The 110,810-nt window shown below is 69.3% G+C and carries 102 protein-coding genes and 5 pseudogenes (2 of these 107 running past the window's edge); 44 read left to right on the forward strand and 63 right to left on the reverse strand.

The window, feature by feature from the left end:
- From ACFJIX_RS27805 to ACFJIX_RS27815, 3 genes are all read left to right on the forward strand, one after another.
- Positions 1-977, forward strand: the 3' portion of a protein-coding gene (locus ACFJIX_RS27805; protein WP_377155944.1) for a recombination-associated protein RdgC. The gene continues 70 nt to the left of window position 1, outside the view; the window shows 977 of its 1,047 coding nt (coding positions 71-1,047); its start codon lies off the left edge, out of view; it ends in the stop codon at positions 975-977.
- Positions 978-984: 7 nt separating this feature from the next.
- On the forward strand, positions 985-1,809 hold the full coding sequence (locus tag ACFJIX_RS27810) for an AraC family ligand binding domain-containing protein (protein WP_377155946.1): 825 nt from the start codon (positions 985-987) through the stop codon (positions 1,807-1,809).
- 132 nt (positions 1,810-1,941) lie between these two features.
- Entirely contained in the window at positions 1,942-2,352 is a 411-nt protein-coding gene (locus ACFJIX_RS27815; protein WP_377155947.1) for a cupin domain-containing protein, read from the forward strand.
- Between the two features lie 31 nt (positions 2,353-2,383).
- Here ACFJIX_RS27815 and ACFJIX_RS27820 read toward each other — a convergent pair whose 3' ends face one another.
- The 3 genes from ACFJIX_RS27820 to dusA form a co-directional block, all read right to left on the reverse strand.
- Entirely contained in the window at positions 2,384-3,292 is a 909-nt protein-coding gene (locus ACFJIX_RS27820; RefSeq protein WP_377155948.1) for a hypothetical protein, read from the reverse strand.
- 238 nt (positions 3,293-3,530) lie between these two features.
- Complete coding sequence (locus ACFJIX_RS27825; protein ID WP_377155950.1) at positions 3,531-4,112, reverse strand: methylated-DNA--[protein]-cysteine S-methyltransferase; 582 nt, start codon at positions 4,110-4,112, stop codon at positions 3,531-3,533.
- 25 nt (positions 4,113-4,137) lie between these two features.
- A complete protein-coding gene (gene dusA / locus ACFJIX_RS27830) occupies positions 4,138-5,163 on the reverse strand; it encodes a tRNA dihydrouridine(20/20a) synthase DusA (protein WP_377155952.1) in 1,026 nt (341 codons plus the stop codon).
- A gap of 244 nt (positions 5,164-5,407) precedes the next feature.
- Between dusA and ACFJIX_RS27835 the strand changes: the two genes are divergently transcribed.
- Complete coding sequence (locus ACFJIX_RS27835) at positions 5,408-6,346, forward strand: hypothetical protein (RefSeq protein ID WP_377155954.1); 939 nt, start codon at positions 5,408-5,410, stop codon at positions 6,344-6,346.
- 85 nt (positions 6,347-6,431) lie between these two features.
- The gene (locus tag ACFJIX_RS27840; protein ID WP_377155956.1) at positions 6,432-6,581 is read left to right on the forward strand and encodes a hypothetical protein; all 150 of its coding nucleotides are present in this window, start codon (positions 6,432-6,434) and stop codon (positions 6,579-6,581) included.
- Between the two features lie 4 nt (positions 6,582-6,585).
- On the opposite strand, the gene ACFJIX_RS27845 is transcribed toward ACFJIX_RS27840, so the two are convergent.
- Together ACFJIX_RS27845 and ACFJIX_RS27850 are read right to left on the reverse strand one after the other, a co-directional pair.
- Positions 6,586-6,993, reverse strand: coding sequence for a hypothetical protein (locus tag ACFJIX_RS27845; RefSeq protein ID WP_377155957.1), 408 nt, complete (start codon positions 6,991-6,993; stop codon positions 6,586-6,588).
- Entirely contained in the window at positions 6,993-7,610 is a 618-nt protein-coding gene (locus ACFJIX_RS27850; RefSeq protein WP_377155959.1) for a hypothetical protein, read from the reverse strand. The genes ACFJIX_RS27845 and ACFJIX_RS27850 overlap by 1 nt, the downstream gene beginning before the upstream one ends.
- Positions 7,611-7,820: 210 nt before the next feature.
- Here ACFJIX_RS27850 and ACFJIX_RS27855 point away from each other — a divergent pair, with 210 nt between their 5' ends.
- Positions 7,821-10,442 carry a penicillin acylase family protein gene (locus ACFJIX_RS27855; protein ID WP_377155961.1) on the forward strand — a complete coding sequence of 874 codons (2,622 nt, stop codon included), beginning with the start codon at positions 7,821-7,823 and terminating at the stop codon, positions 10,440-10,442.
- 79 nt (positions 10,443-10,521) lie between these two features.
- Here ACFJIX_RS27855 and ACFJIX_RS27860 read toward each other — a convergent pair whose 3' ends face one another.
- The 3 genes from ACFJIX_RS27860 to ACFJIX_RS27870 form a co-directional block, all read right to left on the reverse strand.
- Positions 10,522-10,920, reverse strand: a complete 399-nt coding sequence (locus ACFJIX_RS27860) for a hypothetical protein (protein ID WP_377155963.1) — start codon at positions 10,918-10,920, stop codon at positions 10,522-10,524.
- A gap of 10 nt (positions 10,921-10,930) precedes the next feature.
- On the reverse strand, positions 10,931-11,467 hold the full coding sequence (locus tag ACFJIX_RS27865; RefSeq protein WP_377155965.1) for a hypothetical protein: 537 nt from the start codon (positions 11,465-11,467) through the stop codon (positions 10,931-10,933).
- Between the two features lie 168 nt (positions 11,468-11,635).
- Positions 11,636-13,666 carry a fused MFS/spermidine synthase gene (locus ACFJIX_RS27870; protein WP_377155966.1) on the reverse strand — a complete coding sequence of 677 codons (2,031 nt, stop codon included), beginning with the start codon at positions 13,664-13,666 and terminating at the stop codon, positions 11,636-11,638.
- A gap of 303 nt (positions 13,667-13,969) precedes the next feature.
- Between ACFJIX_RS27870 and ACFJIX_RS27875 the strand changes: the two genes are divergently transcribed.
- Positions 13,970-14,380 carry a hypothetical protein gene (locus tag ACFJIX_RS27875; RefSeq protein WP_377155968.1) on the forward strand — a complete coding sequence of 137 codons (411 nt, stop codon included), beginning with the start codon at positions 13,970-13,972 and terminating at the stop codon, positions 14,378-14,380.
- Positions 14,381-14,501: 121 nt separating this feature from the next.
- On the opposite strand, the gene ACFJIX_RS27880 is transcribed toward ACFJIX_RS27875, so the two are convergent.
- From ACFJIX_RS27880 to ACFJIX_RS27895, 4 genes are all read right to left on the reverse strand, one after another.
- Positions 14,502-15,131 (reverse strand): putative 2OG-Fe(II) oxygenase, encoded by a 630-nt coding sequence (locus ACFJIX_RS27880; protein ID WP_377155970.1) that lies wholly within the window; start codon positions 15,129-15,131, stop codon positions 14,502-14,504.
- A 12-nt stretch (positions 15,132-15,143) separates the two neighbouring features.
- The gene (locus tag ACFJIX_RS27885) at positions 15,144-16,112 is read right to left on the reverse strand and encodes a HupE/UreJ family protein (RefSeq protein WP_377155972.1); all 969 of its coding nucleotides are present in this window, start codon (positions 16,110-16,112) and stop codon (positions 15,144-15,146) included.
- On the reverse strand, positions 16,109-17,077 hold the full coding sequence (locus ACFJIX_RS27890; RefSeq protein ID WP_377155973.1) for a peptidyl-prolyl cis-trans isomerase: 969 nt from the start codon (positions 17,075-17,077) through the stop codon (positions 16,109-16,111). The genes ACFJIX_RS27885 and ACFJIX_RS27890 overlap by 4 nt, the downstream gene beginning before the upstream one ends.
- An 84-nt stretch (positions 17,078-17,161) precedes the next feature.
- Positions 17,162-19,414: a hypothetical protein gene (locus ACFJIX_RS27895; RefSeq protein ID WP_377155974.1), complete on the reverse strand. Its 2,253-nt coding sequence runs from the start codon at positions 19,412-19,414 to the stop codon at positions 17,162-17,164.
- A gap of 273 nt (positions 19,415-19,687) precedes the next feature.
- Between ACFJIX_RS27895 and ACFJIX_RS27900 the strand changes: the two genes are divergently transcribed.
- Complete coding sequence (locus ACFJIX_RS27900) at positions 19,688-20,356, forward strand: PEP-CTERM sorting domain-containing protein (protein WP_377155976.1); 669 nt, start codon at positions 19,688-19,690, stop codon at positions 20,354-20,356.
- 52 nt (positions 20,357-20,408) lie between these two features.
- On the opposite strand, the gene ACFJIX_RS27905 is transcribed toward ACFJIX_RS27900, so the two are convergent.
- From ACFJIX_RS27905 to ACFJIX_RS27930, 6 genes and pseudogenes are all read right to left on the reverse strand, one after another.
- Positions 20,409-20,795 carry a hypothetical protein gene (locus tag ACFJIX_RS27905; RefSeq protein ID WP_377155978.1) on the reverse strand — a complete coding sequence of 129 codons (387 nt, stop codon included), beginning with the start codon at positions 20,793-20,795 and terminating at the stop codon, positions 20,409-20,411.
- A 12-nt stretch (positions 20,796-20,807) separates the two neighbouring features.
- On the reverse strand, positions 20,808-21,395 hold the full coding sequence (locus ACFJIX_RS27910; protein ID WP_377155980.1) for a hypothetical protein: 588 nt from the start codon (positions 21,393-21,395) through the stop codon (positions 20,808-20,810).
- A 176-nt stretch (positions 21,396-21,571) separates the two neighbouring features.
- Complete coding sequence (locus tag ACFJIX_RS27915; protein ID WP_377155982.1) at positions 21,572-23,752, reverse strand: TonB-dependent receptor; 2,181 nt, start codon at positions 23,750-23,752, stop codon at positions 21,572-21,574.
- 133 nt (positions 23,753-23,885) lie between these two features.
- Positions 23,886-24,992, reverse strand: a complete 1,107-nt coding sequence (locus tag ACFJIX_RS27920) for an enoyl-CoA hydratase/isomerase family protein (protein ID WP_377155983.1) — start codon at positions 24,990-24,992, stop codon at positions 23,886-23,888.
- A pseudogene (locus tag ACFJIX_RS27925) lies at positions 24,989-25,898 on the reverse strand (DMT family transporter). Before ACFJIX_RS27925 ends, ACFJIX_RS27920 begins: the two are co-directional and overlap by 4 nt.
- A gap of 44 nt (positions 25,899-25,942) precedes the next feature.
- On the reverse strand, positions 25,943-26,914 hold the full coding sequence (locus ACFJIX_RS27930) for an isoaspartyl peptidase/L-asparaginase family protein (RefSeq protein WP_377155985.1): 972 nt from the start codon (positions 26,912-26,914) through the stop codon (positions 25,943-25,945).
- 275 nt (positions 26,915-27,189) lie between these two features.
- Between ACFJIX_RS27930 and ACFJIX_RS27935 the strand changes: the two genes are divergently transcribed.
- The 4 genes from ACFJIX_RS27935 to ACFJIX_RS27950 all read left to right on the forward strand — a co-directional run bounded on the left by ACFJIX_RS27935 (position 27,190) and on the right by ACFJIX_RS27950 (position 31,274).
- Positions 27,190-28,368 (forward strand): acyl-CoA dehydrogenase family protein, encoded by a 1,179-nt coding sequence (locus ACFJIX_RS27935; RefSeq protein ID WP_377155987.1) that lies wholly within the window; start codon positions 27,190-27,192, stop codon positions 28,366-28,368.
- 15 nt (positions 28,369-28,383) lie between these two features.
- On the forward strand, positions 28,384-29,505 hold the full coding sequence (locus ACFJIX_RS27940) for an acyl-CoA dehydrogenase family protein (RefSeq protein WP_377155988.1): 1,122 nt from the start codon (positions 28,384-28,386) through the stop codon (positions 29,503-29,505).
- Between the two features lie 144 nt (positions 29,506-29,649).
- Positions 29,650-30,198: a DUF3617 domain-containing protein gene (locus tag ACFJIX_RS27945; protein WP_377155990.1), complete on the forward strand. Its 549-nt coding sequence runs from the start codon at positions 29,650-29,652 to the stop codon at positions 30,196-30,198.
- 128 nt (positions 30,199-30,326) lie between these two features.
- Complete coding sequence (locus ACFJIX_RS27950; protein WP_377162025.1) at positions 30,327-31,274, forward strand: P1 family peptidase; 948 nt, start codon at positions 30,327-30,329, stop codon at positions 31,272-31,274.
- Positions 31,275-31,350: 76 nt separating this feature from the next.
- Here the strand turns inward: ACFJIX_RS27950 and ACFJIX_RS27955 are convergent, their stop codons facing one another.
- Positions 31,351-32,001 (reverse strand): hypothetical protein, encoded by a 651-nt coding sequence (locus ACFJIX_RS27955; protein ID WP_377155992.1) that lies wholly within the window; start codon positions 31,999-32,001, stop codon positions 31,351-31,353.
- Positions 32,002-32,383: 382 nt separating this feature from the next.
- On the opposite strand from ACFJIX_RS27955, the pseudogene ACFJIX_RS27960 reads away from it, so the two are divergent.
- From ACFJIX_RS27960 to ileS, 4 genes and pseudogenes are all read left to right on the forward strand, one after another.
- Positions 32,384-33,188 (forward strand): annotated as a pseudogene (locus ACFJIX_RS27960) (pseudouridine synthase).
- Between the two features lie 163 nt (positions 33,189-33,351).
- The gene (locus ACFJIX_RS27965) at positions 33,352-35,190 is read left to right on the forward strand and encodes an ATP-binding protein (protein ID WP_377155994.1); all 1,839 of its coding nucleotides are present in this window, start codon (positions 33,352-33,354) and stop codon (positions 35,188-35,190) included.
- Between the two features lie 89 nt (positions 35,191-35,279).
- A complete protein-coding gene (locus ACFJIX_RS27970; protein WP_377155996.1) occupies positions 35,280-36,368 on the forward strand; it encodes a bifunctional riboflavin kinase/FAD synthetase in 1,089 nt (362 codons plus the stop codon).
- A 136-nt stretch (positions 36,369-36,504) separates the two neighbouring features.
- Positions 36,505-39,384, forward strand: a complete 2,880-nt coding sequence (gene ileS, locus ACFJIX_RS27975; protein WP_377155998.1) for an isoleucine--tRNA ligase — start codon at positions 36,505-36,507, stop codon at positions 39,382-39,384.
- Between the two features lie 109 nt (positions 39,385-39,493).
- Here the strand turns inward: ileS and ACFJIX_RS27980 are convergent, their stop codons facing one another.
- The 6 genes from ACFJIX_RS27980 to ACFJIX_RS28005 form a co-directional block, all read right to left on the reverse strand.
- Positions 39,494-41,155, reverse strand: a complete 1,662-nt coding sequence (locus ACFJIX_RS27980; RefSeq protein WP_377156000.1) for a hypothetical protein — start codon at positions 41,153-41,155, stop codon at positions 39,494-39,496.
- A gap of 148 nt (positions 41,156-41,303) precedes the next feature.
- The gene (locus tag ACFJIX_RS27985; protein ID WP_377156001.1) at positions 41,304-42,125 is read right to left on the reverse strand and encodes a hydroxypyruvate isomerase family protein; all 822 of its coding nucleotides are present in this window, start codon (positions 42,123-42,125) and stop codon (positions 41,304-41,306) included.
- A gap of 63 nt (positions 42,126-42,188) precedes the next feature.
- Positions 42,189-42,425 carry a YbdD/YjiX family protein gene (locus ACFJIX_RS27990; protein ID WP_297523945.1) on the reverse strand — a complete coding sequence of 79 codons (237 nt, stop codon included), beginning with the start codon at positions 42,423-42,425 and terminating at the stop codon, positions 42,189-42,191.
- Positions 42,418-44,496 carry a carbon starvation CstA family protein gene (locus ACFJIX_RS27995; protein WP_377156003.1) on the reverse strand — a complete coding sequence of 693 codons (2,079 nt, stop codon included), beginning with the start codon at positions 44,494-44,496 and terminating at the stop codon, positions 42,418-42,420. The genes ACFJIX_RS27990 and ACFJIX_RS27995 overlap by 8 nt, the downstream gene beginning before the upstream one ends.
- A gap of 256 nt (positions 44,497-44,752) precedes the next feature.
- Positions 44,753-45,466, reverse strand: a complete 714-nt coding sequence (locus ACFJIX_RS28000) for a response regulator (protein ID WP_377156004.1) — start codon at positions 45,464-45,466, stop codon at positions 44,753-44,755.
- Positions 45,463-46,881 (reverse strand): cache domain-containing protein, encoded by a 1,419-nt coding sequence (locus tag ACFJIX_RS28005; protein ID WP_377156006.1) that lies wholly within the window; start codon positions 46,879-46,881, stop codon positions 45,463-45,465. The genes ACFJIX_RS28000 and ACFJIX_RS28005 overlap by 4 nt, the downstream gene beginning before the upstream one ends.
- Before the next feature lie 144 nt (positions 46,882-47,025).
- On the opposite strand from ACFJIX_RS28005, the gene lspA reads away from it, so the two are divergent.
- Positions 47,026-47,523: a signal peptidase II gene (gene lspA, locus ACFJIX_RS28010; protein WP_297523949.1), complete on the forward strand. Its 498-nt coding sequence runs from the start codon at positions 47,026-47,028 to the stop codon at positions 47,521-47,523.
- Between the two features lie 352 nt (positions 47,524-47,875).
- A complete protein-coding gene (locus tag ACFJIX_RS28015) occupies positions 47,876-49,663 on the forward strand; it encodes an ATP-binding protein (protein ID WP_377156007.1) in 1,788 nt (595 codons plus the stop codon).
- Here ACFJIX_RS28015 and ACFJIX_RS28020 read toward each other — a convergent pair.
- Positions 49,643-50,626 carry a quinone oxidoreductase family protein gene (locus tag ACFJIX_RS28020; RefSeq protein ID WP_377156009.1) on the reverse strand — a complete coding sequence of 328 codons (984 nt, stop codon included), beginning with the start codon at positions 50,624-50,626 and terminating at the stop codon, positions 49,643-49,645. The two genes, ACFJIX_RS28015 and ACFJIX_RS28020, sit on opposite strands and share 21 nt — an antisense overlap.
- A 95-nt stretch (positions 50,627-50,721) precedes the next feature.
- Between ACFJIX_RS28020 and ACFJIX_RS28025 the strand changes: the two genes are divergently transcribed.
- Positions 50,722-51,639 carry a DMT family transporter gene (locus tag ACFJIX_RS28025; RefSeq protein ID WP_377156010.1) on the forward strand — a complete coding sequence of 306 codons (918 nt, stop codon included), beginning with the start codon at positions 50,722-50,724 and terminating at the stop codon, positions 51,637-51,639.
- A 17-nt stretch (positions 51,640-51,656) separates the two neighbouring features.
- On the opposite strand, the gene ACFJIX_RS28030 is transcribed toward ACFJIX_RS28025, so the two are convergent.
- A complete protein-coding gene (locus tag ACFJIX_RS28030; protein WP_377156012.1) occupies positions 51,657-52,445 on the reverse strand; it encodes an SDR family NAD(P)-dependent oxidoreductase in 789 nt (262 codons plus the stop codon).
- A 13-nt stretch (positions 52,446-52,458) separates the two neighbouring features.
- A complete protein-coding gene (locus tag ACFJIX_RS28035) occupies positions 52,459-53,397 on the reverse strand; it encodes a DMT family transporter (RefSeq protein ID WP_377156014.1) in 939 nt (312 codons plus the stop codon).
- A 415-nt stretch (positions 53,398-53,812) separates the two neighbouring features.
- Between ACFJIX_RS28035 and ACFJIX_RS28040 the strand changes: the two genes are divergently transcribed.
- Positions 53,813-54,838, forward strand: a complete 1,026-nt coding sequence (locus ACFJIX_RS28040; protein WP_377156015.1) for a GGDEF domain-containing protein — start codon at positions 53,813-53,815, stop codon at positions 54,836-54,838.
- Between the two features lie 64 nt (positions 54,839-54,902).
- Complete coding sequence (locus tag ACFJIX_RS28045; protein WP_377156017.1) at positions 54,903-56,456, forward strand: sensor histidine kinase; 1,554 nt, start codon at positions 54,903-54,905, stop codon at positions 56,454-56,456.
- 48 nt (positions 56,457-56,504) lie between these two features.
- Here ACFJIX_RS28045 and ACFJIX_RS28050 read toward each other — a convergent pair whose 3' ends face one another.
- The gene (locus ACFJIX_RS28050) at positions 56,505-56,726 is read right to left on the reverse strand and encodes a hypothetical protein (RefSeq protein WP_377156019.1); all 222 of its coding nucleotides are present in this window, start codon (positions 56,724-56,726) and stop codon (positions 56,505-56,507) included.
- Between the two features lie 122 nt (positions 56,727-56,848).
- Entirely contained in the window at positions 56,849-57,307 is a 459-nt protein-coding gene (locus ACFJIX_RS28055; RefSeq protein ID WP_377156020.1) for a hypothetical protein, read from the reverse strand.
- A gap of 222 nt (positions 57,308-57,529) precedes the next feature.
- Here ACFJIX_RS28055 and ACFJIX_RS28060 point away from each other — a divergent pair, with 222 nt between their 5' ends.
- On the forward strand, positions 57,530-58,393 hold the full coding sequence (locus tag ACFJIX_RS28060; protein ID WP_377156021.1) for a transglycosylase SLT domain-containing protein: 864 nt from the start codon (positions 57,530-57,532) through the stop codon (positions 58,391-58,393).
- Between the two features lie 64 nt (positions 58,394-58,457).
- Here ACFJIX_RS28060 and ACFJIX_RS28065 read toward each other — a convergent pair whose 3' ends face one another.
- The 4 genes from ACFJIX_RS28065 to ACFJIX_RS28080 all read right to left on the reverse strand — a co-directional run bounded on the left by ACFJIX_RS28065 (position 58,458) and on the right by ACFJIX_RS28080 (position 61,813).
- Positions 58,458-60,140: an MFS transporter gene (locus ACFJIX_RS28065; RefSeq protein WP_377156023.1), complete on the reverse strand. Its 1,683-nt coding sequence runs from the start codon at positions 60,138-60,140 to the stop codon at positions 58,458-58,460.
- A 244-nt stretch (positions 60,141-60,384) separates the two neighbouring features.
- On the reverse strand, positions 60,385-61,038 hold the full coding sequence (locus ACFJIX_RS28070; RefSeq protein WP_377156025.1) for a 2-hydroxychromene-2-carboxylate isomerase: 654 nt from the start codon (positions 61,036-61,038) through the stop codon (positions 60,385-60,387).
- 11 nt (positions 61,039-61,049) lie between these two features.
- Positions 61,050-61,286 (reverse strand): DUF1289 domain-containing protein, encoded by a 237-nt coding sequence (locus ACFJIX_RS28075; RefSeq protein ID WP_377156027.1) that lies wholly within the window; start codon positions 61,284-61,286, stop codon positions 61,050-61,052.
- Positions 61,283-61,813, reverse strand: coding sequence for a YbaK/EbsC family protein (locus ACFJIX_RS28080; RefSeq protein WP_377156029.1), 531 nt, complete (start codon positions 61,811-61,813; stop codon positions 61,283-61,285). The genes ACFJIX_RS28075 and ACFJIX_RS28080 overlap by 4 nt, the downstream gene beginning before the upstream one ends.
- Before the next feature lie 118 nt (positions 61,814-61,931).
- Here ACFJIX_RS28080 and ACFJIX_RS28085 point away from each other — a divergent pair, with 118 nt between their 5' ends.
- The 5 genes from ACFJIX_RS28085 to ACFJIX_RS28105 all read left to right on the forward strand — a co-directional run bounded on the left by ACFJIX_RS28085 (position 61,932) and on the right by ACFJIX_RS28105 (position 66,377).
- Positions 61,932-62,858 carry a LysR substrate-binding domain-containing protein gene (locus tag ACFJIX_RS28085; RefSeq protein WP_377156031.1) on the forward strand — a complete coding sequence of 309 codons (927 nt, stop codon included), beginning with the start codon at positions 61,932-61,934 and terminating at the stop codon, positions 62,856-62,858.
- Positions 62,859-62,968: 110 nt separating this feature from the next.
- Positions 62,969-64,135, forward strand: a complete 1,167-nt coding sequence (locus ACFJIX_RS28090; protein ID WP_377156033.1) for a CaiB/BaiF CoA transferase family protein — start codon at positions 62,969-62,971, stop codon at positions 64,133-64,135.
- Complete coding sequence (locus tag ACFJIX_RS28095) at positions 64,135-65,061, forward strand: HpcH/HpaI aldolase/citrate lyase family protein (RefSeq protein WP_377156035.1); 927 nt, start codon at positions 64,135-64,137, stop codon at positions 65,059-65,061. The genes ACFJIX_RS28090 and ACFJIX_RS28095 overlap by 1 nt, the downstream gene beginning before the upstream one ends.
- Positions 65,062-65,270: 209 nt before the next feature.
- On the forward strand, positions 65,271-65,729 hold the full coding sequence (locus tag ACFJIX_RS28100) for a hypothetical protein (RefSeq protein WP_377156037.1): 459 nt from the start codon (positions 65,271-65,273) through the stop codon (positions 65,727-65,729).
- Positions 65,730-65,903: 174 nt separating this feature from the next.
- Positions 65,904-66,377: a thioesterase family protein gene (locus tag ACFJIX_RS28105; RefSeq protein WP_377156039.1), complete on the forward strand. Its 474-nt coding sequence runs from the start codon at positions 65,904-65,906 to the stop codon at positions 66,375-66,377.
- 81 nt (positions 66,378-66,458) lie between these two features.
- Here ACFJIX_RS28105 and ACFJIX_RS28110 read toward each other — a convergent pair whose 3' ends face one another.
- From ACFJIX_RS28110 to ACFJIX_RS28125, 4 genes and pseudogenes are all read right to left on the reverse strand, one after another.
- Positions 66,459-66,836: a helix-turn-helix transcriptional regulator gene (locus tag ACFJIX_RS28110; RefSeq protein WP_377156041.1), complete on the reverse strand. Its 378-nt coding sequence runs from the start codon at positions 66,834-66,836 to the stop codon at positions 66,459-66,461.
- Between the two features lie 246 nt (positions 66,837-67,082).
- Positions 67,083-68,333: an MFS transporter gene (locus ACFJIX_RS28115; protein ID WP_377156043.1), complete on the reverse strand. Its 1,251-nt coding sequence runs from the start codon at positions 68,331-68,333 to the stop codon at positions 67,083-67,085.
- A 5-nt stretch (positions 68,334-68,338) separates the two neighbouring features.
- The gene (locus ACFJIX_RS28120; protein ID WP_377162027.1) at positions 68,339-69,211 is read right to left on the reverse strand and encodes a questin oxidase family protein; all 873 of its coding nucleotides are present in this window, start codon (positions 69,209-69,211) and stop codon (positions 68,339-68,341) included.
- Between the two features lie 42 nt (positions 69,212-69,253).
- Positions 69,254-69,661 (reverse strand): annotated as a pseudogene (locus ACFJIX_RS28125) (VOC family protein); the annotation flags it as partial.
- A gap of 223 nt (positions 69,662-69,884) precedes the next feature.
- Between ACFJIX_RS28125 and ACFJIX_RS28130 the strand changes: the two are divergent.
- From ACFJIX_RS28130 to ACFJIX_RS28140, 3 genes are read left to right on the forward strand one after another with little or no spacing between them, the layout of a single operon-like run.
- Positions 69,885-70,301, forward strand: coding sequence for a tyrosine-protein phosphatase (locus tag ACFJIX_RS28130; protein ID WP_377156044.1), 417 nt, complete (start codon positions 69,885-69,887; stop codon positions 70,299-70,301).
- 49 nt (positions 70,302-70,350) lie between these two features.
- A complete protein-coding gene (locus ACFJIX_RS28135) occupies positions 70,351-70,998 on the forward strand; it encodes a pseudouridine synthase (RefSeq protein ID WP_377156046.1) in 648 nt (215 codons plus the stop codon).
- On the forward strand, positions 70,958-71,833 hold the full coding sequence (locus tag ACFJIX_RS28140; protein WP_377156048.1) for an SDR family NAD(P)-dependent oxidoreductase: 876 nt from the start codon (positions 70,958-70,960) through the stop codon (positions 71,831-71,833). Before ACFJIX_RS28135 ends, ACFJIX_RS28140 begins: the two co-directional genes overlap by 41 nt.
- A 190-nt stretch (positions 71,834-72,023) precedes the next feature.
- On the opposite strand, the gene ACFJIX_RS28145 is transcribed toward ACFJIX_RS28140, so the two are convergent.
- The 6 genes from ACFJIX_RS28145 to rpsP all read right to left on the reverse strand — a co-directional run bounded on the left by ACFJIX_RS28145 (position 72,024) and on the right by rpsP (position 76,279).
- Positions 72,024-73,013: a CobD/CbiB family protein gene (locus ACFJIX_RS28145; RefSeq protein WP_377156050.1), complete on the reverse strand. Its 990-nt coding sequence runs from the start codon at positions 73,011-73,013 to the stop codon at positions 72,024-72,026.
- 69 nt (positions 73,014-73,082) lie between these two features.
- Positions 73,083-73,886, reverse strand: coding sequence for an NUDIX hydrolase (locus ACFJIX_RS28150; protein ID WP_377156052.1), 804 nt, complete (start codon positions 73,884-73,886; stop codon positions 73,083-73,085).
- A 133-nt stretch (positions 73,887-74,019) separates the two neighbouring features.
- On the reverse strand, positions 74,020-74,385 hold the full coding sequence (rplS, locus tag ACFJIX_RS28155; protein ID WP_297523974.1) for a 50S ribosomal protein L19: 366 nt from the start codon (positions 74,383-74,385) through the stop codon (positions 74,020-74,022).
- A gap of 182 nt (positions 74,386-74,567) precedes the next feature.
- Positions 74,568-75,368: a tRNA (guanosine(37)-N1)-methyltransferase TrmD gene (gene trmD / locus ACFJIX_RS28160; RefSeq protein WP_377156053.1), complete on the reverse strand. Its 801-nt coding sequence runs from the start codon at positions 75,366-75,368 to the stop codon at positions 74,568-74,570.
- 20 nt (positions 75,369-75,388) lie between these two features.
- The gene (gene rimM / locus ACFJIX_RS28165; protein ID WP_377156055.1) at positions 75,389-75,985 is read right to left on the reverse strand and encodes a ribosome maturation factor RimM; all 597 of its coding nucleotides are present in this window, start codon (positions 75,983-75,985) and stop codon (positions 75,389-75,391) included.
- A gap of 18 nt (positions 75,986-76,003) precedes the next feature.
- A complete protein-coding gene (gene rpsP, locus ACFJIX_RS28170; protein ID WP_377156057.1) occupies positions 76,004-76,279 on the reverse strand; it encodes a 30S ribosomal protein S16 in 276 nt (91 codons plus the stop codon).
- Between the two features lie 267 nt (positions 76,280-76,546).
- Here rpsP and ACFJIX_RS28175 point away from each other — a divergent pair, with 267 nt between their 5' ends.
- The gene (locus ACFJIX_RS28175; RefSeq protein ID WP_377156059.1) at positions 76,547-77,164 is read left to right on the forward strand and encodes a GNAT family N-acetyltransferase; all 618 of its coding nucleotides are present in this window, start codon (positions 76,547-76,549) and stop codon (positions 77,162-77,164) included.
- Positions 77,161-77,634 carry an NINE protein gene (locus ACFJIX_RS28180; RefSeq protein ID WP_377156060.1) on the forward strand — a complete coding sequence of 158 codons (474 nt, stop codon included), beginning with the start codon at positions 77,161-77,163 and terminating at the stop codon, positions 77,632-77,634. The genes ACFJIX_RS28175 and ACFJIX_RS28180 overlap by 4 nt, the downstream gene beginning before the upstream one ends.
- A 10-nt stretch (positions 77,635-77,644) precedes the next feature.
- Here the strand turns inward: ACFJIX_RS28180 and ACFJIX_RS28185 are convergent, their stop codons facing one another.
- The 9 genes from ACFJIX_RS28185 to murJ form a co-directional block, all read right to left on the reverse strand.
- Entirely contained in the window at positions 77,645-78,655 is a 1,011-nt protein-coding gene (locus ACFJIX_RS28185) for an anion permease (RefSeq protein ID WP_377156061.1), read from the reverse strand.
- A 21-nt stretch (positions 78,656-78,676) separates the two neighbouring features.
- Positions 78,677-79,324, reverse strand: coding sequence for a DUF47 domain-containing protein (locus tag ACFJIX_RS28190; protein ID WP_297523981.1), 648 nt, complete (start codon positions 79,322-79,324; stop codon positions 78,677-78,679).
- A 165-nt stretch (positions 79,325-79,489) separates the two neighbouring features.
- Positions 79,490-79,843 (reverse strand): DMT family protein, encoded by a 354-nt coding sequence (locus ACFJIX_RS28195; protein WP_377156063.1) that lies wholly within the window; start codon positions 79,841-79,843, stop codon positions 79,490-79,492.
- A gap of 40 nt (positions 79,844-79,883) precedes the next feature.
- A complete protein-coding gene (folK, locus tag ACFJIX_RS28200; protein WP_377156065.1) occupies positions 79,884-80,384 on the reverse strand; it encodes a 2-amino-4-hydroxy-6-hydroxymethyldihydropteridine diphosphokinase in 501 nt (166 codons plus the stop codon).
- Entirely contained in the window at positions 80,381-82,012 is a 1,632-nt protein-coding gene (pcnB, locus tag ACFJIX_RS28205) for a polynucleotide adenylyltransferase PcnB (protein ID WP_377156067.1), read from the reverse strand. Before pcnB ends, folK begins: the two co-directional genes overlap by 4 nt.
- The gene (locus ACFJIX_RS28210) at positions 82,009-82,677 is read right to left on the reverse strand and encodes an HAD family hydrolase (protein WP_377156069.1); all 669 of its coding nucleotides are present in this window, start codon (positions 82,675-82,677) and stop codon (positions 82,009-82,011) included. Before ACFJIX_RS28210 ends, pcnB begins: the two co-directional genes overlap by 4 nt.
- Before the next feature lie 52 nt (positions 82,678-82,729).
- A complete protein-coding gene (gene hda, locus ACFJIX_RS28215; protein ID WP_377156071.1) occupies positions 82,730-83,404 on the reverse strand; it encodes a DnaA regulatory inactivator Hda in 675 nt (224 codons plus the stop codon).
- Between the two features lie 123 nt (positions 83,405-83,527).
- Positions 83,528-84,304 carry a SirB1 family protein gene (locus ACFJIX_RS28220; protein WP_377156073.1) on the reverse strand — a complete coding sequence of 259 codons (777 nt, stop codon included), beginning with the start codon at positions 84,302-84,304 and terminating at the stop codon, positions 83,528-83,530.
- A gap of 57 nt (positions 84,305-84,361) precedes the next feature.
- Positions 84,362-85,936, reverse strand: a complete 1,575-nt coding sequence (gene murJ, locus ACFJIX_RS28225; RefSeq protein WP_377156074.1) for a murein biosynthesis integral membrane protein MurJ — start codon at positions 85,934-85,936, stop codon at positions 84,362-84,364.
- A gap of 192 nt (positions 85,937-86,128) precedes the next feature.
- Between murJ and rpsT the strand changes: the two genes are divergently transcribed.
- Positions 86,129-86,425 (forward strand): 30S ribosomal protein S20, encoded by a 297-nt coding sequence (rpsT, locus tag ACFJIX_RS28230; RefSeq protein ID WP_067269869.1) that lies wholly within the window; start codon positions 86,129-86,131, stop codon positions 86,423-86,425.
- A gap of 60 nt (positions 86,426-86,485) precedes the next feature.
- On the opposite strand, the gene ACFJIX_RS28235 is transcribed toward rpsT, so the two are convergent.
- The 3 genes from ACFJIX_RS28235 to ACFJIX_RS28245 all read right to left on the reverse strand — a co-directional run bounded on the left by ACFJIX_RS28235 (position 86,486) and on the right by ACFJIX_RS28245 (position 88,780).
- Positions 86,486-87,292 carry an alpha/beta fold hydrolase gene (locus tag ACFJIX_RS28235; RefSeq protein WP_377156076.1) on the reverse strand — a complete coding sequence of 269 codons (807 nt, stop codon included), beginning with the start codon at positions 87,290-87,292 and terminating at the stop codon, positions 86,486-86,488.
- Positions 87,289-88,344 (reverse strand): M14 family zinc carboxypeptidase, encoded by a 1,056-nt coding sequence (locus ACFJIX_RS28240; RefSeq protein ID WP_377156078.1) that lies wholly within the window; start codon positions 88,342-88,344, stop codon positions 87,289-87,291. Before ACFJIX_RS28240 ends, ACFJIX_RS28235 begins: the two co-directional genes overlap by 4 nt.
- Positions 88,345-88,444: 100 nt before the next feature.
- Positions 88,445-88,780, reverse strand: a complete 336-nt coding sequence (locus tag ACFJIX_RS28245; RefSeq protein ID WP_377156079.1) for a DUF3579 domain-containing protein — start codon at positions 88,778-88,780, stop codon at positions 88,445-88,447.
- A 247-nt stretch (positions 88,781-89,027) separates the two neighbouring features.
- On the opposite strand from ACFJIX_RS28245, the gene ACFJIX_RS28250 reads away from it, so the two are divergent.
- Positions 89,028-90,251, forward strand: coding sequence for an aspartate aminotransferase family protein (locus tag ACFJIX_RS28250; RefSeq protein WP_377156080.1), 1,224 nt, complete (start codon positions 89,028-89,030; stop codon positions 90,249-90,251).
- Entirely contained in the window at positions 90,248-91,210 is a 963-nt protein-coding gene (gene argF / locus ACFJIX_RS28255; protein WP_377156081.1) for an ornithine carbamoyltransferase, read from the forward strand. The genes ACFJIX_RS28250 and argF overlap by 4 nt, the downstream gene beginning before the upstream one ends.
- 74 nt (positions 91,211-91,284) lie before the next feature.
- On the opposite strand, the gene ACFJIX_RS28260 is transcribed toward argF, so the two are convergent.
- Positions 91,285-92,208, reverse strand: a complete 924-nt coding sequence (locus ACFJIX_RS28260) for a substrate-binding periplasmic protein (RefSeq protein WP_377156082.1) — start codon at positions 92,206-92,208, stop codon at positions 91,285-91,287.
- 260 nt (positions 92,209-92,468) lie between these two features.
- On the opposite strand from ACFJIX_RS28260, the gene ACFJIX_RS28265 reads away from it, so the two are divergent.
- The 3 genes from ACFJIX_RS28265 to ACFJIX_RS28275 all read left to right on the forward strand — a co-directional run bounded on the left by ACFJIX_RS28265 (position 92,469) and on the right by ACFJIX_RS28275 (position 95,276).
- Complete coding sequence (locus tag ACFJIX_RS28265; protein WP_377156083.1) at positions 92,469-93,227, forward strand: metallophosphoesterase family protein; 759 nt, start codon at positions 92,469-92,471, stop codon at positions 93,225-93,227.
- A gap of 101 nt (positions 93,228-93,328) precedes the next feature.
- Positions 93,329-94,891, forward strand: a complete 1,563-nt coding sequence (locus tag ACFJIX_RS28270) for a serine/threonine protein kinase (protein ID WP_377156084.1) — start codon at positions 93,329-93,331, stop codon at positions 94,889-94,891.
- A 43-nt stretch (positions 94,892-94,934) separates the two neighbouring features.
- Positions 94,935-95,276, forward strand: coding sequence for a YkgJ family cysteine cluster protein (locus tag ACFJIX_RS28275; protein WP_377156086.1), 342 nt, complete (start codon positions 94,935-94,937; stop codon positions 95,274-95,276).
- Positions 95,277-95,315: 39 nt separating this feature from the next.
- Here ACFJIX_RS28275 and ACFJIX_RS28280 read toward each other — a convergent pair whose 3' ends face one another.
- Positions 95,316-96,557, reverse strand: coding sequence for a tetratricopeptide repeat protein (locus ACFJIX_RS28280; protein ID WP_377156087.1), 1,242 nt, complete (start codon positions 96,555-96,557; stop codon positions 95,316-95,318).
- Between the two features lie 191 nt (positions 96,558-96,748).
- Positions 96,749-99,646: an alpha-1,6-glucosidase domain-containing protein gene (locus ACFJIX_RS28285; RefSeq protein ID WP_377156089.1), complete on the reverse strand. Its 2,898-nt coding sequence runs from the start codon at positions 99,644-99,646 to the stop codon at positions 96,749-96,751.
- A 229-nt stretch (positions 99,647-99,875) separates the two neighbouring features.
- Between ACFJIX_RS28285 and ACFJIX_RS28290 the strand changes: the two genes are divergently transcribed.
- The 4 genes and pseudogenes from ACFJIX_RS28290 (at position 99,876) to ACFJIX_RS28305 (ending at position 104,630) form a co-directional block, all read left to right on the forward strand.
- On the forward strand, positions 99,876-101,624 hold the full coding sequence (locus tag ACFJIX_RS28290) for an alpha-amylase family glycosyl hydrolase (RefSeq protein WP_377156091.1): 1,749 nt from the start codon (positions 99,876-99,878) through the stop codon (positions 101,622-101,624).
- Between the two features lie 264 nt (positions 101,625-101,888).
- Positions 101,889-102,032, forward strand: a pseudogene (locus ACFJIX_RS28295) (cyclomaltodextrinase N-terminal domain-containing protein); the annotation flags it as partial.
- 43 nt (positions 102,033-102,075) lie between these two features.
- A complete protein-coding gene (locus ACFJIX_RS28300) occupies positions 102,076-103,626 on the forward strand; it encodes an alpha-amylase family glycosyl hydrolase (RefSeq protein WP_377156093.1) in 1,551 nt (516 codons plus the stop codon).
- Positions 103,627-103,732: 106 nt separating this feature from the next.
- Positions 103,733-104,630 (forward strand): annotated as a pseudogene (locus tag ACFJIX_RS28305) (amidohydrolase family protein).
- 102 nt (positions 104,631-104,732) lie between these two features.
- On the opposite strand, the gene ACFJIX_RS28310 reads toward ACFJIX_RS28305, so the two are convergent.
- Positions 104,733-106,646: an amidohydrolase gene (locus tag ACFJIX_RS28310; protein ID WP_377162029.1), complete on the reverse strand. Its 1,914-nt coding sequence runs from the start codon at positions 106,644-106,646 to the stop codon at positions 104,733-104,735.
- Positions 106,647-106,901: 255 nt separating this feature from the next.
- Here ACFJIX_RS28310 and ACFJIX_RS28315 point away from each other — a divergent pair, with 255 nt between their 5' ends.
- Positions 106,902-107,096, forward strand: coding sequence for a hypothetical protein (locus ACFJIX_RS28315; RefSeq protein ID WP_377156094.1), 195 nt, complete (start codon positions 106,902-106,904; stop codon positions 107,094-107,096).
- A gap of 167 nt (positions 107,097-107,263) precedes the next feature.
- Positions 107,264-107,491 (forward strand): type II toxin-antitoxin system death-on-curing family toxin, encoded by a 228-nt coding sequence (locus tag ACFJIX_RS28320; RefSeq protein ID WP_377156096.1) that lies wholly within the window; start codon positions 107,264-107,266, stop codon positions 107,489-107,491.
- Positions 107,492-107,548: 57 nt separating this feature from the next.
- Here ACFJIX_RS28320 and ACFJIX_RS28325 read toward each other — a convergent pair whose 3' ends face one another.
- The 3 genes in view from ACFJIX_RS28325 to ACFJIX_RS28335 are tightly spaced (at most 41 nt apart) and all read right to left on the reverse strand, a layout consistent with a single transcriptional unit that may run on beyond the window.
- Complete coding sequence (locus ACFJIX_RS28325; RefSeq protein WP_377156099.1) at positions 107,549-108,928, reverse strand: hypothetical protein; 1,380 nt, start codon at positions 108,926-108,928, stop codon at positions 107,549-107,551.
- A gap of 41 nt (positions 108,929-108,969) precedes the next feature.
- The gene (locus ACFJIX_RS28330; protein ID WP_377156101.1) at positions 108,970-110,352 is read right to left on the reverse strand and encodes a PEP-CTERM sorting domain-containing protein; all 1,383 of its coding nucleotides are present in this window, start codon (positions 110,350-110,352) and stop codon (positions 108,970-108,972) included.
- Between the two features lie 37 nt (positions 110,353-110,389).
- Positions 110,390-110,810, reverse strand: the 3' end of a protein-coding gene (locus ACFJIX_RS28335; protein WP_377156103.1) for a porin. The gene runs 683 nt beyond the window's last position; only the last 421 of its 1,104 coding nucleotides appear in the window; its start codon lies beyond the right edge, outside the window; it ends in the stop codon at positions 110,390-110,392.

The raw sequence follows: 110,810 nt of genomic DNA on the forward strand, positions 1-110,810 counted from the left end.
CGCTCGAGAACGAGCGTTTCGTCCCGTGCGGTGCCACGGAGGCGCTGTCTGCCGGCTGGGTGCCGCCGCGTGGCGAACCTGGCGCCCGTCTGCTCGAGGAGATCGGCGACCACTGGCTGCTGAGCCTCCGCATGGAGAAGCGCGTGCTGCCCGGCTCGGTCGTGCGCGAGAAGGTCGAGGAGATGGTCGAGCGCGTCGAGCTGGAGACCGGTCGTCGCCCTGGCAAGAAGCAGCAGCGCGACATGAAGGAGCAGGCCACGCTGGAGCTGCTGCCGCGCGCGTTCACGCTGCAATCGCACCTGCGGGTGTGGATCTCCCCCAAGCAGGGGTTCCTGATGGTGGACGCGGGCTCGATCGGCAAGGCCGATGAGTTGATCACGCTGCTGGTGAAGGCCGATTCGTCGATCAACCTGCACCTGCTGCAGAGCGCCGAGTCGCCCGCCGCCTGCATGGCAGCGTGGCTGATGGACGGCGTGCCGCCGAAGGACTTCGTCATCGACCGCGACTGCGAACTCAAGGCCGCCGACGAGATGAAGGCTGCCGTGCGCTACGCCCGCCACAACCTGGACACCGACGAGGTGAAGGCGCACCTGACCAGCGGCAAGATGCCGACGCGCCTGGCGATGACCTGGAAGGAGCGCGTGTCCTTCACGCTGACGGACACGATGCAGATCAAGGGCATCAAGTTCCTGGACGTCGTGTTCGACGGTCGCGACAAGCCGGCCAAGGACGAGGCTTTCGACGTCGATGCGGCGCTGGCCACCGGCGAACTCGCGCAACTGATCCCCGACATGATCGAGGGCCTGGGTGGCGAGCTGGACTTCATCGGCCAGTCGGCCAAGATCGCGGCGGAACATGCGCCGGGCGGCGCGACGGCCAAGCCCGCGGCCACCGAAGCCAAGGCGGCAAAGACACCGGAATCGGCCTCCTCCGCGAAGGACGAGGACCTCGCCACCGAAGCGGCGCCCTGGGACTGAGCCCGCCATGACGGACGCCCCCGCCGCGGACACCGACTGGGTGCGTCACGGCGCGGGCCACGACGGCCTCGATCGACTCGAGGCCTTTTTTCATGGCGAGGCCTACACGCCGCATCGCCACGACACCTACGCCATCGGCAGCACGCTGAGCGGCGTCCAGTCCTTCACCTACCGCTCAGCGCTGCGCCACAGCCTGGCCGGTCACACGGTCGTGCTGCATCCGGACGAGCTCCACGACGGACACGCCGGCACCGACGCCGGCTTCCGTTATCGCATGCTCTACCTGGCGCCGGCGCGGCTGCAGGAGATGCTCGGGGGCGTCGCCCTGCCCTTCGTGCCGGGCGGCGTGTCGACCGATCCTCGACTCGCTCGCGCGACGCGCGCGCTGCTGGCGCAACTCGCCGCGCCGCTCGACGCGTTGGAGCAGGACGACGGGCTCTTCGAACTCGCCACCGCGCTACAACTCGCGACCGGTTCATCGCCGCGGCCCGTGCGGGGCGACTACCGCGCCGCGCGTATCGCACGCGAGTTCATGGACGACCGACTGGACAGCGACATCACGCTCGAGGAGCTCGGCGCCGCCGCGGGGCGCGATCGATGGAGCCTCTCGCGCGATTTCCGCGCCAGCTTCGGCACCAGTCCGTATCGCTATCTGACGCTGAGACGGCTCGACCTCGCGCGACGGTTGATGCTCGCCGGGCAGACGCTCGCGGACTGCGCCGCCCACGCGGGCTTCTCGGACCAGAGCCATCTGACGCGCCAGTTCGCGAAGGCGTTCGGTGTCACACCAGCACGGTGGCTGCGCATGTCGGGCGCGCCGTGTTCGAACTAGCGCGGACCAGGCATCGGGCTCGGACTCGAAGTTGACGTCGAACCCCACGCACGATCGTTCAAGACGGAACGCAGGCGGGTCGCCAAGATGGGCGCTCCGACAGACTTCCACGCGCTGACCGCCTTGAATGCCATGACAACGCCTGACCCCCAGCCGATCCCCGGCCCCGCCCCGCTCCGGGACTACCGCGCCGTCAATCTCGCCGACAAGCTCTCACTGCTGCATGAGCAATGGTCGCAGCGCGTGGTGGCCGAGATGAACGACTACCAGTTCAAGATCGCCAAGGTCGAAGGCGAGTTCCTCTGGCACGCGCATGCCGAGACGGACGAGGCCTTCCTGGTCGTGGCCGGTGAACTGCGACTGGACTTCCGCGACGGCGCGGTCACGCTGCGCGCGGGCGAGCTGTTCGTCGTCCCGCGCGGCGTGGAGCACAAGCCCAGCGCCGCGCAGGGGACGCACATCCTCGTCATCGAGCCGCGCGGCGTGCTGAACACCGGCGCCGCGCACAACGAGCGGACGCAGCCGAACGACCGGTGGGTCTGAGAGGCGGACTGACGCCTCTTCCACCATCACGTCAACGTCGTGCGACAGCCGGATGGGTCGTCTGAGGGCGAGGCCGCGCGGGCGCGTCCGAGGATGGCCGATGCCTGGCCGACGCGAGGGAAGGCCGTGCGCTGAACAGGGCCATGCGAGCCCGGGCGTTTGCAACGAATCGCCTTGCGGCGCTGCCACTGAGCCAAGAGGGCGCTTTAGCGGAATGAACGCCGGCTGGTGCCTCCCGCGCCGGGGATTCCCCGGCGCCCTCGCCCTCCCGAACGCTCAGTTCTCGCGGTCGCGGCTTGTCGAGCGCAGCACCGCAAACCGGCATCGCCAGTGGCCTGCCCCTCGCGGGGACCCGCGTAGCGGGTGCTTGGGGTGCCGTCCAGGGTTGCCAGGCCTCGACGTCGGTCAGTTGAAGGAAGGCCGTGGCATCCGACTTCGCCAGGTGAAGCATCCGACGAATGAACTCATCCCTGAAAGACTGGGCCTCGATCCGATCGAAGCCCTCGACGGGCCTGGCGCCTTGCGCGATCTTGATGGCGTGGTGCAAGGCGTCGAGGAACCCACGTGTGGTCGCCGGAGCAGCGATGCGGTTGGCGTCGGCCTCCGCCACGGAGCCGCCGCGGACCCGCAGGGTCGCCATGAACTGCTCGGCCGAGCCTCGACGGCGGTGGCCGAAGTAGAGGACTTGCGACGCCGCTTCGCAGTCTCCGGGCAGCTCGCGCCGTTGGTCCTCTTCGCTGAAGCACACGACCGCGGTATCGCCCAGTTCCAGAAGCTCGACAGCCAGGGCGGTCAGTTGCTTGATCGCTCGCTCCCGCATTTCCGGGTCCCACCACTCCCGCTCCAGCCGACTCAAGTTGAAATGAAGCCCCTCCGACTGAACGCGCCGATCAAAGCGCGTCTCCGACGGGCTCAGGGGCCTCCGGACGGTGTGCGGCATCAGGACGCTGGTTTCTCCGCGCCAGGTCGTCGGGACATCGGGGCGCTCCCACCACTTGGCAGCGTCCGCGTCCGCAACTGAGGCTGAGGCTGAGGCTGAAGCGCCTTGGAGATTGTTCGATAGGTCGTACAAGGATCGATCTCTGCAATTGACAACGATCCTTGAGTAGCCTGTCCCTGCCGAACGTTCATGCTGCGAGAGCTCCCCGAGACGCAGCCGCTGCGCGACGAGTGACGTCCTAGAACAGATCCTGCTGTTCCCCGACCTGCTGCCCCGTTGCGCGCGCTTCGATCGCGAGGATCTTCAGCTTCGTCACGACGCCGCCCGGCGCGGAGAAGCCCGTGAGGTTCGCCGCCTTGCCGGCGGTCGGCGCGCCCATCACGCGATGGCAGGGCACGATCGGCGCGAACGGGTTGTGGCCCTCCGCGCGACCGACCGCACGCGCCGCGTTCGGCTGTCCGAGCCGCGCTGCCACCTCGCCGTAGGTCAGCGTCTGTCCCACCGGGATGCGCCGCGTGAACGCGAGCACCTCGCGGTCGAAGGCCGGCACGGCGCTGTCGTCGAGCTCGACCTCCAGCAGATCGCGCGCCTCGCCGTCGAGCAGCGCGCGCACACCGACGCAAGCCTGCTTCACCGGCTCGGGCAGGCGCTCGAAATCCGCCACCTCACGCCCCGCGGGGAAACGCACCTGCATGCGGTCGCGCGTGACGGACAGCGTCTCCTCTGGCAACTGCGAGCCGACGATGCCGCGCTCGGTCCACGCGATGCCGCAGTGGCCGAGCACCGTCGGATAGCAATGGAAGAACACCTGGGGCGCCATGGCGGGATGCTGAGCCGAGGCGCGGTCAGTTCGTGACAGGAGCCTGGGCGGCCGGCTCGATCGCCGCGTCGACGGGCGGCTTGAACGCGGGATGCAGGCTGGCGATCTCGGCAGCCTGCAGGCGGGCGGCGGTGGCGAGCTTCGCGACCTCGCGCGGCGCCATCGCCTTGAGCTTGTGATCCGACCACACCTGACGCCAGCGGCGCGCGCCGGGCAGGCCGTTCCACAGGCCGAGCGCGTGTCGCATCGCCTGCGACCACGGGCGGCCAAGCGCGACCTGCCGATCGAGATAGTCGAGCCACTGGTCCTCGACCTCTTCACGGCTGGCGACGGGGGCGGTCTGCTCGCCGAAGAAGCGCTGGTCCCACTGCGCCATCTGCCAGGGCTCGTGATAGGCCTGGCGGCCGATCATCACGCCGTCGACGTGGTCGAGCTGCTGGGCGATCTCGTCGTCCGTCTTGAGGCCGCCGTTGATGGCGATCGTCAGATGCGGGAATTCGCGCTTGAGGCGATGCACGAGTTCGTAGCGCAGCGGCGGGATGTCGCGGTTCTCCTTCGGCGACAGGCCCTGCAGCCAGGCGTTGCGCGCATGGACGAGGAAGACCTCGCAACCTGCGTCGGCGACTTGGCCGACGAAGTCGCGGACGAAGTCATAGCTCTCGATCCTGTCGATGCCGATGCGGTGCTTGACGGTGACCGGGATCGCGACCGCGTCGCGCATCGCCTTGACGCCGTCGGCGACCAGCGCGGGCTCCGCCATCAGGCACGCGCCGAACGCGCCGCGCTGGACGCGCTCGCTCGGGCAGCCGCAGTTCAGGTTGACCTCGTCGTAGCCCCATTGCTCGGCCAGCTTCGCGCAGGCGGCGAGATCGGCCGGTTCCGAACCGCCGAGCTGCAGCGCGACGGGGTGTTCCTGCTCGTTGAAATCGAGGTGCCGGGGCTTGTCGCCGTGCAGGATCGCGCCGGTCGTCACCATCTCGGTATAGAGCAGCGTGTGGCGGGTCAGCAGCCGGTGGAGATAACGGCAGTCGGCCGTCGTCCAATCCAACATCGGGGCGACGGACAGGCGCCAGGGGGAGAACTTCGAGGACATAGGGGGCGGATTATCCCGCGCCGCCCGGGATCGGGCGCCGGACGGGGCTTCCCCCGGCGTTCACCCGCCGCGAAGCCGTCAACCCCTCCTTAGAGGCAGCTTCTTGTTTCCAATTGCTTCAACGCCGCTGAAGCCGGCGACGCCGGGGCTTGCGTACGTCGTACCATCCCCGCCGCCTCCGCGGTCTCCTGCCTCACGTCCGATGTTCCCGTTCCGCCGCCCGCTCGGCTTCGCCAGCGGCCTTCCGCGCCTTCATGGCGCCGTCCTCGCGCTGCTGATCGCCGCGGGCGTGGCGCTGCCGTCTGCGCATGCGACGCAGACGCAGACGCAGAAAAGGGTCAAGGCGACGAAGGCGGCCACCTCCGGCCCGCCGGCGAACGAGCCGGCGTCGAACCTGGCGAAATCCGAACTTGCCGACATCGCCGACCTGCGCAAGCGGATGTCGGCGAAGACGGTGACCCTGACGCGGCATGCCGAGGTCGCCGACATCGCCATCCAGGTCTGGGCGCGGACGACGCTCCCGAAGAAGTACTACGTCGCCGTGACGCAGCAGGGCACGCTGCGGCGCACGCTCACCGCCAACGATGAAGCCGAAGCCTGGCGGAGCTACGACAGCTTCCGCCGGATGGCCGGCCTCGGCGAGGTGGGACGGCCGGTGCTGCTGGGACAGCAGATGACCGCCATTCCGGTGCAGCCCTTGCCCCCGCTGGCGCCCCCCCCGCCGCCTTCGTTCTCATCCCCACCGCCGGCCCGCACGCCGGTGGCCACCGCGGCGATCGGGATGTCAGCGCCGGAAGGCCTCACGCGCGCGCCGTCGTCGAGAAGCGATGTGCCCATGGCCGCCAGGGAGATCTCCGCGACGACGGGCGAGACCGTGGAGTCGCGTGTCGCCGGCTATGCGGTCGAGACACTGCGCCGCGCACGCTTCGGCGACGAGGTGGCGCGGCTGGTCTGGAGCGCCGAGAGCGCGCTGTACTTCGTGTCTCTCACGCGCCAGGGCTCGGTCGTGGTCATGCTGCGCAGCCGCGACGGCGCCGAGGCGACCCGGGCCTACGAGGACTACGTGCGGCAGGCCGAGACGCGCGCGGCGTTGCTGCAGGGACGCACGGCGGCGGGGCCGATGTCGTCGGCATCGCGCTAGCAGCGGCTCCTCGTCCTACAGACACCGCTCGGGGAACGGCGAAGACTCCGTGCATCCGGCCGCCACGGCCATCGAGAGGCACCTCATGATCCGCAAACTCAGCAACGGTCAGTACCGCCTCTATTCCCGCAACCCGGATCCGAAGACGGGGAAGCGCCGCAACCTCGGCACCTTCGACACCCGCGAGGCCGCGGAGAAGCACGAGCGGGAGGTGCAGTACTTCAAGCGGCATTGACCCCTCAAGGAGCTCGTGGTCCATGCCAGCCGTCACAGCAGTCGAATACCTCCTTCGCTTCGCGCTGTTGATTTCGCATTTCCTCCTCGGAGATATCGCGCCAAAGCTTGTAGTCGGCCATCACTCGACGCTCGCGCAATGTGGTTAGTTGCTTCGCCAAGTGATGGGCCACGCGCATCTGCCGCGCGGGACAAGACTTGGGAGGATCCGCGAGACGTTCGATCAGTTGCTGATGAACACCGTGGACCTTCCGGCTCGACGGGGTCGGTCGAGGAAGCGACTTCGCCCATTCCCGACAGCGGTGATACGCCGCGTAGTAGGCACGACTGATCATCGCCCGCCGACGCGCTTCGGGCGTATGTCCACGCAGGCCTTGCGCATGCACAAGCAGATCCTTGCTTGACGTCGACATCACTCGTCCTCCTCGTCGCAATCATCGTAATGATCGTAGGGGTCCAATTCGTCTTCACCGTCTTCGACGTCCTCGTCGCCGGCAGCCTCCTGGTCGACCGGACCGTCCCAGCGCCCCTTGAATGCGATCTGAAAGCCCAGCGACTGGAGATCACAGTCGATGATTCGCCATGAGCAGGCCGTCGACACCACATGCCCGACTTCCCAAGGGGCATCGATGCGCAGCTCGTAGCGCATGCCAACGAATCCTGCTTCCTTCGGCGAGAACGTCACTCGTGCCGGGCAATTGCACAGCTGCAGCGAATGTTCCTTCAGGACGTCCGCGGCCACCTGCAGCATCTGCACGACCTGCGACCAACGCAATCGGTGATGCCGCAACACCTGATCCATGTCTTCGGCGACTTGGTGCCAATCCACGGCCTTCGTCGATCCGGAACAGCTCCCGTCGCACGCCGTCGATGGCTCGCCGAACAGCGCCGTCGGCGCTGCAAGCAGAGCCACGATCTCGTCGAATTCCGCCACAGGCCGTCCTACCACCGGCGGTAGTCGTTTCACCAGATTCTTCGCCTGCGCCAAACGAACATCCATCACCATCACCGTCCTCGCTTTCTCTTGCACTCAAGCAGTCGTTCGATCCGAATGCATGCAGTGTCGAACCGGATCCGCCGATGTCGATTCCCCTTGAAGGGCGATTAAATGGGGGACACACCTTCGTGTGAGTCGCTCCCCCTGCACAAACCGATGCAGGTCATTGCGTCGAAGCCTCTATGCTTGAACGGAACCGGCCCGCCTCGGCGCGCCGACTACCAGAGAGCACAGGGAGACAACATGCGACTTTCCGTTCGACGCGGCCGTGGGCCGCTGCATGCACTGGCCTTGGCCTTGACCGTGGGATCGGCCGTGGGATCGGCCGGGCTGCTCGCGGGCTGCAACGGCGATGACGACGGGGACGGGACACCCGTTGCCAAGTTCAGTGCCGAGATCCGGCGCACCGCCCTGGGCGTGCCCCACATCAAGGCTGCCGACTGGGGCGGCGCCGGTTACGGGTACGGCTACGCGCAGGCGCAGGACGACCTGTGCACCATCGCCAACTCGATGCTCACCTTCCGCGGTGAACGCGCGCGCCACTTCGGCGCCGATGCCGTCATCCCCTTTCAGGGCACCATCGGCCAGCCGAAGAACCTCGACTCGGACTTCTATCACCGCCACGTCCTCAACGACGACGTGATGCAGCGGCTGATCGCCGCGCAGCCGGACAAGCTCAAGCAGCTCGTCGCCGGCTTCGCCGCCGGCTACAACCGCTACGTGCGCGAGATCAAGGCCGGCGCGGAACCCACCGCCCATGCGGCCTGCCGCAATGAGGCCTGGGTCGTGCCCGTGTCGGACACCGACATCTTCCGCCGCATGTACGCCGCGCACTTCGCGGCGGGCTACAGCAACTTCATCGCGCAGATCGCGAACGCCACGCCCCCCGCGGCGGCGACACCCGCGATGGCGACGTCCACGACCGTCATGGCGGCCGCAGCAACCAGAAAGCCCGCAACGACCGCAACGACCGCAACCACGGTACATGCTGCGGCGGCCAAGGCATCGCGACGTGCGCGCACTGCGGCGCCGCAGCGACTCGCCATCGCCACGCAGCACCTGCCCGACTTCCAGGTCGGCGGCAGCGACGGCGTGGGCAGCAACATGATCGGCTTCGGCACCGCCGCGACCGGCGACGGCAGCCCGCTGCTGTTCGGCAACCCGCATTGGTACTGGCGCGGCCCCGACCGCTTCTACCAGGCGCAGCTCACGATCCCCGGCGAACTCAACGTCGCCGGCACGTCCTTCCTGGCGATCCCGGTGATCCAGATCGGCTACACGGACAACGTCGCCTGGAGCCACACCGTCTCCACCGCGCGCCGCTACGGCCTGTTCCAGCTCACGCTGACGTCTGGCGACCCGACGAGCTACCAGCGCGACGGCGCCCCCGTGAAGATGACGGCCCGCGCGATCACCGTGCAGGTCAAGCAGGGCGACGGCAGCATCGCGCCGGTGTCGCGCACGCTCTATGAGTCGCAGTACGGCCCGATCGTCAACCTCGGCGCGCTCAACGCGGCGCTGGGCTGGAACACGAACACCGTCTTCGCGATCCGGGACATCAACGGCGACAACTTCCGCGTGTTCCGCGTCTGGCTGCGCTGGAGCCAGGCCAAGACGCTGGACGAGCTCGCCGCCATCCAGCGCGAGGAATCCTCGATCCCGTGGGTCAACACGGTCGCCGTCGCGCGCGGCAGCGGCCAGGCCTGGTACGCCGACATCGGCGCGATGCCCAACGTGTCCGCCTCGCAGCTCGGCAGCTGCGCGACGGCCTTGACGACCGCGCTCAGCGCCGCGCTGCCGCGCACGCCGGTGCTCGACGGCTCCAAGAGCAGCTGCGACTGGCAGAACGACCCCGACTCCAAGCAGCCCGGCGCGCTCGGCCCCGCCCGCATGCCCAGCCTGCTGCGCGACGACTACGTGCTCAACAGCAACGACAGCTACTGGCTGGCCAACACGGCCGCGCCGCTGACCGGGTATCCGGACATCCTCGGACCGGCGGGCACGACGTCGATCAGCTTCCGCACGCGGCTGGCGCATCTGCTGGCCCAAGGACGCCTGGCCGGCACCGACGGTTATGGCGGCAACAAGGCCACCAGCGAGACCGTGCGCGCCATGGTGCTCAACAGCCGCACGCTCACCTCGGAGCTCTTCAGGGATCAGGCGGTCGCGATGTTCTGCGCGCCGCCGACGGCGTTCACCGTGGGCGGCGATCCGGCCACGGGCGAGACCTTCAGTCCGGCGCGCAACGTCGACCCCACCGAGGCCTGTGCGGCACTGCAGGCTTGGGACGGCAAGGCGCTGCTGGCGTCACGCGGCGCGCACCTGTGGGACGAGTTCTGGACGCGCGCGTCGCGCATCCCTGAGGCCTCGCTGTTCGCGGTCCCCTTCAGCAGCGCCGATCCGCTGCACACGCCGCGCGACCTGAACGTCGCCGTGAAGACGACACTGCAGCAAGCCTTCGGCGCGGCGATCCTGCGCGTTCAGGCCAGCGGCTTCGCGCTGAACGCGACGCGCGGCGAAACGCTCTTCGCCACGCGTGGCAGCGAGAAGATCCCCCTCTTCGGCGGCTGCGGGCAGCCACAGGGCTACTACACGGTGGCCTGCGCGCTCAGCCGGCTGGACCAGGGCGGCTACGACCTCAACACCGCCACGAGCGCCAACAGCTACATGCAGGTGGTGCGCTTCCCCGGCGAGGGTGTCGAGGCCTACACCTTCCTGACCTTCTCGCAGTCGGACGATCCGGCCTCCGCGCACTACAGCGACTACACGCGCGCCTACAGCGCCGGGCAGTGGCAGAAGGTGCCCTTCTCCGAGGCCGACATCGCCAAGGACACGGCCTTCACGACGAAAACCATCAGCGAATAGCGCGACGGGCACGCGCTTGCTTGCGACGGCCTGACCGATGGCCAGGCGCGTCAGGTGCCTCGGCAAGGCAAGGCTGAGGTCAGGGCTTGCGCCGGCCATCGCAGCAGTCGAAGACCTCCTGCGCGAGCCCTACTTGCACGCTGAGTTCCCTTCGGTCCAGCTCCTCCGACAGCTTGTAGTCGGCCCGGACCCTCAGCTTTCGCAGTTCGTCGAGGCTGTCGCCAAGCCATCGGGAAAGATTGGCTTGTTCGCCGGTGCACTGCGTATCAGGCGTTTGAAGTCGCAGGATCAGGCGTTGATGGACGCCGCCGCGCCGCTTGAGCGGATTTCCACGAGCGGGCAACGATCGCTCCCACTCGAGGCAACGGTGATAGCTGGCGTAGTAGGCGCGGCTTGCCAGATTGCGCCGGCGTGCCTCAGGCACGACGAGCGGTCGTTCTTTCGCTTGATGAAGCAGGTCATGACTGGTGACGGGCATGGCACTTACCTCACTCAAGGTCCGCTTCACGGCGATCCAGTTCGGCCAGTTCTTCCTCGGTCCATTCGCCGACGAATCCGAACATGAAACCATGCCGATGCAGGTCGCGATCGATCAGGCGCCAAATGAACTTGTCGGTGAGCGCCCGAGCCACCTGATGAGGCGCGTCAATTCGGAGGTCGTAGCTGAAGCCGGGCTCCTCCATCTCCGGCGGATAGATGTCGACACACTCGGGATTGCCGCGACAGATTTTCAGGCCACTCTCGCGCAACACTTCCGCTGCGACCTGCAGGACTTCCACCATCGTTGTGGCCGTCATCCAATGCTCTGCTGCTGTCTGATGCGCGACTTGCAGCAACTCATCCCAATCTACGCGTGGGCACTTGGCATTCGGATCGACCTCCTTGTCCGCAGGTTCCCCGAACAGCGCGCTCGGTTCTCGCAGTATTGCCACCAGATCATCGAAATGGAACGTCTGTCGGGGCGGAAGCTGCGACATGCCAGCCACCACCATGGTTGCCCGTTCCAACTGCGCATTCATCGTCATTGCACATCTCCTGTTGCCGAGTCCTCGACCCGGGAAGGCATGCAGTGTCGAATCGGAAGCGCTGTTGTCGATTCCCCTCGAAGAGCGAATCGATGGGGGAAATCACTTCGAGTAGGTGAGTCCCCCTGCACATACACATGAGGGCCATTGCGAGGGGCCCGGCGATGCTCACGGCCCCATTGCTTGCAGTGCCTGCGCCGCCTCGGGGCGCCCGGGCTGCGCCTCGCGCAGCGCGATGAGCACGCGCCGAGCCGCCGCCGCATCGCGCGGCGCGAGTGCGTTCGCCATCTGCAGCAATGGGTCGTAGGCGGGGCGGAAGTCCGGACTCAAGCGCAGGGCCTCGAGCAGCGGATCGCCCACCTGCGCCAGCATCGCCGCCGGATCGGTAACCGGACGCGCCGATCGTCCGGCTTCGAGGAATCGATCGCGCGCCCGCCAGTACGCGGCGAGTCGCCGCGCCTCATCCGGCGCCTTCAGGCCGACGTCCGACGGCGCGGCGCTCACCTGGTGCAGGAACTCGAAGAGCCGCTCCTTCGGCGTCGATGCCGGCGCGTACACCAGTCGCGGCGCCAGGTACGCGACGATCGGGCGGTCGTCCGTGTTCATCGGAAACTTGCCCGCGAAGGCCGCCAGCGACCGCGGCCCCGCGACGATCGCGCCGAGCATCGCGAACTCGTCCTCGATGCCGAAGTCGGCCAGCGTCCGGCCATCGCGCCTCGCGGGCGAGAGCTCGACACGCGCGTGCCATGCCGACAATGTCGATGTCGATGTCGATGAAGCCGCCCCGCGCCACGCATCCGCTTCGCGCCGGCCCACGAGCCCGATCACCGGCGTCTCCAGGCTGTTGGCCGCCAGCACCGCGATCGCCTCGGGGTACACCGCCAGGAAGGCGCGCGTGACGCTGCGCAGGCTGTCGAGGTCCAGCTGGTGCAGCGGCAGCCACTGGCAGAACAGGCCACGCGGCGCCAGGCGTTCGCGCACGGCGGCGAAGTGCTCGCGCGTGTAGAGCGCACCGGAACCGCTGCGCGCCGGATGGAAGTTGTCCGAGACGATCACGTCGTAGCGCGCTTCGGACGCGCGCACGAACCGCCGCGCGTCCGCCGCGACGAGGCGCGGCAACGCGGCGTCCAGCCCCAGCGCCCGCGTGAAATGCGGCGACGCATCGATCACCTCCGGCAGCAGCTCCACCGCGTCGACCTGCAGCGACGGTTCCTGCGCCGCGACGCCAGACGTCGCGCCGGTGCCCAGGCCCAGGAACAGCGCGCGACGCGGCGCCGGATGCAGCAGCACGGGCAGCAGCGCCTGTCGACCATCCACGAACAGGCTCGCGCTGCTGCCTTCCTGCTGGCGGTTGTTGATGCGCAGTCGCGCCACGCCCGCCACGTCCTCGACGACGCTGACCGCGGCCATGCTGCCCTCGGCGTAGCTGACGAGATGCGCGCCGTCAGGCAGGTCGACGAATGCGAGCGGCGCGCCAAGGATGGCCATCAGCGCGAGCGCGACCATCGCGGCCGCAGTCCCGATCGCAGTCCCCATCGCAGCCGCCGTCGAAGTCCCCGTCGCGGTCGCCGTCGTTGGCGTCGCAGTCGACGTGGCGGCTGCGGTCGCTTTCATCGGCGCGACTGTCGGACGTCGCCACGCCCGCGCCCCGACCATGGCGGCGGCAAGGTAGCCGCCGGCAATCAGCAGCAGCGCGGTCTTCGGTCCGCACCATGGCGCGACGACGACGCCAAACAGCGGCGCGGCCATCGCTGCTCCGACCGTGTTCACCGCAAGCGCACGCCCGAAGGCAACGCCCTGCCCCATCGCCTGCGCGCCCAGATGGCTGAACCACGCACCCATCGCCAGGGTCGGCAGACCGAAGGCCGCCGCCGCAAGCAGCGCTTCGGCGCCGAGCGCCGCCGCGAAGCCGGTACTGACCAGCCCGATGGTCCCGGCCTTCAGCATCGGCGCCGTCCACAACGCGGCGAGGCCGAGCAGGCAGGCGGCCGCCAGCACGCCGGGCAACACCGTGGACAGCCGCTCCTCATTCCATCGTCGAAGCCAACGCTGATAGCACGCCGCGCCCATCGACGTGCCGACGAGGTAGACGGCCAGCAGCAACGCGAAGGTATAGACCGTGTCCTCGTTGAGCTGGCTGAGCACGCGCACGACGACGACCTCGTAGCCGATCCCCAGCAGGCCGCTGACCGCGAGCAACGCCAGGGCCCGCGTCCAGCGAGCGCCGGTGGGCCCGGAACGGTGCGTGGGGGTCCCGGACGGGAGCCCCCATGATCGTGATGGGCCGCGCTTGGCCGACCGCCCGCAGGTGCTGCGGAGCTTGCGTCATTCGCGCCGGCGCGCCGGTCCTGAAGCCACCGCCACGCCGCGACCACGCACAGGGCATTCATCGCCACGCAGACCCCGGCCGTCGCCGCCAGTCCGAGGGCCGGCACCAGCCAGAACGTCGCCAGCAGCACGCCGAGCACGGCACCAAGCGTGTTGGCGGCGTAGAGGCCGGCGATGGAACGTTTCCCCTCGCCAGACTCGCCTGCCTCGCCTGAGTCGGCACCGAGCACCCGTTCGATCGCCGGCAGCGTCGCGCCCATCGCGGCGGTCGCGGGCAGCAACAACAGGAAGCTCGCGCCGAAGGTCACCATCCATTGCCACCACGCGGGGGGCTCCGCGCCGATCCAGTGCTCCACCGCATCGCCGACCGGTTGCATCAGCACGATCAGCGCCAGTCCCCACAGGCCGATCACGGCCTCGCAGGCGAGGTACCCACGCAAGGGGGACGCCGATCGCTCGATCCGTCCGCCCAAGGTGATCGCGCCCAGCGCGAGCCCGCCGAAGAACGCCGTGACCACGGCGAGCACCGCCGCCGCCTCGAAGCCGAGCCACAGTGCGCACTGCTGCGTCCAGACCATCTGGTAGCCGAGCCCCGCGAATCCCGACAGGCCCATCAACACCAGCGCCACACGGCGCGCGCTGCTCCGTGACGCCGCCGACGCGGAGTCGACGGCGGCAGGCGGATCGGCGGGCGTCAACGACACCGTCATCCGCTGAACCCGATCGTGTAGCCCCACGAGTTCAGGCGCGCCGGGATCGCGTTGAACGCAAGGCTGATGCGCGTCTGGCCGTCGTTGGGCGGCACCGCATGCATCAGGTAGCTCGGGAACAGCACCAGGTCACCGGGCGACGGCGAGGGGCTGATCCACTTCTCCGCATTGAACGGCCCCGCGACCATGCCGGGGTGGTCGTTCTTGAAGCTGAAATCGGTGCCGCCCGGCGACTTCATGAACACGGTCCGCGCCGAGTCGTCCGTCCCCGTCAGGTACACGATCCCCGAGGCGAAGCTGTTGGCATGGTTGTGCATCGCCTGATGGCCGCCGTGCGCCATCACGTTGACCCAGAGCTCCTTGACGCCCCAGGCCATGCGTTCGCCGAAGAGCAGCGCGCCGAACTCCGACAGCGGCCCCGCCAGCAGCCCCGCGACGTCGACCAGCAAGGGGCTGTCGCCCGGTTGAAGCATCCGCGTGTGCACCAGCTTCGCGGAGCTGTTGTTGTCCCGCACGGCCTCCGCGCTGAAATGCGCCACGAGGGCCGCCACCAGCGTCGGCGGCAAGGCGCCCGGCACGCGCATCACGGGCGTGGGGAACAGACTGAAGGTTTCGGATGCAGGCATCGACGCTCCCCCTCACCCGGCGATCGCCGCGATGCGCAGCCACGACCAGTACGCCGCCGCCGAGCCGATCAGGTACAGCAGCGCGGTGCGCAGCCGCCCGGTCCACGGCCATCGGCGCGAGACCCGCCACAGCGCCCAGCAGGCGCCGACCGTCATCAGCTGGCCGATCTCGACGCCGACGTTGAAGGTCAGCAGCGCGACCAGCAGGTGGTTCTCCGGCAGGCCGATCTCGCGCAACGCGCCGGCGAAGCCGAGGCCGTGCACCAGTCCGAACAGGAAGGCCACCAGCGCCGGCCAGCGGCGCGCCAGCGTCTCGCGGCCCTTCGATGGTTTCAGCGCCTCGCACGCGACCAGCACGATGGACAGCGCGATCGTGGCCTCCACCGGCGGCGGCCGCAGCTGCAGCCAGCCCAGTGCGCTCATGCCCAGCGTCAGGCTGTGCGCCGCGGTGAACGCGGTGATCGTCCACAGCAGCTGGCGCCGGAAGCCCACCAGGAACAGCAGCCCGATGACGAACATCAGGTGGTCGATGCCGGCCAGAATGTGCTCCACGCCCAGCAGCGTGTAGGCGCGGGCGATCTCGCCCATGCCGCGCCTGTCCTGCGCCGAGCCGAACAGCTGCACCGACGGCTGTCCTGCCGTCAGCGTGTAGACGCTGGTCTGGCCGTCGATCCAGAACACCTTCACCAGCGCGGCCGAGTACTGGCGGCCGACGCCGTCCATCGTCAGCGTGCCCGTCAGACCCGACTTGCCGCAATGCAGGTTCAGGCCTTCCGCCGTGCAGCCCTCGGGCCACGCCGGCGCGAGCACTTCCTCGGCGGCGCGCTTCTCGCTCGCCGTCCATTGCCAGATGAATTCGCCGGGCGCGGTCTCGCGCACCTGCATCTCGGCCATGCTCATCTCGTGCGCCCGCGCACTGCCGCCCGCCAGCGCGGCCGCTGCCATCAGCAGGCCGAGCATCCGTCGCATCCAGAGGCTCATTTGGATTCGCCTCCGAGGGCGGCGGCCGGCGCGGTGGTCGACGTGATCGCCGCTGTCGCCGCTGTCGCCGTCGTCGCGGTGGTCTCACGGCGGATCGTGTACTTGCGGCTCAGCGCGAGGACTGCCGCACTGCGCTGCTCCGACAGCGTCGCATCGGTCCAGTCCTGCAGCACGACGCCGCGCAGCCTGTTGAAGTCGCCGGGTCGGGCCGGTGTCGTCGAGACCAGCCGCATGGCGCGCCAGGCCGGATTGCCGCCTTCAACGGTGCGGAACACACGCCATTCGCCGACGGTCGACGACTCGATCGCCTTCGCGAAGTCCGCGCCGTAGCTCTGCACGAGGTTGGCATGCGGCCGGCCCTTGAAGACGCGCAGGCCGGCACCGGTGTCGCCCGATGCGCCGCCGTTCGCTCCTCCCGCGCCGCCGTTGAGCTTCGCGACGAAGGCGCGCAGGGCCGCCTCATCGGCGTCGCCGGCCAGCACGGCCTCCTCGAAGTCGAAGCGCGCGGGATCGTCGTACTTCTCGCGATGCGACTCGAACCAGCCGCGCAGGTGCGCGTCGTCGGCCGGCGGCAGCTTCACGCCGGCGTCGATCATGCTGAGCGACTTGAAGATCACGCGCTCGCGGATGGCGGTGTCGCCCTTGTCGAGCTGCAATGCGAGGCCTTCGCGGTACAGCACCTCGTTGTCGAGCCAGACCTGGCGCAGCGCGGCGAGCTCCTTCGCATCGGGCGCGCGGCCGCGCGAGGCGGTGAACACCTGCGTCGCCTCCGCATCGACCTCGGGGCCGACGACGATCCGCATCGGATCGTCCGCGCGGCTGACCATCACGTGGTCCACGCCGAACAGCACGCCGCCCAGCAGCAGGAAGTGCAGCAGCGGCTCGCGCGTCCACGAGGGCCAACCGCCCTTGGACGACGAAGAAGAGGTAGAAGCAGCGCGCGCTTCGGCGGGGGGCATCGTCATCGACATGGCAATCGGATCACTTCTGAAAATGGAAATGCGCCGCGCGTCGAAACGCGCGGCGCCGAGGGCTTCAGTGCGACTGGGTTACTTCACACCTGCCACTTGCGTCGAACCGCTGACTTCGATGTAGACCGGGTTGCTGTAGAACCAGAGGTCCGACCAGGCGGCCACGTCGTAGGCCACGTACTTCACGCCGCCGACGGTCGGGAGGTGGTTCGGGCAGCCGTCGATGGTCGTGCCGGTGTAGGTCGCGCCGTTGGCCGGGACGTTGGTCCCCACCGTCGTGCAGGCGATGCGCAGCTTGGAGGAGTCGTTGGCGTTGGTGTACAGGTCGGCCAGCGGATTGCCGCTGCCGTCGGTCTCGAATGGCACCGACGCCGGCAGGTTGGAGCCGCGCAGCCGCACGTACTGCGAGGTCGTGACCGCCGGGATGCGCGTGCTCATCTTCAGGAACTGCGTGCTGTCCGCGCCCGAGATCACCTTGACCCACGGCGACGAGCCGGCGCCGTTGAAGCTGCGGATCACCGCGGCCGTCGTGTTCTTCGCCGCGGCGGGGACGTTGGCCAGGCCGGTGGTCGTGCCGTCGGTGCGCAGCCAGTTGGTGTTGCGCGGCCATTCGCCGGCGTAGTCGGCCGAGCCCGGCGCGCGGTAGCCGCTGACCAGACCGCGGATCAGATCGATGTGGTCCAGCACCGGCTGGTTGATCGGCTGCTCGATGCCGACCTGCTTCAGCGACGGATTCGGGAAGCTGTAGGGCGAGTAGTTCGTGCCCGCCGGATCGCGCACCGCGACGGCAACGACGAGCTCGGCGCCCGGACGCACCACCAGCTTCTCGCCCATCGTGGCGCAGCCGGCCACGTCGGTGTCGGTGTTGCCGGTGGCGGCGTTCAGCGCGAGCTGCTCCACCGAGGCGCTGCTGCGCGCGCCCGGGCCGGCGTAGGACGCGCAGACGACCACGGCCAGGCGATCGATCAGTTGGCCGGTCGTCGACCAGGCGTTGCCCGAGCGCAGCCCGTTGACGATGGCTTGCGGGCGCAGCTTGTCGGTGCCGTTGCGGACCATCGCGTAGGTGCGCTGGTACTCGCCGGGATAGAAGTCCTGCGTCGAGCGGCGGTCATCGGGACCGAAACTGCCGCGGTTGTGCCAGTCGGAGCTGGCGAAGAACCAGAAGTTGCGGCCCTCGCCGAGCAGCGCGTCCCACACGCCGCCGACCACGCCCGCGTACACGCCGGTGCCGCCGAAGGTCGTGCCGCCGACGGAGTCGACCTTCTCGCTGCCGAAGGTGTTGCGGTTGACCTGGTACTCGCCGCGGTTGGCCGAGGCGCCGTGGCCCGGCTGCGATTCGAAGCCGAAGGCGATGCCCGGGGCGGCGTTGTTGAAGTTGCGCAGGTGCTCGACGTTGAAGCCCTGGTTGCCGTCGGCGTAGAACGGACCGGCGCGCTCCAGGTGGGCCGGCACGTAGTAGCTGGCGGTCGCATGGTTCTGCGCCATCCACTTCAAGGCCTCGACCGTCTTCAGGTGGCCGCGCGTGCCGACGCCGGCGCCGCTCGCGGGCATCAGTTTCTGGGCCTGTGCGTTCCAGCTCACGTCGGCCTGGCTGTTGCTGCCCGGGACCGCGCAGTTCCAGTTGTTGCCCACGTTGGAGCCGGTGACGTTGCCACGGCTGCGGTCGGTATCGCCGCGGTCGAAGCAGTACGACCATTGCGCCAGCGCGTCCGCGTTGCCCAGCGCGGCGAAGCTGCCGCTGGCGGGCAGCTGCGTGGCATCGATGCCGTTGGGCATCTGGCCCGTCACGATGGACATCGAGCTGTGCTCATGGCCGGCCACCACCGATTCCATGCCGATGAACAGCGGCAGGTTCTTCGCGACCGACAGGTACTCCAGCAGCGGGTACTGGAACTCCTGGATCGACTGCCAGCGCCACATGTTGCCGTTGCCGCCGACGCCGCCGTTGTCGCCCTTGATCGCGGCCGCGCCGATGCTGGCGGACCAGGTCGTCGTCGGACCCTGCCCTTGCACGAACGGGTAGGCCGGCGTGGACAGCGAGGCGTCCTCGACCAGCGTGCAGTTGCGGTTGCCGTTGCCGCCGTGGCCGGCCTGGACGAACCAGTCCAGGCCCCAGGGGGTGTCCTGCTTGTCGGTGACCTTCTTCACCAGCTTCTGCATCGAGATCGAGCCGTCCGAGCAGGTGGTGTGGTTGTGGAAGTCGCCGCTGACGTAGCGGCCGGGGGTCTTGCCCGCGGCGGCGGCCGGTGCCGGCGCAGTGGTCAGCGAGAGGGAGCCGAGGGCGGCGAGCGCGGCGAGGGCGACGTCGCGTCGGGCGAAGGGGAAGCGCATGGTGGTTGCTCCAGGAGTCAGCGAGGACCGGATGAGGAAAAAGTCACGCGCAGCGTAGAAAGCCGGCTTGACCGAGCCGTGACAGCGCCGTGGCAGGACCCGGAATCGCGTCCCCTGAAACCGGGGACGCGGGAAACCCGTGGAACGAGACTTCCGTCACGCGACTGCCTTGGACGGATTCGAGACTCGCGGCCGAAGCGTCCCGACGTGCCGGCCCGATCCGCGCGGTTTGCATGCGGGAGGCAACCCCTGACCCCCCACCGGAGAACCTCCATGAAGCGTGCTGCTTCCACCGCCTTGCTGTCCCTGGCCGCGCTGTCGGCCCTCGCCCTGTCCACGGCGCCGGCCCATGCCGCCAACGCGTGGATCGACTTCGACGGCCCGACGAGCTTCGCGTCGGTCGCCGACTACTACAACGGCGGCACCGACGGCGCCGGCCTGAGCGGCGCCAACCTGGGCGTGTCGTTCAGCGGCTCGATCCTGGGCCTGGCCAACGACGGCCTGGCGGACAGCCCGAGCGGCAACTACTTCAGCAACGCCCCGACGATGGGCGGCGTGATGTTCAACAACATCGGCGAGACCGGTCTGATGAACGTCGCCAAGGGCTTCACCGGCGAGGTGTCGCTGTACTACTCGTCGGCGAGCGCGCTGGCCAGCGCGGTCACGATCTACAGCGGCCTGAACGGCACGGGCTCGATCCTGGGCTCGTTCTCGCTGGCCAACAACGCGCAGCTGGGCTGCTCGGAGTCGTCGTACTGCCACTTCGACCTGGCGTCGGTGAGCTTCGCCGGCGTGGGGCGCTCGCTGGTGTTCAGCGGCGGGCTGAATGGCGCGATCGACAACATCGCCATCACGGCGGTGCCGGAGCCGGGTACCTACGCGCTGATGCTCGCCGGCCTCGCGGCCGTCGGGTTCGTGGCGCGGCGCAAGCGGTCGTCGTGATCGACTGATCCGCGTCGGATTCGACCGCCGCACCGAGTGCGGCGGTCGATACTCACCAATCGCAGGCCGCGAACAGCTTTCGGGCGTCGGCGATCTGGTTCTCGACGTCATTCGGCTTCAAGTCCTCATCGAGGAAGTAGTCGGCGGTGACCCGCCTCTTGCGCTGCCGAAGCATCAGATTGGCAAGTAATTTTCCCTGACGCCTCTGCTTGGGCGTTCCAGCGTGGCTGCGCGCGATCAGTCGTTCGATCAGTTGTTGGTGGACGCCTCCACCTGGTTGCTTTGCGTTGCGGCGGGAGGCCGGCGCACCCTCCAGACGAAGGCAGCGGTGGTACGACGCGTAATACGCACGTGAAATCGTACCGCGCTTGGAAGGCTCATCCGCCTCGGCGGCCTGTTCGCTGGCGTATGTCATGAGGGCTTCGGGACTGGTCGTCATGGACACTCCCCATCAGTCGATCGGCTTGTCGCTTGCGACATCCGCGTCGTCGACGGCACTTTTTCCGCTGCAGAAGCAAAAGCAGAAGCAGCCGCTATCTTGCGCATCGGCATCGATCACCTGATCGTCAAGCTCATGATTGAGACGGCTCACCTGCCCCGGTGCCACGTCGACGCTCAATTGAATGAACACATGCAAGGGACCTTCTTCGTCCATGAAGACGATCCAAGGGCCTCCGCTGCAGATCTTGATGCCGTGCTTGCGAAGCACGGCGGCACCCAGGTGCAACTGAAAATGGAGGTCGCTACAACGGCCCTGCCATTGCTCGAAACAGTCAGCGAGCTGCTTCGCGACGCAATCCCAGTCGAGCGGCTTCGCATTGACGTGCGCCGGTCGCACGGAAGGCGGGCCAAAAATCAGTTCCGGATAGCGAAGCACACGAACCAGAGCCTCAAGCCCATCCATGACATCGTCGTGCGCGCCCTCGACACCCATCTCCACAGGCACGTCGGCGGTCGGAGCCCGTCCTGCGACGACCTGCGGCGTCCAAGCCGGTTCGACCTCCGGCGCGAGCACCGATTCACGTTCAAGAATCACCATCACATCTCTCCTGTTCAGCTGCGACAACCATCGAGCTCACGGCTCGGATGCATGCAGTGTCGAAGCGAAGAGGCGTTTGTCGATTCCCTCCGAAGGGCGTTCTGATGGGGGGCGTTGATTGAAGTAGGTCAGTCCCCCTGCGTCTACGCAGAAGGGGTCATTGATTCAGCGCGGCGTCAGAAGCTGCGGCGCAGCGTGACGCGCACGGTGCGCGGTTCGGCGGGATGCACGTGGCGATCGGCGACCGGTGTGGCCTCGCCGGGCAGCTGCGACTCGTAGTAGTACTCGATGTCGTTGACCTTGCGGTCGAAGAGATTGAAGACGTCCAGCGTCAGCTCGGTCTTCGTGCCGAAGCGCCGGCTCACGCGCAGGCTGGTCGTCAGCGACGAATGGGAACGCACGCTGTTGTCCTCGATCAGCGCGCCGCTGCCGAGGTAACGCCATTGCAGGCTCGCCGACCACGGGCCCACCTCGCGCACGGTCACGCCCATCGAGGCCACCTGGTCGACCGCATTCGGAATGCGATTGCCAGCCGGATCGGCGTCGGAGAAGCGCGCGTGCGTCCACGCAAGGTCCGCGTCGATCAGCAGCCAGGGCAGCGGCACGTAGCGGTTGTTCCACTCGATGCCGCGCCGCCGGCTCGGCCGGTTGGCCTCGGTCGCGCCGGCGTCGCCGACGTAGACCAGCTCCGAATCGAAGTCCAGCTTCCACAGCGCCACCGAGCTCTGCAGCCCGGGCACGATCTCGCTGCGCAGGCCGAGCTCGTAGCCCCTGGCCTTCACCAGACCTTGCGCGGGGTCGCTCGCGCTGGTCACCCCGCGCGCGTCGTTGCTGTGGAAGCCGCGGCCGGCGTTGACGAACAGCTCCGTCTTCGCCCACGGCCCCAGCACCAGCGAGAACTTCGGCGACACCAGCGTCGCGCGCTCGCTGCCGGAGTTGCCCTCCCCCGCGCGGTGCTCCACGCGGAAGCGCCCCTGGTCGGCGCGCACGCCGAGCACCGAACGGGCCCACGGCGCGAGCTCGACGCTGGTCTGGCCGTACACGCCGGACAAGGTCTCGCGCACATCGTCGTCGCGCGTCGTGTCGGTCGCCGGATCGACGACCACGCGCGCCACCGTCTTGAACAGCCCCACCCGCGCCCGGTCCTGGCGCACCTGGAAGCCGAACTCGGAACGCGCCGGCAGGCCGCCCAGCACATGGTCGAACGCGTGACTCCCGCTCAGGCCGTAGACCTGGCGGTCGTCCTTCTGCGCGAACTGGTCGCCCACGTCGGGGCGCTCCATCGCGTAGGTGAAGTTGGAATACAGCGCCAGTTGATAGGCCATCGCATAGGCGGCCAGTCGCGTGCTGCGGCCCTCGGCATCGCGCTGCCATTCGGCGGACAGGCTGCTGCGGCGCGTGTTGCCGCCGTCGTTCGGGTCGACCGCATCGAAGCGCCCGAAGGGCCGCCCGTCGAAGCGGCCCGCATCGATCAGCCGTTGCGGCACCTGGTCCGTCGAGGTCCAGTCCGCGCGGTAGTCCATCAGCCCGATGCGCCAGCGGTCGCCGCCGGTGCCGCCCGTGCCCGCGGTGCCACCCGACAGGCTCAGCACCACGTTGCGACGCTTCAGGTCCTCCGGCAGCTGCCACGGACCGTCGTTGCGCATGCCCTCCGCGGCGCCGAGCAGTTGCATGCCGCCGCCGATGGCCGTCGAACCGGCCGCCAAGGCGCGCCGGTACTTGCCCTCCCCCAGCGTGAGCGCGACGAAGGGATCGTCGAGCCGGCGGAAGTAGGCGATGTCCGCCGACCCCGCGGCCGCGAAGTCGCCGTTGCCGGCGAAGTACGGCCCCTTGCGGTAGTCGATGCGCTCGACCAGTTCCGGGATCAGGAAGTTGAGGTCCGAGTAGCCCTGCCCGTGCGCATGGCTGGGCATGTTGACCGGCAGCCCCATGACCGTCGTGGCGAAGTCGGTCCCGTGGTCCAGGTTGAAGCCGCGCAGGAAGTACTGGTTGGCCTTTCCGTCGCCGCTGTGCTGCGTGACGATCAGCCCCGGCACGAACTCCAGGACCTCGCCGGGGCGCAGCGCCGGGCGGCTCTTCAGCAGTTCGGCGCGCACCGCGCCCTGCGAGGCCGCGTCCGTCGTGCCGACGCCGTTGTCGTAATGGCGGCCGTTGAGCTCGACGCGGTCGAGCGCGACCGGCTCGGCCCTGGCGACCTGGACGGGTGTCGCCGCCTCGTCCCGCGGCGTGGCGGTCGCCTTGGCGGAGGAGGCGTCGACGCTCCCTGGAATCTGGGCACACGCGGGGCCGCAGACCGCCAACACCACCGCGCCGATGCGCGCCCTGTTCGCGGCCCTGGGCCCTCGCCTGATCGTCATCCGTCCGTCGCTCCGAGATCCCTCCGCACGGGAGGTGCGCAGTGCGGCGACTCTAGGCGGACGCTGTGAAGGTTCTCTGAAAACGCGGGGGTCGGGTTTTGCCCGTCACTGACGTGGGGGACAACGCGGACGATCAGTCGAGCCCGCGCAGCGGGTGCTCGACGGCCGTCCAGGGGCTCTGGAAGAAGGCCTCGACATCGGCGCGCGTCACGTCCTCGACGCGGGCCGGGTGCCATTTCGGCGCGTGGTCCTTGTCGATGGCCAGTGCGCGCACGCCCTCGACCGTCTCGCTGGCGGCGCCGGGCCGGAGGTGGAAGCAGTGATGCACCAGGTCGCGCTCCATGCGCAGGTCGTCGGCCAGGCTCATCGACGCAGCGCGCCGGATCTGCTCCAGCGTCACCGCCATCATCAGCGGCGAGCGCTGCTTCAGCGTCGCCAGGGTGTGCTGCGCCCAGGGATCGGCGTCCGCCTCGAGCGAGGCGAACAGCGCCGGCACCGAGGCCGCCGAGAAGTGCCTGTTGATCAGCGCCCGCAAGTTCCAGTGCTCGGCGACCGGCGCCAGGTCCACGCGCTCCATCACCGTCGCGACCACGTGCTCGGCGCTGTCCTGCACGCCGGTGCGGAACGCCTCGACGATCGCCGGGAGCTCGCTGCTCTGGACGAAGACATCGCCCAGGCCGAGCTCGATCGCGTCGCCCGCGCCGATGACCTGGCCGGTCAGCGCCAGCCATTCGCCGCTGCGGCCGGGGCAGCGCGACAGGAAGTAGCCGCCGCCCACGTCGGGGAACAGGCCGATGTTGGTCTCGGGCATCGCGAGCCTGGAGTGCTCCGTCAGCACGCGCAGCCGCGCGCCCTGGCTGATGCCCATGCCGCCGCCCATCACGACGCCGTCCATCAGCGCGATGAAGGGCTTGGGGAACTGGTGGATCCGGTGGTTGAGCGCGTATTCCTCGGTGAAGAACGCGTCCAGCGCGTCGTCACCGGCGAGCGCGGCCTGGTGGAAGAAGCGGATGTCGCCCCCGGCGCAGAACGCCGCGGGTTTGCCCTCGCGGCCCGCGCCCATCAAGGCGACGGCCTGGATCGCGGGATCCTTTGCCCACGCGGTCAGCAGCGCGGTCATGTCGCGGATCATGGCCAGCGACAGCGCGTTCAGCGCCTGCGGACGGTTCAAGGTGATCAGGCCCAGGCAGCCGTTGACCTCGGCCAGGACCTGCCCTTCGGATTGCAGCGACGGAATCACAGCGACATCTCTCCACTCGTAGAAGCTGCCGGGCGGCGCCACGCGGCCAGCAGCTCATTGCCTATCAATGCGGCCAGCACCATAACACCGCCGAGCAGCGCGGCCCGCGATGGCGCCTCATCCGCCAGCAGCCAGGCCCACAGCACGCCCAGCAGCACTTCCATCAGACCCCAGCAGCGCCACCTCGGCCGCCGGCAGCACCCGCGTCAGCCGCACGACGATCAGGCACGGCAGCGCCAGCTGGAACACGCCCAGCCCGGCCAGCAGCAGCAGGTCCCGCCCCGAGGCCGCGAACGGCCAGGCCAGCGGCAGCGTCGCCAGCGCCGACAACAGCGCGCCGAACCAGACGGCGGGCAGCAGGTCGGTCTCGCCGTCGCCGGCGCGCGCCTGCAGCAGCGTCCAGTTGCTGGCCGCCGCGACCGGGACCGCCAGCGCGACGCCCATGCCCAGCCACGCGGCCGGGCCGGCGCTCATCTCGTTCGCGAACATCCAGGCGATGCCCGCACTCGCGACCCAGATCGCGAACCAGGTCTGCGCCGCCAGCCGCTGATGCAGGAAGACGCGCGCGAACAGCGCCGTCAGCAGCGGCCCCAGCGCCATGGTCACCAGCACGTTGGCCACGCCGGTCATCGTCAGCGCCAGCATGAAGGCCGTGTACATCACGGCCCAGCACAGGCCCGAGCCCAGCACCGACGGCGAGCGGCGCAGGCGCGGCAGCGCGCGCCGCCAGTAGTCCCGGCCGCGCAGCAGCGGCAGCAGGACCGTCAGCGCCAGCGCATTGAAGGCGCTGCGCCAGAAGGTCACCTCGAAGCCGCGCGCCGAATCCAGGTGGCGCGACACCGCCCCGGCCGTGCTCCACAGCAGCGTGACCAGCAGCATCAGCAGGACGGCGACACGGTGGCTCATGGCATCGGTCGACCTCATTCGGCCTCGTTCGTGTTCATCCGTCCTCATTCTTCCTGGTAGACGCCGACCACCGGCGCGCCGCCGGCCTCGACCCAGCCGCGGTACATGCCTTCGGTGTTGAAGCCGAGCCAGACGTTGCCCAGCGTGTCGACCGCGATCAGGCCGCCGTCACCGCCCACCGTCGGCAGCTCGTCGAACACGACGCGCGCACAGGCCTCCGACAGCGGCAGGCCGCCGATGCGCATCAGCGCGCCGACCTCGTGGGCCGCGGCGGCGCGGATGAAGGCTTCCCCGGTGCCCGTGCAGGAGACGGCGACGCTGCGGTCGTCCGCATAACAACCGGCGCCGGGGATCGGAGAATCGCCGACGCGACCCGGCCGCTTGTTGGTCATCCCGCCGGTGGAGGTCGCCGCGGCGAGGTGGCCCGCCGCGTCGCGCACCACCGCGCCGACGGTGCCGAACTTGGTCTGCTCGTCGATGGGACCTTCGACGGTCGAGTCGGCCTCGGCGAGCACCTGCTGCCCGTCATGATCCAGCACCTGGCCGAGCGCCGACGCCCTCGCCTTCTCCAGTTGCGCCAGCCGCTGCGGCGTGCCGAACCAGTCCGGCGCCACGCGCTCCAGGCCCTGCTCGAAGGCGAAGGTGTCCGCCGCCGTGCCGACCAGCAGCACGTGGCCGCTATGCGCCATCACCGCCCGCGCCGCGAGCACCGGATTGCGCACCCGCGTCACGCCCGCCACCGCGCCCGCCGCGCGATCGCGCCCGTCCATCACGCTGGCGTCGAGCTCATGCCGCTGGTCCGCCGTGTAGACCGCGCCCTTGCCGGCGTTGAAGAGCTCGCACTCCTCGAGCCGGCGCACGGCCTCGACCGCCACGTCCATCGCCGCGTCGCCGCGCGCCAGGCACGCCGCGCCGTCGGCCAGGATCTCCGCCAGGGCGGCCCGGTAGCGCGCCTCCATGTCCGCGCTCATGCTGGCGCGGCGGATCGTGCCCGCACCGCCGTGGATGGCGAGCACGGGCCGGGGAAGGGACGTCGCGAACAGGGTCGGGAGAGCGGTCGGAAGAGCGGTCGAGGAAGCGGTCGAGGGAGCGGTCGGGAGCGAGGCGGTCATGGCGGTTCTGCGGAGCCCGGAAGCCGCGCATTCTCCCCCCGCCCCCGGGATGCCCCTGGCTTTGTCCCGGTCGGGACAGGAAAAAAGCGAACGCTCGTGCTAAAAACCGCCGCAGTTCCCTCGACAGGCGCGCCACAAGCGCCGGGCAAGACATCAAGGACCGCAGGAGACACACCAGCATGGACCTCAACTTCACTCCCGAAGAACAGGCCTTCCGGGCCGACATCCGCCAGTGGGTGGCCGAGCATCTTCCGAAGGACATCAGCCACAAGGTGCACAACGCGCTGCGGCTGAACAAGGACGATCTGCAGCGCTGGGCGCGCATCCTGGGCAAGCAGGGCTGGCACGGCTGGGCCTGGCCGAAGCAGTTCGGCGGCCCGGGCTGGAACGCCGTGCAGCGCCACCTGTTCGAAGAGGAATGCGCGCTGGCCGGCGCGCCGCGCGTCGTGCCCTTCGGGCCGGTGATGGTGGCGCCGGTGATCATGGCCTTCGGCTCGCGCGAGCAGCAGGAGCGCCACCTCCCCGGCATCATGAGCGGCGACGTCTGGTGGAGCCAGGGCTACAGCGAGCCGGGCTCCGGGTCGGACCTCGCCTCGGTGAAGACGCGCGCCGAACGCCGCGGCGACACCTACGTCGTCAACGGCCAGAAGACCTGGACCACGCTGGGCCAGTACGGCGACTGGATCTTCTGCCTCGTGCGGACCGACGCCAGCGTCAAGCCGCAGGCCGGCATCTCCTTCCTGCTGATCGACATGAAGTCGCCGGGCGTGACCGTGCGCCCGATCACCATGCTCGACGGCGAGCACGAGGTGAACGAGGTCTTCTTCGACGACGTGGTGGTCCCCGCGGAGAACCTGGTCGGCGAGGAGAACAAGGGCTGGACCTACGCCAAGTACCTGCTCGCGCACGAGCGCACCAACATCGCCGACGTCAACCGCGGCAAGCGCGAGCTCGAACGCCTCAAGCGCATCGCCAAGGCCGAGGGCGTCTACGACGACCCGCGCTTCCGCGACCAGATCGCGTTGCTGGAGGTAGACATCGTCGCGCTCGAGATGATGGTGCTGCGCGTGCTGTCGGCGGAGTCCAGCGGCAAGCAGTCGCTGGACGTCGCCGGCCTGCTGAAGATCCGCGGCAGCGAGATCCAGCAGCGCTACACCGAGCTGATGATGCTGGCCGCCGGGCCGTATTCGACGCCCTTCATCCAGGAAGCGATGGAGGCCGGCTGGCAGGGCGACCAGGTCGGCGCGGCCCACTGCGCGCCGCTGGCGAGCCACTACTTCAACTATCGCAAGACGACGATCTACGGCGGCTCGAACGAGGTGCAACGCAACATCGTCGCGCAGACGGTTCTGGGCTGAGGCAGGAGACACGACATGGATTTCGATTTCACCGAAGACCAGAACTCGCTGCGCGACGCGGTGCGGCGCTATGTGGACAAGGACTACGGCTTCGAGCAGCGCCGCGCGATCGTGAAGGCGGGCGGCTTCTCGCGCGACGCGTGGAACGCGCTGGCGGGACTGGGCCTGACCGCGCTCGCGGTGCCCGAGGCCCACGGCGGCCTGGGCTTCGGCCCGGCCGAGGCGATGGTCGTGATGGAAGAACTGGGCCGCGGGCTGGTGATGGAGCCGTATGCGCAGGGCGGGCTGGTCGCGCCGGCCGTGCTCGCGCACGCCGGCGATGACGTTCAAGGCGAGTGGCTGCCGCGCATCGCGGGCGGCGAGGCGCTGGTCGTGCTGGCGCATCAGGAGCGCAAGGCGCGCTACCGGCTCGATGTGTGCGACACGCTCGCGACCGCCGACCACCGCTTGACCGGCGCGAAGAGCGTCGTCCCCGCGGGCGATGCGGCCGATGCGTTCATCGTGCCGGCATGCGCGGGCGGCACCGGCGCGAACATCGCGCTGTACCTCGTCGCGAAGGACGCAGCCGGGGTCGCGCTGCGCGGTTATTCGCTGCACGACGGCTCGCGCGCCGCCGAACTCACGCTCCAGGACACGCCCGCCACGCTGCTGGTCGGCCCGGACCGCGGGCTCGCGGTGCTGGAACACGCCGTCGACATCGCCATCGCCGCGCAGGCCGCGGAAGCCGTGGGCGCGATGGACCGCTTCGTCGCGTTGACGGCGGAATACCTGAACACGCGCAAGCAGTTCGGCGTCGCCATCGCGAGCTTCCAGGCGCTGCGCCACCGCATGGCCGACGTGAAGATGCAGCTGGAGCTGGCGCGCTCGATGAGCTACTTCGCCACGCTCAAGCTGAACGAGCCGGCGGACGCGCGCCGCCGCGCGATCTCGCAGGCCAAAGTGCAGCTGGGTCAGTCGATGCGCTTCGTCGGCCAGCAGTGCACGCAGCTGCACGGCGGCATCGGCGTGACCGACGAGTACATCGGCAGCCACTACTTCAAGCGCCTGGCCGTCATGGAGATGCAGTACGGCGACTCGCTGCACCACCTCGGCGAGGTGAGTGCGCGTATGCAGGACACGGCCGGCGTCTTCGCCTGACGCAGCGGCGATTCGGGCGCACCGCGTCGTTGGAAATCCTCGCCATAGCGCTGCTATGGCTCCGGTTTCCGCCTAGCGGTGCATCCCGACTCGGCGCTGCGTACACTGGCGTGGCTCGCCCCTGCTGCGGCGAGGGAGCCTGTCATGCCTTTTGCCCCCTCCTCCCTGATCATCGGCCTGCTGCTCGCGGCCGGCGTCGTGTCCGCTTCCGCCCAGGACTTCAAGCCCGGGTTGTGGGAGATTAAGCAGAAGCCCCAGCTCGATCCGCAGCGTCAGGCGCAGATGGAGCAGATGCAGAAGCAGATGGCGGCGCTGCCGCCCGAGCAGCGCAAGCAGATGGAATCGATGATGTCGCAGCACGGCGTCAGCATGAACTTCCAGGGCGGCGAGCTGACGCTCAAATCCTGCGTCACGAAGGAACAGGCCGACCGCGCCGCGATGCCGCGCACCGACGGCAAGTGCGAACACGACAGCAAGCGCACCGGCGACACGATGCTGGTGAACTTCCGCTGCACCAATCCGGCCTCGGAAGGGACCAACGAGATCACCTTCCTCGGCCCGGACCATTACAAGACCAAGAGCGAGATCCGCGCACAGCGCGACGGCAAGACCGAGGTGCTGCGCTCCACCGGCGAGGCCCGCTACCTGGGCAGCGACTGCGGCTCGCTGAAGCCGCAGGGTGGCAAGCCTTGAGCGGATCCCCGACCGGCGCCTTGACCGGCGCTTTGACCGACCCTTTGACCGGCCCTTTGACCGATGCCTTGCCTGACGCGTTGACCGGCTCGTTGACCAGCTCGTTGTCCGACGCATTGCACGACCCGTTGCCCGAAGCATCGCCCGACGCCGGCGCCCTGTGCGACGTCGCCGGCCTGAAGGTCGGCCACTTCACGCATCCGTCGGTGCCCACCGGCTGCAGCGTCGTGCTGTGCGAGGCCGGCGCGACCGCCGGCGTCGATGTGCGCGGCGCCGCGCCGGGCACGCGCGACCTCGAACTGCTCCGTCCCGAGAACACCGTGCAGCAGGTCCACGCGATCCTGCTGACCGGCGGCAGCGCGTTCGGCCTCGCCGCCGCGGACGGCGTGATGCGCTGGCTGGCGGAGCGGGGGCACGGCTTCCGTGTCGGCCAGGTGCGGGTGCCCATCGTGCCGGCCGCGGTGCTCTTCGATCTCTGGCGGCACGGGGCGCAGACCGCGCCCGATGCGGCGGCCGGCCGCGCGGCCTGCGACGCGGCGTCGGCCGATGAGCGCTCGCGCGGACGCATCGGCGCCGGCACGGGCGCGACGGTGGGCAAGCTGCTGGGCGTCGAGCGCTCGATGCCGGGCGGACTGGGCATGGCGTCCGTGCGCATCGGCGGCGTGACGCTGTCGGCGATGGTGGCGGTGAACGCGGTGGGCGACGTCGTCGATCCGCGCGGCGGCGAGGTGATCGCGGGCTCGCGCGGCGCGGACGGCCGTCCGCGATCGACGGTCCAGGCGCTGCTTGACGGCGAACGCCCCGGCGGTGCGCTGCAGGGCAGCGCCACGACGATCGGCGTCATCGCGACCGACGCGCGCCTGACGAAGGCGCAAGCCACCAAGCTGGCGCAGATCGCACATGACGGCCTGGCGCGCGCCATCCACCCGGTTCACACGGTGATGGACGGGGACGTGATGTTCGCGCTCGCCACCGGCGCCGCGGACGTCGACGGCGACATGACGCTGCTCGGTGGGGTCGCCGCGGAAGTGGTGGCGCGGGCGATCGTGGACGCGGTCCGGGTTCAGTCGCGCTGAGGGTCCGCTCTGGTTTGACCACCCCGGCCGGCTGTCAGCCTCCCATCCCCGCGACCCGCGCCGGACGGGTCATCTGTCAAGGCAGATCCCGCACTGCCAGCATCAGGCGGCCGAAGGCCATCAGTGACGCGAGGTCCTCGGCGCGGAACAGCTCCGGGCCGCGATCGCGACGGATGGTCAGGCATTCGTCCAGCACGACATCCTGCAGTTCGTCCGCGAAGATCGGGAAGCGGCGATGCACCTCGAGCAACGCGTGGGCGGCCGCGAACGTGGCGCCGGTGTGCTGCCCCCGCGCGCACTGGAACGCCACGTGCGCCGTGGACGCCGTGCGGGCCAGATGCACGCTGGTGTCGAGCAATCGCTGGGGCGAAATGGGCTTGTCGTCGTCCACAGGCACCCGGATCCAGTCCAGCGACTGCGACAGGTCGCGCGGCGCATCGCCATCCGCGGCCGGCGTCTGCCGACCGGGCTGGAGGCTGAGCTCGATCTTGCGGACGTGGTCTTCGGCCGCTCCCGGCCCCACGCCGCGCAACGGGGCCTCGCGCCCCTTCCGTGCAAAGCGGGCGACCCCGTCCTCATTGACGAAGGCCGGCTTTCCGCCGTCCAGGGGACTCGCGTGTGCAGGCTGTCTGTCATTCGACGAGCGAAGGTCCACGACCCAGCCGATCTGGTGCTTCACGCAGGCACGGGCAAAACACAGCGCCTCCTGGACCGTCGGCGACGCCATCAGCACCGGACCGTCGCGCAGGCGGCTGGCGTGCGGCAGCCCGTCGCCCAGCAGCGTCTCCTCGTTGAGATGGGCCGGCGTGCGCGAGCCCGCCGGCGCGGGGGACAGCGCGGCAGCGTCGCTGTCTCGGCTCCCAATTGGTCGTGGAGGCGCCGGCCCTCGACCTGGTTGCCGGCCTGAGCGTCGGCCTGAACGTGGGGTTCGACCTGCCCGTTCAAGGAGATGGAAGTGCGTTGGACGATGGATGGCATGGCGGCGAGGACCGGTTCGGAGGTGCCGTGTAGGTGCCCCGCACGCCCCCACCCATCCCACTGACGAACGTCCAACGTTGACATCGCTCAATTCCTGAACACATTCGCCCGCGAAGCGACAATTCCTCCCCATGACCTCGAGTTCCGCAATTTCCAACAAGTCCGCCAAGCCGGTGGCCCTCGCCCAGATCCTCTTCAGCCAGGGCTTCGGCACCCGCCGGCACTGCGCCGCGCTGGTCCACCACGGGCTGGTCTCGATCGGCGGCACGGTCGTCGACGATCCGCACCAGGCCTTCGACACCGCGGGCCTCGTCTTCGAGGTGGAAGGCCAGACCTGGCCCTACCACGAGAAGGCGCTGATCCTCCTGTACAAGCCGGCCGGCTACGAGTGCTCGCGCAAGCCCAGCCATCACCCGAGCGTGTTCTCGCTGCTGCCCGAACCGGTGCGCAACCGCGACATCCAGCCCGTGGGTCGCCTCGACGAGGACACCACCGGCCTGCTGTTGCTGACCGACGACGGTCCGCTCCAGCAGCAAGCTGACCAGCCCGAAGTACCACGTGCCCAAGCTCTACCAGGCGGTCTGCAAGGCCGATGTGGACGAGGAACAGCTGCGCCGGCTCGTCGCCGGCGTGCTGCTGGAGGAACGCAACCCCAAGCTCGCCGAGGAACCGGTGCGGGCCGTTTCCGCCGAGCGTCTGCCCGACGGGCGCCTGCAGATGGCGCTCACCGAGGGTCGCTATCACCAGGCCAAGCGGATGGTGGCCGCGGTCGGCAACCGGGTGCTGAGCCTGCACCGGCAGCGCATCGGCGCGCTGGAACTGCCGGCCGACCTGAAGGAAGGCGGCTGGATGTGGCTCGACGAGCGTCAGCGCGAGCTCGCCATGTCCGAACCGCCTTCCGGCCCCGGCTCTTCGGCGCCCGGCTCGGCCGGCTGACCCGGGTCCGCGCCCGGGGCGTCGCCGGCCAGCGCCCACTCGCGGGAAGTCCCCGAGTCCACGGATCACCATCCTTGGGTAGAAACGCGCCACCGAAGCGCCGCCCTGGAGCGGCGCCAGCAGCAGGAGCCGCATCGGTCGGACACCTCGCCGGCCGGGTCGTATGGGAATTTCAGACATCGCACATCACGAGGACAGCGCCGCCAGCGTGGCGATCCAGGTCCGGGCCGAGCGCCTGAGCAGCCTGCAGGCCCGCGTGGCCATGCCCGCGGGCGTGGGCGCGCTGTTCGGCCTGCTGCCGGTCGTGCTGCTGTGGCCGCACCTGCCCGTCGTGGACCTGCTCGGCTGGCTGGGGGCGCGCTGGATCATCTCGCTGTGGCGCACGGTCCAGGCCCGACGCTTCCTCGCCCTGCCGCTGCAGGAGCGCGCCTCGCCGCGCGAGGAACGGCGCTACCTGGCCGGACTGGGACTCGACGGCCTGGCCTGGGGCGTGATCGGCGCCCTCTTCGCCACCCCCAACCTGCCGGAGATCGACGGCGCGGTCATGACGACGCTGGTCGGTCTGGTCGCCTTCACGATGGTGTCGCTGGGCCATTGGGCGCGCGGGCAGGCGCTGTTCGCCTCGCTGGTGATCGCGCCGCTGGCGATCCGGCTCGCGCTGCAGGGCGGCGTGACCGGCTGGCTCAGCGTCGGCGGACTGGCGATGTTCTGGCTGCTGACGGTCCTGGAATCCCGCCGCATCGAGGCCGGCACGCTGGAACTGCTGCGCCTGCGCTTCGAGCAGGCCCGCCTGGCCGAGCAGCGCCGCCTGGCGCTCAACGCCGCCGAGGAGACCAGCAGCAGCAAGAGCCGCTTCGTCGCCGTGATGAGCCACGAGATCCGCACGCCGCTCAACGGCATCATCGGCATGACCCAGCTGCTGGAGCGCGGCGACCTCAGCGCGCAGCAGCGCGAGCAGGTCGAGATCGTGCGCCGCTCCGGCCGGCATCTGCTGACGCTGGTCAACGACATCCTGGACCTGGCGCGCATCGAATCCGGCAAGCTCGTCGTCGAGGCCCGGCCCTTCGACATCCGCGAGGTCGCCGGCGACGTCGCCCGGCTGCTGGGCGAGTCCGCGCGGGCCAAGGGACTGGACTTCACGCTGAGCGTCGCGCCGCAGCTCCCCGCCCGGGCGATGGGCGACGCCTCGCGCATCCAGCAGGTGCTGCACAACCTGGTGGGCAACGCCATCAAGTTCACCGACCACGGCCGCGTCGGGCTGGAGGTCTCGTCGGTGCTGGACATGCGCGCCGGCACCCTGCTCCACTTCGCGGTCCGGGACACCGGCGACGGCATCCCGGCGGACCAGCTCGAACGCATCTTCGCGCCCTTCGAGCAGGCGGGCGGCCCCGGCACGGACCGCGCCCGCCGTGACGGCGCCGGGCTCGGGCTGACGATCTCCCGCGAGATCGCCCGGGCCATGGGCGGCGACCTGCGCTGCGCGTCGGCGCCGGGCCAGGGCTCGGTGTTCGAGTTCACGCTGCCGCTGCAGGCCTGCGCCGCCGAGGCCGCCGCCCCGATGCGCGCGCCGTCCGCCGGCACGCCGCCGCACCCGCCGCCTCAGTTGGAAGGCCGCGTGCTGCTGGTCGACGACAGCCCGGTCAACCTGCTGGTCGCCACGACGATGCTGGAGCGTTGCGGCTTGAGCGTCGTGCCGGCCGAACACGGGCGCGAGGCCCTCGAGTTGTTGAGCGCACAGCGCTTCGACCTCGTGCTGATGGACTGCCACATGCCCGAGCTGGACGGTTATGCGACCACGACCGCGTGGCGGCAGGAAGAGGCGCGCCGCCTGCTGCCGCGCACGCCGGTGGTCGCGCTGACCGCCAGCACCGTCGACGAGGACCGCGCCCGCTGCCTGGCCAGCGGCATGGACGGCCATCTGGTCAAGCCGTTCGAGATGGACGAGCTGCTGGCCGTCGTCGCGCGGCATCTGCCGGCCTCGCCGGCCGCCGCGGCCGCCTGATCCGTCAGATCCGCGCCTGATCCATCGGATCCCGCCCGAATCCATGCATCGGCGGCGGCGCCTCGCGCGGCGGCTGATAATCCCCGCCCATGCAGGTTTTCCGCGGCTTCCACCATCCCGGCATCGCGGCGCAGTGCGCGCTGACGATCGGCAACTTCGACGGCGTCCATCGCGGCCATCAGGCCATGCTGGCGCTGCTGCTGTCGGAGGCCCGCCACCGCGGCCTGCCGACCTGCGTGCTCAGCTTCGAGCCGCACCCGCGCGACTTCTTCGCCAGGAAGCTCGGCAAGCCCGAACTGGCGCCGGCGCGCATCGCCACGCTGCGCGACAAGCTCCAGGAGCTGGAGCGCTGCGGCATCGACCAGGTCGTGGTGCTGCGCTTCGACGAGGCGCTGGCCTCGCTGCCGGCGCAGGACTTCATCCAGCAGGTGCTGGTCGACGGACTGGGGACGAAGTACGTGCTCGTCGGCGACGACTTCCGCTTCGGCGCCAAGCGCCAGGGTGACTACGCGACGCTGGACGCCGCGGGGCAGCGCCTGGGCTTCGACGTCGCGCGGATGATGAGCTACGAGGTGCACGGCCTGCGGGTGTCCAGCTCCGCCGTGCGCGAGGCGCTGGCCGCCGGCGACATGGACGGCGCCGCGCGCCTGATGGGACGGCCGTACGCGATCTCCGGCCACGTGATCCACGGCCAGAAACTGGGGCGCCAGCTGGCGGAGACCGCGCCCGGCCGGGGCGACGGCTTCCGCACGCTGAACCTGAGGTTCGACCACGACAAGCCGGCGGCGCACGGGATCTTCGCGGTGCGCGTGCACGGGCTCGACGGCCAGGACCGCCATGATGGCAATGCGGGCGGCCAGGGCGGCGGCATCGTGCTGGACGGCGTCGCCTCGCTGGGCGTGCGACCGACGGTCGAGGACGCCGGCCGCGTGCTGCTGGAGGTCCATGCGCTGGACTGGCCGGCGGCGCTGGCCGACCGCCTGGGCCCGGGCGAGGCCTACGGTAAACTCGTGCGCGTGGAACTCCTGCACAAACTGCGTGACGAAGCCCGTTTCGACGGTCTGGACGCCCTGACCGCCGCGATCCGCGAGGACGTCCGCCAGGCACGCGCGTACTTCGCCGAACCGGCGACGACCCACGCCGCCGTCCGCCGCCAGACCACGCGCGACCGAATTTGAAGGGCTGAGCACCCGATCGCTCATCTCGACCGCTCAGCCGGCGCGCGGGCCCGCCTCTTGTGCCTCCTGCCCCACCGCGCCACCCCTCTTCTCTCGCGGCCCCGTCCACCGGCCGCCTCCTTCGATTGCCGCCGCCATGACCGACGATTCCAAGTCCAACACCTTGTCCGCCGACAAGTCGGGTGCCAAACCTGACTACCGCTCGACGCTGAACCTGCCCGACACCCCGTTCCCCATGCGCGGCGACCTGCCCAAGCGCGAGCCGGGCTGGGTCCAGGAATGGGAAGACCAGGGCGTCTACCAGCGGCTGCGCGTCGCGCGCCAGGGCAAGCCGAAGTTCGTGCTGCACGACGGCCCGCCCTACGCCAACGGCCAGATCCACATGGGTCACGCCGTCAACAAGATCCTGAAGGACATGATCGTCAAGGCGCGCCAGCTCGAGGGCTTCGACGCCGCCTACATCCCCGGCTGGGACTGCCACGGCCTGCCGATCGAGAACCAGATCGAGAAGACCTTCGGCCGCGGCCTGCCGCGCGACGAGGTGCAGGCGAAGAGCCGCGCCTACGCCACCGAGCAGATCGACCAGCAGCGCCTGGACTTCAAGCGCCTGGGCGTGCTCGGCGACTGGGACCATCCATACCGGACGATGGACTTCAAGAACGAGGCCGGCGAGCTGCGCGTGCTCAAGCGCCTGTTCGAGCGCGGCTTCGTCTACCGCGGCCTGAAGCCGGTGTACTGGTGCTTCGACTGCGGTTCCTCGCTGGCCGAGTTCGAGATCGAGTACGCCGACAAGGACTCCCCGGCCGTCGACGTGGCCTTCCTGAGCGCGGAGCCGGAGAAGCTCGCCGCGGCCTTCGGCGTGCCGACGCTGGACAAGGAAGCGTTCACCGTCATCTGGACGACGACGCCCTGGACCATCCCCGCCAACCAGGCGCTGAACCTGAACCCGGAGCTGCCGTACGCGCTGGTCGACACGGCGCGCGGCTACTTCGTCGTGGCCGAGGCGCTGGTCGAGAAGTGCCTGGCCCGCTGGGGCATCGAGGGCAAGACCGTCGCGGTCACGCCGGGCAAATCGCTGGAGCTGCTGAAGTTCAAGCACCCGCTCGCGCACGTGCATCCGGGCTTCGACCGCGAGAGCCCCGTCTACCTGGCCGACTACGCCACCGCCGACGACGGCACCGGCGTGGTCCACTCGGCGCCGGCCTACGGCGTGGACGACTTCAACTCGTGCATCGCGCACGGCCTGGCGTTCAAGGACATCCTGAACCCGGTGCAGGGCAACGGCGTCTATGAGGCCGAGCTGCCGCTGTTCGGCGGCCAGCACATCTGGAAGGCCAACCCGGTGATCGCCGCGGCGCTTCAGGACGCCGGCCGCCTGATGGCGCACAGCAAGATCCGCCACAGCTACCCGCACTGCTGGCGTCACAAGTCGCCGGTGATCTACCGCGCGGCGGCGCAGTGGTTCGTCCGCATGGACGAGGGCGACGGCGTGTTCACCGTCGACAAGGCCGACAAGACCCTGCGCCAGCTGGCGCTGGACGCGATCGAGCAGACCAGCTTCTATCCCGAGAACGGCAAGACGCGCCTGCACGACATGATCGCCGGCCGGCCCGACTGGTGCATCTCGCGCCAGCGCAGCTGGGGCGTGCCGCTGCCGATCTTCCTGCACAAGGACAGCGGCCAGCCGCATCCGAAGACGCTGGAGTTCATCGAGCGCGCCGCGCAGCTGGTCGAGGCCGGCGGCATCGAGGCCTGGTCCAAGCTGAACCCGGCCGAGTGGCTGGGCGACGAAGCCGCGCAGTACTCGAAGGGCCAGGACATCCTGGACGTGTGGTTCGACTCGGGCTCCACCTTCCAGCACGTGCTCAAGGGCTCGCACGCCGGCGCGGCGCACGAGACCGGCCCGGAGGCCGACCTCTACCTGGAAGGCCATGACCAGCATCGCGGCTGGTTCCACTCGTCGCTGCTGATCTCCTGCGCGATCAACGGCCGCGCGCCCTACCGCGGCCTGCTGACCCACGGCTTCACCGTGGACAGCAAGGGCCGCAAGATGAGCAAGTCGCTGGGCAACGGCGTCGACCCTCAGGAGACCAGCAAGAAGCTGGGCGCCGAGATCATCCGGTTGTGGGTGGCGGCGTCCGACTACTCGGGCGACATCGCCGGCGACGAGAAGATCCTGGCGCGCGTCGTGGACGGTTATCGCCGCATCCGCAACACGCTGCGTTTCCTGCTGGCCAACACCTCGGACTTCGACGCGGCGACGGACGCCGTGCCGCTGGACCAGCTGCTGGAGGCGGACCGCTACGCGCTGGCCCGTGCCGCGCAGTTCCAGGAGGAGATCCTGGCGCACTACCAGCGCTATGAGTTCCACCCGGTCGTGGCCAAGCTGCAGGTGTACTGCTCGGAGGACCTGGGCGCGTTCTACCTGGACGTGCTGAAGGACCGGCTGTACACGAGCGCGCCGAAGTCGACGGCCCGCCGCTCGGCGCAGACGGCGCTGTGGCACATCACGAACGCGATGCTGCGCTGGATGGCGCCGTTCCTGAGCTTCACCGCCGAAGAGGCGTGGAAGGTCTTCGCGGGCAAGCAGGCCGGCGACACGATCTTCACCGAGACCTACTGGTCCGTCGGCGTCGCGCACGACGACGGACTGATCGCGAAGTGGAATCGCATCCACGAGATCCGTGACGCGGTGAACAAGGCGATCGAGGAAGTCCGCACGACCGGCGCGATCGGTTCGTCGCTGCAGGCCGAGGTCGCGCTGGGCGTGAACGCCGAGGACCTCGCCCTGCTGAACAGCCTGGGCGACGACCTGAAGTTCGTGCTGATCACGTCGGCGGCGAGCGTGGCGCTGGCCGGCGAGCTGAGCATCACGGTGACACCGTCGGCCCATCAGAAGTGCGAGCGCTGCTGGCACTATCGCGCGGACGTCGGCGCCAATCCGGCGCATCCGACGATCTGCGGACGGTGCGAGAGCAATCTCTACGGCGAAGGCGAGCTGCGCACGATCGCATGAGCACGAAGGTGCGTGCAGATCCGCTGAAGCGCTGACGCCCTGAGGCGTTGTTGAACCAAGCCGCCAGGCCATGCGTCTGGCGGCTTTTTTTTTCGCCCGAAGCGCCGGCTCAGAGCGTGTCCAGGTCGACGTCGAGCTCGATCAGTTGATCGAAGGCCGGATCCGTCCAGCCGCGCGCCTGAAGCGTCACACGCCCGCGGTGGAGACCAGCGGGCAGCTGAGGGTTGTCCTCCCGATGGAAGCGCACCATCACCCGGCCCGCCGACCGTCGCTGGCAGGTGGCCGCATCTTCCATGCGCGTCATCCGTCCGCCGCAAAGCGGATCGCGTTGCGCTCGCAGCACGACCTGCCGGTCCTGCTGGGTCACGGCGTCGCGCACCGTCACATCGATCCGGCTGGACAGCGGACTGCCGTTCCACACGCCGGACACCGGTCCTTGCGCGCGCCCCTGCGGAGGGACCGTGTAATAGATCGTGCCGTGGGCCGCCCGCTCGGCCAGATTGGGCGAGACGTAAGCGGCGCTGGTCGAGACCTGGCCCCGCAGCAGATGCCGGACGTCGACATGGAGGCTCACCCGCTCCTGCCGCGAACGATCCAGCCAGGACAGCACATCCACATGGAAGCGGCCGGTGTACGCACCGGGTTTCAAGCCGGGGTTGTCGTCCGCTCGAAACGCCACCTTCAGCTGGTTGTTCTGCGAGCCGGGACACGGTGCCGCATCCTCGATCGGCGACCGCCGGCACCCTGCATCGCGGTGGGCACGGAGCCGGATCGTGGAGGTCGCGCCGGTGCGGGACTCCTTCACCGCCACGGAGATTATGCTGTCGCCCTTGGTGCGCGACGATCGACCAACAGTCGGGCCGATGGCGCCCGTCTGGGGAGGAATGACGAAGAAGACGTTCATTCCAGACGGATCGAGCGCATGGTTCCGAGACACGAAGGGCGCGGACGCGGTCACCGACATGCGTTCCGACTGCATCACGGCGCCTGGAAACACGCCCTCGATCCACGCCGCATGTCGGGCCAGATGCGGACCCACGCCGTAGGAAGGACGCATGCCGGCGTTGACGCCGGCAGCCTGCCAGTAGCCCTGATGAAGACGCCATGCGGCTGAACCGCTGTCACCTGGCGAGGGGCGGGCCCACGACGGGCTGGCCTTCACCGACTCATATCGGCTGTAGAAACCGCGATCGCCGGAGAAGAAGCCTGCGACAGGGGCCTCGCCCCTCAACCGACCTTTCTCGGCCGCCGGCCGGTGGCTGTCGCTATAGGTTTGTCCGACGCCGACCAGGCCGTAGCCGACGTAGTGAAGGAGCTCCGATGTCTGCAGCGGTGTGTCGGCGATCGTCGGCGGCGCCAACCTTCTGCCAGAACCATCGACCGGGCTCGCCACGCGAGGCAGGCTCAGCACGGCGACGTCATCGGCAAAGCCGTCCCAGCTCGGCGTGGCCTGCCAGTTCGCCCACTTCGGCGGCCTGAGGGCCCAGCCCTCTCCTTGTGCAATGACCTGGCCGCGCCAGTCCTTGAATGTCCGGTGGGTACGAGTGACCTCGCCGTGCGTCGCGGACACGCAGTGCGCCGCAGTCAGAAGGTAGGTCCGACCGCCCTCCTCGCCCAGCCAGGTCGCCGTGCATCCCTCGATCCAGCCCACGGGCATGAACTGCTCCGACAGACTCCACGAATGCAATCGCGCGGCGACCGCAGAGAATGTTGCCTTGACCGCGCCGAGGTCTCCGCCGAGCTCGACGAATTTCGCCTCGTTGATGATCAAGGCATGCGCCGTCCGCACGACGGCCAAGCCGCCGACCAGGGCGATCGCCAGCCCCGCCAGCGGGACGACGAGGCCCCTTCGAAAAAATCTCACCGCGACTCCTCGCTTGCAAATGGAGCCGCTCAGTAGATGGCGGGGGCAACCTGTGTCAGACGTTTTCCCGTCGAGTCGGGAACAACCAGCCGAGACCGGCGCTGGTACCGCCAGGGACCGGACCGCGCCGGGGTCGATATTCGCAACCGATCCAGCCGTCCCATCCGGTCGCCGCCGCAATCTCGTCGATCGCGGCAAGGGCGCTTCGCCAATCCAGCGATCCGTCATCCGGCTCGTGCCGGTCCGGGACGCCCGCGATCTGGAAGTGCCCCACACGCCCCGTCGGCAAGTAGCGGCGCACCTGCGCGACCACGTCGCCTTCGACGCGCGCGCAGTGGTACAGGTCCATCTGGACCTTCAGGTTCGAGGCACCGACACGTTCAACGACCGCGTGCGCCTCCTCCTGCCGCTGCAGCAGGTAGCCGGGGATGTCGTGCGGATTGATGGGCTCGATCGTCAGCCCGATACCGGCGCTCGCAGCCTGCGCCGCGGCCCAATGCAGCCGCTCCTCGTAGCGCGCAATCGCCGCATCGCGGTCGCACCCCTCAGGCAGCAGGCCGGCCAGCACATGCACGCGCGGCGCGACAACCACCGAGGCATAGGCGAGCGCGCGCTCGATCGACACGCGGAACTCCCCTTCGCGGCCCTCGACCGACGCCAGGCCCCGATCCCCCGCTGCCCAGTCGCCCGGTGGCGCGTTGATCAGCACAATGTCCAATCCCTGGGCAGACGCGCGGGCGCGCAGCTCAGCCGCAGGGACGTCGTAGGGGAACAGACACTCCACGGCTTCGAACCCATCCCGCGCAGCTGCCGAGAAGCGATCGAGGAACGGCAGCTCCTGGTACAGGAAGCTCAGGTTGGCGGCGAAGCGGGGCATGCCCCGTAGTGTCTTCCAACGGACAACGGCCCCGAAGGGCCGTTGTCGTTCGTCGCGCGATGCTCAGCAGCAGCGGCCGGTGCGGGAGCTGTAGCGAGCCTCCTGACGCTCGCGGAAGAAGGCTTCGTAGCTCAGCGGCGCCTGGTCGGGATGCGTGCGGGCCATGTGCGCCAGATAGGCGCCGTAGTCCGCGCCGATCAGTTGCTGGCGCACGCCCCGGGCCATGTAGCGGCCGGCCTGCAGCACGTCCGAGGCCGCCGACAACGCGGCCTGGGCCGCTTCCGCCGCCTGCTTAAGCATGACCGCCTGCCGTCGCGCCTTCGGGCATGCGCTCGAACGGCGTCTCTTGCACCGACGGCCTGCGCTCGGCACGCGCCTTCAGCACCGCCTTCACGCTGTACACGAGCACGCTCACGACCACGAACATGAACAGCGCGCACAGCGCCGCGTCGAGGCGGTCGTTGAAGATCACGCGCTCCATGGCCTCCAGGCTCTTGGCCGGCGCCAGCACCTTGCCCGCCGCCAGCGAGTCCGCGTACTTCGCGGCATGCGCCAGGAAGCCCACCTTCGGGTCGTCGCTGAAGATCTTCTGCCAGCCCGCCGTCATCGTGCAGATCAGCAGCCAGGCCGCCGGCAGGATCGTCGTCCAGGCGTAGCGGTCCTTCTTCATCTTGAACAGCACCACCGTGCCCAGCAGCAGCGCCACCGCGGCCAGCATCTGGTTGGCGATGCCGAACAGCGGCCACAGCGTGTTGATGCCGCCCAGCGGATCCACCACGCCCTGGTACAGGAAGTAGCCCCAGGCCGCCACGCACAGGCCGGTGGCGATCAGGTTGGCGGGCAGCGACTCGGTGCGCTTCAGGGCCGGCACGAAGGTCCCCAGCAGGTCCTGCAGCATGAAGCGCCCGGCGCGCGTGCCGGCGTCGACGGCGGTCAGGATGAACAGCGCCTCGAACAGGATCGCGAAGTGGTACCAGAAGGCCATCATCGCCTTGCCGCCGACCACCTGGTGCAGGATGTGGGCCATGCCCACCGCCAGCGTCGGCGCGCCGCCGGCGCGCGCGAGGATGGTGTTCTCGCCGACGTCCTTGGCCGTCTGCACCAGCATCTCCGGCGTGATCACGAAGCCCCAGGTGGACAGCGTCGCGGCCACCTGGTCCGGCGTCGAGCCCACCAGCGCGGCCGGGCTGTTCATCGCGAAGTAGACGCCCGGCTCGATGCACGAGGCCGCCACCAGCGCCATCACGGCGACGAAGGATTCCGCCAGCATGCCGCCGTAGCCGATGAAGCGCGCGTTGACCTCGTTGTCCAGCATCTTGGGCGTCGTGCCCGAGCTGATCAGCGCGTGGAAGCCCGACACCGCGCCGCAGGCGATGGTGATGAACAGGAACGGGAACAGGTTGCCCGACCACACCGGGCCGTTGCCGGCCGCGAACTGGGTGAACGACGGCATCTGCATCGGCGGCGCGACGATCACGATGCCGATGGCCAGCGCGATGATCGTGCCGATCTTCAGGAACGTGGACAGGTAGTCGCGCGGCGCCAGCAGCAGCCACACCGGGATGCTGGCGGCGACGAAGCCGTAGCCGATCAGCATCCACGTCAGCGCCTTGCCGTCGTAGGTGAACAGCGGCGCCCACGCGGGGCTCTCATGCACCCACTGGCCGCCGATGATGGCCAGCATCAGCAGCACGAAGCCGATGATGGAGACCTCGCCGATGCGGCCCGGACGGATGAATCTCAGGTACACGCCCATGAACAGCGCGACCGGGATGGTCGCCGCCACGGTGAACGTGCCCCAGGGCGACCCCGCCAGCGCCTTCACGACGATCAGCGCGAGCACCGCCAGGATGATGATCATGATCATGAACGCGCCGAACAGCGCGATCACGCCAGGCACCGTGCCCATCTCCTGCTTGACCAGGTCGCCCAGCGAGCGGCCGTCGCGGCGCGTGGAGATGAACAGCACGATGAAGTCCTGCACCGCGCCGGCGAAGATCACGCCGGCCAGGATCCAGAGCAGCCCCGGCAGGTAGCCCATCTGCGCGGCCAGCACCGGACCGACCAGCGGGCCGGCGCCGGCGATCGCCGCGAAGTGGTGGCCGTACAGCACGTACTTGTGGGTCGGGACGAAGTCCAGGCCGTCGTTGTATTTCCAGGCGGGGGTCTTGCGGGTGGGGTCCAGTCCCAGGACCTTGGTGGCCAGGAACAGGCTGTAGTAGCGGTAGCCGATCAGGTACACGCAGATCGCCGCGACGACGACCCACAGCGCGCTCACCGCTTCGCCGTTGGCCAGCGCGACGGTGGCCAGGGCAAAGGCCCCGAGGATGGCCACGCCCGCCCAGGCGAGGTGGCGACTCATGTTTGACATCGATGTCTCCTTTTATCGTCGCGCGCCCGGCGCCCAAGAAGGACGACGACACGCGCGGGCTGTCTTGCGGCGGCAGTTTCCGTTCCTGTGCGGTTTCGCACATCCGTCGCGTGGACTAGCCGACCGGCGTAGGAGCGCTTAAGTGGAAACCCTCGGCGGCGTCGCATGACACCCATGGCGGGCGCCTTCGCAGGACACCCCACGTCCGCGGAGCGAAGCGATGGCGATGGCGATGGCGATGGCGACGAGCCCGGCCTCAGGCGTCGTCGCGATGCAGCCCGCGCGCGTGCTCGACCGCGTAGCGGATCAGTTCGGCCTGGCCCTCCAGGTCGAGCTTGCGCTTGATGTTCTGGCGGTGGGTCTCGACGGTCCTCACGGACAGGTCGAGCGCCCGGGCGATCTGCTTGCTGGATTCGCCGCGGGCCAGCGCGGAGAGGATCTCGCTCTCGCGCGGCGAGAGGATGGGCCGCGGCTGCTGCGTGCGGAACATCCGCTTGGAGACGCCCGGGCTGAGGAAGGTGCCGCCGGCCGCGACCGCGTCGATCGCGGCCACGATCTCGCCCGCCGGCGCATCCTTGAGCACATACCCCCGCGCGCCGGCCTGCAGCGCGCGCTGCACGTACTCGGGGTTGTCGTACATGCTGTACATCAGGACGCGCAGGTCGGGCGCGCGCTCCAGCATGGTCTGCGCGAGCTGGATGCCGTTGTGGCCCTTCAGGCCCACGTCCAGCAGCACCACCTGCGGTTGCGTGGCGATCAGCATCATCATCGCCTCCTCCGCGGTGCCGGCCTCGCCGACGACGAGGTAGCGCGCCTCGCCCTGCAGCCGCGAGCGCACGCCCTCGCGGACCAGCGGGTGGTCGTCGACCAGCAGGATCCGGACGGGCGCGGCCGCGCCGGCCGATGCGGTCGCCGCGGTGCTTGTCGCGGCGCTTGTCGCGGTGGTGCTGGAGGAAGGATCGGCACTCATGGGACGGGATTGTCGCGCGCCAGACGGCTGATCGCCGGCGCCGGCACGATGGCCTCCACCTGCGTGCCGTGACCCGGGCTGGACTGCAGGTCCAGCACCCCGCCGATCGAGGCCATCCGCTCGCGCATGTTGCGCAGGCCGATGCCCTGGCTGGGGTCGGCGCGCTCGGCGTCCGCGGGATCGAAGCCGGCACCGTCGTCGAGCACGCGCAGCAGCACCGCGCCCGTTTCGCCGCGCACCGCCTCCGGCGCGAACTCCAGCGTCATCTCCACGCGCGCGGCGCCGGCGTGCTTGGCGACATTCGTCAACGCCTCCTGCGCGACCCGGAACAGCACCGTGTTGAGCAGCTCCGGCAGCTCGCGCGGCGCGCCGGTGACGCGCAGGGCCACCGGCACCGCGCCCGCCTCGTCGAACTCGCGCGCGAGATGCTCCAGCGCCGCCGGCAGCCCCAGCGTGTCGAGCAGCGCCGGGCGCAGGCGGTGGGACAGGCCGCGCACCTCGCTCAGGCTGGCGTTGAGCCGCTCCAGGGCGCGCGGCAGCAGCGCGGTCGAGCCCGCCTGCTGCGCCGATTCGATCAGCAGCTTCGTCGAGACCAGCGTCTGGCTGACGCCGTCGTGCAGTTCCCGCGACAGGTGCGCGCGTTCGTCCTCCTGAGAACGCACCACCTCGTGCGCCAGCGCGCGCAGCCGCGCCTCGGACTGCCGGTGTTCGCTGAGGTTCAGCGCCAGCGCGCAGGCGCTGATCAACGCGACGCCGAACACCGCGATCGCGGCAATGCCCCACATCGTCCGCGCGATGTTGGCCTGCGCCTCGCGGTCGAGCTGCTCCAGCGTCGCGCGGATGCCGTCGAGGTACAGGCCCGTGCCCAGCATCCAGTTCCAGCGCTCCATCGCGACGACGTAACCCAGCTTGGGCGCCATCTCGCCGCTGGACGGCTTGCGCCAGAGGTACTCGACATAGCCGCCGCCGGCCTTGGCCTGTCCGACCAGCTGCTGGATCGTCGGCCGGCCCAGCGGATCGCGCAGGCCCCACAGGTCGCGGCCGAGCAGCTCCGGCTGGCGCGAATGCATCAGCACCTTGCCCTGCAGGTCGTAGACGAAGAAGTAGCCGTCCTCGCCGTAGTCGAGCGAGGACAGCAGCCGCAGCGCCTCGCGCTTGTCGCGCTCGATATCGGCGTCGGTAGCGCGGGCGGCGAGCACGGGCGAGCGCTCGTACAGCGGTTGCAGCGTGCTGACGGCCAACTCCACGTAATGGCGCAGCTCGTCGCGGCGCGCGTCCATGTAGGCGCGCTGCACGGCGGCGTGCTCGCGCTCGAGCAGCTCGCGCTCCTGCTGACGCACCGCCACCGCGATCAGCAGCAGCGAGGCGACCAGCGGCAGGAGCGCCAGCAGCAGGATCTTCAGGCGCAGTCTCATGGGGTCATCATCGGAACGTCATCGGAACGTCGTCGGATCGGCTTCGAGGGAAGCGCTCCGGTGCCGCACTCTAGCCGCACGGCGCGGTCTCGGCGGGGCGCTACAGTTGCGGGTTCCGTCCGACGTCCCCATCCCGCAGCATCCATGGCCACCAAGTCCCCGTCCTCGTCGAACAACCGCCTGATCCAGTGGCTGGCGATCGCCCTGCTGGTCATCGTGGCCGATCAGTTCACCAAGGTCCTGATCCTGCACAGCTTCCAGTACGGGGACAGCCACTACGTGCTGCCTTTCTTCAACCTGGTGCGGGTCCACAACACCGGCGCCGCGTTCAGCTTCCTGGCGGGCGCGTCGGGCTGGCAGCGCTGGTTCTTCGTCGGACTCGGCGTCGCGGCGACGATCTTCATCATCTGGATGCTGCGCCGCCACGGGCACCAGACGCAGTTCGCGTGGGCGCTCAGCCTGATCCTGGGCGGCGCGGTGGGCAACATCGTCGACCGGCTGCTGCACGGCTATGTCGTCGACTTCATCCAGCTGCACTGGGCCGGCTGGTACTACCCGTCGTTCAACATCGCCGACAGCGCCATCACGATCGGCGCCGTCCTGCTGATCTGGGACGAGCTGCGCCGCGTCAAGCGCGGCTGAGCGTCCGGCGCGCGGGAGCGCGCCCGCCACGCACGTCCCCTCGCGCCCCTCGGACCGAGGGTTCCTCCGGAGAAACGAGGCTGGCGCTCCTGCATCGGCCTGCGTAGCCTTGCGCCATCGAGGGTTGCCGCCACGCATGCGGCAGCTCGGAGGGGGTTCTTTCGGGCACCGAGGCGGACACGCCGCAGGCAGGGCGTTGCGCCGCGCATGGGCGGTCTTCACGCACCGTCGCGCGCTTCGGCACGCCCGCGCGTCCGACGTGACGGAATGGACATCAGGACCATGGACAGGACACGGCCGACGGCGACAATCCGCTGCGACCAAACGTAACCAAGAACAGGGCCTCGCCCCCATGCTCGACTTCTCCTGTCTGACCCACTATGACTGGCTCGATGCGCCCATGTGGGTCTACGACCAGGAGCGTCAGCGCAACCTCTGGGCCAATGCCGCCGCGCTGGGTTTCTGGCGCGCCGACAGCGCCGAGGAATTCCTCTCCCGCGACCTCAGCGACATGAGTCCGTCGGTCGCGGAGCGGCTGGCGGTGACCGCCGCCGACCACACGCAGGGCAAGCTCGTGCGCGAGCAATGGACGCTCTACCCCAAGGGCCAGCCGACGACGGTGATGCTGGTCTCCCGCGGCATCCGCACGCCCCACAAGCGCCAGGTGATGCTGTTCGCGGCGGACTCGCTGGTCAGCGGCGTCGACAAGAGCCTGCTGCGCGGCGTCGAAGCGCTGCAGCACACCTCGGTCCGCATCGCGGTGTTCTCGCTGCGCGACGGCAGCACCCTGATGCGCAACCCCGCCGCGGCGATGTGCTTCAACGGCCTGCGCAAGACCATCGGCGCGACCGACTTCAGCGCGATCTTCCCCGAGCCCGACCTCGCGCGCCGCATCGTCGCGCAGGTGCGCGGCGGGCAGACCTTCGGCGCCGAGCTGGAGATCAACACCGCCAACGGCCGCCGCTGGCACGCCATCGACGCGCGGCCGATGCGCGACCCGGTCAGCGGCGAGGTCGTGCTGCAGCTCAACGCGCGCGACGTCGGCGACTTCAAGGCCACGCAGGCGCAGCTCGAGGCCGCGCGCGAGGCCGCCGAGGCCGCCAGCCAGGCCAAGAGCTCCTTCCTGGCCAACATGAGCCACGAGATCCGCACCCCGATGAACGGCGTGCTGGGCCTGACCGAGCTGGTCCTGCAGACCGAGCTCAACGAGCGCCAGCGCAAGTTCATCGAGCTCGCGCACAGCTCGGCCAAGGGCCTGATGGTGATCATCAACGACCTGCTGGACATCGCGAAGATCGAGGCCGGCCGCGTGATCATCGACCAGGCGCCGTTCAGCCTGCACGACTGCCTGCGCGAAGCGCTGCACCCGCTGCTGCTGCAGGCGCACGAGAAGGGTCTGCAGCTGCACGCGCGCGTGCAGCCGGGCGTGCCGCAGCATCTGCTGGGCGATGCGCTGCGGCTGCGCCAGATCATGGTGAACCTGGTCGGCAACGCCTTGAAGTTCACCGAGAAGGGCGAGGTCCGCGTCGACATCCAGCGCGTGGACGGCGGCGGCGACGAGCCGGTCCACGCGGGACCGCTGCGCCTGCGCATCGCCGTGCACGACACCGGCATCGGCATGACGCGCGAGCAGATCGCGCAGATCTTCAGCCCGTTCACGCAGGCGGACGGCAGCATCACGCGCCGCTACGGCGGCACGGGCCTGGGCCTGACCATCGTGAAGCGCCTGGTGGAACTGATGGGCGGCGAGGTGCAGGTGGAGAGCCAGCCGGGCGCCGGTTCCTGCTTCAGCTTCGAGGTCAAGGTCTCGCAGCCGCTGGTGCTGGACGAGGTGCTGCGCACCGAGACCGTGGACGTGGACGTGCACGAGACGACGGCGGGCTCTCTCGACGGCGAGCCGGCCACCGACTTCGGCGCCGACACCGTGCCCGCAGGACTCGACGACCTGCCCGCGCCGCGGCGCGTCGTCACCGACGAGGGCGCTGCGGAATCGCGGGAATCCCGGGAATCCCGGGACCCCCGGCATGACCCGCGAGCCGATGACAGTGCCAACGACGCGCTGCTGGACGCCGAGACGGTGGCGGCCGATCTGGATCCGCCGCTCGCCGCCTCCGCCGGTTCAAACCAGCAGCACGCCTGAGCCCGTCGTCGTGCGGGCTTCCAGCTCGCGATGGGCGCGCTGGACCTCGTCGAACGGATAGCGCTGTTCGACCTCGATCTTCACCGCGCCGCGCTCGACGGCCTGGAACAAGGCGCCCGAGATCTCCTGTGTCGCCTCGAGCGACGAGAGATGCACGAACAGCGACGGCCGCGTCAGGTAGAGCCCCGACGCCGCCAGCGCCTTCAGCGGCACCGGCGGCACCACGCCGGACGCGTTGCCGAAGCTGACCATCAGGCCGAAGGGCCGCAGGCTCGCGAGCGAGCCTTCCCAGGTCGACGCGCCGACCGAGTCGTAGACGACCTTCACGCCTTTCCCGCCGGTGATCTCCTTGACGCGATCGGCGAAGTTCTCCTTCGAATAGTTGATCGCGAACTCCGCGCCGTGGTCCAGCGCGAGCTGGCATTTCGCATCGCTGCCGGCGGTGCCGATCAACCGCAGGCCGAGCGCCTTCGCCCACTGACACGCGATGAGTCCGACGCCGCCCGCAGCCGCGTGGAAGAGCACATGGTCCCCGGCCTGCAACCCGCCCTGCGGCAACGTCCGCTGCAGCAGGTACTGCACCGTCATGCCCTTGAGCATCATCGAGGCGCCCTGCTCGAAGCTCAGGAAGTCCGGCAGCTTCACCACGCACTTCGCAGGCATCACGCGCGCGGTCGCGTAGGCGCCGATCGGCTGGCTCGCGTACGCGGCACGGTCGCCGGGCTTCAGGTGGGTGACGCCCTCGCCCACCGCCTCGACGATGCCGGCGCCTTCCATGCCGATCCCCGTCGGCACCGGCAGCGGATAGACGCCGCTGCGGTGGTAGATGTCGATGTAGTTGAGGCCGCAGGCCGCGTGGCGGATGCGGATCTCGCCGGGGCCCGGGTCGCCGACCTCGACCGATTCGATCGTCAGGACCTCCGGTCCGCCGGGTTGCGAGATGCGCACGGCTCTGTCGCTCATCAGGGTTCTCCTCATGGGGGGATGTCGCTCGCGCGTCGCCCGACGCGTCGATCGCGGCTATCGTGCCAGTCTCGCGACTCGGGCGCATCGCCGCAATGACCTTGACCCCACGACTGGCCCTGATGCTGACGCTGCCGCCGCTGCTGTGGGCGGGCAACGCGGTGGTCGGGCGCTCGGTCGGGCCGCTGGTGCCGCCGCTGCTGCTCAACGCGACGCGCTGGACGCTGGCCTTCGTGCTGCTGGTGCTGATCGCGCGTCCGGCGCGCGCGCTGCCGCAAGACCTGACCCCGTTGCGCGCGCGCTGGGGCTACTTCGCGCTGACGGGTCTGCTGGGCATGGGCTGCTACAACGCGCTGCAGTACCAGGCGCTGCACAGCTCCACGGCCCTCAACGTGACGCTGATCGCCGCGAGCCTGCCCGTGTGGATGCTGGCCGTCGGCGCCCTGTTCTACCGCGTGTGGCCGACGCGCCGCCAACTGGCCGGCGCCGTGCTCTCGCTGGCGGGCGTGGCGCTGGTCATCTCCCGTGGTCATCTGGAGCGGCTGGCGCAGGTGCAGTTCGTCGTCGGCGATCTGCTGATGCTGCTGGCCGTGCTGAGCTGGGCCTTCTACAGCTGGCTGCTGGCGCGGCCGCCCGCGCACATGCAGGGCGAGCGCCGGCCCGACTGGGACTGGGCCGCGCTGCTGATGGCCCAGATGCTGTTCGGGCTGGCCTTCGGCTGGGCCTCGGCGGCCGTGGAACAGGCCGTCGGCGTGCCGCCGGTGCAATGGGGATGGCCGCTGGTGGCGGCGCTCCTCTACGTCGCGATCGGGCCGTCGCTGATCGCCTACCGCTGCTGGGGATTGGGCGTCGCCCAGGCCGGACCGACGCTGGCCGCCTTCTTCGGCAACCTCACGCCGGTCTTTGCGGCGCTGATGTCGGCCGCGCTGCTGGGCGAATGGCCGGCGTGGTTCCACGGCGCGGCCTTCGCGCTGATCGCGGCGGGGATCCTGGTCTCGTCGGCGAAACGCTGAGATCCCAACGCCGACGTTCAGAACGTGCCCGGGTAGGAACCGCCGTCCAGCAGGATGTTCTGCCCGGTCAGGTAGCCCGCGTGCGCCGAGCACATCAGCGCGCAGATGGCGCCGAACTCCGCCGCGCTGCCGAAGCGCTGCGCCGGGATCGCACCCATGCGCTTGGCGCGCACGTCGTCGACCGGCTGTCCGGACTTCTGCGCGCCGGCGGCCATCGTCTTCTGCAGGCGTTCGGTGTCGAACGCGCCCGGCAGCAGGTTGTTGATCGTCACGTTGCGGCCGGCGATGCGCGACTGGCGCGCGATGCCGGCCACGAAGCCGGTCAGGCCCGAACGAGCGCCGTTGGACAGGCCCAGCACGTCGATCGGCGCCTTCACCGCGCCCGAGGTGATGTTGACGATGCGGCCGAAGCCGCGCCCCGCCATCTGGTCTACCGTCGCCTTGATCAGCGCGATCGGCGTCAGCATGTTGGCGTCCAGCGCGGCGAGCCACTGCTCGCGCTCCCAGTCGCGGAAATCGCCGGGCGGCGGGCCGCCGGCGTTGTTGATCAGGATGTCCACCTGCGGCGCGGCGTCCAGTGCGGTGGCGCGGCCGGCCTCGGTGGTGATGTCGCCGGCGACGGCCACGACCTGCACGGCCGGGTTGAGCGCGCGCAGCTTCGCGGCCTGCGTCTGCAGCGCCTCCTCACCCCGCGCGGTGATCACCACGTTGACGCCTTCGGCGGCCAGCGCCTCGGCGCAACCCGCGCCCAGGCCCTTCGAAGCCGCGCACACCAGGGCCCACTTGCCCGTCAGTCCCAAGTCCATGTCGATCTCCGTTCTAGATTCGCCGCTGGCGCGCGAGCAGCCACACGCCGCCCAGCACCAGCACCGTGCCCGCGACGACCCAGCCGGTCAGCGGCTCGTCGAGGATCAGCACGCCCATCAGTATCGTGGACATGGGGCCGACCATGCCGGTCTGCGCGGCGACACCCGCCCCCATGCGCTCGATCGCCATCATGACCATCAGCACTGGCGCGAAGGTGCAGGCCAGCGCGTTCAGCACCGAGAGCCACCACACCGCTGGCGCGAGATCCGCCAGCCCCGACACCGGCCGCGTCAGCAGGAACTGCGCGATGCAGAAGCCGCAGGCGACCGACGTCGCCAGGCCGGTGAGCCGCATGGCGCCGAGGCGCTTGACCCATTCGCCGCTGTAGACGAGGTACAGCGCGTACGACACTGCGCTGCCGAAGACCAGTGCGCCGCCGAGCCACACGTTCGCGCCGGCGACCTGCAGTTCATGCCCGAAGACCAGCAGCACGCCGGCGTAGCTGACCGCCAGCGCGCCCGCCTGGCGCAGCGTCACGCGGCGTCCGAACATCGCCCACGAGAGCAGCAGCACGATGGTCGGGTTGAGGTACAGGATGAGCCGCTCGAAACTTGCGCTGACGTAGGCCAGGCCGGCGAAGTCCAGGAAGCTCGCGAGGTAGTAGCCGCTGAAGCCCAGGCCGAGCACGGCGAGCTTCTCGCGTCCGGTGAGGGCCGGCTTGCCGCGGCCCGCCCACCAGGCCAGCAGCAGGAACAGCGGCAGTGCGAGCAGCATGCGCAGCATCAGCAGCGTGATCGCGTCGACGCCGTGGCGATAGGCCAGCTTGACGATGATTGCCTTGCCGGAGAACCCGATCGCGCCGCCGACGGCCAGCAGCAGTCCGCTCAGCGGCACGCGCGACGAGGCCGCATCGGGAGAAGCGACCGGCGTCGCGGAAGGGGAACTGCTCATGCGGTCGATTCTAGGAATCGGAGCGTGGGCCGCATTCGCGAAGGGGCAATGCACGCTTGCCGCCCGAGACCCGAAGCCTACGGTGTCTCGAAGCCGGCGGCGCCGGTGCCCCTCGAAGCGAATGCCGAGCGTGAGGAGGCGATTGAGCGCAGAGGGGCACCGGTGCCGCCGGCTTCTGCTCGGTCTTCGAAGGCGTGTCCCCTCCCCTGTCCCATGTCGCGTGAATAGTTGCGGCCCGCGCCGCCAAGGTGCAGTGGTGCCCTCAAGACCTGGCCCCACCGCGCCGAAGTCCGGGAGCGCCTGCCGCCATCGAGCGGCGCACGGCGCAAATGGAAGTGGAAGTGGGGATAGGAAACGACAAGGGACCGCGCGTCGACGGACGTGACAGGTTCCGGACCTGCGAGGGACCCTGCCGATGAGGTACACCGAGAGCATTGCCGCCAGCGCACAGGCGCTGCGGACCGCTTTGCCGTTGATGTCCAGACAGCGCGCCGCGCTGCATCCGGTCACCTATGCCGTCTGGTACGAGCACGTGACCGCGATGAACGGCGCGCTCAGCCGCGAGCTGATGGGACTGACCCAGGACGGCGCGACGCTGGACGAGCCGCAGACCTGGGCGCTCTACCGCAAGCACATTGCCGAGCTCGATGAACAGATGGCCGTCACGCTGGCGCAGGACGTCGGCGACGTGCTGCGCGGCGTGTCCGACTGCACCGACCAGGCGGGCCAGCAGGTGCAGCAGTACGCGCGGGCGCTGCAGGGCTGGGAGCGCTCGCTGCGCGACGCCGCGCCAGGGCAGCACGTCCAGGTGCTGGCTGCCGCACTGCAGGGCACGCAGGACATGCGCCACGTGGTCCTCGGCCTGGCGGCGAAGCTGGAGGCGAGCCGCCAGGAGGTCGCGTCGCTGCGGCAGGAGGTCCACCGCGCGCGCAGCGAGGCGCTGCTGGATCCGCTGACGGGCCTGAGCAACCGCCGCGGTTTCGACCGCGCGCTGGCCGACTGCCTGCGCAGCCCCGACGCCGGCACGCCGACGGCGCCGTGCCTGCTGCTGGGCGACATCGACGACTTTCCGGCGCTGCGCGAGCGCCTCGGCGAGGCACGCCTGAACGACACGCTGCGGCAGGTCGCCAACGCCGTGCGCAGCGTCGCGCAGAGCCACCACGTCGCCGCGCACATCGAGGACGACGAGTTCGCGCTGCTCATCCCGGGCGCCGGCCTTCACGAGGCCTACACGCTCGCCGAACAGTTGCGCCACGGCGTAGCGCAGCTGCAGGTGGCCGCGGACCGGCGCCTGAGCCTGTCGGTGGGCGTCACGCAGCTCGGCCAGGGCGACAGCGCGCGGGATTTCATCGGCCGCGCCGACCAGGCGCTGCAGGCCTCGCGCGCCCAGGGCCGCAACCGCGTGACCGTCCTGGCGGCGAATGAGCGTTTCGCCGCATGAGGTCGTCATCGTCGACTTGCATAATCGGCCGTCACAAGGGTTGAGAGGGACGGACGTGGCCCTGATGAAGACTTCTTTGCGCAGCGCCGTGATCCTGGCGTTGCTGGCGGGCCTGGCCCTGCCGACCGGCGGCGTGCTGCTGTACGAGCAGCAGCTGAGCCGCCGCGTCGTGATGGAGGACCTGCAGCGCGACCTGTCGCGCGTCTCGGAGGTGCTGGCGCTGTCGCTGGCGGAGCCGATCTGGCAGGTCTCGCCCGACCTGGCCGAGCCCATGGTCAAGGCGCAGGTCGACGATCCCCGCTTCGTCTCCGTCGTCGTGACCGAGAACGCCGCGCAGCAGGCCTTCATCGAGTTCCACCGCGGCACGCCCGATGACGCGATGACGCTCAGCGAGACGCGCTCCGTGCTGCGCGACGGCCGCGAGATCGCCAAGCTGACCGTGGTCATGAGCGCCGAGCCGCTGATGGCGCGCAAGCGCGACGATCTCTGGAACGCGCTGTGGCGCAGCCTGCTGACGCTGACGGTGTCGCTGGGGCTGATCCTCGTCGTGATGCAGCGCCGCGTGCTGCGCCCGATGGCGCGGCTGTCCGAGGCCGCCGACGAGCTCGCGTCCGGCCAGCTCGACAAGCCGCTGGTCTTCGGCGGCGAGGACGAGATCGCACGCGTCGGCAAGGCGATGGAGCGCATGCGGCTCGCGCTGCTGAAGGCTTTCGACGACCTGCGCGGTCATGCCAGCACGCTCGAGGACCAGGTGGCGCAGCGCACCGTCCAGCTGACCGAATCCAACGCGGAACTCACGCAGGCGCTGGCCAACCTCAAGACCGCGCAGCGCGAGCTGGTCGAGTCGGAGAAGCTGGCCTCGCTCGGCCGGCTGGTCGCGGGCGTCGCGCATGAGCTGAACACGCCGCTGGGCAACGCGCTGACGGTGGTGTCGGCGCTCGAGGACCGCTGGGGCAAGCTCGACCGCATGCTGACCGACAACACGCCGATGCGGCGCAGCCAGCTCGAGGAGCTCGTCAAGGACACGCGCCGCGGCCAGGACATCCTGCATCGCAACGTGCAGAAGGCGGCCGACCTCGTGCGCGACTTCAAGCAGGTGGCCATCGACCAGACCAGCGACACGCGGCGCGACTTCGAGCTGGCGCAGGTGGTGGAGGACGTGCTCGTGATGGTCGAGCCGAGCTTCAAGCACACGCCCTTCCGCATCGTCACCGACCTGCAGCCGGACCTGCGCATGAGCAGCTATCCCGGCGCGCTGGGTCAGGTCTTGACCAACCTCCTGATGAACACGCTGGTCCACGCCTTCGAGGGCGAGGCGCAGGGCGAGGTGCGGGTGAGCTGCCACCGGCTCGACGAGGCCACGGTGGAGCTCTGCGTCGACGACAACGGCCACGGGATGGATGCCTCGATCGTGCGCCGGATCTTCGATCCCTTCTTCACGACCAAGCTCGGCAAGGGCGGCTCGGGCCTGGGCATGCACATCGTGCACAACATCGTGACGAACGTGCTGGGCGGTCAGATCGAGGTGATCTCGCGGCCGGGCGAAGGCACGTGGATGATGATGCGCCTGCCGGTCGACGCGCCGCTGCGCGCCACCGGCGAGGACCGGGGCGGGTGACCGGTCCTCGAGTCCGCGCCGCGTGATGCGGCGCAGGTGTGGCACTGCTTACTGCGAAGCGCCTGATGCGGCGACGGAAGCCGCTTCAGCCGGCAGGGCCGCAGACGCAGCCGCCATCGCCGCCGAAGCCGCATCGCTCGCGGCCTGGTCCGCGTGACCGCCGGTCACGTCGTGCTTCTCGCCCGTCAGGTCGATGTTGCCGCCGCTCTTCATCAGCACGAACAGCGCGATGGCAGCGAAGACGATGAATCCAACGACGATTTTCCACATGGTTCCGAGATCCTCTTGAGGTTGCCGGTCGCGACAGACTGACCGGGTCGGAGGCCATTGTGGGAAGCAAGCCTGACAGCAGGCTGAGCGCCACCTGTATCCAAGCGTGATGCCGGTGCGGCTCAGCCGATCTGCTCGATCGCATAAGCGATCGCGCGCCACGTCGGATCGCTGCTGGTGGACAGCACCCGCTCGACCAGCGGCCGCCACTCGTGCTGGCCGCCGGCCAGCCGGTCGACCATCGCGAACACCAGCGTGGCGGCGTCGGCCTCCCCGGAATGCTGCTCGTTCGCCAGCTCCGCGCGGCCCACCGAGGCATCCCCACCGAGTAGCGCGCCGACCGCCATCAGCACCTTGACGGCCCGCTCGTCACCCAGGTCCCGCGCGAGCGCCGCTCCGATGTGAGCGGCCTCGTCATGCCGGCCGGTCCGGCTGGCCAGCAGCAGGCTCGCGGACAGGATGCGTCGCCCGTTCCAGGACGCTTCCGGCGCGGGCAGCACGGAAGGGAACCCGCCGCCACTGCCCGACATGGGATCGAACGGGGCGGTGCTGTCGAAGGAAGGCGTGGACTGCAGGTACATGGGGGTTGCTCACGGTGGCCGCTCTCGATGAGCCTGGCATGCAGCCGTCGCGATCGAAGCTCGCATCGCGAAATCTTCGACCTCGACGCGAAGCAGCGAGGCCGGCGTCCAACTTCTCGATGTCTTCGGGGATCAGGACGCCGCTTCGGATCTGGCCAGCGACGCGCGCAAGGGTGCCCAAGATGGCCTTTTGTCGTCAGCAACCCCAGAAGGAGACCTGCCATGTCCGTGAGCTTTCAGAACCAACCGCTCGGAGGCCTCGGCGGCCTGGGCGGCCTTGATTCCCTTGGCCAGGCGGGAGGCCTCTCGGGCCTGTCGCAGGCGCCGGGCGGCGCGGCCGAGATCCAGGCCCGACTGACCGAGGTGATCCTCCAGATCCTCAACCTCCTGATCAACGAGATCATGAAGGCGCTGCAGCAACAGCAGCAGGGTGCACAAGGCGGTGGTGGAGGCGGTGGCGGCCCGTCGGCCGTCGGTGGCCCATCGGGTGCTTCGGGCGCCGGCGGTGCCCAGGGCGCGTGCGGTCCGCAAGGCCCCTCCAATGCCTACCAGCCCAACAACGCCTATCAGGCCCAGCAGCCGTCCTATGCACCGCCGGTGTCGAACACCGGCTCGCCGTCGGGCGTGGGCGACGTGTCCTCGACGAGCGGCGGCAAGGGCCCTGCCGGCATGCCCGCGGAGTTGTGGAAGGACTGCCAGGAGGCCGGCAGGAAGACGGGTGTCGATCCCTACATCCTGGCCGCGCAGATGGAGAAGGAAAGCCAGTTCGGCAAGGGCCTGAACGGCAGTCCCAGCGCGGGCGACGGCCTGATGCAGGTCGAGCCCGGCACCCGCCAGGCCTACGCCGGCAAGTTCCAGGAAAAGATGGGGCACGCCTACGACCACAACGATCCCAAGGACCAGGTCGCCATGGCCGGCGTGATCCTCGCGGACAAGGGCGGCGACGCCACCAACATGCTGCAGAAGTACAACGGCGGCGACAACTGGGCGCCGGGCGCCACCGACTCCTACGGCCGCGAGATCAAGGCCGCCGAGTACGCGTCCTCGGTGCTGGCGAGGGCGCAGCAGATGAAGGCCGCCGGCTGACGATCCGCGACCATGAAAAAGGGCGGCCTTTCGGCCGCCCTTTTCGTTGGTGCGGAGCGCTCGCTCAGTCGCGGGCGTAGATGTCCACGTCCTTGGTCTCGCGGACGAACAGCAGGCCGATCACCAGGGTGAGCGCGGCGATGCCGATCGGGTACCAGAGGCCGTGATAGATGTTGCCGTTCTGCGCCACCATCGCGAAGCTGATCGAGGGCAGCAGACCGCCGAACCAGCCGTTGCCGATGTGGTACGGCAGGCTCATCGAGGTGTAGCGGATCCGGGTCGGGAACAGCTCCACCAGCATCGCGGCGATCGGGCCGTAGACCATGGTCACGTACAGCACCAGCACCGCGAGGATCGCGATCACCAGCGGCGTGTTGACCTTGGCCGGGTCGGCCTTGGCCGGGTAGCCCGCGGCCTTCATCGCGTCGGCCAGGTCCTTCTTGAACGCGGCGATCTTCTTCGCGCTGTCCTCGTCGAACTTGTGGCCACCGGCGGTCAGCGTCGCGGTCGGCGCCTCGATGACCTTGTCGCCGATCTTGACCTGACCCGAACCGGCCGCGCCGGGCACGGTCTCGTAGTTCGCCGCGGCTTGCGCCAGGGCGCGCTTGGCGATGTCGCAAGGCGTCGTGAAGTCCACGTCGCGCGCGATCGGGCTGCCCTGGAACGAGCACTGCGCCGGATCGGTCGTCAGCGTGATCTGCGCGGTCGCCTGGGCCTTCGCCAGGTCCGGGTTGGCCGCGTTGGTCAGCGCCTTGAACAGCGGGAAGTAGGTCAGGATCGCCAGCAGCAGGCCCGCCATGATGATCGGCTTGCGGCCGATCTTGTCGGACAGCGTGCCGAACACGACGAAGAACGGCGTGCCGATCAGCAGCGCCACCGCCACCATGATGTTGGCCGCGGCCGGATCGACCTTGACCACGCTCTGCAGGAAGAACAGCGCGTAGAACTGGCCCGTGTACCAGACCACGCCCTGGCCGGCCACCAGGCCGAACAGCGCCAGCAGCACGACCTTCAGGTTCTTCCACTGGCCGAAGGACTCGGACAGCGGCGCCTTGGAGGTCTTGCCCTCGGACTTCATCTTCTGGAAGGCGGGCGACTCGTTCATCGACAGCCGGATCCACACGCTGATCGCCAGCAGCAGGATCGACACGATGAACGGGATGCGCCAGCCCCAGGCCGCGAACGTCGCTTCGCCGAGCGCCGTGCGGGTGCCCAGGATGACGATCAACGACAGGAACAGGCCCAGCGTCGCCGTGGTCTGGATCCACGACGTGTACGCGCCGCGCTTGCCGTGCGGGGCGTGCTCGGCGACGTAGGTCGCGGCACCGCCGTATTCGCCGCCCAGTGCCAGGCCTTGCAGCAGGCGCAGGCCGACCAGGATCACCGCCGCGGCGGGACCGATCGTGTCATAGGTGGGCAGCACGCCGACGATGAAGGTCGACAGGCCCATGATCAGGATCGTCACCAGGAAGGTGTACTTGCGGCCGATCATGTCGCCCAGGCGGCCGAACACCAGCGCGCCGAACGGACGCACGATGAAGCCCGCCGCGAACGCCATCAGCGACGCGATGAACTGCGCCGTCGGATCCAGGCCGGTGAAGAACTGCTTGCCGATGATCGCGGCGAGCGAGCCGTACAGGTAGAAGTCGTACCACTCGAACACCGTGCCCAGCGAAGAGGCGAAGATCACCTTCTTCTCTTCGGCCGTCATCGGCGCATTGGTGGTCACTGCGCTTGCAGTTGCCATGGGATTGTCTCCTCGGGATTTCCCAGAGCCATCGACCGATGGCCCTTGGGGAGCGACTATCCGAGCGCGCTCTGACCCGTTTCTGACGACTTGCTTGCCTCAGACTGACAAACCCGGGTGCAACCCTCGCTTCGCATTTCTCGATGCGGAATTTCGGTGCCTGCGCGCCGCATCAGAGGGTATGTCCCTACGGCGACATTCGAGGGCGAAGCGACCTCGTCGTCGTCTCGACGACCGCCCGCGCTCAGCCGCGCTGCACGCCCACCGGCAAGGTCCGCGCGGCGTCCCACGCGAGGCCGTCGAACCAGGCGTCGCCATCGAGATAGCCGGTCAGCATCTCCATCGCGTCGAGGCCCCAGAACAGCTTGTCGTCGACGCCCATCGTCGGCACGCCGAAGACGCCGCGCGCGACGGCGGCATCGGTGGCCTCGCGCAGCGCGGCCTTGACCTCGGCCGAGGCAGGATCGCGCATCGGCGCGAGGTCCGCCGTCAGTTCGGCCAGGCGCTGCGCATCCGCCGCATCGAGCCCGCCGCGCCAGACATGGTGGAAGACGCGTTCGACCGCGTAGCGGCCCGGCGTCCCGAGTCCGTCGTGGGCGCTTGGCGCGGTGGCCCACAACAGGCGCAGCAAGGGCAAGGGATTGAAAGGATGCGCCGCCGGCAGGTCCAGCGGCACGCCGAGCCGGTGGCCGAGCCACGACACCTGGCGGTAGGTCCAGTCGCGCTTGCCGGGGATCTCGGCGGGGCCCTTGTGGTCGAGCGCCTTCAGCATCGCGCCGAAGAGGATGGGCACGTAGCGGACCGCGACGCTGCGACCGGCCAGCGCCTCGGGCAGCCGCTCGAAGGCGAGCGCCGCATACGGCGAGATCGGGTCGAAGTAGAAATCGATCGTGACCATCGTCGCTCCGTTCAGACCTTGGGCAGCGGCTCGGTGGCGAGCGCGCCGTGCGCGATCAGCAGCGCGCGGCGCTCGGGCAGCAGCGCGAGCAGGCGGATGCGCGACTCGTCGTCCGACTTGCTCCAGCCGGCGATCTCGGGGATGGTGCGCGCGCAGCCGCGACACAGCGCGGTGGGCTCATGCATCTTGCAGATGTTGATGCAGGGCGAGGCGACGCGGCCTTCGGGCGTGCGGGCGACGTCGCTCACTGCGCGACCTCGATCACCGGCGCGCCGGTCAGCGCGACCAGCTGTTGCGGCGTCATCAGGAACACGCCGTTCGGATGGCCGGCCGCGGCCCAGATCGCGTCGAAGCGGAACAGCTCCTGGTCGATGAACAGCTGCGGGGCGGCGCCCTCCTCCGCCGGCTGGAAGCCGAGTGGCGACACGCCGCCGATCGAGAAACCGGTACTCGCCTTCACGTAGTCGGCATCGGCGCGGCCGAGCTTGCCGGTGTGGATCTCGAGCTTGCGCTCGTCGACGCGCTTGTCGCCGGAGGCGATCACCAGCACGGCCGCGCCGTCGGACTTGCGCTTGAACACGACGCTCTTGGCGATCTGCCCCAGCGCGACGCCGAGGGCGTCGGCCGCCTCCTGCGAGCTGCGGGCCGAGACCTCGAGCCATCGCGGCTCGTGTTCGTGGGACAGCGCGCGCAACGCGGCGCGCACGCGGAGGAAACCGTCGGGACGGGCGGTGTCGCCTGCCGTGGAAGTCGCGGGGGAAGTCGTGTCGCTCATGCCGCGCATTGTGCCAAGGCGCCCGGTGCGCGATTGGCGCATCGGCGTCAGACCACACGGCGCGCACTTCGGTATGGTGTGAGGGGCCGCACCCTAAGCGGTCTCTGGAGATCAACTCGTGGAACTGCGCCAGCTGAGGTATCTGATCGGCGTCGCCGACGCCGGCAGCCTGCTGAAGGCGTCCAGGCTGCTGCACCTGGCCCAGCCCGCGCTCGGCCAGCACATCGTCGCGCTGGAGGAGGAACTCGGCGCGCCCCTGTTCATCCGCTCCAGCCGCGGCATGGCCTTGACCGACAACGGCCGCCGCTTCGTCGAGCAGGCGCGCAAGGTGCTGGCGGAACTCGAGGCCGCCAAGGCCTCGGTGCTGGCCGACGGACAGCACCTCGCCGGCGAGGTCATCCTGGGCCTGCCCACGACCGTCGCGCTGGCGGCGACGGTGCCGCTGCTGCGCCTGGTGCGGACGCGGTTGCCGCTCGTGCGGCTGCGCATCGTCGAGAGCCACAGCGGCTTCCTGCGCGAATGGCTGCAGGCGGGGCGGCTGGAACTCAGCATCCTGTTCGAAGACCGCCAGGAGCCATGGTTGTCGCAACGGCAGCTGCTGACGGAGCAGCTGGTGCTGGTGGGCGCCGCGGGTGCCGGCGCGCAGCCGCTGGGGCGCGAGCTCGCGCTGCGCGAGCTGAGCCGCTTTCCCATGATCCTGCCCAACACGGAGCACGGGCTGCGGCGCATCATCGACGCGGCCTGCCGGGCCCATGGCGTCGAGCTCGACGTGGTGGCCGAGATCGACTCGCTGCCCGCGGTCAAGAGCGCCGTCGCCGCGGGGCTCGCGTTCACGATCCTCTCGCCGGGCTCGGTGAGCGAGGAACTGCGCCAGGGTCGTCTGCGCCAGGCCGTGATCCGCGATCCGGAAATCCGGCGAACCATCTGCAGCTGCTTCGCGCTGACGCGTTCGCCCGGACCGGCGGCACGCGCGGTGAGCGATCTCGTCGATGAAGTGATCCGGGAACTCGTGCTGACCGGGCAGTGGCCGGCGACGCTGGCGTAACGCGTCTCCACGCGCCCGCTAGTCCGGATCCGACTAGCGCCTAGCCGACATCCGTATTTCCCAGCGACGGCGCGCATCCGTAGGCTGCTTCCATGAAAGGAAGCGCCTCCATGAGCCTTGAGCCCTCCCTCCCCGACGAGCGCCAGCCGCTGTCGGATGTCGTCGTGATCGACCTGTCGCGGCTGGTGTCGGGCAACGTGCTGACGCATGTGCTCGCCGATCTCGGCGCGTCCGTCGTGAAGATCGAGTCGCCGGAGCGCGGCGACGACCTGCGCGCCTGGCAGCGCCAGGGCGTGAGCACCTACTGGATGGAGTACAGCCGCAACAAGGACAGCGTCGCGCTGGACCTGCGCTCGGACGACGGCATGGCCTCGCTGAGGTCGCTGATCACGCGCGCCGACATCCTGGTCGAGAACTTCCGCCCCGGCACGCTCGAGAAGATGGGGCTGGGCATCGACGCGCTGCAGCGGCTGAACCCGCGCCTGATCGTGGTCCGCATCTCGGGCTGGGGACAGACGGGCCCGTTCGCGAAGAAAGGCGGCTTCGGCTCGCTGATCGAGGCGATGAGCGGCTTCGCCGCGATGAACGGCCATGCGGACCGGCCGCCGGTGCTGCCGCCCTTCTCGCTCGCCGACTCGGTGGCGGGCCTGCACGGAGCGACCGCCGCGCTGGCCGCCCTGCATCGCCAGCGCGCCCATCCCTCGCCGACGGTCCAGGAGATCGACCTCTCGCTCTTCGAGCCGCTGTTCTCGATGCTCGGCCCGCAGGCCTCCGAGTTCCAGCTCACCGGCCAGGCCACGCAACGGTCCGGCAGCCGCTCGCCGACGCATGCGCCGCGCAACGTCTACGCGACCAAGGACGGGCGTTGGGTCGCGTTGTCCGCGGGCATGGCGGGCACGCTGCAGCGGCTCTTCGCCGGCATCGGGAAGCCCGAGGCCCTGAAGGACGAGCGTTTCGCCACGCACGAGGCGCGGCTCGCCAACATCGACGCGCTCGACGAGTTGATCCAGGGGCACCTGTCGACGCTCACGCTGGCCGAAGCGCTGGCCTTCTTCGAGGAACGCGACATCACCGCTGGCGAGGTCTGCGACATCGAGGACCTGCTCCAGCACCCCTACGTGCGAGAGCGCGAACTGCTGCTGGACGCGCAGACGCCGGACGGCCGCACGGTGTCCGTGCACGCCGTGCCCTTCAAGATCAACGGCGCGCGTCCGCCGGTGCGCCGACCCGCACCGGCGCTCGGCCAGGACAACGACAAATGGCTGAAGGACCGGTGATGAACGCCCACTCCACATTGCCTGCATCGACCGCATCGACCGCTCCGTCGCACCGCTTCTACCGGTCCTACCTCTTCGTCCCCGCCGACAACGAGCGTCTGCTTCAAAGCGCCTTGAACAAGACGCCCGACGTCGTGATCCTGGATCTCGAGGACGGCGTGCATCCGAGCAGGAAGGCGGCCGCGCGTGCCGGCGTGGCGACCGCGATCGGACGCGTGCACGCGAGCGGCAAGGCCGCCGCGGTGCGCGTCAACGGCGCGCTGAACACCGCCATCGACGACCTGCGCGCCGCCGTGTCGCCGGGCCTGCGCCTGCTGGTGCTGCCGAAGGTCGAGCACGCCCGCGATGTCCAGCTGCTGGCCGGCGTCGTCGACGAACTCGAACGATCGGCCGGTCTGCCGGCGAGCGGGGTCCGCTTCCTGCTGCAGATCGAGTCCGCGGCCGCGCTGCCACGGCTCCACGACATCGCCGCGGCCTCGCCGCGCGTGCATTCCATGATGCTGGGCAGCGAGGACTTCTCGCTCGACGTCGGCGGTCTTCCGACGCCCCAGGCGCTGCTCACGCCGAGCCTGATGGTGCTGTACGCGGCGCGCGCGGCCGGCGTGCTGCCCGTGGGCTTCGTCGGCTCGATCGCCAACCTCGGCAACGTCGAGGATTTCGAAGCACTGCTGCGGCAGGCCCGCTCGCTCGGCTTCCGCGGCGCGGTGGTCGTGCATCCGAAGTTCGTGGACGCGATCAACGCCTGCTACACGCCAACGCCCGAGCAGGTGGCGCAGGCGCGCGCCATCGTCGCCGCCTTCGACATCGCCGATCGCGACGGCCTCGGCGCCACCAAGCTCGGCGATCTGATGATCGACAAGCCGGTCGTCCTGCGCGCGAAGGCCCTGCTCATCGAGGCCGGCCTCAGCCCCCTCGGCGACGGCTGAGCGCACTCGCCGCGTCGACACACCTCGATTCCCGGACGAGCGATTTCAGTTGAATGGATTGATCACGTTAGTTGCCGAATGACATCAATTTTGATGAAGTCCATGCAGCGCGAGGGCGAAAGATCTCGACTTTGGGCCTAGATTGATTGGGGCATATGCCCCTCGGAACATGGGCCGTGGCGGTAACCGACTGATTAAGAGGTGCTCTCATGAAGGCTACTGGTGCGCTCGCTCTTTCACTATTCCCAATGGCGGTCATGGCCTCGGACTGCGTGTCCAATGCACCTGCGTTCAGTCCGCAGACGTCTAGCTTTGCCGCCACTTGTTCCCCGGGTGAAACGATCGTCCACGTGGCGAAGTCCAAGTCTCCAGTTGTGAAGTTGGATTTCCCAAGCGATCAAGAGGTCACCATTTCAACGAGCTCCGGTGCGAAGAGTTCAGGTGGCAACGGACACGGTGCCCAGGTATGCATATGGCAGTCCTGGGACATGGGCAAGCCTTGCGGCGCAAGCGCCGTGTCGCAGGACGGTTTCAACGACTGGAACGGCAATGCGTCATGTGGCGTAAAGGTTCCGAAGGGCATTCAGTACGTCCGCGCCTTGCAGGTCAATTCGAATGCAGACGAACAGAACACGACGATCACCATCGTCTGCAGAAGAAACGGGTAACACCCACACGAAGCGCATGTCAGCCAACCTCTTCCCCTGAAGTTCCGCATGGTTGTGAGCGCAACAGAAGGCATCCTGCAGTCACGTCGGCTGGCCACCAGAACGAGCTGCGTGAACATCGATTAGGGCGAGCGCTCTCCTGCCGCGCGCGGCCTTGCGTTATGGTCCGCGCCCATGACCGATGTGAAGAGCCCCTTCGAGCCCGAGTTCACCACCGCCCTGTGCGAGATCTTCGAAACGCTGATCACCTTCAACCAGGTGCTCGGCGTGAAGATCGACGAGCTGCAGCACGAGATCGTGCGGGCCCACATTCCCATGCGGCCGGACCTGGTCGGGCACTACGCCCACAACCGGCTGCACGGCGGCGTGATCAGCGCAACGCTCGATTCGATGGGCGGCTTGGCGGTGATGGCGGCGATCGGCGCGCGACATCTCGACGAAGCGCCGCAGCAACGGCTGCAGCGTTTCGCCAAGCTCGGCACGATCGACCTGCGCGTGGACTACCTGCGGCCCGCCATCGGCGCCCTCTTCCGCTGCGAGGCCGAGGTGATGCGGCTGGGCAGCCGCGTCGCCAACACGCGGATGGCGTTCACCGATGAGCAGGGCCGACTGCTGGCCACCGGCGCCGCGGCATACATCGTCTCGTGACATTGGCGCCCTTCTTGCTCCCTCTCCCGCTTGCGGGAGAGGGTGGGGGTGAGGGTGAGGGCCAGCGGACTCTGCAGTCCACTACACCGCGCTGATCCGATAGGCACAACGCCGCGCGCCGGCCAGCAGATGCTCGGTGCGCTCGACGGTAAGTCCAGGACCCAGGCAACGCTCGAACAGCGCCAACTCCGAGCGACAGAAGCCTTGGCAGCTCTGTGCGGCGGCGCAGATCGGGCAATGGTCTTCGACCAATAGCCAGTCTTTGCCGACGCGCTCGGCGCGGGCCATGTAGCCCTCTTCCGCGCGCAGCCGAGCGAGTTCGCGCACCCGGTCGCCGGTCGTGCGACACCGGTCGATCGCCGCTCGATAACGCAGCTCGCTGTCGCGCTCGCGAGCACCGATCAGTTGATCGAGTCCTGCCTCGCCGAAGACCGCGCGCGCCTGCTGGATCAGTTGCACCGTGAGATCGGCATGCCGATCCGGGAAACGCCCGTGGCCCGCCGCCGTCAACGACCACAGCTTGCGCGGCCGTCCGGCCTCGCCGCGCTGATCGTCCTGCGCAACGACAAGTCCCCTGTTCCTCCAGGCGCGCCAGCAGCTTGTGCGCGCCCATCGGCGTGATGGCGACAGTTGCCGCCAGCGCGGCCGCCGCCTGCGGGCCGCGGCTCTTGAGCTCGAACAGCAGCCGGTCCTCGTTCCCTTGACTCATGAGTGGCGCCTCGCGAAGCGGATGAAGCCGATCGCCGCGCCCAGGCACATCGTGCCGCCCAGCAGCATGATCCAGCGCGCGGACAGCATGCCCAGCGCGCCGCCGATCAGCGCGATCAAGGTGTTGGACAGGCAGAAGACCGTCGTCAGCAGGCCCATCACGCGGCCTTGGCCATGCGCGGCGAAGCGCTCCGACATCCATGCCGGCATCAGCGCGTTGTAGAACGAGAGCGGCACTCCCAGCAACGGGATCAACGCAAGTCCCAGCCAGGAGGGCGCAAGGCTCAAGGCCAGCAGCCCGATCGCCGCGACGACCGCGAAACGCGCCGCGCGGTGCAGCGGCGTCGGCCCGGAGCCGATGCGCGCCGCGAAGATGCTGGCCGCCGTCATCGCGGCGCACTGCACCGCCGTGACCAGCGCGATGCCGCGACTGTCCAGCCCCGCCTGCTGCAGCATCCACAGCGGCGCGAACTCGTACAGCGCGTTGACGCCCAGCGTGTACGCCAGCTGCAGCAGCGCGAGGTGGCGCAACACGGGATCCTGGGCGATCAGCCCCAGCGACTGCTGGCGCCGCATGGCGGCGAGCATCCCGCCTTCGGGCTTGGCGGTCGGCCGGTCGTCGGGCAGCCCGAAGCCGAGCAGCACCAGGCAAGGCAGGATCACGACGGCCGCCACGATGAAGGGCACCGCCTCGCCCCAGGGCAGCGTCAGGCCGCCGAGCAGCGGCCCGACCAGCCAGCCGATGTAGAGGCTCGCGTTGAGCCAGGCGAAGCTGCGCGTGCGCTCGAGCTGCGGATGCCAGTCGGCCAGCAGCGCCCGCACGACGGCGACGTTGCCTTCGGTCAAGCCCGTCGCGAAACGCGACAGCACGAACAGCGGATAGTCCCGCGAGGCCAGCGCGAAAGCGCTCAGCCCGTAGCCGACGAGCGTCGCGGTGATGGTGACGCTGAGCACACGGCGCCGGCCGTAGCGGTCGGACATCGGCCCGATCACCAGGCTGCCGACCAGGATGCCGGCCGGGTTCACCGCCAGCGCCAGGCCCATCAGCAGCTCCGGCCGCAGGCCGAGGAAATGGGTGAAGTCGTCGACCGGCCCGCTGACGAAGATCGGCGCCAGGATCGGGTACGGCAGCGCGACGCCGGCGGTGCTCATCAGCGCGAGCGCGCAGACGGCCCAGAGCAGCAGATGCGGATGGCGCAGCGGCGCCGGCGAGGTGGCAGTCGCGGAGGACTCGGAGGAAGACAGCACGGCGCTCATTGTGCGGCCCCTTCGCGGCGCAGACACAAGGCATAGCCGGGCCAGCCGCGATGGCGCCATTCCTCGCGCGCGGCGTCGGCAACCTTGATGCGGTGGTCGTTCATCGACGCGTGCAGCCCGGGCAGCTCGCGCGTCCAGTCGTCCTCCGTCGCGTGTCCCGCGTGGACCAGCGCCCAGGCCGGCGCCGGACGCAGTTCCGACAGATACGTGCCCAGCCACGCGCGCCAGACGGTGCGCAAGACCTGGCCCTCGTCGACCGCCAGGCCGCGTGAGGCGGCGGCCTCCAGCAGCACGCGCAGCGCATGCGTGCCCGTCACCAGGTGCAACGAGGCGAACTGGTGCCGCGACAGGTACGCGGCCAGCGAGGCTTCCGCCAGCGCATCGAGCGTCAATCGCGGGCGCTCCACGTAGCCGTCGAAGCCCGGCAGCGTCGCGGCATGTTGCATCCGCGTCGTGATCAGCGTGCCCGGCATCGCCGGCATGGCGAGCGCGGGATCGGCACGCACCGCATCGATGACCTCACGAAGGCTTTCACGCCCCTGCCCCGCCGGCACCGGCGCGCCGAGCGGGCTCTCCAGCCCGATCGTCGTCCTCAGCGCCGCGTCGAGCTCTTGACGATGCCCCGACTGCAGCGCATAGGCGAGCCGGATCGCGACATGGAAGGCCTGCGCTTCGGGCGCGGCCAGCACGCGGCGCAGCGCGTCCTCGACGGAGGGCGGCGGCACGCCGTCATCGTCCGCGACACGTGACAGCGGCGCCCAATGGTCGATGTGCCGTTGCAGCGATTCGCGCGGCGCGCCCAGCCGAGCCAGCGCGCCGAGCGCCATCGGCAGGTGGTTGAAGAGCGGCAGCGCCTCGGTGCCGTACATGGGGCCGAACTTCACCGACTGGTCCAGCGCCTCGTGCAGCCCCGCCGGCCAGGGCGGGCCCTTGAGCTCGAGGGCATTGCCATCGGGATCGAACAGGTACAGCGACGGTCCGTCGCCGTCCGCGCCGTAGCGCGAGCCGTAAGTGTCGACGGTGACGCCTTGCGACGTCAGCCAGCGACGCAGCGCGGGCTCGTCGAGCGTCTCGACGCGCAGGCAGAAGTGGTCGACATTGCGCCCCTCCGCGCCCGGGCCTGCGCCACCGACGCGGCCGAGCTTGCCGTCCAGCGGCACGAGGTCGATCAACTGCGCGCCCGCGCGCAACTGCACCAGCCCGATCTCCTCTTGACGCCGCTCGACGGTGCAACCCAGCAGGTCCCCGTAGAAGTGCAGCGCCGCCGGTAGATCGCGCACGCGCAGCACGAGATGGTCGAGTCCCTGGATCCTGATCATGGCGAGCTCCTTCCGCTTGCGTTGTTGTGACTTCGAGCCTTGCTTCGGCGGGGCGTCGAACGAGGCGCTGAACGCCATGCCGCGATGATCGCGCCGCCCGTCAAATTAATAAACTTTTAGTTGATTAACATCGACTCCAGCAGGGAGACCCGACAATCGGGGGCATGGCTTTCCGACCCCTCCCCTCCCCGACGCCATCCCGGGCCGGCTGTGGCTGCAGTCGATGCCGGGCCGCCGCGAGTCCTGGGGCGCCTTCCTCGACGAGGCGCGCCTGAATCAGCTCAACGTGGTGGTCTGCCTCAACCCGCTCGAGGAAGTCGCCGAGCTCTCGCCGCCGTATCACAAGGCGATCGCCGAGGGCCGGCTGCCCTTCCGCTGGCTGCATGTGCCGATGCGCGATTTCGGTCTCGCGTCGGACAGTGCGGCGTTCCGGCAGGGTGTGGAGCACATCGCGCAAGGCCTGCGCATGGGCGACCGCGTGCTGCTGCATTGCGCCGCCGGCATGGGCCGCACCGGCACGATGGCCGCTTGCGTGCTGAAGCGGCTGGGCGTGCCCGCGGCGCAATCGCTCGAAGCGGTCAGCGCGGCAGGATCGAATCCGCAGTCGGCGCAGCAGTCCGGATGGATCCACCAGTTCTGAGCTGCAACGACGTTGGGTGATTCCTGGATGATGCTTCAACGATGCCTCGATGATTGATCCGACCCTGCCGGCACTAACCATCGTCCATGCGGACAGATGGCGCGTCGTCGTCGACAAGCCGTCGGGCCTGCTGTCCGTACCCGGCAGAGGCGAGCACAAGCAGGACTGCGCCTGGGCGCGCGTGGCCGCTGAATTTCCGGATGCGCTGATCGTGCATCGGCTGGACCAGTCGACTTCCGGCCTGATCGTCTTCGCGCGCGGCGAGGCGATGCAGCGCGCGCTCAGCGAGGCCTTCGCCGCGAGGCTCGTCGACAAGCGCTATGAGGCGGTGGTGGCGGGCATCGTCGAACGCGACGCGTTCGAGATCGACCTGCCGCTGATCGTCGATTGGCCGAATCGCCCGCGGCAGATGGTCGACCACGAGCGCGGCAAACCCAGCCTGACCCGCGTGCGGGTGCTCGATCGCGATGTCGCGGCGCGCACCACGCGCGTCGAGCTCGAGCCGGTCACCGGGCGTTCGCACCAGCTGCGCGTGCATCTGTTGGCCGCCGGTCTTCCCATCCTCGGCGACGCGCTGTACGCGCCGCCGGAGGTCCTCGCGCAGGCACCCCGCCTGCTGCTGCATGCACGGGACCTCAACCTGCCGGCGGTGCTCGATGCGACGCCGCTTTCATTGCATTCGCCGCCCGATTTCTGAGCGTGCATCCCGCCATCCGCCCAAGGAGCATTCCCGATGTCCTCGACCGTGTCCACCGACTCTTCCCCAAGCTCATTCCCTCACGATCATCACCGGCAGCTCGCGCGGCCTCGGCGAGGCGCTGGCGCGCCAGTCGCTCGAGGCCGGCCATCTGGTCATCGGCATCGCCCGGGGCCGCAGCGAGGCGTTGGAGCGCTTCGCCCATGAGCGCGGCCTGCCGCTGCAGCAATGGCAGGCGGACCTGTCGAGCCCGCTGGCGATCGCGCAGCGCCTGGCCGACTGGCTGCGCACGCAGCCCCGCGAATGGACCACCGCGACGCTGATCAACAACGCCGGCGTCGTCACCACGCCCGGCCCCATCGACGGAGAGTCGCTGGAGACACTGTCCGCCGCGCTGCGCGTCGGCCTGGAGGCGACTGTGCTGATGAGCGCGGCCTTCCTCGATGCCACCCGCGACTGGCCCGCCGAGCGCAAGGTGCTGAACATCTCGTCCGGCCTGGGCCGCCGCGCGATGGCCGGCAGCGCGCTCTATTGCGCGGCCAAGGCCGGCATGGACAACCTCAGCCGCGCCATGGCGCTGGACGAGGAACACAAGGCAGCCAAGGGGGAACGCGCCGCGCGCGTCGTCTCGCTGGCGCCCGGCATCATCGACACCGACATGCAGGCCCAGTTGCGCGGGGGCGATTCGTCGAAGTTCCCGGACCGGGACCGCTTTGCCGCCTTCAAGGCCGAAGGCCAGTTGGCCAGCGCCGCGGACACCGCGGCTCAGGTGCTGAAGTTCCTCGCCAGAAAAGACTTCGGCCAGCAGGTGCTGGCCGATGTGCGGGACGCTTGAACTTCCGGTTGGGGCGTGCGCAGAGCTTGGCCGGGTCCGGCGGCTCGGGCCTCGCGGGCGCGCCAACTCGCTTTGCTCACCTGCGGTTCGCGCCGCTCGGACAGACGGCGCTCAAGTCAGTTTTGGAACGCTCGGCTTCGCCGCCGGACCCGGCCAAGCTCTGGAGAGCGTCTGCGCGCGGAAGGCGCGCTCAGCCCACCAGGTTCGCCAGCGTCAGTAGGGCCAGCAGCATCATCCACAAGACAACCGAGCGCCAGACGAGGCCGACCACGCTCTGCAGGTGACCCAGTTGCGGTGGGACACCACCGGTGGAACCTTCCGCCCGCGTCGCATCCATGTCGCCGCCAGATTCGAAGGTCTTGCTCCGGTCGGGCGTGACGCCTGGAGCGGCGCTGCCGCCCAGTTGCACGCCAACGGCACCCGCGGCGGAAGCGAGGATGATCCCCTCGTTGTCGTGGGCCCACAGCGCCGAGTCGCGACGCCAGGAACTCACCGCCTCCTCGAAGTTGCCCACGATCGCGAAGCCCGTCGCCGTCAGGCGCGCAGGGATGTGGTCGATCATCCCGAACAGCTTGCGCGAGAGCTCCATCAGGCGCTCGTTGGTCGGCGCGTCCAGCGTGCGGCTCTTGAAGGCCCAGTAGCGGCCGGCGAATTCAGCCATCCGGTACAGCACCGCACCCGCCGGGCCCAGGCCCAGCGTCGAGAACAGCACGAACCAGAAGAACACCCCGAAGACATGCCGGTGCGCGGCAAGCAGCGAGTGCTCCAGCACGTGCCTCAGCAGCTCGGTACGCGGCAGCTCGCTGGCGTCGAGGTGACGCCACTCGGCGAGCAGGCGGCGGGCTTCGAGCTCGTCGCCACGCTCCAGCGCGTCACGGATGTCGGTGAAGTAGTGGCTGAACTGGCGGAAGCCCAGCGTCAGATAGAGCACCAGCACATCCATCGCCAGCGAAAGCAGCAGGCTGTAGGGCCGCACGAGCGCGTAGATCGCCCCGACCAGCAGGGCCGGACCGACGACGGTGATCGTCCACACGACGGCCGCATGGTGCGACCGGCCCGCGTCGAAGTTGCGCCCGGTCCAGCGCACCCAGGCGATCATGCCTTGGTGGACCGGATTCCCGTGCGGCAGAGGCTTGAGCTGCTCGCACACCAGCGCCAGCAAGACCGCGAAGAAGTTCATGGCCCGGGATGATAGCGGCCCGCACACCCGCCGAAGAGGGATCGGTGTCCCCCTGCCCCCTGCCGTGGCTCAGACCTGCAGGAAGCGGTAGAGATTGCGCAACATCGCGGCGGTCGCCCCCCAGATGAAGAACTCCTTCGAAGCGCCCGCCGTCAGCGTCACGTCGGGGTCCACGTTCGACACCGCAAGACCTGGCCCCGTCCACGGCATCGACAGGAACTGCCGTCGGCCTTTCAGGGGACCGTTGTCGCTGGCGGCCTCCCCGGTCGCGTCGCCCGCGTCGTACTCGAAGGTGTGGCGCTGGTGGTGCGCGGGGTTCATCAGGAACTCCAGCGGGACCTCGAACGCCTCCGCCACCTCGAAGGCATCCAGCCGCAGCGAGAAGCCCGGGCGGATCAGACCCACCACCGGCGTGACCTCGTAGGCTGTCACCGTGCGATAGACAGGCAGCTGGCCGATCAGGTCCACGTAGCGCTCGTCGAGGCCGATCTCCTCCTCCGCCTCGCGCAGCGCCGTGCGCTCGGGCGAGCCGTCCTCCGGCTCGGCGCGGCCGCCGGGGAAGCTGATCTGGCCGGCATGGTCCCGCAGATGCGCCGTGCGTTGCGTCAGCAGGACGTGCAGGCCTTCGGCGCGCTGCACCAGCGGGATGAGCACCGCGGCCTGCGTCGTCGTGCGGCCCGGGAAGAGGCCGCCGTCGCCGGGCAGCTCCGGGTCGATGCTCAGCGGATGCAGGAAGCGCTCACGCAGCCAGCCCGGGGTCAGACGCTCACGGGGGACGGCGGGGAGATGCGCATCGGTGCCGGTGACGGGGATGGCGCGGGGATCCTGGATGGCTGGACGGCTGGCGGGACGGCTGGAAGGAGGCGTCGGCATGCGGCAGGGTCGTCCGGTGTGCCGGACTTGTTCGTGGGCGCTCGGGGCGCGAAGCCCCGATTGGACGCCAGAAACGACAAAGCCGCTCCGGGCAGGGCCTTGGAGCGGCTTTGGGGGTGGCTTGCGCCGAGGATCAGGCCGACTTGATGGCCAGCTTTTCCTTGATGCGCGCCGACTTGCCCGAACGCTGACGCAGGTAGTACAGCTTCGCGCGGCGGACGTCGCCGCGGCGCTTGACTTCGATCGAAGCGATCAGCGGGCTGTACAGCTGGAACGTCCGCTCAACGCCTTCGCCGCTCGAGATCTTGCGGACGATGAAGTTGGAGTTCAGACCGCGGTTGCGGCGGGCGATCACGACGCCTTCGTAGGCCTGCACGCGCTTGCGGGTGCCTTCGACGACGTTCACGTTGACGATCACCGTGTCGCCAGGAGCGAAAGCGGGGATGGTCTTGTTCAGGCGAGCAATTTCTTCTTGCTCGAGGGTTTGGATCAGATTCACGAGGATCTCCTGTGATCTTGCCGGCGCGAATCAGGATGATTCCAGGTCTGGCCGCCATCGAATGAATTCTTCGGCGCCGCCCGCGTGGGGATTCAACCAACGGTGTCAAAGCACCGCCCTTGCCCCATCAGCCCAGTAGAGGATCGGAAAAACCCGCGATTATAGACGTGGTTGGGCGATCGTCAAACTTCGCCCGTCTTGGCGATCGTTCCGCCCTGGGCCGTGCGTAGCGACGCGAGGAACTTCTCGTCCTTCTTGTCGAGCTTGCCGTCGCGGCGCGCGGCCTCGATCAACTCGGGCCGGCGGCGCAATGTCAGCGCCAGCGACTGCTCGCGACGCCAGCGGGCGATCTCGGCATGATGGCCGGACAGCAGCACCGGCGGCACCGGCAACGGGCCGTCGGGCGTCTCCAGGACCTCCGGGCGGCTGAAGTGCGGGCAGTCCAGCAGCCCGTCCGAGAAGCTGTCCTGCTGATGCGAGGCGGCGTCGTTCAGCACGCCGTCCTGCAGACGCGCGATCGCATCGAGCATCGCGATGGCCGGCAGCTCGCCACCGGAGAGCACGAAATCACCGAGGCTGATCTCCATCGTCACGTGGCGGTCCAGCACGCGCTGGTCGATGCCTTCGTAGCGGCCGCAGAGCAGGATGGCGCCCTCGCCTTGCGCGAGCTCACGCGCCAGCGCCTGGTCGAGCTTGCGGCCGGTCGGGCTGAAATGGATGACGGCCGGCGCACCGGGATGCGTGGTCGCGCGATCGGCCTTCACCGCCGCCAGCGCGCGCTCCAGCGGTGCGGCCAGCATGACCATGCCGGGACCGCCGCCGAAAGGACGGTCGTCGACGCGACGGTAGTTGTCCTCGGCGTGATCGCGCAGTTGCCACAGGCGCACATCGACCTGCTTGCTCTCGTAGGCGCGACGCGTCACGCCGACCCGCAGAAAGGGGTCGAAGAGTTCAGGAAAGAGGGTGAGAACGTCGAAGCGCATGGGCATCGGGCCCGACGGCTTCAATAGTCCAGATCCCAGTCCACGGGGATGACCCGCGCGGCCTTGTCGACATCGCCGACAAACGCGTTCACGAACGGGATGAGGATTTCCTCGTCCGGCTTGACCGGCGTGGTCTTGCCGGCGGGCAGGATGCGCAGCACGCAGTGCGGGCCGGTGTCGATCAGGTCGATCACCTCGCCCAGCGTCTGGCCGTCCTTGTTGACGACGCTCATGCCGATCAGGTCGATCCAGTAGAACTCGTCCTCGCCGGTGTCCGGGAACACGCTGCGCGAGACGAAGATGCGGGCACCCTTGAGCGCCTCGGCGCCGTTGCGGTCCGCCACACCTTCGACCTGGGCGACGATGCCGTCCGCATGGTCGCGGACGGAAAGAATCTTGAGCACGGGGGGCACGACATGCGGCTTGCCCGGCAGGGCCTTCTCGCTCGGCTTCATGAACCAGCGGCGAGAGGCGAAAAGCGCCTGGGCATCGGCGGAGTGGCTGAGGATCTTCAGCCAGCCCTTGATGCCCCAGGCGTCCAGCACGCGCCCGACCTCGATGGCGTCCTCCGGAAAGGCCGGAGAACTCTCGATGACGTCGTCGGGCGCCTGCTTCATCTGCTGCGATCCGAAGGATTAGGCAGCGACGGCGGCGGCCGGAGCGGCAGCCGACTTCTTGGACACGTCGACCAGGCGGGCGACGGCCGGCGACAGCTGGGCGCCGGTGCCGACCCAGTAGGACACGCGGTCCTGGGCGACACGCAGGCCTTCGGCGTTGCCGGTGGCGACGGGGTTGTAGAAACCGACGCGCTCGATGAAGCGGCCATCGCGACGATTGCGGCTGTCGGTCACGACGATGTTGTAGAACGGACGCTTCTTGGAGCCACCGCGGGAGAGTCGAATAACGACCATGATCTATCCTTCAGGTTTTGAGCGTTCCACCGCACCAGGGAGACACACAGGGGCAAGCAGACAATTGAATCGACTTTTCAAAGGGCACGCGTGTGTCGCGAAAGATCCCCACGAAAGGTCGACAGCTGGCCCTGTAGATACGCCCCCCGGACTGTCATCGCACAAGCTCCGGATCAGGGAGCTTCGAAGCGTGACAGCCACACCCGGGGGCCAGCGCCAAAACCCGGCATTATAAACTCGCGTTTGACGCTTTGTCCTCCTCCCCCAATGACGACAACCACCAGCAGTTCCTCCCCCCTCCTGATCCGCCCCAGCCTGGAGGGCGACATCGCCGCGATCCAGCAGATCTACGAGCACGCGGTGCTGCACGGCACCGGCACCTTCGAGACCGACGTGCCCGACCGCGCCGAGATGGGCCGCCGCCGCACCGAGGTCCTCAGCCGCAGCCTGCCGTACCTGATCGCGGAGCGTGACGGGCAGGTGCTCGGTTTCGCCTACGCCAACTACTTCCGGCCGCGCCTGGCCTACCGCTACTTCGTCGAGGACTCGATCTACCTGTCCCCCCAGGCCCAGGGCCAGGGCGTCGGCCGCTTGCTGCTGGCCGAACTGATCGCCCGCTGCGAGGCGGCAGGCGCCCGCCAGATGGTGGCCGTGATCGGCGATTCGCAGAACCTCGGTTCGATCGGCGTGCACCGCAGCCACGGTTTCGAGGACATCGGCGTCATGAAGGCCGCCGGCTGGAAGTTCGGCAAGTGGCTTGATGTCGTGTTGATGCAACGCCAGCTGGGTCAGGGTGACACCAGTTCGCCCACCGGTGCGACGCCCGCGACCGCGGCGGCCTCGCCGGCGGCCCCGTCCACGCCTGCCGAAACGCCCGCCGCATGAGCGCCGTCGCTCCCGACGCCGGCGGCGCGGCGGACCTCAAGTCCAAGACCGTGGCCACCTGGCTGAGCTTCGCGCTCGGCAGCCTCGGGGCGCATCGTTTCTACCTGCACGGATTCAGCGACAAGCTCGCCTGGCTGCATCCGCTGCCGACGCTGCTTGGCCTCTATGGTGTGCACCGCATGGACACGCTGGGCCAGGACGACGTCGCCGCCTGGTTCCTGATCCCGCTGCTCGGGCTGATGATCGCCCAGAGCATGCTGGCGGGCATCGTCTACGGCCTGATGCCCGACGAACGCTGGGCCGACCGCTTCAACCCCGGACAACCGGTGCGCAAGACCGGCTGGCTGCCTATCCTGGGCGTGATCGCCTGCCTGATGGTGGGCGGCGCCTGTCTGATGGCGACGATCGCCTTCTCGGCGCAGCGCTACTTCGAGTCGCAGGTCGAAGCCGCCCGCGAGATCAGCCAGTAGCGCGCCGCGCTCAGAACAGCGTGAAGCTGATCCAGTAGAACAGCCCGGCGATGAACGCCGACGCCGGGATCGTGAAGATCCAGGCCCAGACGATATTCCCCGCCACCCCCCAGCGCACCGACGACGCGCGCTGCGTCGACCCCACGCCGACGATGGCGCCGGTGATGGTGTGCGTGGTGGACACCGGAATGCCCAGGGAAGTCGCCAGGAACAGCGTGATCGCGCCGCCGGTTTCCGCGCAGAAGCCGCCGACCGGTTTGAGCTTGGTGATTTTCTGCCCCATCGTGCGGACGATGCGCCAGCCGCCGAACATGGTGCCCAGGCCGATCGCCAGGTAGCAGACGACGATGACCCAGGTCGGCGGCGAATGTTCGCCGGCGCCCGCGTAGCCGGAGGCGATCAGCAGCATCCAGATCAGGCCGATCGTCTTCTGCGCGTCATTGCCGCCATGGCCCAGGCTGTACAGCCCGGCCGAGACCAGTTGCAGCCGCCGAAACCAGTTGTCCACCCGCAGCGGCGAACTGCGTCTGAACACCCAGGCCACGGCCACCATCAGCAGCGAGCCCAGCAGGAACCCCAGCAACGGCGAGACGAAGATGAACAGCACCGTCTTGCCGATGCCGCTCATGATCAGGCCCTTGGTGCCTGCCTTGGCGATCGCCGCGCCGACGAGGCCGCCGATCAGCGCATGCGACGAGCTCGACGGGATGCCGTAGAACCAGGTAATCACGTTCCACGCGATCGCGCCGATCAGCGCGCCGAAGATCACATGGTGATCGACGATGGACGCGTCGATCGACCCCTTGCCGATCGTCGCCGCCACCTTCAGCTCGAAGAACAGCACCGCGATCACGTTGAAGAAGGCCGCGAAGAGCACGGCCTGCTGCGGCTTGAGGACGCCGGTCGACACGACCGTGGCGATCGAGTTCGCCGCGTCGTGGAAGCCGTTCATGAAGTCGAAGGCGACGGCCAGCACCACGAGCATGGCCACGACCCAGAAGGCCACGTGCATCGTTCCCATGGGAGACGCTCCGGGACCGGGTCAGGAATTCTCGAGGACGATGCCCTCGATCAGGTTGGCGACGTCCTCGCAGCGGTCGGAGATCGATTCCAGCTGCTCGTAGATCGCCTTGAGCTTGATCAGCTCGCGCACGTCCTCCTGCTCGCGGAACAGCTTGGACATCGCGGCGCGCATCACACGGTCGGCGTCGGACTCGAGCTTGTCGATCTCCTCGCAGGCCTTGATGGCGGCTTCGGCGGTCTTGGGCTCGCTCAGCTTGGGCAGCAGCGTCACGGCGTGCTTGACGCGTTCGCAGCACTTGGCCGACAGCTCGCCCAGGCGCAGCACTTCCTCGGGGATGGAGCGCACGTCGTAGAGCTGCATCGTCTCGCTGGAGTCCTGCAGCAGGTCCAGGATGTCGTCCATCGCGTTGATCAGGCCGTGGATCTGCTCGCGGTCGATCGGCGTGATGAAGGTGCGATGCAGCAGCCGGTTCACCTCGGCGGTGACGCGGTCGGCGTGGTGCTCGGCCTTGTCGACCTCGGCGGCGTATTTCTCGCGCAGCGTCAGGTCGTTGTAGTTCTGGATCATGAGCATGAAGGCGCGCGCGCCTTCGACGATCTGCGTGCCGTGCTCATTGAACAGTTCGAAGAAATTGCCCTCTCGGGGCAGCAGCTTGCCGAAAAACATGGGGGAGGCTCCGCGCCGTGCGATCCGCGCCGGATCGTCACAATTGATTCATTTCCGTGTCACGGAAAACCCGCGAGTGTAGCCGCCCCATGGCCCGTTGGAGCCACGGCCTGCGCACACCCCGACGTCTGCGGGTCTGCCTCGCCCCTCCGGGGGACGGGAATTTCAGCTGCGGAAGATGAAGTAGACGGCCCCCATCAGGCACAGACCGGCCCAGAGGTAGTCCGTCTTGAACGGCTGGTTCATGAAGAACATCGAGAAGGGCACGAACACCGCCAGCGTGATCACTTCCTGCGTGATCTTGAGCTGCGCCAGCGTGAAGCCGCCCTGGTAGCCGATCCGGTTGGCCGGCACCTGCAGCAGGTACTCGAACAGCGCGATGCCCCAGCTGATCAGCGCCGCGACATACCAGGGGCGCGCCGCCAGGTCCTTCAGATGGCCGTACCACGCGAAGGTCATGAACACGTTGGACAGCGTCAGCAGGACGATCGTCTGCCAGCCGGCGGCGGTTGCGAACATGGGGCGAGCTCCCGAAAGGCTTGGACGTTGATTCGACTCGTCAGGGACGGCGAAGGCGCAAGGGCACGTCCTCGCGCTCGATGACCTGATCGGCGACCGACGGCAGGTGGCCTGCCAGCTCACCAAGACCCGGCGCGTCCAGCGTCGGAGCCAGCTCCAGCAGCGGGCGCAGCACGAAGGCGCGCTGATGCAGCCGCGGATGCGGGACGATGAGCCGATCCAGGTCGACGGTCTGGTCACCGTAGAGCAGCAGGTCCAGGTCGAGTGTCCGCGGCGCGTTGAGGAACGGCCGTTCGCGCCCATGGCGCAACTCGATGGCCTGCAGCGCCGCGAGCAGCGTCAGCGGCGGCAGTGTTGTCGTCACGCGGGCGACCGCGTTCAGGTAGTCGGGCCCCTCGCAGCCGACCGGCGCGCTGCGCCAGGCGGAGGAGACAGCCTCCAGGGTCAGATCCTTCACGTCGGCCAGGTCGGCGAGCGCCGCCTCGAGCGTGTGCCGCAGCTCGCCGAGGTTGGCGCCCAGCCCGACGTAGGCCGTGGTCATTCGTCGTTGGACGGGGCAGTGTCCGCAGGACCCGCGCCGCCTGCCGCCTTCGGCTTGCGACGACGGCGGCGCTTCTTGGCGGGGTGGCCCACGCCGCCCTCGCCTTCCGCGGCGTCGACCGCTTCGGCATCGATCGGCAGCGCGGCCGCCGATTCACCGCTGACAGGCATCGTCGAGGGCGTGCTCACCGCACCGCGCGGCACCGAGTGGACACGGCCGCCGCCCGCCTTGGGCTTGCTGCGCGGACCGCCCTGGCGCTGCGTCTCGCGCGCCAACTCAAGGAGCGCACGACGCTCGTCCTCGGTGCCCAGCGCGAAGTCTTCCCACCAGTCGGCCAGGGCCGGATCGATCTCACCCGCCTCGGCGCGCAGCGCCAGGAAGTCGAAGCCGGCGCGGTAGCGCGGCTGCTCGATCAGCCGGTGCGGACCGCTGCCGGTGCGGCGCTCGAAGCGCGGCTGCATCATCCAGATCTCGCGCATGTCCGCCGCGAGCTTGCCGCGGCCGGAGATGTCCCCGACGCGCGCGTCGAAGACCAGGTCGATCGCCTGCTGCAGCGCCGCCACCGCGCCTTCGCCGCCGTCGATCAGGCGCGTCCAGCGCTGCTGGACTTCGCCCCACAGCATGCAGGCGAGCATGAAGCTCGGCGCCACCGAGCGGCCCTCTTCGACCCGCTTGTCGGTGTCTTCCAGCGCCAGGCGGACGAACTTGCCGTGCACGTTGTCCGGCAGCGCGCCGTCCTTGTCGAGCACCGCGTCCAGGATCGGGAACACGCCGCGCGCCAGGCCCTGCTTGCGCAGCTCGTCGATGCTGGCCAGCGCGTGGCCGGTCTGCAGCAGCTTGATCATCTCGTCGAACATCCGCGACAGCGGCACGTTCGCGAGCAGCGGCGCCATGACGGCGATCGGCGCGCGGGTCTTGGGCTCGATCGTGAAGCCCAGCTTCGCGGCGAAGCGCACGGCGCGCAGGATGCGGACCGGGTCCTCTCGGTAGCGGGTCTCGGGGTCGCCGATCATCCGCAGCACCTTCTTGCGGGCGTCGGCCAGACCGCCGTGGTAGTCGACCACCAGCTCGCGCTCCGGGTTGTAGTACATCGCGTTGACGGTGAAGTCGCGTCGCGCGGCGTCCTCGATCTGCGGGCCCCAGACGTTGTCGCGCAGCACGCGGCCGGACGCGTCGACGACGTGCGACTTGCCCTCCAGCGCGCCCTTGGACGTCTTCTCGTTGCCCTGCACCTGTTCGGCGTCGTCTTCCTTGAGCAGCGCCCGGAAGGTCGAGACCTCGATCACCTCGTGCTCGCGGCCGCGGCCGTAGACCACGTGGACGATGCGGAAGCGCCGACCGATGATGAAGGCGCGTCGGAACTGGTTCTTCACCTGTTCCGGCGTGGCGTCGGTGGCGACGTCGAAGTCCTTGGGCCGGCGGCCCAGCAGCAGGTCGCGCACGGCGCCGCCGACGATGAAGGCCTCGTAGCCCGCGTCGGTCAGTCCCTTGACGACCTTGACGCCACGCTCGTCGAGCAGGGCCGGATCGATGCGGTGTTCCTCCGCGCCGATCTCCACGCGCTTGCCCAGGGGCGTGGCGGTACTTTCGGGCTTGCCCAACAACTTGTTGATGAATTTCTTGATCATTCGAACAGCTTCAGTATCGGCCAGCCGCGCTCGCGCGCCAGCGCCTCGAGGGCCGAGGTGGGGTTGGTCGCCACCGGATGGCTGACCCGCTCCAGCAGCGGCAGGTCATTCATCGAGTCGCTGTAGAAATGCACGCGCTCGAAATCCTCCCAGCGGCGCCCCTGCGCCGCCAGCCATTCGTTCACGCGCACGATCTTGCCCGCCTGGAAGGACGGAGTTCCGTGCACGCGCCCGGTGAACGACCCGGTCGCGTCGCGCTCCAGCTGCACGGCGATCAGGTGGTCGATGCCGAAGGCCTTGGCGATCGGCGCGGTCACGAATTCGTTGGTCGCCGTCACCACGACCACCAGATCCCCGGCGTCCAGGTGGCGCTGCACGAGTGCGCGCGCATTGTCGCGCAACATCGGCGCGATGATCCGGGCCATGAAATCGGCGCGGGCCGCCTCGGCCTCGCCCAGCGGGCGGGCGCGCCAGACAGAGGTGGCGAACTCGACGTACTCGTCCAGGTCGAGGTTCCCGCGCTGGTAGTCGGCGTAGAACCCGTCGTTGCGGGCGGCCCAGGCGGCGCCGTCGGCCCAGCCGATCTCCACCATGTAGCTGCCGAAGGCGTGGTCCGAGTCCTGCGGGATCAGCGTGCCGTCGAGGTCGAACAGGGTCAGGTCCACGTCGAAATCCTTGAAAGATCTTGAAAGCGAAGCAACCGGCGGCGTCGCGCCCTCAGGCGTGCGCCCCCTGGTCGGCGAGCATCTGGCGCAGCAGCGGCACGGTGACCGCCCGCTTGCTGGCCATGGCGAATTCGTCCAGCCCGTCCAGCAGCGTCATCAGGTGCTTGAGGTCGCGGGCGTAGCGGGTGAGCAGGTAGTCGATGACGTCGTCGGTCAGCGCGATGCCGCGCCGGTCGGCCTCGCGGCGGAGCACGGCGCGCACCTCGGCCTCGGACAGGGGCTGCAGCGCGAAGGTCGGGCCCCAGCCGAGCCGGGTGCGCAGGTCCTCGCGCAGGTCCAGGTCCACCGGCGGCGCGGTACCGGTCGAGACGACCGCCAGCCCCAGCGTGGCCGCCTCGACGAACAGCGCGAAGGCCGCATGCTGCTGGCCGGGGTCGAAGCGCTGGGCGTCGTCGAGCAGCAGCAGGCTGGGGTGGGTGGGCAGTTCCCAGGGCAGCGGGGTGTCGGCGTCGTACCAGCCGACCTGCGCGCCGGCCTGCTGCCAGTGGCGCGCGAGCGCGCGCAGCAGGTGCGTCTTGCCGCTGCCGGGCGGCCCCCACAGGAACACCGGCGGCGAGCCAGTCCCCAGCGCCAGCACATGCGTGAGGGCCGCGGTGTTGGCACCGGTGAGGAGCGTGTCAAAGGTGTAGTCGGGCTCGGGACCGAGCGACAGCGGGATCTGCTTCAAACCACTTCAGCGTTGGATGGCGGGGCGACGTCGGCGACGCGGAGGTCGGCAACAGGGAGGTCACACCCTCAGGAAGAGGGGGATTCTATGCGTCGCCCGGCGCCCCTCCCCCGTCGTGCACCCTCAATGGAGGGTGGCGGGTCCGCCACCCGCATCGCGCAGCTGCTGCAGACTCTGCTCGAGCTCCGCGCGCTCCCCGCGATCATCGGGCAGCAGCGCCACGAGTTTGCGCTGGACCGCCAGCAGTCGGGGCAGGTCCTGCTGGTCCATGTGGATCTGCTTGAGGTTGCGCAACATGCGCGCCAGGATCTGCCGCGGCGCCGCCGTGCCCAGGAAGGCATCCAGCGACATCGGCTCCTGCGGCATCAGGCCCGCGCGCTCGCGCCAGGGGCTGAGGAACTCGTCGAGTTCGCCGCGCCCCAGCGAACGTCCGCTGAACGGGTCCAGCACGACCTCGCCCTGCGGCAGGCGCAGCTTCATCAGGAAATGGCCGGGGAAGCTGACGCCCTTGACCTGCAGGCCGACGTGCGAGGCCAGCTCCATGTAGATGATCGCCAGCGAGATCGGGATGCCGCGACGCGTGGCGAGCACCTGGTGGAGGTAGCTGTTGCCGACGGCGTAGTAGTCGTTGACGTTGCCCGCGAAGCCGAGTTCGCCGTGGAAGTACTGGTTGAGCATGCGCAGCCGGTGGCTGGGCGGCGCATCGGCGGGGAGACGGTGGCGCAGCCGTTCGCCGAGACGGTCCAGCTCGGCCATCACCTGCTGCACGTCCAGCCGGGGCACCTCGTCGAGCGCGATCGCCGTGGCGGCCTCGGCCAGGTTCAGCGTGTCGTCGTCGGCAACCAGCGTCGAGAAATAGTCCAGCGCCGACGGCACCGTCCACTGCAAAGGCGAACTCATGCGCCCGAGTCTACGCCCACCGCCGCCGCCGGAAATCGGAGACGACGCCCCCCGGGTTCAGGCCCGGCGAGCGAACTGGCGCAGCTTCACGCCCAGCAGCAGCAGCACGCCGAAGTACAGCAGGGCCGAGGCGCCGAGACTCAGCGCCATCCAGCCGGCGCGTGCCAGTTCGAAGTGGAAGCCCTTGCCGCCGACCCAGGCGACATGCCCGGCCAGCCACCATTGCAGCGCGCCCATCGCGGCGCTGGCGATCAGCACGCGCAGCAGGAACAGCATCCAGCCGGCTTCCGGCGCGTAGGTGCCGAGCTTGCGCAGGCCACGCAGCAGCAGCAGCGCGTTGACGACGGCGCCCAGGCCGATCGACAGCGACAGGCCCGCGACGCCGATCTTGAATCCGAAGACGAAGATCGCATTGAACACCTGCGTCAGGATCAACACGCCGACGGCGATGCGCACCGGCGTGCGCATGTCCTGACGGGCGTAGAAACCAGGCGCCAGCACCTTGATCGACACCAGCCCCATCAGGCCCAGCCCGTAGCCCATCACGGCGTGCGCGGTATGGGCGACGTCCTCCGCCCGGAAGGCGCCGCGCTGGTAGAGCACCGCCACCAGCGGCTCGGCGAAGACCAGCAGCGCGACCGCGCAGGGCAGCGCCAGCAGCAGGGTCAGGCGCAGGCCCCAGTCGAGCAGGCCCGAGTACTTCTCCGTCTCGCCCTTGGCCGTGCTGGCCGCCAGCTGCGGCGTCAGCACGACGCCCAGCGCGACGCCGAGCAGCGCGATCGGGAACTCCATCAGCCGGTCCGCGTAGGTCAGCCAGGAGGCGGCGCCCTCGCCCACCGCGATCGCGATCTGCGTGTTGATCAGCAGCGAGAGCTGGGCCACGCCGACGCCCAGCAGCGCCGGTCCCATCTTGCGCAACACCTGGCGCACGCCTTCGTCGCCGGCGGCGCGGCGCAGGCCGGAGAGGTTCAGCGCGAAACGCGGCATCAGGCCGATGCGCCGCAGCGCCGGCACCTGCACGGCCAGTTGCAGGATGCCGCCGATCATGACGCCGAGCGCCAGCGAGTAGATCGGCTCATAGCCGTGGCGCGCCAGCACGGGTGTTAGGCCGTAGCCGCAGGCCAGCGAAGCGAGGTTCAGCAGCACCGGCGTCACCGCCGGCACGATGAAGCGTTTCCAGGTATTCAGGATGCCGGCCGACAGCGCCACGAGCGACATGAAGCCGATGTACGGGAACATCCACCGCGTCATCACGACGGCGGCCTCGTGCGCATCCCGGGACAACCCCGCTCCCAGCGCCCAGACCAGCACCGGGGCGCCGATCACGCCGATGACGCAGGTCGCCAGCAGCGCCCACAGCAGCACGGTCGCGACGGCGTCGATCAGGTGGCGCGTCGCCTCGTCGCCGTCCTTGACGCGCGCGGCGGCCAGCGACGGCACGAAGGCCTGCGAGAACGCGCCCTCGGCGAAGAGCCGCCGCAGCATGTTGGGAATGCGGAACGCCACGTTGTAGGCGTCGGTCATCGCGTTGGCGCCGAACAGCCCCGCCACCATCTGTTCGCGGACCAGCCCCGTGATGCGCGACAGCAGCGTGAAGACCGAAACGACGGAGGCGGTGCGGAGCAGGTTCATTCAGGCGACGGCGCGGAGGCTCTACGAAGGCAGCACGGAAACGGTGCGTGGAACAATTCCCCTGGGGCATCGAGCCCCGGCGAACGACCGCGCATTATGGGTGGCCCGCCGCGGACGCCATACCTCGGGTTTGGTTTTTCCAATCCTGGCTGCTATACTCGCCGTCTTTGCACCAACTGGACCAATAAGACAATGGCAAGCTCTTCCAAAGCCAAGAAGAAAACCGTGCGTCTGGCCTCGGGCCGCAAGCGCGCACGTCAAGACGTCAAGCTGAACGCCGCCAACTCGGCGCTGCGTTCGAAGTTCCGCACGGTCATCAAGAACGTGCAAAAGGCGATCGTCACGGGTGACAAGGCCAAGGCCGCCGACCTGTTCAAGACCGCCCAGCCCGTGATCGACTCGGTCGCCGACAAGGGCATCTTCCACAAGAACAAGGCTGCTCGCCACAAGAGCCGCCTGTCTTCGAAGATCAAGGCGCTCGCCGCCTGATAGCAAAGTCCAGCTCTGGTGCACGGAAAGCCCGCCAATCGGCGGGCTTTTTCGTTGGGCTCAGAGCGGCATCGGCGTCGTGATCTGTCCGACGACCTCGCGCACGTGGAGCCAGTCCACGACGTTGCGCGCCACCCATTCCCCGTCATCGAGCGGCAGGTCGTGCCCCGCGTGCCGGTGCAGCCGCAGCGGCGCACCCCACGCCCGGCTGATGGCCTGCGAGCAGCGCCAGTCGACCAGCGAGTCCCCCTGGCTGCACAGCAGCAGCATCGGCGGCTCGGGCTTGGCCAGGCTGGCGCGGTAACGCGCCGCCGCCAGCAGCTGCCGCAGCGCATTGCGACGTCGCACCGGGTGCTGGCGCTGGATCGAGACCCAGTCGTCGATCACCTGGTCCGGCTGACGCTGCATCCGCGTCGTCATCTGCAGCACCTTGGCCTCGCGCTGGCGCAGGCTCAGCCGCGTCAGGCTGAGCAACAGCAATGACCAGTAGTTCGACGGCCTCAGCCGCCTGAAGAAGGCGCTGAAGGGCCTCAGGCTGGTGTTGATGAGCACGATGCCGTCGAGCTCGCGCGGATGGCGCGACGCCCATTCGCTGGCGACCATGGCACCCAGCGACATCGCCAGCACCTGATACGGCGGGGGAACGCCGCGACGACGCAATTCCGCACGGCAAGCCTCCATCATCGCGTCGACATGGGTCGGACTGCTCTGCCGATGCTTGTCGCCATTGCCGGGCAGGTCGAGCAGTTCCAGCCGGGCGTCCGGCTGCTGCACCCGCAACGCGCGCAGCAGGCGCGCGGGGAAGTCCCCCCAATGGCCGCTCTCGCGGGTCAAGCCGCGCAGCAGCACCCAGGTGTGGACGCTCATCGAGCGGTCCTCCGATACCAGCGAATCAACGCCTGCTCCCCGTGATCGATTCTTGTGTCCGGTCCTGGCAACCACCGCAACGCGCTCTGCGTCGCACGTGTCATGAAGTCCATCCAGGCCATGTGCCGTCGCAACACACGCTGCTGTCGATGTGCGATCAGCGGGTTGAACATGCCGTGCCGGGAGAGTAGCTGGCGCGGGTTTTTCTTCACCCACAGCCATGACCCCATTTCGAGCGTCATCGGCAGGAAGATCCCCCGATCAAGGGAGAGGGACTCGTCGTAGAGGTGGTCCCACAGGTCGCCGTGGGTCAGGTAGTGCCGGCTCTGCGGCTCCATCACGTAGGGATGCGGGGACAGGCATTGATCGAGCACCTCGCACAGCGCGTGGATCTCGGCGAGGTGATGCATCGGACGGCGCGTGCGCGCATAGGGGAACCAGATGCGGTCGCGCAGGCCGAAACCGCTGTGGAAGTCGATGGCCACGGAGATCGGCCGCCCCAGCAGTTCCTCGCGGACGAATCGGCACAGCGCGTCGCTCTCGACCTGCAGCGGCGCGCCGGTCAGCCCGCGGTAATACGGCAGATGCGGGGACAGGCGATGCCCGCCGACCAGGAAGGGCACGCCGCGGTCGGCGTCCTGCGGCGCGTTGCGCATCAGGTCGACGCCCTGCGGATTCGCGCGCGACCCGGCCAGCACGCCACCCGGATTGACGACCGGCAGGAACACGAGCCGCAGCGACTCGAGCTGCTGATGCAGGCTGAGGTCCCAGCGCAGCCGGCGCACCAGGCTGCCGAGGTAGGCCAGCACCACCTGCGCGCCGATGCGCTCCAGGCCGTGGACCCCGCCGATGAAACCGAGCGCGGGCACCGCGGGGTCAGGATTGCCCAGGGTCACGCCGATCACCGGCAGCGGGCCGCCGGCGGTGCTCACGGTCGCGAGCTCGCGGGCCTGCAGCATCGACCCGCCCTGGTCGATCAGGCGCAGCAACTGCTGCATTTCCGGCAGGACGGCCGCGGCCCGGGAGCCCGCGTCGGCGGTGAAGACGGCCATGTCCAGGGAGCCCGGTGGGGAGGTCGCGGCGAACCCGTCAGCGTAGTCGCAAGGACGCGGGCCGGCGATGGCCCGAACGGGCCAGCGGGCCTTCAGCGCTTCAGGCCTTGCCGGATTCCCGATCGCCGGGCAGCAGGCAGGCGTCGACGACCTGCAGCTTGTTGTCACGGGCGAAGTTCATGACGAACTCCCAGGCCATCGGTTCGACGGACTTCAGCGCCTCGTTGACGATCACGCACTTGATGCCGTCGATGACGCGCGGCACGCAGTAGGGCGAGTAGCCGAGGTAGGCGTCGCGGCCGCTGCGGGTGCCGCCGGGACGGAAGCAGGACATGGCCCCAGCCAGACGTTCGGCCCAGTCGCTCGGGCGGAAGGTGCGGCCATCCGTGGTGATCCCCTGGATGAACACTTCTCGCGGCTTGGGCTGCTCAGTCATTGGCTACGGTCTCACGCGTCCCGGCAAAAACGCTATTGTGCCCTGGATGTGTTGCGCCGCAGCACAGGTGGGCTTCTGCTCGCCCGCTGGTCAGCGCGGCTTGTCTGGCTGTGCAGGAGGAATCTCCTCACCCGCCAGGGTCGACCCGTAGAATCGATCGGCTCCCGCAACCCCGGTCCCGGACCGGGGATTGCCGGACGCCTTCCTGGAGATGATTCCCCCACCCCTCCCACGTTTTGGAGACTTGATGAACGCCCCGGACTCCTCGTTCGCCGCCCCGACCGAACCCCATGTGATGCACACCTACGGCCGCCTGCCGATCGCCCTGTCGCACGGCGAAGGCGCCTGGGTCTGGGATACGGCCGGCCGACGATACCTGGACGGCCTCGGCGGGATCGCCGTCAACACGCTCGGACACAACCATCCGAAGCTGGTGGCGGCCTTGCGGGACCAGGTGGGCAAGCTCATCCACACGAGCAACTACTACCACGTCCCGCTGCAGGAGCAGCTCGCGGCCAAGCTCTGCGCGCTGTCGGGGCTGACCAACGCCTTCTTCTGCAACTCCGGCCTGGAGGCCAACGAGGCCGCGCTCAAGATCGCGCGCAAGTACGGCCACGACCGCGGCAATGAGAGCCCCGAGGTCATCGTGTTCGAGAAGGCCTTCCATGGCCGCTCGATCGCGACGCTGTCCGCGACCGGCAACCCGAAGGTGCAGGCGGGCTTCGGCCCGCTGGTGCCGGGCTTCGTCCGCGTGCCGCTGAACGACATCGCGGCGATCCGCAAGGCCATCGCCGAGCATCCGAACGTGACCGCGATCTTCCTGGAGACCATCCAGGGCGAAGGCGGCATCAACCCCGCCCACATCGACTTCCTGAAGGACCTGCGCAAGCTGTGCGACGAGCACGACCTGCTGCTGATGCTGGACGAGGTGCAATGCGGCATCGGCCGCACCGGCAAGTGGTTCGCGCACCAGTGGGCCGGCATCGTGCCGGACGTGATGCCGCTGGCCAAGGGCCTGGGCTCGGGCGTGCCCATCGGCGCGGTGGTGTGCGGCGACAAGGCCGCCAAGGTCTTCGGACCGGGCAACCACGGCACGACCTTCGGCGGCAATCCGCTGGCGATGCGCGCGGGCGTCGAGACGCTGACGGTGATGGAAGAGGACGGCCTGCTGGCCAATGCCGCGACCGTCGGCGCCGAGCTGAAGGCCGCGATCGAGCACGGTCTGGCGGGTGAAGCGGGCCTGGTCGAGGTGCGCGGCCACGGCCTGATGATCGGCATCGAACTCGACCGCCCCTGCGGCGTGCTGCTGACGCAGGCGATGGAGGCGGGCCTGCTGCTGAGCGTGACCGCCGACAAGGTCATCCGCCTGGTCCCGCCGCTGATCCTCACGAGCGCGGAAGCGGCCGAGATCGCCGCGCGTCTGGTGCCGCTGGTGAAGGCCTTCCTGGCCGCCCCGGCGTCCGCGCCATGAAGCCGGGGAACACGCTCATGCGTCATTACCTGCAGTTCAAGGACCTGCGCGCGGAGGAGTACACCCACCTGTTCGAACGGGCGGCGACGATCAAGCGACGCTTCAAGAACTACGAGAAGTACCAGCCGCTGCAGGACCGCACGCTGGCGATGATCTTCGAGAAGGCCTCCACGCGGACCCGCGTGAGCTTCGAGGCGGGCATGTACCAGATGGGCGGTTCGGTGGTGCACCTGACCACCGGCGACAGCCAGCTGGGCCGCGCCGAGCCGATCGAGGACAGCGCGCGCGTGATCAGCCGCATGGTCGACATCGTGATGATCCGGACCTACGAGCAGACCAAGCTGGAGCGCTTCGCCGCGCACTCGCGGGTGCCGGTCATCAACGGGCTGACCAACGAGTACCACCCCTGCCAGATCCTGGCGGACCTGTTCACCTTCATCGAGCAGCGCGGCATGGACCGACGCGGCGCGATCGACATGGACTGCCTGAAGGGACGCGTGGTGGCCTGGGTCGGAGACGGCAACAACATGGCCAACACCTGGTTGCAGGCGGCGGAGATCCTGGGCTTCACCGTGCACGTCAGCACGCCCAGCGGCTACGAGATCGACCCGGCGGTCGCCGGCATCAAGGACACGCGCTGCTACAAGGTCTTCAAGGACCCGAAGGAAGCCTGCCGCGACGCGGACCTGGTGACGACGGACGTGTGGACCAGCATGGGCTACGAGGCCGAGAACGAGACGCGCCGCACGGCGTTCGCGGACTGGTGCGTGGACAAGGACATGATGGCGCAGGCCAAGCCGGACGCGCTGTTCATGCACTGCCTGCCGGCGCACCGCGGCGAAGAGGTGGCGGCCGACGTGATCGACGGCCCGCAGTCGGTGGTCTGGGACGAGGCCGAGAACCGCATGCACGTGCAGAAGGCGCTGATGGAGTACCTGCTGCTCGGACGCATCGGCTGAACGCCCTGCCCCGCCTCCGAGACGACAAGGCCCGCCGAGCGCGGGCCTTGTTCCATGACGCGGCGATCGCTGTGCTACTTCGGCACGACGATCGCCTTCAGGCCGTCTTCATACGACCCGGCCGGGTAATGCTTCTGCAGCGTCTTCCAGACGGTGCCGGAGCGTGAGTTCCGCTCCAGCGCGTCGCTCAGCACCTCGCGGTCCTTCGCCGGCAGGTGCCGCGACAGGTAGATCCCGCTGTCGGTCCAGGTGAGCTCCGCCATCGCCTCCAGGCGCAGACGGTCCAGCAGCGGCCGCGTCTTCGAGTCCTGCAGCAAGGTGCCCGCCAGGATCGACGGCGCCATCACCGTCACGTCCGCCAGGTTGCGCTCCAGCGTGCGCACGACCGCCGCCGGATCCGCTTCCACGACCAGTCGGCGCTGCGCCTTCAACGTCCTCAGCAACTGCTGGTAGGGCTCGCCGTAGTCGAAGCCGCGCACCACCGCCACGCGCAACTCCCGCCGCTCGCCGAGTTCGGTCAGGCTCTCGACCGGCGCGCGGTCCGACGAGATCGAGATCAGCATCGCCCGCGCCTTCATCATCGGAATGAAGTCGCCATGCAAGTCCCGCTGGGAGGTGCGCGTCGCCGGCACCAGCACATCCGCGCCGCTGCCGGCGAACATCGCCTCGACCCGCGCCCGCGGCACGACGACGAAATCGAACTGGCAGCCGGTCTCCGCCGACACCTTGCGCAGCAGGTCCGGATAGACCCCGCTGACCTCGCCGCCCGAGGTCACCACGCTCATGCCGATCGGCGCCATCGGCACCCGGATCGGTCGCGAGCAGTCCGCCCGCGCGGCGCCGGTCACCGACGCGAGCATCAACCCCACCGCCAGACCGCCTGCCGCGCGCGCGACGAGCGGCAGACGGCCCCGCCAGGGCACGCATGCCCAGCGCTCGATCGCCGGCGTTCGCCCGCGCTCGCGCGGGTCCGGCCGCCCGGATTCCAACGTGTTCATCTTCTTTCTCTCCCATGCCGGAACTGCCGGCGGCGCTGCGCTCTCGCCACATCGCCTCCTCGGCGTCCCATGTCGCCGGCCAGATTAGCAAAGCCCGGGACATCCACAACGCGTCAAACCCGCGAGTCCCCCGATCCATCGCCCATCCGGAGGGGCCGTGCCCCTGCGCTTCGGGGGGCTTGCGTCCGCCACTCGCCGTCTTGCGAAGGTTGACGTCAGCCATGCGTGGCATGCTTGCCCTTCGCATCCATGCTGCCTCCATGAAGACCGCCCTGATCTCCGACCTGCACGCCAACCGGCAAGCCTTCGAGTCCGTCCTCGACCACGCCCGGCGGCAGGGCGCCCGGCATTTCGCCCTCCTGGGAGACTACGTCGGTTACGGCAGCGACCCCGGCTGGGTGATCGACCAGGTGCGGACCCTGCGCGCGGAAGGCGCGATCGTCGTCGCCGGCAACCACGACCTCGGCGTGACGCAGGGCCCCCGCCCCACGATGAACGACGACGCGCGCGCCGCCATCGCCTGGACGCGCGCGCGGCTCACCGACGACCAGGTGGCCTTCCTGGCCGGGCTGCCGATGTCGGAGGAAGAGGACGACTGCCTCTACGTGCACGCCAACGCGTTCGATCCGACCGGCTTCGCCTACGTGCAGGGCCGGCTGGAGGCGATGCGCAGCCTGCACGCCACCGAGTGCCGCTACACCTTCTGCGGCCACATGCACGAGCCGATGCTGTACCACCTCTCCGGCACCGGCAAGGCGGGCGACTTCAAGCCGCAGCCCGGCGTGCCGATCCCGCTCTTGCCCAACCGGCAGTGGCTCGTCATCCCCGGCGCCTGCGGCCAGCCGCGCGACGGCAACCCGGCCGCCGCCTACGCGCTGTTCGACCACGACAGCGAGGAACTGAGCTTCCAGCGCGTGCCCTACGATGTGGAAGCCGCCGCCGCCGCGCTGCGCGCCGCGCCCGGCCTGCCCGCCGGCCTGGCGGACCGGCTCGCGCAACGCCTGGTGGCGGGCCGATGAAGATCGATGACCGCAGATGACGGCCGGCCACTTGCTCCCTCTCCCGCCTCCGGCAGAGGGCGGGGGCGAGGGCCAGCGGCGGTAGAAGTGCCAATGAATCGATGAACGACGCCCACCCGACGCACGCTTCCACTTCAGTCCCGGTACCGATCACCTCGCCGCTGCAACCCGGCCAGGTGCTGGACGGTTTCGTGCTCGAGGCGCGGCTTCACCAGGGCGGCATGGCCAACCTCTGGCAGGTGCGGCGGCAGGATCCGGCGGACCCGACAGGTCCCGCCGACGCCCATGCCGTCGATGTCCATCCCGTCGAGGACTTCCCGCTGATCATGAAGGTCCCCCGCATCAAGGGCGGCGAGGACCCGGCCAGCATCGTCGGCTTCGAGGTCGAGCAGATGATCATGCCGGCGCTCAAGGGGCCGCACGTGCCGCGCTTCGTCGCGCGCGGCGACTGGCGCCGCCAGGCCTACATCGTCATGGAGCGCATCGAGGCCGAGAGCCTGCGCCCGCGCCTGGACCAGGCGCCGCTGCCGCTGGTGGAGGTCGTCGAGATCGGCATCCAGGTCGCGCACGCGCTGACCGACCTGCACCGCCAGCACCTGGTCCACCTCGACATCAAGCCCAGCAACATCCTGCTGCGCCCGGACGGCACCGTGGTGCTGGTCGACTTCGGCCTGTCGCGGCACGACTTCCTGCCCGACCTGCTGGAGGAGGAGTTCTCGCTGCCGATGGGCACCGGCCCGTACATGTCGCCGGAGCAGGTCCAGTTCGTCCGCAACGATCCGCGCAGCGACCTCTTCGCGCTGGGGGTCATGCTGTACCACCTCTCCACCGGCGAGCGGCCCTTCGGCCAGCCGACATCGGTGCGACAGCTGCGGCGCCGCCTCTACGTCGACCCGATCCCGCCCCGCGCGATCCGGCCCGAGCTGCCGCCGTGGTTCCAGGAGATCGTCCTGCACTGCCTGGAGGTGCGCGCCGAGCGCCGCTACCAGAGCGCCGCGCAGCTCGCGCTGGACCTGCAGCGGCCGGACGCGGTGCCGTTGACGGCCCGGGCGCACAAGCTGCAGCGCAGCGGCATGGTGCGACGCTTCAAGCGCTGGTTCCTGGCGATGGGCGAGGAACCGCGCGCGCCGGCCTCGGTCGGCGCGCAGGTTGCGCGCAGCCCCGTGATCATGGCCGCCGTCGACGTGCTGGGCGCCACGCCCACCTTGCTCGAGGAATTGCGCGAGGTCGTGCGCCGCCTGATGCAGACCGAGCCCGGCGCGCGCCTGGCCTGCGTCGGCGTGATGAAGACCAACCGCATCGGCATGGACGAGCTCACCGACGCGCAGGGCCGCAGCCATCACGTGCAGCAGCTGATCGCGCTGAAGAACTGGGCGCATCCGATGACGCGGGAACTGGCGCTGGAAGACGGCCGGCTGACCTTCCACGTGCTGGAAGCACCAGACGCCGCCGATGCGTTGATCGAGTTCGCCGCGAAGACCGGCGTCGATCACGTCGTGATGGGCGCGCGCGCCAGTTCGATGATGCGCCGCTACCTGGGCAGCGTGTCGGCGCAGGTCGTCTCGCAATGCGCCTGCACCGTCACCGTCGTGCGCGAACCCGTGCTGCCCGACGACACGCCCGCGCCCGACAGCACGCTGATCAGCCCGTCGGCGTCGAACTGAAACCCTTCCCGCGGCGCCCTGCCCTCACCCGCCCTCCGTTGACATGCCGGCCTTCACCGACAACCCCTGCACCCGCTGCGGCGCCTGCTGCGCGAGCTTCCGCGTCGACTTCTCACGCCAGGAGCTGCTCAGCGAAGGCGGCACGGTGCCGGACGGCCTGACGGTGGAGGTCACGGACTCGACCTGCCGGATGCGCGGCACCGACCATGCGCGGCCACGTTGCGCCGCCTTGCAGGGAAAGGTCGGCGAGCACGCCGGCTGCGGCATCTACGAATGGCGACCGTCGCCGTGCCGCGACTTCGGCCTGCGCTCCCCCTTGGGCATCGGCGACGACGCCTGCGCCCGGGCGCGCGCGCGTCACGGCCTGCCGCCGCTCGACGCCTGAGTTCCCAAGCCGGCGTCCCCGGCCCGCGGCTGCCGCGGGCTAGCGGACCTGGACTTTCGCCGGCTGCATCTTCGCCTTCAGGCTTTCCAGCTTGGCCGCGTAGAGCTGCCGCTGCGGCGCGGTCACGCTGTACTCCTGGGCCTTGGCCAGTTCCGTGCGCACGACATCCCACTTGCCCAATCCCACGTTGGCCAGCGCCATCCAGAAATGGAACTCGTGGTAGTAGGCCGAGCGGTCGATCTCCTTGGCGAAGAGGTCGCGCGCCTGGGCGTAGTCGCCCGCCTTCATCGCGGCCACGCCGAGGTCGAAGAACTTGAACGGCGGATACGGCTGGAGCAGGGCCAGTTGGGTCTCGAGCTTCTGCGCCTCGGCGAACTGACCCTGGAAGCGCAGCGCCTGGGCCAGGTTGGACATGGACTGCACGTTGGCCGGCTCGTGCGCCAGCACATGGCGGAAGGCGCGCTCGGCGAGCACGGTGTCGCCGTGCCGCCGGTAGATCACGCCCAGCGTGTTGAGCGCCGTCAGCATGCGCGGATCGTGCAGCCAGGCGGCGCGGGCCCACCAGTAGGCACGGGCAATCTGGGCCTGCGCCAGCAGCTCCGCGGCGCGGTTGTTCATGTACATCGCGACGATGCCGCGCTCGTCGATGGGCATCGCGCGCTGGCGCGAGATCTGCGCGCCGGGCAGGAAGTCGACCACCAGCGAGGGCTCGTCGTTGCCCAGCACGCGGAAGTCCGTCCGGCGCCGGCCCAGCGCGATGTTGACGTGGCCGGAGACGACCTGCAGGTCGCCGACGCGGCTCCACTGCTCCTCGTCGTAGATCTGGCGGAACACGAAGGGCAGGCCCATCTCGCGCGCGAAGGCGGCCGTCATCATCGCCAGCGACAGGCAGTTGCCGGCCTTGGCGTCGAAGGCCTCGGAGGCGGTGCGCGTGGTCTCGGCGTCGTACTCCAGCTGGAGCTCGTTGCGGTTGTAGAGCGCATCCAGCAGCAGGTGGCGCATGTCGCGCGCATCCATCATCAGCGTCGTGCCGTTGGCGCCCGCATTCGGGATGCGGCTGCGGATGAACTCGCGCATCTTCGGCGTCAGCGCCATGACCTGCGACGGATCGATCACGTCGCGCGACGGCGGGAAGAGCTCGTCATGGATCAGCGAGGCCGCCTCGATCGGCGGCGTGGCCTCGGGCGCCGTGGCGCACCCTGTCACCGCCAGCGCCGCCAGCAGCGCCGCGCCGAGCATCAGCGCCTTGCGGACCGAATGGATCGCCTGGATCGTTCCCATGACCGTCTCCGATGCGGCCTCTGGACGGGGCCGCTGATGAGCCGATGCTACTCCGCCGCGCGAGGCGCGCAGCCCCGTGCGACGGATGGGGTGATCCCGGGCTTGAAAGTCGCCCGGCGAAGGTCCAGACCCGGGACGCCCGCGAGGCTCAGCGACGCTCCGGCGTCGCTCCAGTGTCGTAACGGGACCGTTCAACGACGCTCGACGACGAACACCGCGACGCTGCGCGCCGGCACCCGGAAATGCCCCCGCACGCCGTCGACCCGCGACTCGTTGCGGATGCGCGTATCCGCCGCGCCGGCGGCGCGCTGCACCGGATGCAGGCGCCAGGCGAAGCCGGCTTCGGCCGGCAAGGTCAGCGACGTCGGCTCGGCGGTGGCATTGACGACGTACAGCAGCCGATCGAACACGGCATCCGCGCGTCCAGCCCCGTCGAGTCGACCCACGACCACGCCGGCCTGCTGAGCCGGGCCGGTGTTGTGGAAGACGAGCCGGCGCCGGATCTCCTCCGGATCGGCGAGCCGGAACAGCGGCGTGCTCGCGCGGATCCGCAACTGGTCGAGGAACACGCGCCGCGTCCAGTCGATCTGCGCCGGACCGGGCTTGATCGCGGGATCGGCCAGCAGCGGCCGCAGCAGTGCGAAGTCCTGGCCGCTGTCGCGGGCAGGCGGCAGGCCGGCGCCGAAGCCGTTGTCGCGACCGCGCCAGTCGAGCCGGTTGAACCAGTCGCCCGAGTCGTAGCTGTTGCGGTCCATCGACTTGGAGCGCAGCAATTCGCCGCCGGCATGGAAGTAGGCGACGCCCTGGCTCAGCGCATTGATCCCGAGCGCCACCGCCTGCGTGCGGGCGCGGTCGTCGGCGCTCGTGGTGCGCGGCAGCTTCAGCACCAGCGCGTCGAACAGCGTCTGGTTGTCGTGGTTCTCGACGTAGTTGACGACCTCCGCCGGCACCGAGGCGTAGCCGGCGGGCTGGTCGCCGTAGGGCAGGCGTTCGCCGGCGACGCGACGGCCATCGGCGGTCTCCAGCTCGAAGCCGCGCAGCGTGCCCGCCATCGCGAGCTTGAGCAGATCGCCCTGGTGCAGCAGTTCCTCGCGGCGCGCAGCATCCCCCGACTGCGCCGGCACGATGAGCCCAGGCCGGCGCGCCGAGGTGGCCGCATCGTCACCCGCCGCGCCGCCGCGCACCGCATCGCGGCCGCGATCGCTGAAGGTGCCGATGCCGGTGCCGTTCAGCGACAGCTGCGAGGCCTGCACGAATCGCGCGCCGTTGGCGACCTCGCCGAAGTTCCAGCCTTCACCGATCAGTTGGACGTCGCGACCCAGCTCGCGCTTCAAGCGCGCCTGGAGTTGTTCCATCACCGCGCGCGGCTGGTGCCCCATCAGGTCGAAGCGGAAGGACGCGATCTTGTACTCCCGCGCCCACAGCACCACCGAGTCGACCAGCAGCTTGCCCATCATGCGGTGCTCGGTGGCGGTGTTGTCGCAGCAGGTCGAGCGCTCGACGCGGCCCAGCACGTCCAGGCGCTGGTAGTAGCCGGGCACGATGCGGTCCAGCACCGAATGCGGATGCTGCCCAGAGGCCGTCGTGTGGTTGTAGACCACGTCCATGCCGACGCGCAGTCCCGCCGCATGCAGCCCCATCACCATCGCGCGCAACTCCCGCACGCGGACCGCGCCGTCATTGGCATCGCTGGCGAAGCTGCCCTCGGGTGCGCTGTAGTGGTACGGGTCGTAGCCCCAGTTGAAGCAGTCGCTGTCGGCGACGGCCATGACGGCCGCCTGCTGCGCGTCGCTGTCGGGCGCGGCCCTCGGCACGCGCGGGATCGCGCAGTGGCGCTCCGGCACGGTGGCCAGATCGAAGACCGGCAACAGATGCACGTCCGTCAGGCCTGCCTCGCTGAGCGCGCGCAGGTGGCGCATGCCGGCCGAGCCGGACTGCGTGAAGGCCAGGTACTTGCCACGCATCGCGGCGGGCACGCTGCGGTCGTCGCGGGAGAAGTCGCGCACATGCAGTTCGTAGACGACCATGTCCGTCGGCGTCTTCACGCGGTCGGGGATGCGGCTGGCCGACCAGCCGCGCGGCTGCAGGCGCGGCTCGGACAGGTCGGCGACGTAGCTGCGCGCCGAATCCGCCGACAGGCTCACCGAGTACGGATCGGTCACGAGGTTGCGCACGCGGCCAACGCCCGGCACGAAGAGCTCGACGAGGTAACGGTAATACGAGCCGCTTCGCACGCCCGCCGCGCCGGATACGCCGGGTGCGCCGGGTGAGTCAGCCTCGCCGGACGTGCGCGCCGTGTCGACGGCCCAGATCCCCGTGCGGTCGTCGCGCGCCAGCGGGAGGCGCACACGGGCAGCGCTGTCGGGGCCGTCGTAGACGCACAGCGCGACGCGATCGGCCGTCGGCGCCCACAGCTTGAAGGCGGCGCCCTTCGACCCCACCGTCACGCCCAGCGCCGACTCGTCCTCGGCGGCGGCGTAGATCGCATCGAGCGCGCGCGCGGTCTGCGCCGGACTCCAGCGCCGCACGCGGCCCTGCGCGTCCTCGACGACGACCAGCGCCTGACCGCGCTGCAGCACGGCCGCGTCGACGCCTTCCTCCAACGCGAACTCCGGGCCGGCGCCCAGATAGGCGCCCTGCGCGGCGATCTCCGCGCTCAGCGGCTCGCGGGCGACGTCGACGATCCGGAGCGCGAGGCTGCGGTCGCTCCCGGCCACGCGCCCTTCATTCAAGGTCAATCCGCCAGCCGCCGAGTGATGCCACCGGACGGTCTCGCCGGCGGCCAGCGTCAAGCCCGGCCAGCGCAGGCGGCGTGCATCGAGCCACACCGGCTGCGGCATCGCGGGCGCGGCGGGCTGGGGCGCCAGCGTCGGCGACTGCGGTGCCAGCACCGTCGCCCACCCGGCGCCGCAGGCGGCCAGCGAAGGGTCACCTGCGGCGATCGTGGAATCGCCTGCGGCGACCAAGGAATCGCCTGCGGCGATCAAGGAATCGCCTGCGGCGATGGCCATCGGCATTCCGGCCAGGCCGCTCAGCATCAATACCGCCAGACGTGGCCAGGGGCGGGACAAGGTCGAGCGGACGCCCATCGGATCTCCATCGGAAGGTGGTTCTGGCGCCGGATCCACCTTCCTTGAAGGCCGTGCCGGCACTGCGCTTCAGATGGTAGCAAAACTACATACGAGGGCGATCAGGACTTCCCTTCATAGGCCATACCTTCTATGCTGCGGCGCGACGACGTCTCCGAAGCTTCTTCCGGCGACGTTCAGATTTGTACTTTTGCTACAGACAAGATCACAAGACCAGGAGATTCGCGAGATGACTCGTCGCCCCTTCGCCCTCGCCACGGCCACGGTGCTGGCCGTCGCGACGGCCGCCGGACCGACGGCGCACGCGGCGCCGGCCACCGCGGCGACGCCGGCCAGGGCCGCGACGCCCGTGGACCTCTCGCCCGTCCAGGAGGCGCGCGGCCACAGCGCGCTGCCCGAGGGCTGGCAGCACGGCGCCTTCATCGAGATCTTCGTGCGCGGCTTCCAGGACAGCGACGGCGACGGCATCGGCGACCTGCGCGGCGTGACGCAGCGGCTGGACTACCTGAAGGACCTCGGCATCAAGGGCATCTGGCTGATGCCGATCACCGCCAGCGCCGACCACGACCACGGCTACGCGACGACGGACTACCGCGCGATCGAGCCGCAGTACGGCACGCTGGCCGACTTCGACGAGCTGATCCTCGAAGCCCACCGGCGCGGCATCGGCGTCGTCATGGACTACGTGATCAACCACAGCGCGCGCGAGCATCCGCTGTTCCGCGCGGCGGCGGCGGATCCGGCCAGCCCGTGGCGCGACTGGTTCGTGTGGACCCCGCAGCCGCTGGCAGAGCTGAAGGACTGGGACATCTGGGGCAAGACGCCCTGGTACCTGCCCGGCGAGGACGTCCCGCCCGAGGTGCCCGAGGGCGCGAGCGCGCCGCCGAAGCCTGAATCGACGGCCCAGGCGGGCGCCGGATCGCCGCGCTACTTCGCGGTGTTCGGACCGCACATGCCCGACTTCAACATGCGCAACCCGGCGGTGGTGAAGTACCACGCGGACAGCCTGCGCTTCTGGCTCAACCGCGGGCTGGACGGCTACCGCCTCGACGCGGTGCCGCACCTGATCGAGAACAGCGCGAAGGACTGGAACGACCAGCCGGAGAGCCGCGTCCTGACCGGCGACTTCACGCGCCTGATCAAGCGTTACCCGCGGCGCTTCGTCGTGTGCGAGGCCACCGCCGAACCCAAGGTCTACACGCGCGACGACATCTGCGGCAGCGCCTTCGCCTTCGGGCTGGAGCGCGCGGTGATCGATGCCGCCAAGGGCGGCGACGGTTCGGTCGAGGCGGTGGCCAAGGTCGCGCGCTTCTTCACCGAGGCGCCGTTGTCGATGGCCACGATGCTGAGCAATCACGACATCTTCGCGGGCAAGCGGGCCTGGGACCAGTTCGAGGGCGACGAGGCACGCTACAAGCTCGCCGCCGCGACCTACCTGCTGCTGCCGGGCACGCCGTTCATCTACTACGGCGAAGAGATCGGCCAGGCCGGCGTCGCCGGCCTGCCGGGCGATGCGCCGCTGCGCGCGCCGATGAGCTGGACCCCGGCGCCGGGCGGCTTCTCGACGGGCACGCCGTTCCGGCCGGCCTCGCCGAACCTCTCGACGCACAACGCGCAGGCGCAGGCCGCCGATCCGGGCTCGCTGCTGAACTTCTACAAGGCGATGCTGGCGCTGCGCAACGGTCAGCCGGCGATCGCGCGCGGCCGCTACGAGGCGCCGCTCGCGCAGGGTCAGGTGTTGAGTTTCCAGCGCGCCTACAAGAACGAGCGCGTGCTGGTCGTCATCAACTACGGGCGGGCTGCCACCGAGGTGACGCTCCCCGGCCTGCCGGCGAAGGCGCGCCTTCGCGCCTTGCACCCGCAGCCTCCGTCGGGCTCGGCGGCCGCCATCCAGGCCAGGGCACTCGCCGCCGATGCGCGGGGTCGGGTCACGCTGACCGCCGCGCCGCTGTCGGTGCAGGTCTTCCGCCTTCGCTGAAGGGCGTGCAGGATGCCGACCACGACGCGCCTCATCGCACGACTCGCCCCGCTGGCCTCGCTCACGCCTTCCACCCCCTTCGTCTCCACCGTCTCCACCGTCTCCACCGTCTTCCTCGCCTTGAGCCTTCTTGTCATGACAAACGCTCCCTCCGCCGCGACGACCGCTCCCGCCTCTTCCACCGCTTCCACCGCCCCGGTGACGCTTGATCACGTCGAGCCGCCGGACTGGTGGGTCGGCATGAAGTCGCCCGACCTGCAGCTGATGCTGCACGGCGCGGGCATCGGCGCCCTGCAGGCGGAGCTGGCGCCCGCGCCCGGCGTGACCCTGGTCGGCACGCGGCGCGGCGACAGCCCCAACTACCTGTTCGTCGACCTGCGGATCGAATCGTCGGCCCAGCCGGGCACGCTGACGCTGCGCCTGAAGCGCGACGGGCAGGTCGTCGTCGAGCATGGCTACGTCCTCGCGCGCGCGCCTGCCGGGCTCGGCACAGCGCGAAAGCTTCGGACCGAAGGACGCGATCTACCTGGTGGTCCCGGACCGTTTCGCCAACGGCGATCCGCGCAACGACGAGGTGCCGGGCCTGGCCGAAGGCCTGCGCCGCGACGACCCGGGCGGCCGCCACGGCGGCGACCTCGCGGGCCTGACGTCCCACCTCGACTACATCGCCGCGATGGGCTTCACGATGCTGTGGCCGACCCCGCTGTCGGTGAACGACAGCCCGAAGTGGAGCTATCACGGCTACGGCGCGACCGACTTCTACCAGGTCGATCCGCGCTTCGGCAGCAACGACGACTTCGTGCGGCTCGGCGCCGAGGCGAAACGCCACGGCATCGGCCTGATCCAGGACATCGTGCTGAACCACATCGGCGTGCATCACTGGTGGATGGCCGACCTGCCGACGGCGGACTGGGTCAACACCTGGCCCCAGTACACCGAGACGCATCACGCGCGCATGTCGCTGCAGGATCCGTACGCCGCGCCGAGCGACCGCAAGCGCTTCAGCGACGGCTGGTTCAGCCCCGGCATGCCCGACCTCAACCAGCGCCAGCCGCTGATGGCGACCTACCTGACGCAGATGAGCCTGTGGTGGATCGAGACCGCCGGCCTGGCCGGCGTGCGCACGGACACCTACAGCTATTCCGACAAGGACTTCCTGGCCGCCTGGTCGCGCCGCCTCAAGGACGAGTATCCGAAGCTGAACATCGTCGGCGAGGAATGGAGCCCCCACCCGGCCGTGGTGTCGTACTGGCAGGCGGGCAAGCGCAACCACGACGGCTACGTGTCCTCGCTGCCGAGCCTGATGGACTTCCCGCTGCAGGAGGCGCTGCTGGCCGCCCTGAACCAGCAGGATGCGCACGACGGCGGCTTCACGAAGCTCTACGAGGCGCTGGCGCATGACTTCGTCTATCCGGACCCGGCCAACCTGGTGCTGTTCGAGGGCAACCACGACACGCCGCGCGTCTACAGCGTGCTGCACGACGACGTCGAGCTGACGAAGATGGCCTGGGCCTACCTCTCCTTCGTGCGGCGGATACCGCAGTTCTTCTACGGTTCCGAGATCCTGATGACAAGCCCGCGCCATCGCGACGACGGCGCGGTGCGGGCGGACTTCCCCGGCGGCTGGGCCGGCGATGCGGTCAACGCGTTCACCGGCGCGGGGCTGGGCGAGCGCCAGGCCGGCGCGCAGGCGTGGCTGAAGCGGCTGCTGAACTGGCGCAAGACGGAGGCGCTCGTGCACGGCGGCGCGCTGATGCAGTACGCGCCGCTGGCCGAGAGCTATGTGCTGTTCCGCTACGACGCGGCCCAGGGCCTCGGCGGCAGGCGCCTGATGCTCGTGCTGAGCAAGGCGAAGGAGTCGCGCGAGCTGGACCTGTCGCGCTTCCCCGAGATGCTGCGCGAGGGCGACACGGCGGTCGACGTCATGACCGGCGAGCGCAGGACGCTGGGCCGGACGCTGACGCTGCCGGCGAGGTCGGTGACGCTGCTGTCGATCGAGTGAACGACTGCAGGAACGACTGCTTGAGCGACTGCATGAGCGACTGAGTAAGAATAGGCTCCGGTCCCATCGACTGGAGCCGTCCATGCGCCCTGCTCTCCGGCGGCTGATGTCGCTTGTCTCCGTGTTCGCGTCGTTCACCGCGCTCGCGGTGTCGTTGACCGGCGGCAGCGCGGCCTACGCCGCCGACTACGTCGGCCCGATCTTCGACGCCCACCTCCACTACAACGAGGAAGCCTGGAACGGCCTTGACGGCCCGCATCCGCCGTCGGACGTGCTCGCGCGCATGCAGCGCAGCGGCGTGAAGGCGATCCTCGCCAACTCGCGCCCGAACGACGGCACGCGCACGCTCGCGTCGCTGCCGGAGACACGAGCGGCCGGCGTGACCGTCGTCCCGTTCATCCGCCTCTATCGCACCCGCTCCGACTACGACGGCTGGTTCCGCAACGAGAGCATCTATCGCATGGTGCAGGATGAACTCCGCGCGCGGGACGGCGTCAGGCCCCTACCGCGGCATCGGCGAGTTCCACCTCTACGACAGCGCCAACGCGCGCGGCCCGGTCGCGCAGAAGCTGATGGCACTGGCGGAGGAGAAGTCGCTCGTCGTGCTCGCGCACGTCGACGACGAGGCGATCGACCTGCTGATGGAAGCGACGCCCAGCAAGGGCCGCGAAGCGCGACTGATCTGGGCGCACACCGGGATCAACGGTGCGCCGATCGAGCGCGTGGAGGCGCTGCTCGCGAAGTACCCGCGGCTGATGGGCGAGCTGTCCTACCGCCCCGGTCTCACCTGCGACGACGGCAAGCTCTGCCCCGCGTGGCGCGCCTTGATCCTGAAGTACCCGGATCGTTTCCTCGTCGGCTCCGACACCTGGGTCAACCAGCGTTGGCAGCACTACGAGGCCACGATGAAGGGCTACCGCACCTGGCTGGGCGACCTGCCCGCGGACGCGTCCCGCAAGATCGCCTGGGGCAATGCGGCGAAGCTGTTCGGACTCGGCGACTGACGACGCTCGCCGGTGCCGCGCGACCCCTCTGGCAGCGCCAGCAACGACGGCGGCTGAGGCTGCGGCCACCGCGATCATCGGCATCGACGCCAGAGAACAGCCTCACACGTAGCAGCTGCATCCCATCGCGCCCCAGAACGCCTGCGCCGCCGATGCGTCGCGCGCCGCGCTCGCGACCGCCGTGTGATCGTGGGCATGCACACCGCACGCGCTCGCGCAGGCGCACTGCGCGGCGTACTGGTAGCGGCGCCCGGCATCGCTCAGCGACGACGACGCCGCCGACTTGCGCGCCTGGTAGCCGCCGTAGGTGCGCACCGGCGACCAGTCCGGCATCGCCGGCGGCAAGGCCGGCGCGAGCGACGCATAGGCGCCGCTGCCGTGCACCGGCTTCCCCGCCACCACGGTCAGCACGGACGTGATGTCCTGGATCTGGTCCTCGGGCACGGTCAGGAAGTCGCGGTCGAGCACCGCCAGGTCGCCGAACGCGCCCGGCTTCAGCACGCCCTTCTTCCCCGTGTCGCGCGAGAACCAGGCGCCGTCGGCCGTCATCAGCCGCAGCGCGGCGACGCGGTCGAGCCGCCGCTCCTCCGGATACAGCAAGGTGCCGCCGATTGTGCGCCCCGACACCAGCCAGTACAGCGCCTGCCACGGGTTGTAGCTGTTCACCCGCGTCGCGTCGGTGCCCAGCGAGACGGGGATGCCCATCTCCAGCATGCGCTTGACCGGCGGCGTCTCGGCCGTCGCCTTCAGCCCGTAGCGGCGGATGAAGTACTCGCCCTGCATCGACATCCGGTTCTGCACCGCGATGCCACCGCCCAGCCGCTTGATGCGCTCGAGGTTCTGCGGCGTCACCGTCTCGCAGTGGTCGAAGAACCAGCCGAGCTTGTCGATCGGGTGGTCGCGATGGACCTTCTCGAACACGTCCAGGCTGCGCGACACCGTCTCGTTGTAGGTCGCATGCATGCGCCACGGCCAGCCGTTGCCGGCAAGGAAACGCACCACGCCTTCCAGGTCGTTCTCCATCGCCGCCGGCATCTCGGGCCGCGGGACGAGGAAGTCCTCGAAGTCCGCGGCGCTGAAGGCCAGCATCTCGCCCGCGCCGTTGAGCTTGTAGAAGTCGCTGCCGTCGCCCGGCTTGCCGGTGCGCGCCCAGCGCTGGAAGTCGGCCAGTTCCTGCTTGGCCTTCTGCGGGAACAGGTTGTAGGCGATGCGCACCGTGAGGCGGTTCTCCCTGGCAAGCTTGTCGATGATCGCGTAATCGTCGGGATAGTTCTGGAAGCCGCCGCCCGCGTCGCCGACCGAGGTCACGCCGAGCCGGTTCTCCTCGCGCATGAAGTGCAGCGTCGAGTTGAGCTGCTGCTCGGGATCGAGCTTGGGGCCGAGGTTCAGCGTGTTGTAGAGGATGAAGGCGTTGGGCTCGGCGAGCAGCAGGCCGGTGGGCTCGCCGCGCGCGTCGCGCTCGATGATGGCGCCGGCGGGCTGCGGCGTGTCCTTCGTGTAGCCGACCGCGCGCAGCGCCGCGCGGTTGAGGAAGGCCTGGTTGTAGAGATTGAGCACGAACACCGGCGTGTCCGGCGCGGCGGCATTGAGCTCGGCGAGCGTCGGCATGCGCTTCTCGTCGAACTGGAATTCGTTCCACCCGCCGACGACGCGGACCCACTGCGGCGCCGGCGTGCGCGCGGCCTGGTCCTTGAGCATCTGCAGCGCCGCGCCCAGCGAGCGCACGCCGTCCCAGCGCAGCTCCATGTTGAAGTTGAGCCCGCCACGGATGATGTGCATGTGCGAGTCGGTCAGCCCCGGGATCACGCGGCGCTTCTCGATATCGACGACACGCGTCTTCGCGCCGGCGAGCTTGGCGATCTCCGCGTCCGTGCCCACGGCCATCACGACGCCGTCGCGCAGCGCGATGGCGGTGGCCTCCGGCCTGGCCGGATCCATCGTCGTGATGCGGCCGTTGCGCAGGATCAGGTCGGGCGCGCCGCCCTGCCCCGCCTGCGCGAGCACCGGCCCCGCCATCACGCTGATCCCGAGCGCGGCGGCCGCCTCCATGAAATCTCGGCGGTTGCCCTGCGGCGCATCCTCGCGGCCGGTGCGGATCAGGTCGGTGAACATGGCGAGCTCCTGTGCATGGGAACCGGCCAATTCTTCGCCTGATCGTCGCGTTTCGCTTCTCCCGAAAGGGGGGACACCGATGGGGGATGCGATACCTACGTCGAGGTGATTGCGAGAGATACCGCGAGCCGAATACGCTGCAAGCCCAAGGAGTCGCTCATGAAATCGATACGCGAATTGCACGAGAAGTACGGCATCCCTTACTTCGAAAGGACACAGATCTACCCTGCCAAGAATCTTCCGGGTTCCGGAGAATCCTCGCCCGCCGGCGAAGCCAAACCAGATTGGCAGGCCATTGCCGAGCGGGTCATCGAGAAACACCGCGATGTGTTGCGCGCACTGGCCAAGCGTTGAGCCATGCTTGACGCACAAGATGTCATGAAGTTCCACCGGACCATTCTTCTGAATGAAGGTGGCCTACCCGGATGGCGGGGCGAGGGAGCGCTGGAAGGAGCGCTGTCACGCGTCTCCTTCCGGATGCAGTTCACGGGCATGCAGGACGCTTTTGAGAGATTGCCGCCATGTATGCAGTGGCCATCGCTCGAGGACACGTCTTCAACGATGGCAACAAGCGCACGGCGCTGGTCAGCGCACTGGCGTATCTCGAAGCCGCAGGAATCGAACTGGCGCGCACCACACACTTCGAAGAGGTCATGATTGACGTCGCGCAGGGACTTCTGAACGAAGTGGACCTCGCCGACATTTTCCTGTCGACCTATCGCTCGACTCACCAGCCTCCGGCCGAGTGAACTGCGATGAGGCGTCATCCCGACGCCTCATCGCGGCCACTTTGGAAGACCGCCTTGTCAGGGCCGGTCGCGCTTGGGCACCCGCGTCTCGATGGCCTTCACCTGGTACTTCGGCTCGAAGCGGCAGGTCTGCCCCAGCTTCTCCCTGGCCTTCTCGCAGCCGGCGGCGATGGATTCGGGCGTCGGCTTCTTCCCTTGCGTGGCCCAGGTCGTCAGCGCGTCCATCAGCGCCGCATAGGTCGGGTCGCTGAGGTAGCTGTGGTCCTTGTCGCCGGTGAAGGTCTGCACCAGCGCATCACCGCGGCCCGCGGCAGCCATCGTGCGGCCGAAGCTCTCCTGCAGCTCGACCATCGCCGTCGGGTCGTGGATCGCGTGCACCGTCAGCACCGGCACCGGGATCTTCCCGCCCAGGTCCGCATCGGCGGACAAGGTCGCCACCGCCTTCGCATCGGCCGTGTAGCGCAGCACGCCCGCGTTCAGCGCCGCGTCGTCGCTCGAGCCGGCATACACCGCGCCGACGTTGCCGAACGGGCTCGCGCCGCCGGTGCGCTTCTGCGCGATGTCCTGGAAGTGCCAGGTCGCCCAGTTCAGATGCGACTGGATGCTGCGCTCCGGGATGTGGATCACGTCGACGATGGTCTTGATCTTCGACGCCTGCTCCGGCGTGCGCTCCGCCGCCGGCTTGTTCAGGCCCAGGCAGTCGTCGACGCGCTTCGCAAGATCAGGCTGCTTCAAGGGCGAATCCGCCGGCAGCCCGATGTTGAGCGGGTACTGCGGTTCGCTCGGCAGCGGATGGTTGTGGCAGAGGTACTGGTAGACGACACGCAGGTCGAGCCGGAAGTCGTAGCTCCGCGTCCCGCCACCCAGCACGCCGGAGGTGAGCAGCACCGCGTCGTAAGGCTCGCCGTCGGCGAACAGCTCCGCACCCTTGGCCGCCACGCTCGCGCCCCAGGACTGGCCGTGCAGGTAGACATGCCTGGGCTTGGCGACCTTGTCGATGAACAGGCGCCGCAGGCGCTCGTTGTCCTCGGCCGCGGCGGTGACCGCCACGCCGCCCTGACGGTAACTCGACGTCGCGAACGCGTAGCCCAGGCGCGGCATGATTGTCCAGCGCTCGACGTCCTCCGTCACGCGCTTGACCGTCGGCGCGCCCAGGAAGGGCCCGCCGTGCGCATGCACGACGAGGTCCCCGTTCCACTGCCTGGGCATCACGATCATGTAGAGCGCGCCGGCGCTGTCCTTGCCCGACAGGCAGCTCGCGCCCTCGCCGACGCCCGACGGACAGGCAGCCGGGGCCGGCGCGGTCTCGGCCGCCATGTCGAAGCTCGCGCCCGCCGGTCCCTTCGCGAAGGCAACCGGCACGCCGGCCACCAGCGACAAGGTCGTCGACAGCGCGACCCACACGCTCGCGCCGCCGATTCCGTTCGTTCGCGTCATCCGCTTCATCGTCATCCTCTTCTCCCTTCGGATCATTGCAGTCAGGCCGCCCCGCCGCCGGGCACGAGCGCGGCGGGCATGGTGGCCATCAAAGGCGCCGCGGCCGACGCCGCCGCGCGACGTCGACGCAGCATCCACAGCAGGCCCAGACCCAGCCCCGCCAGCGCGAACGATGCCGGCTCCGGCACCGCCGCGGCGAAACCGAGCTGGTCGCTCGCCACGCGCTGCAGCAGCAGCGCGTCGGCCGCGCTGATGCCGAGGTCGCGCGCGGCGATCTCGTTCAGGCCCAGCACCGCCGGATCCAGCCCCGTGATCGTGCCGAACAGCGTCAGCGCGCTCAGGTAGGAGCCGTACTTGCTTGCATGGGTGCCGTCGTCGAACCACAGGTCGAGCAGACCGTCCGTCGCCGCCGTCGACGCGTACATGTCGGGCGTCGCGACACCCGCCGCGATCGCGCGCATGAAGGCCTCGCCCACCGGCGCGACGCCGGCGATGCCGCCCGAACCGTCCGCGCCCGCCATCAGCGCCGCCGCGGTGTACGCCTGCTTCAGGTCGTCGGTCATCGCCTGCAGCGACGGGTAGAAGGACGGCGCGGGCTGCCCCGTCGGGATGACCTCGCCGGTGTTCTCGTCGGTGACCGTCGTGCTGGGCGCGTTGACCAGGTTGGGCCGCGCCCAGGTCTGGTAGAGGTACACGTCGGCGTTCGCGTTGGCATGGGCGTTCGCCGGCACGTTGCGCAGCAGCGAGCAGGTGCCCGTCGACGCCCCGGTGATCTCCGCGCACTTGGCGTTCGTGCCGCCGATCAGGTCGCGCTCGCGGTAGCTGAGCGCGTTGCCTTGATGAATCCAGTTCTCGATCAGGTTGGTGTACGTGTTGAAGTAGGCCGGGTTGGAGGCCAGGCCCGGCTGCTTGGTCAGCGGCTCGTCGCTCTGCTCCTGCAGCACCACCTTGTCCCAGGCCTGCGAGCCGATGTTGCCCCGCAGGTCCCAGCCGGCGTTGTTGGTGTTGAGGAACTGCCCGCGCAGCGAGGCCGCGTTGCGCGCCGAGATCGAGACGTCGTAGTCCAACCCGACCTGCACGGTGAACTGCTTGAAGATGCCGGCGACGCCGCCCCACGGATGGGGCTCGAAGCTGTTGGCGCCGCTCGGGTTGCTGGCGTACATCGCCGCCGTCAGGTCGTGGACGTTGGCGGCGTTGTAGCTCATCACCGGATCGACGCGTCCGAAGGTGTAGCTGTTGCCGACGAAGAGGATCTTGGTCGCTTCCGCCTGCGCGCCCAGCGGCACGCAGGCGCCCAGCGCCGCGAAGGCGAGCGCGACCGCGCCGGCCAGGTTCGAGGAACGCCGCGATGGCCGCCCCGAGGACGGCCCCGAGGACGGCCAGGACGACCGCCATGACGTGGTGGAGAGCATGCTGTTCGACATGGTCGTGCTCCTTCGTTGCTGCTGGTTGAAGCGAGGGTCAGAAGTTGTGGCGCACGCCGGCCTCGAAGCCGCCGCTGTCGCCCCCGGGCTGCGTCGTCGCCAGTCCGACGTTGAAGCGCGTGCCGCGGCCCTTGTTGTCCACCTTGGCGACGTTGGTGTAGAGCGCCGTCCGCTTGGACAGGTCATGCACGTAGCCGATCGCGATGTGCGTCGCGTCGCTGGCGACGTTCTTCGCCTTCAGCCAGGTGTAGGCGAAGCGCAGCTCGCCCTGCGGCCACACCTGCCACTGGGTGCCCAGCATGGTCGCGGTCGTGCTGGTGATGCCGACCTCGTTGCGGCCCCACAGCGCCATCAGCTTGGCCGGCCCCCAGGTGTAGGCCATGCCCACGTTGCTCTGCGTGTAGTCGCCGGTGGCATAACGCGTCTTGGAGATCGCCGCCGAGCCATTGAAGGTCTCG

This window comes from Roseateles sp. UC29_93 (assembly GCF_042695725.1).
Classification (GTDB): Bacteria; Pseudomonadota; Gammaproteobacteria; order Burkholderiales; family Burkholderiaceae_C; genus Roseateles; species Roseateles noduli_A.

What these genes read in the sequence shown, in the direction of transcription:
- murJ (WP_377156074.1), bottom strand. Translation starts at nt 85,936, where the DNA reads ATGAACCTGCTCCGCACCGCCTCCGTCGTTTCGGTCTTCACGCTGCTG.
- ACFJIX_RS28070 (WP_377156025.1), bottom strand. Translation starts at nt 61,038, where the DNA reads ATGGTCACGATCGATTTCTACTTCGACCCGATCTCGCCGTATGCGGCG.
- ACFJIX_RS28060 (WP_377156021.1), top strand. Translation starts at nt 57,530, where the DNA reads ATGTCCGTGAGCTTTCAGAACCAACCGCTCGGAGGCCTCGGCGGCCTG.
- ACFJIX_RS27820 (WP_377155948.1), bottom strand. Translation starts at nt 3,292, where the DNA reads ATGCCGCACACCGTCCGGAGGCCCCTGAGCCCGTCGGAGACGCGCTTT.
- ACFJIX_RS27845 (WP_377155957.1), bottom strand. Translation starts at nt 6,993, where the DNA reads ATGTCGACGTCAAGCAAGGATCTGCTTGTGCATGCGCAAGGCCTGCGT.
- ACFJIX_RS28320 (WP_377156096.1), top strand. Translation starts at nt 107,264, where the DNA reads ATGTATGCAGTGGCCATCGCTCGAGGACACGTCTTCAACGATGGCAAC.
- rpsP (WP_377156057.1), bottom strand. Translation starts at nt 76,279, where the DNA reads ATGGTCGTTATTCGACTCTCCCGCGGTGGCTCCAAGAAGCGTCCGTTC.
- ACFJIX_RS28265 (WP_377156083.1), top strand. Translation starts at nt 92,469, where the DNA reads ATGAAGACCGCCCTGATCTCCGACCTGCACGCCAACCGGCAAGCCTTC.
- ACFJIX_RS27880 (WP_377155970.1), bottom strand. Translation starts at nt 15,131, where the DNA reads ATGCCTGCATCCGAAACCTTCAGTCTGTTCCCCACGCCCGTGATGCGC.
- ACFJIX_RS27970 (WP_377155996.1), top strand. Translation starts at nt 35,280, where the DNA reads ATGCAGGTTTTCCGCGGCTTCCACCATCCCGGCATCGCGGCGCAGTGC.
- ACFJIX_RS28055 (WP_377156020.1), bottom strand. Translation starts at nt 57,307, where the DNA reads ATGTACCTGCAGTCCACGCCTTCCTTCGACAGCACCGCCCCGTTCGAT.
- ACFJIX_RS28040 (WP_377156015.1), top strand. Translation starts at nt 53,813, where the DNA reads ATGAGGTACACCGAGAGCATTGCCGCCAGCGCACAGGCGCTGCGGACC.
- ACFJIX_RS27890 (WP_377155973.1), bottom strand. Translation starts at nt 17,077, where the DNA reads ATGACGATGCCCCCCGCCGAAGCGCGCGCTGCTTCTACCTCTTCTTCG.
- rimM (WP_377156055.1), bottom strand. Translation starts at nt 75,985, where the DNA reads ATGAAGCAGGCGCCCGACGACGTCATCGAGAGTTCTCCGGCCTTTCCG.
- ACFJIX_RS28310 (WP_377162029.1), bottom strand. Translation starts at nt 106,646, where the DNA reads ATGGCGGGGCCGGTGCTCGCGCAGGCGGGGCAGGGCGGCGCGCCCGAC.
- ACFJIX_RS27825 (WP_377155950.1), bottom strand. Translation starts at nt 4,112, where the DNA reads ATGGCGCCCCAGGTGTTCTTCCATTGCTATCCGACGGTGCTCGGCCAC.
- ACFJIX_RS27945 (WP_377155990.1), top strand. Translation starts at nt 29,650, where the DNA reads ATGCCTTTTGCCCCCTCCTCCCTGATCATCGGCCTGCTGCTCGCGGCC.
- ACFJIX_RS28080 (WP_377156029.1), bottom strand. Translation starts at nt 61,813, where the DNA reads ATGAGCGACACGACTTCCCCCGCGACTTCCACGGCAGGCGACACCGCC.
- ACFJIX_RS28100 (WP_377156037.1), top strand. Translation starts at nt 65,271, where the DNA reads ATGAAGGCTACTGGTGCGCTCGCTCTTTCACTATTCCCAATGGCGGTC.
- ACFJIX_RS27900 (WP_377155976.1), top strand. Translation starts at nt 19,688, where the DNA reads ATGAAGCGTGCTGCTTCCACCGCCTTGCTGTCCCTGGCCGCGCTGTCG.
- rpsT (WP_067269869.1), top strand. Translation starts at nt 86,129, where the DNA reads ATGGCAAGCTCTTCCAAAGCCAAGAAGAAAACCGTGCGTCTGGCCTCG.
- ACFJIX_RS27840 (WP_377155956.1), top strand. Translation starts at nt 6,432, where the DNA reads ATGATCCGCAAACTCAGCAACGGTCAGTACCGCCTCTATTCCCGCAAC.
- ACFJIX_RS28330 (WP_377156101.1), bottom strand. Translation starts at nt 110,352, where the DNA reads ATGTCGAACAGCATGCTCTCCACCACGTCATGGCGGTCGTCCTGGCCG.
- ACFJIX_RS28065 (WP_377156023.1), bottom strand. Translation starts at nt 60,140, where the DNA reads ATGGCAACTGCAAGCGCAGTGACCACCAATGCGCCGATGACGGCCGAA.
- ACFJIX_RS28035 (WP_377156014.1), bottom strand. Translation starts at nt 53,397, where the DNA reads ATGAGCAGTTCCCCTTCCGCGACGCCGGTCGCTTCTCCCGATGCGGCC.
- ACFJIX_RS28190 (WP_297523981.1), bottom strand. Translation starts at nt 79,324, where the DNA reads ATGTTTTTCGGCAAGCTGCTGCCCCGAGAGGGCAATTTCTTCGAACTG.
- ACFJIX_RS27965 (WP_377155994.1), top strand. Translation starts at nt 33,352, where the DNA reads ATGGGAATTTCAGACATCGCACATCACGAGGACAGCGCCGCCAGCGTG.
- ACFJIX_RS28005 (WP_377156006.1), bottom strand. Translation starts at nt 46,881, where the DNA reads ATGAGACTGCGCCTGAAGATCCTGCTGCTGGCGCTCCTGCCGCTGGTC.
- ACFJIX_RS28220 (WP_377156073.1), bottom strand. Translation starts at nt 84,304, where the DNA reads ATGAGTTCGCCTTTGCAGTGGACGGTGCCGTCGGCGCTGGACTATTTC.
- ACFJIX_RS28135 (WP_377156046.1), top strand. Translation starts at nt 70,351, where the DNA reads ATGATTGATCCGACCCTGCCGGCACTAACCATCGTCCATGCGGACAGA.
- ACFJIX_RS27985 (WP_377156001.1), bottom strand. Translation starts at nt 42,125, where the DNA reads ATGCCCCGCTTCGCCGCCAACCTGAGCTTCCTGTACCAGGAGCTGCCG.
- ACFJIX_RS27865 (WP_377155965.1), bottom strand. Translation starts at nt 11,467, where the DNA reads ATGACGATGAATGCGCAGTTGGAACGGGCAACCATGGTGGTGGCTGGC.
- ACFJIX_RS28090 (WP_377156033.1), top strand. Translation starts at nt 62,969, where the DNA reads ATGAGCCTTGAGCCCTCCCTCCCCGACGAGCGCCAGCCGCTGTCGGAT.
- ACFJIX_RS28185 (WP_377156061.1), bottom strand. Translation starts at nt 78,655, where the DNA reads ATGGGAACGATGCACGTGGCCTTCTGGGTCGTGGCCATGCTCGTGGTG.
- ACFJIX_RS27905 (WP_377155978.1), bottom strand. Translation starts at nt 20,795, where the DNA reads ATGACGACCAGTCCCGAAGCCCTCATGACATACGCCAGCGAACAGGCC.
- ileS (WP_377155998.1), top strand. Translation starts at nt 36,505, where the DNA reads ATGACCGACGATTCCAAGTCCAACACCTTGTCCGCCGACAAGTCGGGT.
- ACFJIX_RS28275 (WP_377156086.1), top strand. Translation starts at nt 94,935, where the DNA reads ATGCCGGCCTTCACCGACAACCCCTGCACCCGCTGCGGCGCCTGCTGC.
- ACFJIX_RS28015 (WP_377156007.1), top strand. Translation starts at nt 47,876, where the DNA reads ATGCTCGACTTCTCCTGTCTGACCCACTATGACTGGCTCGATGCGCCC.
- ACFJIX_RS28240 (WP_377156078.1), bottom strand. Translation starts at nt 88,344, where the DNA reads ATGGCCGTCTTCACCGCCGACGCGGGCTCCCGGGCCGCGGCCGTCCTG.
- ACFJIX_RS27910 (WP_377155980.1), bottom strand. Translation starts at nt 21,395, where the DNA reads ATGGTGATTCTTGAACGTGAATCGGTGCTCGCGCCGGAGGTCGAACCG.
- ACFJIX_RS28280 (WP_377156087.1), bottom strand. Translation starts at nt 96,557, where the DNA reads ATGGGAACGATCCAGGCGATCCATTCGGTCCGCAAGGCGCTGATGCTC.
- ACFJIX_RS27955 (WP_377155992.1), bottom strand. Translation starts at nt 32,001, where the DNA reads ATGGCGTCGCCGACGGTCCAGGAGGCGCTGTGTTTTGCCCGTGCCTGC.
- ACFJIX_RS28120 (WP_377162027.1), bottom strand. Translation starts at nt 69,211, where the DNA reads ATGTACGGCACCGAGGCGCTGCCGCTCTTCAACCACCTGCCGATGGCG.
- ACFJIX_RS27855 (WP_377155961.1), top strand. Translation starts at nt 7,821, where the DNA reads ATGCGACTTTCCGTTCGACGCGGCCGTGGGCCGCTGCATGCACTGGCC.
- ACFJIX_RS27810 (WP_377155946.1), top strand. Translation starts at nt 985, where the DNA reads ATGACGGACGCCCCCGCCGCGGACACCGACTGGGTGCGTCACGGCGCG.
- ACFJIX_RS28020 (WP_377156009.1), bottom strand. Translation starts at nt 50,626, where the DNA reads ATGAGCGACAGAGCCGTGCGCATCTCGCAACCCGGCGGACCGGAGGTC.
- ACFJIX_RS28195 (WP_377156063.1), bottom strand. Translation starts at nt 79,843, where the DNA reads ATGTTCGCAACCGCCGCCGGCTGGCAGACGATCGTCCTGCTGACGCTG.
- ACFJIX_RS27885 (WP_377155972.1), bottom strand. Translation starts at nt 16,112, where the DNA reads ATGAGCCTCTGGATGCGACGGATGCTCGGCCTGCTGATGGCAGCGGCC.
- ACFJIX_RS27835 (WP_377155954.1), top strand. Translation starts at nt 5,408, where the DNA reads ATGTTCCCGTTCCGCCGCCCGCTCGGCTTCGCCAGCGGCCTTCCGCGC.
- ACFJIX_RS27860 (WP_377155963.1), bottom strand. Translation starts at nt 10,920, where the DNA reads ATGCCCGTCACCAGTCATGACCTGCTTCATCAAGCGAAAGAACGACCG.
- ACFJIX_RS28000 (WP_377156004.1), bottom strand. Translation starts at nt 45,466, where the DNA reads ATGAGTGCCGATCCTTCCTCCAGCACCACCGCGACAAGCGCCGCGACA.
- ACFJIX_RS27875 (WP_377155968.1), top strand. Translation starts at nt 13,970, where the DNA reads ATGGAACGTTTCCCCTCGCCAGACTCGCCTGCCTCGCCTGAGTCGGCA.
- ACFJIX_RS28175 (WP_377156059.1), top strand. Translation starts at nt 76,547, where the DNA reads ATGACGACAACCACCAGCAGTTCCTCCCCCCTCCTGATCCGCCCCAGC.
- ACFJIX_RS28030 (WP_377156012.1), bottom strand. Translation starts at nt 52,445, where the DNA reads ATGGACTTGGGACTGACGGGCAAGTGGGCCCTGGTGTGCGCGGCTTCG.
- ACFJIX_RS28130 (WP_377156044.1), top strand. Translation starts at nt 69,885, where the DNA reads ATGCCGGGCCGCCGCGAGTCCTGGGGCGCCTTCCTCGACGAGGCGCGC.
- ACFJIX_RS28250 (WP_377156080.1), top strand. Translation starts at nt 89,028, where the DNA reads ATGAACGCCCCGGACTCCTCGTTCGCCGCCCCGACCGAACCCCATGTG.
- ACFJIX_RS28150 (WP_377156052.1), bottom strand. Translation starts at nt 73,886, where the DNA reads ATGCCGACGCCTCCTTCCAGCCGTCCCGCCAGCCGTCCAGCCATCCAG.
- ACFJIX_RS27895 (WP_377155974.1), bottom strand. Translation starts at nt 19,414, where the DNA reads ATGCGCTTCCCCTTCGCCCGACGCGACGTCGCCCTCGCCGCGCTCGCC.
- ACFJIX_RS27990 (WP_297523945.1), bottom strand. Translation starts at nt 42,425, where the DNA reads ATGCTTAAGCAGGCGGCGGAAGCGGCCCAGGCCGCGTTGTCGGCGGCC.
- ACFJIX_RS28140 (WP_377156048.1), top strand. Translation starts at nt 70,958, where the DNA reads ATGCGACGCCGCTTTCATTGCATTCGCCGCCCGATTTCTGAGCGTGCA.
- ACFJIX_RS28290 (WP_377156091.1), top strand. Translation starts at nt 99,876, where the DNA reads ATGACTCGTCGCCCCTTCGCCCTCGCCACGGCCACGGTGCTGGCCGTC.
- ACFJIX_RS28045 (WP_377156017.1), top strand. Translation starts at nt 54,903, where the DNA reads ATGAAGACTTCTTTGCGCAGCGCCGTGATCCTGGCGTTGCTGGCGGGC.
- ACFJIX_RS28245 (WP_377156079.1), bottom strand. Translation starts at nt 88,780, where the DNA reads ATGACTGAGCAGCCCAAGCCGCGAGAAGTGTTCATCCAGGGGATCACC.
- dusA (WP_377155952.1), bottom strand. Translation starts at nt 5,163, where the DNA reads ATGTTGGATTGGACGACGGCCGACTGCCGTTATCTCCACCGGCTGCTG.
- pcnB (WP_377156067.1), bottom strand. Translation starts at nt 82,012, where the DNA reads ATGATCAAGAAATTCATCAACAAGTTGTTGGGCAAGCCCGAAAGTACC.
- ACFJIX_RS28025 (WP_377156010.1), top strand. Translation starts at nt 50,722, where the DNA reads ATGACCTTGACCCCACGACTGGCCCTGATGCTGACGCTGCCGCCGCTG.
- ACFJIX_RS28050 (WP_377156019.1), bottom strand. Translation starts at nt 56,726, where the DNA reads ATGTGGAAAATCGTCGTTGGATTCATCGTCTTCGCTGCCATCGCGCTG.
- ACFJIX_RS27935 (WP_377155987.1), top strand. Translation starts at nt 27,190, where the DNA reads ATGGACCTCAACTTCACTCCCGAAGAACAGGCCTTCCGGGCCGACATC.
- ACFJIX_RS27815 (WP_377155947.1), top strand. Translation starts at nt 1,942, where the DNA reads ATGACAACGCCTGACCCCCAGCCGATCCCCGGCCCCGCCCCGCTCCGG.
- trmD (WP_377156053.1), bottom strand. Translation starts at nt 75,368, where the DNA reads ATGCGCTTCGACGTTCTCACCCTCTTTCCTGAACTCTTCGACCCCTTT.
- ACFJIX_RS28105 (WP_377156039.1), top strand. Translation starts at nt 65,904, where the DNA reads ATGACCGATGTGAAGAGCCCCTTCGAGCCCGAGTTCACCACCGCCCTG.
- ACFJIX_RS28285 (WP_377156089.1), bottom strand. Translation starts at nt 99,646, where the DNA reads ATGGGCGTCCGCTCGACCTTGTCCCGCCCCTGGCCACGTCTGGCGGTA.
- ACFJIX_RS28180 (WP_377156060.1), top strand. Translation starts at nt 77,161, where the DNA reads ATGAGCGCCGTCGCTCCCGACGCCGGCGGCGCGGCGGACCTCAAGTCC.
- ACFJIX_RS28235 (WP_377156076.1), bottom strand. Translation starts at nt 87,292, where the DNA reads ATGAGCGTCCACACCTGGGTGCTGCTGCGCGGCTTGACCCGCGAGAGC.
- ACFJIX_RS27940 (WP_377155988.1), top strand. Translation starts at nt 28,384, where the DNA reads ATGGATTTCGATTTCACCGAAGACCAGAACTCGCTGCGCGACGCGGTG.
- lspA (WP_297523949.1), top strand. Translation starts at nt 47,026, where the DNA reads ATGGCCACCAAGTCCCCGTCCTCGTCGAACAACCGCCTGATCCAGTGG.
- argF (WP_377156081.1), top strand. Translation starts at nt 90,248, where the DNA reads ATGAAGCCGGGGAACACGCTCATGCGTCATTACCTGCAGTTCAAGGAC.
- ACFJIX_RS28145 (WP_377156050.1), bottom strand. Translation starts at nt 73,013, where the DNA reads ATGAACTTCTTCGCGGTCTTGCTGGCGCTGGTGTGCGAGCAGCTCAAG.
- ACFJIX_RS28300 (WP_377156093.1), top strand. Translation starts at nt 102,076, where the DNA reads ATGGCTACGTCCTCGCGCGCGCGCCTGCCGGGCTCGGCACAGCGCGAA.
- folK (WP_377156065.1), bottom strand. Translation starts at nt 80,384, where the DNA reads ATGACCACGGCCTACGTCGGGCTGGGCGCCAACCTCGGCGAGCTGCGG.
- ACFJIX_RS27915 (WP_377155982.1), bottom strand. Translation starts at nt 23,752, where the DNA reads ATGACGATCAGGCGAGGGCCCAGGGCCGCGAACAGGGCGCGCATCGGC.
- ACFJIX_RS28315 (WP_377156094.1), top strand. Translation starts at nt 106,902, where the DNA reads ATGAAATCGATACGCGAATTGCACGAGAAGTACGGCATCCCTTACTTC.
- ACFJIX_RS28260 (WP_377156082.1), bottom strand. Translation starts at nt 92,208, where the DNA reads ATGAACACGTTGGAATCCGGGCGGCCGGACCCGCGCGAGCGCGGGCGA.
- ACFJIX_RS28270 (WP_377156084.1), top strand. Translation starts at nt 93,329, where the DNA reads ATGAACGACGCCCACCCGACGCACGCTTCCACTTCAGTCCCGGTACCG.
- ACFJIX_RS27995 (WP_377156003.1), bottom strand. Translation starts at nt 44,496, where the DNA reads ATGTCAAACATGAGTCGCCACCTCGCCTGGGCGGGCGTGGCCATCCTC.
- ACFJIX_RS28095 (WP_377156035.1), top strand. Translation starts at nt 64,135, where the DNA reads ATGAACGCCCACTCCACATTGCCTGCATCGACCGCATCGACCGCTCCG.
- ACFJIX_RS28325 (WP_377156099.1), bottom strand. Translation starts at nt 108,928, where the DNA reads ATGACGCGAACGAACGGAATCGGCGGCGCGAGCGTGTGGGTCGCGCTG.